A 115,343-nucleotide genomic window follows, 5' to 3' on the forward strand; every position below is an offset into this window, starting at 1 on the left:
AATATTTTGAAGAGCCAGATGAATCAGGTTCATTCGAAGTTCGGAAGGCACGTTCTCTGGGTCTACAATGTATCCCTCCACATGCCCTAAATGTTGATCAATCACAAACAGATAACCACTACTCCGGGAATCAAAAATCAATCGGCCTTGGTCTTGATACACAGCATTGTGCACATCGATCCTTGCCTGATTTTTTGGAGCACTTAGACAAATGGCCTCCGCAGAAAGGGCCAAAGGAATATCCGACGGTAAAGGAACCCCGTGCAAGGAAAGACTCAGCCCAGCAGCCCCTTTAATTGAATTCACAGGGAAATAACGAAGCAAAAATTTTGCGGATTCAGCAATAGCAGAGGTATTGGTAGAAAATTGAAGCGAATTTCCGTGTATGTAAAAGTTCAGAATATGCATGACCTAAATGGAAAATGATCTTTTTTTTCGAATCATTGAAAACTTTGTCATGGAACTCGCTGGTCTACAATTCGATGTTTGACGAATGGCACACGGAATAGTTCCTAGGTCAGAATAACCGCATTAGACCGCTGCATTTGTGAACGATGCAGCCCTTACGCCCATTTGACTGCCGTCCCCACAACATTTTTGGAGAATAGGATCAAGGAGAGTGGGCAAGTCCCAACGATCTTCCCCATAATGCAGACGATAACAAGGTGTTCGTTCCACCAACGTGGAGTACAGTTGAAACTCGCGCTTGGCTATTTCCTTATCATGAATCAGCAATCCCTGAGGAAGCAGTTCTTTGAGCGCAAGGTGTTTCGACATCGGCTTCAGATAACTCTGCTTCTCTGAGACCACCTGAGGAAAGAGTAGTAAATGACATTCACAGGAATCCACCTTGGTTCCAGGAAACAGGTCGTTCACATAGAAGGAATCTTTTTTCGATCGGTCTCGACGAGTGAGGGGAATGGTTTGCAGTTCAGGGAAAAACCCAAGAGTTTTCTCCCGAACATCAATCCGATCATGACCAGCGAGGATTTCGATCCTACTTTCTTTGATTCTGAGAAACGGAAAATCATCCGAGATAAACCCATAGCCCGCTCGAAGAAGGGAAAGACCAGCCGTTGTTTTTCCTAACCCAGGTTTTCCAGCGATCATCACACCTTTGCCAAACCGCTCCATTGCCACGGCATGAATCTCATAAAGCCCTTTCCAGCGAAGTAGTTCAGCAATAGCTACGTTCACAAAGAAAGAACGTAACTCCAGATCCATTGATTCAGGTTTGACTAGATATGCTCTAGCGAGTGCACCAGGGCCATTAATAAAAATAAGCCCATATTGATAAAGTTCAATAACCAGTTTTTCTTGATCTTGGTAAAATTCATAAGTTAAACCAAAGCGCTTGACCTCCTTCTCTAACTTTCCCTTTCGTCGTATAAGGTTACATTTTGATTTTAAAATGGTGGTGGGAATTTGGTTCAAGTGAGCAATAGCATGGAGTTCAACCCGGACATCAGATGTGATGGCCTCAGAACCTAGTGAGTCTTGAGAAAGGTCCGAAAAAGCTTCACAAATGGCGAAGCTTTTTGTGGACAACTTGACCCCGATACCATGTATAGGAAAACACGATTCGTACATGTATGATGATATCCTTGTTTCCGTCAGATAAGTGCACCTTCACAGGGGGGACAACCGGAATTCATGCAATCAACTAAATGAGGCCCCGGCCACCTCAATGGAAGATACCGGGGCCTCATTTATTACTACCTAAGAGCTTCCACTTTGACTTTTTGCACTTCTATATCCCTTGGAAGCAGTAATATCCTTCAGAGGATCTTGCTTTTGCAGCTGAGGAGCTACATACATTTCTTTTTGCATCATCTCACCTCCTTTCATTTTGGATTAGGCCTTCCTGACTAAGATGTTCTACAAGTGACAACAGATCATGTTGTGCCATATCTTCACTCACTTCAAAACATTCACAAATCCTCCCATGCACTTGGCTTAAAGTTCGCTCTCCATCAAAAAGTTCCCATGCCACAGTTCCGACTCGATTTAAAGTGAAGTACGACCCAGTTTCCAGGTTGAGGAGTATTGCCTCTCCGTCCAACACGGAACATTGGACATCTGGATCAGGAACCACAATGGTATTCTCCCAATTTGCCTTTCCTTCTACTTCCACTTCCTCATCCGATTCATTTTTTCCCTGCTTTAACAGCATCACTTTTTCCTCCGAATGATATTTTAATTTCTTAAACGCCCATTTTTTCTTTACCACCTTAAATGGTTATGAAGGGCCGAGTCCTATCCATAAAACCAGCAGCTAAAGGTAACGAGGATGAACTGAAGGTAAAATACGCAATTGCCCGTATCATCCCCCCCTCCAAAAAGGGGAATACACCGCATGAACGTGGCAACTAAAAAAATGAATTCGCTGGTAATAAAAAGGCTGAATAGCCAGATTTCGTAGGAACAAGAAATTGATTAATGGCAACGAGATATTTGAGGAGTTTCAATACTAAAATCACATCAGCAACTTACCTATTCACATTTCGGTGCAATTCTTTGGCAAGCCAACAACACCCAAGCTATGGCGAGGGCTGCAATTACATGCTTCAGAGAATGACCACTAATCACTTCGGTTACGAAAAAAATTTCACCATCGAAGTATTCCACGACTTTTGCTAAAAGATACGTACCTAATGTGGCCCAGAGAAAAGGAGCGAGCAAAGACCGAGTTCCAAAGAGAATCAGCATGACAGGAATGAGAAATATGGGTAGAAATTGCACCACAACGTAAGGACGAAGATCTCCCACACCCCACAACTCAGTTACATACCAGTAACCAATTGAAACAACCCCAATCCCTATCAGAGGCCACAGCAGGACTTTCCCGACTTTAGGGGATACGCAATCACTAATAACAATGGTGAGAAATGCCATAAACGACACGGTCATGGGTAACCGATCCCATACAAGGGTGGCATTATTGGGATTGACATGATAATAGGCCGATCCTACCCCAATGAGTACCACGCCCCCAAAAAACAGTTTGTAGGCTGTCCCTATGTGAGCAGATACCGACACTCCACCGCGGGAATGCGATGCTAACAACCCGATAATTCCCACTAGAATAAAAAACACATTACTCACCACGTTAAGAAAATTGGGAATGCCCACAAAAGGCCGTGAATCCGCAAAGCTATGATAAAGAGAATCTTGGGGAATACGATCAAGAAAAAAGGGTAAGACCAGCCCCAGACCGACTACCCCGAGTAAGGTTCCGTGCCTCCAATTCCACCGGGGCCACATGAATCACCTCCCTACACCACGAAGACTCTACGGTTTGCCACGGTTTTCCACCCACCTAGAAATACGCAGCTGCAATACCGTACAATCACTCCGAAATCTTTAGCCGATTGGCGCATTCAGTTGCAGATCCCTTCTCACCCACATATTTGGATTGCCCGCGTCATTGGCATCATCGCGATTGCCTCGGGGTTTGTGCTCGGAATCGAAGGGTTGGACCAACCCGATTCGATATGGCTACCAACCGCTTTGGGGTTAATCTTGACAGGTCTTTGCGCACAAGGCTATGCCTTCTACCGTACCATCACAGATAAAATTCACCCACAGGATAAAAAGGATTCATGATGTTGTTCCGCTTATTTCCAACTTGTACCCGTTCACCTTTGGCTACCCCGCTGGTTTGGGTGGTTTTGACCTGTGTAATAGCCTCATTAGGAGCCTGTACCCATTGGCGTGAATCTTACCTAAAAGGCGCGGTCGAGGAAGCCACTCAAGAAAATGTCATGGCAAAGCTTGGAGATCCGTGGCGAAAAAAAGAATCCTTATTAAATGGGGAATCAACCTGGATTTATCGCTACACCCTTACCAAAAGCGAACTCGACCCGATGGGCTTTAACACCTTAGGCAAAGGGGTGAGCCAGGCCGCCAACACCGCGGCATCCATGATTGGACAAGGTGATCCAAACCTTGGGGTGGATAAACCTCGATGCTTTCACTATGTGCTCACCTTTGATGCTTCCAAAATTCTGAAGTCTTGGGTACGCGAGTTTTGTGCTGACACTTCTTTATGACCCTCCCACGACTATCAACGTTTTTTGCCCCATGCCCACGAGGACTGGAAGCGGTCCTGTGCAACGAACTCACTCAATTACAAGCCCTCCAACCCGGCCCTCTCAAGGGAGGTGTCCGATTTCGCGGACCATTTGACTTGTGTTATCGCGTGAATCTCCACAGCCGAATTGCCAGTCGCGTGTTATGGGCCCTCTCTGAAGGGTCCTATCAGAATGAACATGACATTTATGAAGCCGCATTGAATCTCCCCTGGCCTTCTTGGTTTTCAGTGCGTAATCGAATCAAGGTTCATGTCAGTGCTCACCATAGTCCACTTCCTAGCCTGGAATTTGTTACACTACGAATTAAAGACGCAATCTGTGATCATTTCCGCAAGACCATAGGCAAACGACCTGACGTAGACACCCAGGCTCCCGACATGAGCATTTATGCCTATCTCGATGAGAAAACTTTCACCTTTTATCTTGATACCACAGGAGAACCCCTTTTCAAACGAGGTTACCGGAAAGTCCAAGGCTCTTCACCATTACGAGAAAATTTGGCCGCTGGCATATTGAATTTGGCTGGATGGACACCCGGACAGGTCTTGCTCGATCCCATGTGTGGCAGCGGAACATTTTTATTGGAGGCAGCTCAAATGGCGGCGAATATCGCCCCAGGGATCAACCGGTCCTTCGCCTTTGAAAAAATTTTACACTTTGATGAAAAAACTTGGACGGCCTTGCGCAAGGAAAATCAGGTCGCCCAACAACCGATTCCATCTGATACTCTCTTTGGGTTTGATTATCATCCAGAAGCCGTCAAATCTGCAAAGACTAATGTGAATGCGGCTGGATTTGGTGACTGCATCTCCATTCAACAAGCCGATATTCTAGAGATTCAACCGCCCGCTCCTGAAGGATGGCTGATCACCAATCCTCCATATGGAGTCCGGAGCGGGCAGGACATGAATCTTGATGAATGGTACCCGCTTCTTGGAGATGCCCTCAAACGGCACTTTCCAGGATGGCGGACATTTTTCTTCACGGCAGACTTTGGATTACCCAAACGCATAAGGCTATCGGCGGCACGACGAACACCGTTATATAATGGTGCCCTCGAATGTCGGCTCTTTGAATATCCAATTGTTCACGGCAGCCATCGATCTCACCCCACTCCCGCAACTATTTCTCCCTAACTGGACGTGCACCCATGCCAAACATTTACAAAAGCGGCGCATTCCTCCAGCAATGCTTCTCCGTTCACCCCTTATCCCTAAGTTTCAAGATGCTGACGCTTCCAGACAAACTTGGCATTGCTTGCGTCAATTGCAAATCCCGTCATCGCCTCACTATCGGAACGATTTCTCGAATTATTGGAGATTCTGAATCGCACGAAGACGGTGCCGCCATGAGTTTGGAGACCTGTGTCACCCAACATCAAGCCGCCTTACATGTGACCGAAGTGAATGTGGATCGAGACATTATCCAATTCCGTTGCCGAGAATGTAAGGTGGGCTTTCAAACCATAATTACGCTCTACGAAACCTACCAACCTTAAAAAACGTCGCTCGTTGTTTGTATCTCGTTGCTCGCAACAATATAAAGACATGCTCAAAATTGTGAGTTACGACACACCGCCATCACCTTGATCCGAGGTCTTAAAAAATAGACAAAAAAAGAGCCGCCCCTAATGGAACGGCTCTTTTCGAAAGAACGAGGCTTGCGAGAAGGTCTTACTTGTTGGGCTGTGGCGTGAACCGAAGGTAAGGCTTCACGGCCCGGTGGCCCTTGGGAAATTTGGAGGGAATTTCTTCGTCCTTCACCGCAGGGACAATGATACAATCTTCCCCGTCCTTCCAATTGGCAGGGGTAGCCACTTGATGTTTGGCCGTCAATTGCAATGAGTCCACCACACGAAGAATTTCATCAAAATTTCTTCCAGTCGATGCTGGATAGGTAAGCGTTAGTTTCACTTTCTTGTCAGGTCCGATCACAAACACCGAACGCACCGTCATATTATCTAACGCATTGGGATGAATCATGTCATACAAATTCGCGACCGTGCGATCTGGATCAGCAATGATGGGATAACTCACCGAACAATTTTGTGTTTCATTAATATCATTAACCCAGCCTTTATGAGAATCCAGGGGATCAACACTCACCGCGAGCACTTTTACATTTCGCTTTTTAAACTCATTCGTGATTTTTGCCACCGCCCCCAACTCCGTGGTACACACCGGAGTAAAATCTTTAGGATGGGAAAATAAAATACCCCAACTATCACCAAGCCATTCATGAAATTTTATCGTTCCTGCTGTCGTTTCCGCCGTAAAATCTGGGGCCACATCGCCTAATCGAATTGCCATAATCTATTCCTCCTCATGAATTAAACTGTCGAAAAATTATAGGCCCAGAGCAGGATCAGTTCCATAATATCCCACCCTTTCGTAATTGCCGAAAAGTATACGCCTACCGCAAAAAACGAGTCAACTTGGCCAGGCCATAGAAATAATTGAAATATTTGGTACATTTTGATTTCCAGACATAAAAAAAGGGAGGCTTTTAGCCTCCCTTTTTTTCCTAATTTTTATAAACTGTCTGAATAAAACTTATCGCTCTTCTATCCCAATAGGTCAGCCAGCAGACTCTTGGGCCGCGTGAGTTTTCACAACGTTAGCAGCCTGTGGACCTTTAGCGCCTTCCACCAAATCAAATTCAACCGGTTCTCCCTCCTTCAAGGTTTTAAATCCTTCTCCTTGCAAGGCAGAATAATGAACAAATACATCCTGTTCACCGTCGACACGAATAAATCCAAATCCTTTCCGATCATTAAACCATTTGACCACTCCCGTCTTTCTTTCACTCACAGCTTCCTCCTTATTCCCGGACCTTGGAAAGTAATTTCCCCGATTACAAGCAGGCCCTAAAATAAATAAGCCGCATAAGGACTTTTCGCCCTCTGCGGCATCTTATAAAAAAGAATTCTCATTATAAAAACCAAAATAATAAAGGCACGATCTACCATAGCCACCAGAATATGTCAATAACAATACGCAATATCATTTAATCTAAAATAATTTGAGGATTTGAATACCATTTAACCCCTCCAATTTCATAATTTTTCAAAGACCACATAGACCTTTCCACGCCTCAAAAATTATCCCTGCACATTTTTCCTAGCAAAGTGGGCTTCGACATTGTCCTCAAACCCTTGAAAACGACCCGTTAATTCTACATTTACGTATATATACTGAAATCACCTCACTGCACCCTAAGCATTCTCACTCACAATTCATTCGTTCACAAACAATTTTAACTACTTGTTTTTATTATTTTTTTTATGTCCAAAACATAAAGGCATCGTTATTGCTGATCCCGGTACTGATTTAAACGAATTCAAACAAAAAATTTCCATCACAGGCCCAAAATTTTAAATGGGCAATTTTTTATTAGGCACTATAGGCAGGTTTTTCACTTAACTAAATTAATCTAGGTATAAAAACTTAATTTTTATTCCAGAAAACAAAGAAAAGATATCACCCCAAGAAGAAAACCCCATGGAGCGCATAATGAAGAGTGTTCAATCCCTGATCCGAATAACGACATTTCCAATCATACCGTTTTTACTTCTTACGAACTTTTCTTTGCTATTGGCTCCTCAAACTACATCCGGGACTACTTCAGAGACTGGGACATTAAGTTGGTCACCAAATCCTGAACCAGACTTGGCCGGATATGAAATTTTTTTTGGAGACCAACCTGGTGTTTACAACCACCCCAATTCACCCATTTCTGTTGGGAACGTGACAAACTACACCTTTCCGACCGGAACACTCTTACCAGGTATTACCTACTCTTTCGCGCTAAAAGCCAAAGACGATTCCAATAACATGAGTGGCCTCTCCCAGGAAATCACAGGTGGCCTTCCTCCGGTCATTACCTTTCCCACGATTTCAATCACATCCCCAGTGAATGGGTCCACTATTTCAGGAATTGTTCTAGTCTCTGCCAATGCGAGTGACGTTTCAGGAATTAACCATGTTCAATTCTTTTTGGATGGTAGTCCCCTAGGAGCCCCAGACACATCCGCACCGTTTGCTATTAACTGGAATACTTCGGGACTGGTAGGCACTCATACCTTAGCCGCACGAGCACGTAATAATACGGGTCAGGAAACAACCACTCCAGCCATTTTAGTTACGCTCGGTGGCCCGACGGGGTCTCCCGAGATCGCTTGGGAAGCCACCCACCAAAATACCGGGGCGTCATGGACCAACTCCAGTTGGCATGATCGCAGTTTCCGTGTCTTGCTCGACGGGGCCGCCATTACCCGCTCCGGCACCACCGTGCAACTGACCCTCCACGGCCGCTCCTCCGGAAATTACACCCTCCAGCGCGTCTCGTTGGTTCGCCGCGACGGCACCTCCCTCGATGGCGTCGATAGCTCCTTCACCCACGTCACCTTTGGCAGTTCCTGGAATGCCGGCGTCACCGTCCCCGCCGGCGACTCCATCACCAGTGATCCCATTGCCTTCGACCTTCTCGCCGGGCAGGATGTCTTTCTCTCCTTTTGGGTCCCCGCCGGCTCCCCCACCGTCTATTTCCCCGGCGGCAGCCAAACCACGGCCTGGACCATCACAGGCAACGATATCACCTCCACGATTGATTGGGAGGGCCATACCATCTCCGAAAGCAATAGCAACGTCTATGTGGCAGACACCTTGGAAGTGCTGGCCACGAATGGGCCAACGCCCTTGCCCCTGACCGTGACCCTCGCCGGCACCGGCGCCGGTACCGTCACCAGCCAGGATAGTACTCTGAGTTGTCCCGGGGGCTGCTCCCAGAACTACCCCGCAGGCACCACGGTAACTTTGACAGCCCAGGCCGCCGCCGGCTCCTCCTTTCAAGGCTGGTCCGGTGCAGGCTGCTCCGGGACCGGGTCCTGCCTCGTGACACTCCAGCAAGCAACCGTCGTCTCAGCGAATTTTGTCACCGTCTCCCCGCCCCCTGACTCGACACCACCAACCGTGGCCATCATGAATCCGGCACCCGGCGGACTGGTTTCGGGCATCGTGTCGATTGCCGCCACGGCCTCTGACAATATTGGGGTCGCCGGCGTCCGGTTTTATGTAAATAATTCTCCCCTCGGCAACGAAGACACCCAAGCGCCCTATACAATCAATTGGGACACCACTGGACTTGCTCCCAATACGTATGAACTCAAAGCTCTTGCCCGCGATGTCGCGGGTAATGAAAGTCTCTCGGGCATCGTCCCAGTTACGCTCGGTGGCCCGACGGGGTCTCCCGAGATCGCTTGGGAAGCCACCCACCAAAATACCGGGGCGTCATGGACCAACTCCAGTTGGCATGATCGCAGTTTCCGTGTCTTGCTCGACGGGGCCGCCATTACCCGCTCCGGCACCACCGTGCAACTGACCCTCCACGGCCGCTCCTCCGGAAATTACACCCTCCAGCGCGTCTCGTTGGTTCGCCGCGACGGCACCTCCCTCGATGGCGTCGATAGCTCCTTCACCCACGTCACCTTTGGCAGTTCCTGGAATGCCGGCGTCACCGTCCCCGCCGGCGACTCCATCACCAGTGATCCCATTGCCTTCGACCTTCTCGCCGGGCAGGATGTCTTTCTCTCCTTTTGGGTCCCCGCCGGCTCCCCCACCGTCTATTTCCCCGGCGGCAGCCAAACCACGGCCTGGACCATCACAGGCAACGATATCACCTCCACGATTGATTGGGAGGGCCATACCATCTCCGAAAGCAATAGCAACGTCTATGTGGCAGACACCTTGGAAGTGCTGGCCACGAATGGGCCAACGCCCTTGCCCCTGACCGTGACCCTCGCCGGCACCGGCGCCGGTACCGTCACCAGCCAGGATAGTACTCTGAGTTGTCCCGGGGGCTGCTCCCAGAACTACCCCGCAGGCACCACGGTAACTTTGACAGCCCAGGCCGCCGCCGGCTCCTCCTTTCAAGGCTGGTCCGGTGCAGGCTGCTCCGGGACCGGGTCCTGCCTCGTGACACTCCAGCAAGCAACCGTCGTCTCAGCGAATTTTGTCACCGTCTCCCCGCCCCCTGACTCGACACCACCAACCGTGGCCATCATGAATCCGGCACCCGGCGGACTGGTTTCGGGCATCGTGTCGATTGCCGCCACGGCCTCTGACAATATTGGGGTCGCCGGCGTCCGGTTTTATGTAAATAATTCTCCCCTCGGCAACGAAGACACCCAAGCGCCCTATACAATCAATTGGGACACCACTGGACTTGCTCCCAATACGTATGAACTCAAAGCTCTTGCCCGCGATGTCGCGGGTAATGAAAGTCTCTCGGGCATCGTCCCAGTTACGCTCGGTGGCCCGACGGGGTCTCCCGAGATCGCTTGGGAAGCCACCCACCAAAATACCGGGGCGTCATGGACCAACTCCAGTTGGCATGATCGCAGTTTCCGTGTCTTGCTCGACGGGGCCGCCATTACCCGCTCCGGCACCACCGTGCAACTGACCCTCCACGGCCGCTCCTCCGGAAATTACACCCTCCAGCGCGTCTCGTTGGTTCGCCGCGACGGCACCTCCCTCGATGGCGTCGATAGCTCCTTCACCCACGTCACCTTTGGCAGTTCCTGGAATGCCGGCGTCACCGTCCCCGCCGGCGACTCCATCACCAGTGATCCCATTGCCTTCGACCTTCTCGCCGGGCAGGATGTCTTTCTCTCCTTTTGGGTCCCCGCCGGCTCCCCCACCGTCTATTTCCCCGGCGGCAGCCAAACCACGGCCTGGACCATCACAGGCAACGATATCACCTCCACGATTGATTGGGAGGGCCATACCATCTCCGAAAGCAATAGCAACGTCTATGTGGCAGACACCTTGGAAGTGCTGGCCACGAATGGGCCAACGCCCTTGCCCCTGACCGTGACCCTCGCCGGCACCGGCGCCGGTACCGTCACCAGCCAGGATAGTACTCTGAGTTGTCCCGGGGGCTGCTCCCAGAACTACCCCGCAGGCACCACGGTAACTTTGACAGCCCAGGCCGCCGCCGGCTCCTCCTTTCAAGGCTGGTCCGGTGCAGGCTGCTCCGGGACCGGGTCCTGCCTCGTGACACTCCAGCAAGCAACCGTCGTCTCAGCGAATTTTGTCACCGTCTCCCCGCCCCCTGACTCGACACCACCAACCGTGGCCATCATGAATCCGGCACCCGGCGGACTGGTTTCGGGCATCGTGTCGATTGCCGCCACGGCCTCTGACAATATTGGGGTCGCCGGCGTCCGGTTTTATGTAAATAATTCTCCCCTCGGCAACGAAGACACCCAAGCGCCCTATACAATCAATTGGGACACCACTGGACTTGCTCCCAATACGTATGAACTCAAAGCTCTTGCCCGCGATGTCGCGGGTAATGAAAGTCTCTCGGGCATCGTCCCAGTTACGCTCGGTGGCCCGACGGGGTCTCCCGAGATCGCTTGGGAAGCCACCCACCAAAATACCGGGGCGTCATGGACCAACTCCAGTTGGCATGATCGCAGTTTCCGTGTCTTGCTCGACGGGGCCGCCATTACCCGCTCCGGCACCACCGTGCAACTGACCCTCCACGGCCGCTCCTCCGGAAATTACACCCTCCAGCGCGTCTCGTTGGTTCGCCGCGACGGCACCTCCCTCGATGGCGTCGATAGCTCCTTCACCCACGTCACCTTTGGCAGTTCCTGGAATGCCGGCGTCACCGTCCCCGCCGGCGACTCCATCACCAGTGATCCCATTGCCTTCGACCTTCTCGCCGGGCAGGATGTCTTTCTCTCCTTTTGGGTCCCCGCCGGCTCCCCCACCGTCTATTTCCCCGGCGGCAGCCAAACCACGGCCTGGACCATCACAGGCAACGATATCACCTCCACGATTGATTGGGAGGGCCATACCATCTCCGAAAGCAATAGCAACGTCTATGTGGCAGACACCTTGGAAGTGCTGCCCTAATTTTTAGATTGGAAATCTTGAGTTTACTAAGGAAAGAGGTAGATGGAAGCTTAGACAACGAAACCCTAAGTTGGTGGGACTATATAATCATACAAACCAAGCAGGTAACCACTAGTACTTCCCTTTATTAATGACTAGTAATTAACCGACATCAATGCTTACATCGCAAATTGTGCTTCATAAAGAAGTCGATACAATCCATCTTGATTCACAAGATCGGCATGCGTTCCTTCCTGTTCCAGACGGCCTCGATTTAAGACGAGAATACGATCAACCTGTTGAAGCGTGGAAAGCCTGTGTGCGATCACAATAGTAGTCCGACCTTGCGTCAACACATCCAAGGCTTCTCGAATTTGCACTTCGGTTTCCGTGTCAATATTTGAGGTGGCTTCATCGAAAATAACCACAGAAGGATCTTTCAGAAGCACACGCGCAATCGCAATCCGTTGTTTTTGCCCCACCGAAAGCTTAACCCCTCGTTCACCAATCCATGTGTCATACTTATCCGGCAATTCCAAGATAAAGTCATGCGCTCGGGCGGCCATCGCCACCGCCTCGATTTCAGATTGGGTTGCTTCCGGATTACTATAGGCCAGGTTCTCGCGCACTGTCCCGTTAAATAAAAAGGGTTCTTGTTGCACGAGACCAATTTGATTTCTCACAAACGTTAACGGCAAATCTCGGACATCAGTTCCTCCCAACGAAACAAACCCATCCGTTACATCATAAAACCGTAGGATCAATTTAATGAGAGTGCTTTTCCCTGCACCACTGGGTCCAACCAATGCGACCCGCTGCCCCGAAGGGATCGTGACATTAATGCCATTCAACACTGGAACATCGGGACGGTAAGCAAAACGAACATCGTTTAACTCTACCGTTCCGTTAAGTTTTCCTCGGGGAGCTTGAACGCCGGGACGATCTATGACATCTGGCTCCGTATCGAGGATATCAAAGATGCGTTCACTCGCAGCAAGCGCATGCTGCAGCAGATGATTCACCGAATGGATTTGGTTAATGGGCACATAAAACAGGGCGAGATAAGAAACAAACATCACCAATTCACCAATCGATAACCGGCCCGCAGCCACTTCGCTTGGCCCCACCCAGAGCACAAAGACCGTCCCCAAACTGCCAATGAAAATCATTCCGGGAGAATACACTGACCACAGCAGCATGGCTTTTAAAGTGCTCACATTGACTGCCTGACTTTTTTGGTCGAATCGTGCACGCTCAAAGTCGTGCCGATTAAATCCCATGGTTTCACGGATACCGGACAACGCATCTTGCAGGTAAGCACTTAAGTCCGCGGTGTTTTTTCGAATCTCATGATAATAGCCATGCACTCGCCGAGAGAACGTTACCGCCGAAATGGCCAAAATGGGAATCGGGATCAGAGCACATAAGGCAAGCTTCCAATTCAGCGTAAACAGAAGCACGGTAATCCCCACAAGAGTGAGAGTGGCCGTCAACATACTCTCTAGCCCATCAATAAAAATCCGCTCGACATGTTCAGTATCACTCATGACCCGCGACATAATCTCACCGGTTGACCGGTTTTCATAAAAGCTGATTGACAAACATTGCAGTGCATGAAAGACCTGCTGACGCAATTGAAAAATGACCCGTTGCTCAAGAATATTATTAAAACGGATCCGAAGAGAGTTCAGGAAGTTTTTCAGCCCATACGCTAATATGACCCCACCCAGTACCCACGGGAGCAATTCATTTCGCTCGGCTTGGATCACATCATCGATAATGACTTTAATCAACCACGGGGGAAGAAGATCAAAAATCGTGGTCAGCATGGCAAAGGACAGGGTGGTCAGGACTAAACCACGATGGGGACGAAGATAGCCAAGGGTACGAAAAAGAGAGTTCACGAAAGGTACGTCCGCCTATATTAAAAACACACGATTAATCTTTTCTGCGAGTTGGCAGACATGCCTCACTACACACTGAGTGATGACTTATGCCTCCCGTCTTGAGGAACAACTGAATGAAGGAACTCCGAGCTGAAAGAGGAAACTCATGAAAAGAATTTAGATCACGGTAGCCGACTCTTCCTTCCAGTACGAGTCAAACTCCTGCAATTGAGTGAGTGTTGAAAGATTGGTCATCCGATCCAGAAACACCTTACCAATCAAATGATCCATCTCATGTTGGATGCACACACCGTAAAGGCCGGTGACTTCAAAATCCAGTGCCTGGCCATGTCGATCCAACGCCTCGACGCGGATAGAGGAAGGACGAGTCACTTTTCCCCGCAGACCATCGACACTTAAGCAGCCCTCCCACATCTCCACCTGTTCGGGACCATAAAAAACAATTTTTGGATTGATCAACACGGTTTCAGGGAAACCAGACTCTCCTTCACAACCCATGACCACCAATTGTTCCGACCGTGAAACCTGTGGAGCTGCTAACCCAATGCCATCATTTTCATACATGGTTTCAAACATATCATCGATGAATTGCTGGAACGCAGACGTCATGATGACATCCGGCGAAATGGGTTTCGCAATTTTTCGCAAAACCGGATTCCCAATTTTGGCTATGGGCAACACCGCCATGATTTTCTCCTCTTCAAGAAGGTGAGTCCCTATAATCAAGACCTCACCATATTTTTTTGTGGTTTTACGATTGGCAAATTGATCGGAACACAGTACAGACGTTTAGGATATGGGTTTCTCTGATGGAGAATTTGGGGAATTTTCCCGATTTTGCAAGGCGGTCTCCCACCAGTCTTTCCATTCCAGAGCCCATTGTTTTCGCTGCTCTTGTGTTGACCCTTGCCAATCATGAGGCTTTCCCGAAAAACGTGTTAATCGCCAAAATGATTCCAGGGCAGTGACCGCCACATATCGCTCGGAATCCCCAAGCAATTGGATCAACAGAGGGGGAATTTCCGTATCGCGGACGTAGCGTGACAAAAATGCCACGGCTCGACGCATGGTATCATTTTTATCATTCACAATAGTTTGCAACGCCGGAATGGATTGAATAGGATCCAACTTCACCGACACCCGAAGAGCACGTTCACGCACTCGGGTCATCTCATCCAGATCCAGAGCCGTTTCTATTAAGTTCGGAACCGCCTCGGGAGATTTAATCATGGACAATGTTTCAATCGCATTATATCGAAGCCTCGTACCAGGAAGTTTCAGCGCCTTCACCAACACCGGCACCACTGGCTTCCCAAGATGCACAAACTCTCCCATGATATAGAGCTCTTGTTGCCCTTCCAAAAGAGGCAGCAAGGCTTCGGCGCGTTTTAATTCGGCTTCTGACAATACATCGGGAGCTGGTGTAGCCTTTGGGATTTCCGGAAATTCCGGTTCTGGTGGGGCCTCATAGGGAATTTGAACTAGAATAATTCTCCCATTGGACGAACTCTCCCACGCCAAGCCCCCCGCAGGAGCACTGAAAACTATTCCCAACACACAACTCAAAAGTACCAAAGATGGAATTTTCATTTCCAACATCTCCTCAATTTCATCGCTAGTTTCTTCACCTCCTTTAGTCTAGTGGGTAACCCTGAGACTGGTCAAGAGAGAGGACAAGAAACGTCTTGCGGGATGTGTGTGAAAAATATAAGGAATACTTTTTCCAATACTTCGAGCTTCCCACATTGCGCTTTACGTTTCCCCACATGCCAACTCAATGTACTTTGAGCTCTGTCCAAGCCCGGTCATAATATCGGATAGCCTCACCAGTATCGACCATCCACTCCATTCGATCAATCACCTCTTGGGGAGGATATACCGCAGGATTATTTCTTACAGATGGAGCAACGAGACTTTTGACCAATCGATTCGCGGATGCAAAAAGCAGTCGTTCCGAAGTGGCATGAGCGACTTCGGTCTCAATGAGATAGTCAATAAACTTCCAGGCCATCGATTTACGCGATGATGATTCCAGTACCACCAAGCAATCTGTCCAGATGGTTCCGCCTTCCTGAGGAACCACATATTGAATTGACGGGCGCTCCTGCATGGCCCGAGCCACCGGACCTCCCCAAGCATGGGCCAACACAATATCTCCCGACACCAATAGATGATCGAAAGTTTCACTCGTATACATTCTCACTAACGGTTTTTGTGCGATAAGTTTTTGTTTAGCTTGTTCAATTCGCATAGGATCCTGACTATTCAAGGAATACCCCAATGATCGCAGGGCCATTCCGAACACTTCCCGCTGATCATTGAGCATACTGATTCGCCCTTTGAACCGGGAATCCCACAAAATGTCCCAACTCCTGGGCGGTTCGTCGATCACGTCGGAATCGTATCCAATACCTACTGTGCCCCAGAAATAAGGCACGGCATATTCTTGCGCAGGGTCAAAGGGAAGTTTCTTAAGAAAGGTTTCAATAAATTGAATATTCGGAATTTTTTGGTGATCCAACTTCGCCAGCAAACCCTGGTGCGCCATGATGGAGACCATAAAATCTGAGGGAACTACCACATCATATCCCGACATTCCGCTCTGCACTTTCGCTAACAACTCTTCATTGCTACTAAAGGTATCGACCACCACCGTGATTCCGGTTTTCGCCTTAAAGCCATCGAGAAGGACTTGGTCAACATAATCTGACCAGGTAAAGTAATATAGTTTTTTCTCTATCGCGTTTTGTGAGGTTTCACTAACTGAAGAAGAATCAACAGATGGACCACATCCTGCCACGCCACCGAAAAAAATGGGAAGCGTCATGGCCAGCATACCCATTTTTCTTAATGCCATCTTGAAGAAACAGCCCACCATTCTTGATTCCTTTATTTTCGTTGCAACACCAACGACACCCCAATGAACAACATGGAAACTGTGACCAAAACCGCAGAAAGCGCATTAATTTCAGGGGTAATCCCGGTTCGCATCATAGAAAAAACTTTGAGAGGCAGAGTCGTGGCTCCAGGTCCGGTCGTAAAAAAGGTTACCACAAAATCATCCAAAGATAGGGTAAAGGCCATCAAACCTGCACCCCAAATAGCTGGACGAAGCAATGGAAAAGTGACGTAGATAAAGGCTTGCCACGGAGTTGCACCCAAATCGCGAGCGGCGGCGTCCCAGACGGGGTTAATTTTCCGAAGCCTCGCTCGCAATACCATAATCACCAAGGGCAAATTAAACACACAATGACCAATGATCACCGTGGTTAAGCCAAGGGGCCATTTGATAAGAACAAAGAACAATAATAGAGCTACGCCTAACATTATTTCTGGAATAACCAGGGGAAGCAGGAGGATTCCTTCGACTAAGGGCTGTCCCATAATTCGCCTCCGTTCCAATATCACAGCGGAGCCAATGCCCAGCATCAACGACACCAAGGTGGACACTCCTCCAATCACTAATGAATGGCGAGTGGCTAGCCACAAGGAGTGATCTCCGGCTAATTGTCGGTACCAATATAGAGAGCCACCCTCCCAAACCACAGACATTTTTGAGACATTAAAGGAAAAAACAAGAATGACCAGAATAGGGCCATATAAAAATAACAAGGTCCCTACACTCAATCCCCGAAGCCACTTCGAGCGGGAAGTCATGGTTTCCCCCAGAGTTTTTGACCTTGAAAAACCGGAACACTCACTACTAGCACCAATCCCATTAACAAAAAGGAAATGGCCGAGCCAAAGGGCCAATCCCGTACAACCAAAAACTCATGTTGAATGAGCGTCCCAAGCATCATGCTCTGCCCGCCTCCCAATAAATGAGGAGTAATAAATGCGCCCAATGATGGAATAAACACCAGGATACATCCAACGACGATACCTGGTTTTGCCAAAGGCATCACCACATAGCGAAGCACTGACCAGCGACTTGCATACAAATCAGCGGCAGCCTCCTCGAAGGAAGGGCTAATCCGTTCAATGGCGACATACAACGGCAGGATCATAAACGGTAGGTACCCGTACACTAATCCAATAAATACCGCACCATTGGTATATAACAAATCAAGTGGGACATCGATGATGTTCAAATGCAGAAGCACTGTATTGAACAAGCCTTCAGTCCTGAGCAGAAACATCCACGCATACGTGCGCACGAGGAAGTTCGTCCAAAAAGGAATCATCACCAGTATCAACAGTATCGTCTGCATTCGAGCGGACGATCTGGCCATCACCATGGCCAACGGAAATCCTGCCACCAAACAGACGAGAGTGGTCGCCCCTGCGAGGACCAATGAACGCCCATAAATATTCCAATATAAGGGGTCAGCTAGACGCTGATAATTCTCAAATGTCATCGTCCATTCAATACCCCCGTATAACCCACGAGAGGCCAAACTCACGCCAAACATGAGGAGCAAGGGAAGACAGAAAAAAACCCCCAAAACAAGGAGTGTAGGAAACAGAAGCCATGATTGTGGGCGAAAAGGAGAGATGTTCATTGTAAAGCTACTGGATTGGTCAGGTATCCATCTATAAGGAAAAGAAACTATTGTGGAAAAAGTAGTCCGTGTTGCACTCCCCAGCGAACGAATGCCTTTTCACCAGGACGAAACCGTGCTGCACGATCATCATGAACCGGTCCCTGCACGGTCCACGATACGTGGGGAGCCACAGTTATTACGTACTGCATAGCTTCGCCAAGGTAAAAAGCCTGATCAATTTGAGATTCTAGACAATTTTCACCAAATCCACATTCGTTTTTGCGAGACAACGTCAGCTGTTCTGGTCTAAGAATCATGACTGATTTTCTTCCAGCCAGGGTCCGAGAGGTGTGCGGGATCCGCATGGAGGGAAGGTCATATGATTGGAATAGACTATGACTATCATGGGTTAATATCACTTCACCTTCCAGCCTATTGGACCGACCGACGAATTCGGCTACAAACAATGAACTCGGTTGAGCATACAAATCTTCAGGCTTTCCAATTTGCATCAGTCGCCCTTCGTTCAGTACCGCGACCCGATCGGACATGAAGAGGGCCTCGGCTTGATGATGAGTCACACAAATAAAGGTGCCCCCTACTTGGGCCTGAATGTACTTCAACTCTCGTTGCATATCCTGACGAAGTTGTTGGTCGAGAGCCCCTAGCGGCTCATCCAAAAGAATCACGGCCGGGCGATTGACCAACGCTCTCGCCAATGCTACACGCTGTTGCTCCCCTCCTGATAATTCCGAAGGCAACCGCCCCCCTTTGTTCGGCAACTGAACAATATCCAACACGCTGCCAACTCTCTCTACAACCTCAGCACCCGCCACACCTTGCATGCGCAACCCGAAAGCCACGTTATCCCAAACGGTCATGTGAGGAAATAATGCATAATCCTGAAAGACCGTGTTCACCGGACGTCGATTTGGAGGCAACCCCTTCATTGATTGTCCATTGACAAAAATATCGCCTTCGTCTGGCTGTAAAAGGCCAGCAATCAATCGTAGGGTCGTAGTCTTTCCTGACCCACTGGGACCTAAAATGGAAAAGAATTCGTTATTTCGTACATCAAAGGAAAGACCATCTACCGCCAACGTATCCCCATGATGTTTCGTAAGCGCCTCGACTTGAACGATGGGATTATTATCTGAGGGCATATTTAAATTCTCGGGGTCAGCCTTCATGAGTGGGAAAAGACGGTCGATTCTAGGTTCTCAAGAAAATTTATGTCAAATCAATCACTTCTGACTGTCTTTCGTCCACTCACTTTTTGATTTTCACTCTATGGCCTTCATCCATTGACCATGATCCGAAAATCCTTCACAAGGGGTCACATTCTTTCCTCTCGAGACATGGAATGTTAAAATTAGGAAATTTTTAGGGCATCTCTAAAAACCAGGTTTTTTTGTAAGGGCAAGGAAGCCACGCGCGCAACACCGAAGTGTATAGGCGAATACATGAGGGCGCACGACACGAAGAACGCCAAGTTTGTGCCCGCCGAAGGCTGTAAGCACATGGATGACACAGCCATCAGGGAACAGGACGGTTTTTAGAGGTGCCCTTTTGAAATTGTTAGCGATTGCGAAGGAGGAACGTATGCAATTGGGGATTTTTACTCTGGGTCTTGTTCTCACAATCAGTCTGGGAACGGGAACTGGTTGGACCTATGAAGAAATTTCCGTCACTGATGGAGGAACATTAACCGGAAAAATCACGCTTAAAGGAGACGTGCCAAAACCCAAGGGATACAATTTAGTCACCTTACCCGACGCAGTGTATTGTGGTCGGATTTCCACAGGAACTGGATGGCGCCTCCTACAACCTTTTGTCATCGGTCCTGAGGGCGGATTCAAAAATGTCGTTGTCTACCTTCAAAATATCAAACAGGGAAAATCCTTCGATTATACACCACCGCTCATTGAGGCCATCGATTGTAAATTTGAGCCCTATATTAGTGTGGTTCGTGACCGCCAAGGTATTAAGGTCGTGAACAAAGACCCTGTCTTCCATGATATTCAAGGCTATGAAACCTCAAAACGTGGCGCCAGAGTTCTGTTTAACACTCCGCTGCCCATGAGTAAACGGCTGCGTCAAAAAGATTTCCTAGATGGAAAAACCGTGAAGAATCGAGCAGGGAAAGTCATAACACAACCCATCAAAATGGGAAAAGGCCGTAACTTGTTTGTCATGCAGTGTGGGTTTCATGCCTACATGGAAAGCTGGGCTTTTGTGGCTGCCAATCCCTACTATTCGCTGAGTGCCGCGGATGGATCATACTCCATCTCAAACATTCCACCTGGAACCTACAAAGTCCTCGTCTGGCACCCAATGGTAAATGAAGAATTCACAGTCACCCTCGAGGCAAAGGGAACCACGGAATTACCTATTGAAATCGATGCACCCAGGGGCCGGCTATACGCCAATGAAGTAAGTGAGGGAACGAGGTTTGGGGTAGAATTATTGGGCGAATCAACAATCAAGCCCACGGTGGAACTGCAAACCTATTAAGGAAAAATTCTCGGGAAGGAAATAATCTCCTATATTCTTGACCTTTCTACACGAATTTCTTGGTCCCGCATAAATCATTTTCAAGAAAAAAGAGGATTGCCGTAACACCAAGGCGGCAATCCCCTTCCTTTTTTGAAATACTTGTGCAAATACTCTCTAAACGCCACTTCCTATCCGACCGATTCCAAATTTCTGTTTATCTTCTGAACATCACCGGTTCATAACGTTTGAATACGGCACCGACCGATTCGATGGCATGGACCGAATCGAAGGGCTGGTAGATGGCTGAAAGAGGACTTTCCGCCATGTATTCCCTTGCGAAGCCTCGAAGCGCAAGGCTTCACCATGATTATTGGTTAATATCAGGTTGCCCGTATTATTGAAAATCGACATCAATACTCCCTCTTCCTGATTTTTGTGCCCGAGACCTATCATCGGCTCCCAATACGGGCCTTGATTTCGTACCGACATCACAGAAAAACTTTTCCCCATTCCACCTGTCACCTTGATGGCCGGCTGATTTTCCGTCCTGAAACTTAAATCAATACGATTGAGTTCATTTCGCCCCATCGAAAACATGGGCAACCCAAAAGAATCCGAACTGAGGTTAGCCACGACCTCATTTTTTTGATTGTATAAGGTAAGGTGCTTTACTGAAATTGAATCGGCAACCAAATTCCGTTGAGACTCTTCAGCCTCCACATTCACTCCCGCGATCACCAAATGAAACATGGCCGCACCAACAAAACCACCAATCAAAGAAAGGGCAGGAACACCAAAATTTCGACGTCTCATAATCGGCTCTCCTTTAGGTTTCCGACAACAATAATTCTACTTCTTTCGGTAACCCCCTGCCGATTCTTGCAAACTTTGACATCAACCCATTTTCAAGTCATTGTATCTTTGATAATTGAATGCTACCGAGGGACTTTACAGAAAGAACTCTATTCAGGGCACAAACTGGCTATACAAGGAACCTATTCCCTAAAATGTGGCATAAGTTCTTGACTAAGATAGAGATCAGCAACCATGGCTAACAAAGAACATCTTTCCATTCTTAAACAAGGGCAGCAGGCCTGGGAGCAGTTTCGGAAAGAACATCCTTCAATCCATCCTGATCTCTCGAGTGCCAATCTTACGGGGTGGAACTTGATAGGTTTTGATTTCTCTGCCGCTAATTTGGCGGATGCCAACCTGAGCCAAGCCAATCTCACCAAAGCCGTTTTGATCGGTGCTAATTTAGCCGAGGCCAATTTATTCGGAATCGACCTGACTCAGGCAATACTCAAACAAGCAAACTTGAATGAAGTTGACGCCGAACATCTTACGGCCACTAACGCTGATTTTACCCATGCGACTTTAGTCAAATCGGACTTATCAAAAGGCAACCTCAATGGAGCCAACTTTTCTAATGCCAACCTGCATTTGACGAATTTTCAAGGCGCTACCCTAAAACTTGCCTCCCTTCAAAACACCAAGCTTCGAGAGGCAAACATAAATAATGCGACATTGTCCGATGCAGACTTGCTTGGCGCTGATCTCGGACAATCTTCTTTAATTAACGCCAATCTGAAGGGAGCTAATCTCGCAGACACATCTTTAGTTCAAACTAATCTTCAGGGTTGCTGCCTAGAACACGTCAAAAACCTTTCCGAAGAGCGATTGGCCAAAGCAAAAACTCTTATCCAAGCCACCATGGAATCTTGTTTGCATGAACGAATGGCCGAAAAATATCCAAGACTTTTTGGGAATTGACTATTCAACCTTTCCGGAGAATTTTTGGGCTTCTCTTCCATGGGCCAGGTTGTGAGTTTATAACCGGCCGGGAAACGTTAATTCGGCAATGGCCGATTTATCCAAATGCCCTTTCCCAACTTCCAAAAGACATTGATATTGTTCACTCGTGGCTTTAGCCACAGGCAAATTCAGCCCCATCTCTTCAGCCAATGTTAACGCAATACGCGAATCTTTCGCAGCATGCTCAGCTGAAAAATAACATTCATGATCACGAGCCTCCATGTCGGCGCCATCTGTTTCCAATACCCGAGAAGCCGCTCCGGTTTGAGAAAATATTTCCCGCAACATTTGGATATCGACACCTAAGGCCGCCCCTAACCCCAACCCCTCAGCCAAGGCCACAGTGTTCGCATTCATGACCATATTCACAAGCGCCTTAACTTTGGCCGCTTCCCCGGCAGGCCCCACATAGCGCAGGGCCACACTTAAATCATTAAGGATAGGTTTCACGCGCTCAAACACTTGCCGCTTCCCCCCACACATCAAATACAACGTTCCCTCACGTGCCTGGGTAATGCTGCTGGCCATGCAAGCTTCAAGGCTCTCGCCTCCTCGCGTATTAATCCATTGCTCAATGTCTTGATGGATGCGAGGAGACACTGTGGCACAATTGATAAAGATCCGGCCCTGGGCATGCTGCACAAGGCTTAAAGGTGCATCTGGGTCAAAAATCATTCGCATCGCGGAGTCATTGGTTACCACTGTAAAAATGATATCAACTCGGTCCGCAATTTCCGCGGGGTTTGCACAGACATCACATTCCAGTTCCTCAGCCAACGATTCCGCTAGGGTTTCAACGCTATCATAGATACCCACCAGGTCATACCCTGTATCCTTGAGGCGTCTTGCCATATTTGCACCCATTCGTCCAACACCAACAAAACCTATTCGATCTTGACCGTTCATCATAGGTGTGCCTTTCTTTTACATTCCACTTTTCCCACTTGATGATCCAATTTCCTTTCTCAATCTTCCCATAGGCGCCTTCTATCACTTGCGGAAGCATTTCCCAGAAATATCTAAAAACCAAACCAAATCTCAAACAACCAACACACCTTAAGGTTCCTTCTAGGCAAACCGATCATTCCTATTACAGGCTCAAACAGGTGGTACTCTATACCTCATGATCAAGAGGATCTCCCTCCCATTCAGATGGTCTCACAGGCCATCGTGAGGAGCGAACACCCACCGGATTCCCCAAACAGCCTGTCCCCTCCGTGGAGTAAGCAAGGACGGATTTCCGTCTTGCTTTCATTTACATCATAAAGATGTTTGCACAGGAACACGTTGCCAACTAGCACAAAGGACCAGCAAAAAGAATGGAATTACTTATTCTCAGTTTGTTAATTTTTCTCCTTGTTGGAGGTCTGCTCGCGTTTACCCTTGGTGGCGGCCAGTCCACCACAAAGACCCCGGCCGCTCAATCCATAGCGTATCCCCCTGGATTTTCTCCCAGGTTAGCCTTTAAAGAAAAGTATGGAGATACAGGAATTGCCTATGATGAAAATCAGAAATCCATTTGCATTCTTCAACCTGAAGCACATCTTAGCCAGATCATATCCTATCAAAATATCCTAGCCGTCGCGCTCTTTGAAGACAATGCACTAATCGCGAAATCCGTTCGGGGGGATGAGCCAGGGAAGCAATTGCTTAATCAAATTCTTACAGAAAACATCAAACCCTTATTTCAGGACCCAACGGAACAACAAGACGGGCAACAACAACATTCCCCTGCCGGAACCAGTAGTACTTTGCAATTGAGAGTCCTCGTTAACAATCGAGAGCATCCAGTTCATCAAATAAACTTCTTAAATATGGAGGCCAAAAAAGGTGGGGTAATTTACAATGAAGCCATGGGGCATGGAAAAAACTGGCAGGATTTATTGAGCCACCTAATTAGAATGGCAGGAAAACCCATCCCCTCATCCGCCCAACCTCCTTCAAAAGTTTCAGCCCCATCATCCCAACCCAATCCCGAGACTGCGGTCACGGAACCAGCTTAAATTTCCACCCAAAGCACCCTTCAAACCCCTTAACCCAGGATGTCGGATTATTAGAAAATAATTTGGATATGGTGAAAAGGCTGTCAGAGCGGCTGCAACAATGGATCATTTGGAAGGGGACGCCAGTTTTTTCGCCATTCCGTGAGAGGCATTATTTTTGGAGGACGTCCATTAGGATAAAAATACGAGTCGATAGCAAACTCAGTTTTACTTTCTATTTCCATAATCACCGCTGTATTCGTAATGAAATCTGTCGATCCAAACAAATTTGCCAGCAACCATCCCCGTTGGTTTGGTGTACCAATGACATGCCACCGCATGAGACCGTGCTGGGACAAAAGCCGAAGATACGTCGTAGTATTGACCGTCTCGTCAATGCAATCGAGTTGATCGGGGCCAGTGTTAAAAGTCTCAGCGGCGGCGCGGTCAGTACTCGCACCAATGGCCGCACCGATTTTCATTTCCAAGAATGCAACCGCCTGCCCCAAACGTCTACGCTCTTCCCCCGCTGAGGTAGGTTCAGGATGAAAAATCTTTGCAACCTCATCCCAAACAAACGGTTCAAGACGGATATGTTTCTGGATTCGACAGCCGTAACCTTGGCAAACGGTGAAATCAGATAAGGTTGGGGAAGGATGGGCGAAGTGATGAACGTGATCTTGGGCAGAGGCGCAGGCGGTAAGGGTGACCACCAAGGCCACCCCACAACATCGAACAATTCTGCGCACGATTTCGAATGTCATGCAGTTTTATAGAATACTAGCCCTCATTCGGGGTGACTCAGAAATACATACCCCAACCCGCGTAAAAGGTGCTGATCCATGCACCTTCAACAGCTGAAATGTAAGTAGCGGGCAGAGGAGAAACGGTCCTCACATCAAAACCCTCAACGTATTCGGTCCAGTAACTGAGTTGAAGACCTCCATAGATCTGATCTCTCGGTCCCAACAACCCGCCCAAGTTTCCGTAATCAAAATGATTGTTGTATTCCACGCCAAAAGAAGCACCCAGCTTGGTATCATCCAATTGATTCTCCCGCAGATTACCAGCTTCGTCTGACATAAAGACATATTCCCAAAAACTAAAGGTTGGCCCAGCCTGCAGATTAAAATATCCAAAATTGTTGAAATCCGCGACCTTGCAACCAACATAGGGTTTGATCGAACCCTTATATTTTTGTTTTAGGAAAGTATCTTTACGGCCATCTGGAGTTCCGGGATGTTCGTCTTTATTTAGACCAGTATCCTTAGCGCTTACGCCAATTCCAACTTGAACCCCTCCATAGCAATCGGATATACCGATTTTTCCGACATTGCCAATGTTGCCTACATTACCCAAGGGACCAAATAGAAAGTTCCCTAAATTCCCAAAGTTACCCAAATACCCAAGGTTGAAAAGGGGGCCGTAATACACCCTGCCATCAAACCGAAGTTCACTTTGCCCTACGATGATGTCATCACCATCACTAATGTTTCCACCACGATCTAGGGTAGTATTCATTCTCCCAAACTTGTACCCATAGTTAATGCCTAATTTATATCTGGGAAAATCTCCGCCATGCCCACTTGCTCCGGTCACCCATACCCCATCGGAGGGTGCACTTGCCACCGAATCCGCATCAGGTAAATGGAAATCGAGAATTTCGCACTCCGAACAGGTCCCAGGCCTCTCGCTAGGGAGTACCTCTCTCATATCATGGAACGGCCCACCAAAGGTATACCACTTCCCTCCAGAGCCGAACTGGAGGTTCGTGACCGGTCCACCCGTCCAAGGCAGCATAAAAAACCCGCGATCATCGGTTTCTGTCTCTCGCACTGTTCTTGTCCCATCAGGATTACGCTGCGTAATCCGCACCTTAACATTGGCCATGGGCTTGCCTTTTGAATCCGTGAGTTGGCCTCCATCCCCAGCACCATCACCATACACAGCAAGACTGAGAGAAGCCGTTCCCCCAATCATGCCAAGGGCCAATATCAAAACAAGGATTCCTTTGGTCCAGCTCGTCATTACTTAGCCTCCATCGAGTGATTCACGGCCACAAAAGCACTGAGGGCCTCAAAATAATCAACCCAGAATTTTTGGGCTAACTTAAAGAAAATTGCCGAAAAAGTCTAATATTCAACTACCCCACATCAATACTTCCGCGGGCTTCCTTGACCCGCCCATCATCACCTTTGACGACTAATCGAACCGTCCACTTGCCGACATCGGTAAACACAGACGTCGGAAACTTACCGACAATGCCATTAACGATATTGTCATCGTCATCAAAGACCGTTTCCCAATCCGTGGGATTTTCGCCTTTCCCAAGTTGAATCTCATATTCATCAAGATCATTTGAGGCTGCCGTGCCCACGACTTGGATCACCACCTCGCCATCCAACTCAACTACCTCTACGCGATCTACTCGTGCAGTCAGGAAGTAATTCGGATCGGCCTTTAATGCTTTCACGGCATTCAGCCGCCCCGCACCAAAGTAATGATCCCAGCCTGGAAGTCCAATATCATCGGCAGACTCTAATAACATTCGCTCGACCTGTTCATTCGTTAATTCAGGATTCTTAGCCCAAATCAATGAGGCCACCGCCGACACCAGCGGAGCAGAAAACGATGTCCCGGATGCGCGCATCATCTGTGCCTGCGGACCCACAAAGCTGTCACCAGCCTTGTAATCCTTTGCACGAGACATCAGCATGAAATCGGTCCTCCGTGCGCGCAATGAAAGAATGTCTACCCCAGGCGCCGCGATTTTGATATGCGGCCCCCAGTTGGAAAACGAAGCGCGTTCATCATGAATATCAATAGCTCCCACTGGCAAAACATGATTCATACTAACCGGCGCCAATTCCGTGGTTTCCTCCCCGCGATTCCCTGCCGCGACCACAATGAGCGCACCCTTGGCATAGGCATAATTGACAGCCTGCTGTTCAAGCTTCGTGAGATGTTCAGATTCCAAGCTCAAATTCAGCACGCGCGCACCATTGTCTACGGCATAGGTAATGGCTTTCGCCACATGGAACGCCCGGCCTCGGCCAAAGGTATTCATAATCTTGAGAGGCATGATTTTCACGCCCCAATTGATCCCGGCGATCCCTTTTCCATTATTAGCAGCGGCACCAACCAAACCCGCCACAAACGTGCCATGCCCATCATCGTCCCAGGGGTTGTTGTCCTTCGCGACAAAATTCCAACCAATGAAATCGTTCACGTACCCATTTGGATCTTCCTTCGGCTTCTTGGGTTTGGGATTCACCCAAATCAATTCTTTGGATAAATCAGGGTGATAGTAATCAATACCCGTATCGAGCACCGCCACGATCACAGATTTGGATTGTCCCGTTTCCAGATCCCAAGCTGATTTGCCTGAACCTTTTGGTGTGAACCCAATTTTCGGCAAGGCCCATTGATCGGCAAACGATTGGCCCCAGGCACCTTTGGATGAATAGTAGGGATCATTCTGCGCCCAGCCGGTCTGAGCTCCGAGCACAAGGGCCAACCCTAGTAGTAGGTGAAAAGAGCATTTATTCATGATCAGACCTACGATAATACACAGTGGCCACGGGACTAGCATCTTCATCACTCGGCCAGGTATGAGGAGATAAACCTTGAGCCGGCGCGATATTCGTCACGGCATTATTTTCACTCCCTTCCCAATGTTCCTGCCCTAATCCCCAATTAAAATCATTCCGAATACCATCTGCAGGAGCCCAAGCGGTACTGAGCCAAGGTTTGGTTTGCCCATCACCAAAGTACTTCTCCCAGGTGAGCACAGAATTTCCTGTTTGTTGTTCAAACCGTTGGCCTGCGCTTTCGGCATCAAATCCTTCTTTCCAATAATCGATGTAATTCAGATAGTTCGAAATTGACAAGGACGAGGTGAGGGAAAATTTCGCTTTCAACAGGAGATCAGGATCCAGCTCATGTTCCGTGTAATAACCATCATACCCCGCTGAAATTCGATAGCCGACAGACGCTTGTAAAGAAGTATCAAAATTTTGGTTGAAAGTGCCTGCCTGAGTGCTCCCCGCCTCATTCGTCTCAGCGTTTTTCTCTAGAAGACCTAACTGTGGATCAAGCCGAACCATGCCCCCTTGAACCGTTGCAGGATCAACAGAAATACCAACAGAAAAGCGAAAATTTTCAGCAGAGTCGGTCTCGGTATAGGGAGGAGGCTCCTTATCCATCAAACTCCATTGAAGCAAATAACCAATTTGCCACTGATCGAAATCAAATTCACCAGTAGGAGTTGACGGCCTAAACGTACCACTAATTTGAACCCGTGCGGTGGGTTGGTTCTTGGCTTTATCCGCCAACCCAACTTGGCCACCAATGTTCACAGCCCACCCAATCGAGGGCACGACACACCCAACCAGGAGAGCCATTCCCCCTAGCCAGCCAGGCCATTTTTTTAGATAAGGCACCATGGTGATTCCTCCAAGGTAGATTTGGAGAAGACGGGAGTGTCACCCTCCATGAACATTTTTGTTCGTCGAACGGCAAGAGAGTGGTCAAGGTCTTACTTCGGCAGTTCAATTTTGTCAAGAATTTCTAGCTAAGGCCTAAGCGCATTCAAGCCCCCCCTGCGAATACCGCATTTGACGTAGAAAACCCCTCAATATTGAACTTCCCCCTCTTTTGGGGAATTGTGGCCCACGTCTAATTCAGTGTTCAATGAGCCGTTTCAATGTTCATTAAAATCCATTTTGTTATCTTGAAAACGGTTCATGAAACACTTAACAGGAACCACCGGTACCATCATTAGCATTCTCATTTTGACTGTTGGAGCCTTGTGGCTCCATCTGATTTCGCCACCACCACTCATCTCCCATCCCTCGGCTTTACGAGCAGGAGATGTCGAAATCATCAGGCCCTTAATTTTGGCCGGCGTCGACATCAACCACCCGAATTCCAAAGGCGTTACTCCCTTACATGTGGTGGCACAGGAAGGGCATGTCGCGGTTGCCCAATTACTTCTCCAGAACGGAGCCAATATCCATGCCCGCTATGATGAGTTATGGACCCCGCTGCATCTTGCCGCGCAAAACGGACATCTAGAAATGACGACGCTCCTTCTCAATTATGGCGCACAAGTCATTGGGCCCAAGGAAGACTTTACCCCTTTACACTTCGCCGCACAGGAAGGCCATCTGGAAATCGCCCAACTTCTGCTCACACGCGGGGCAGATATTCGTGCCAGGTACGAGAATGGGTGGACCCCCCTTCATCTTGCCGCACAAGAAGGGCACACGCAGATGGTAGCCTTGCTACTGCTACAGGAAGCTCCGGTGAATGCGATAAATGCCCAGGGATTTACCCCCCTTCATTCCGCAGCGTTTCAAGGGAAATTGGACGCCGTGCGGCTACTCCTCACGCACGGCGCAGCATTTGACATGAAGGACCACGAAGGACAAACACCACGTCACCTGGCTCTTGCAAGTGGGTTTCACGACGTGGCAAGTCTGTTGTTTGAATTTGAAAAAACTGGGAAACTCGCTGATCAGTCGACTGGCGATTCCAAGAAAACTGAAGGCTCCTTACGACTACAGCCCGCCGCACCCGACACCATGCCATCGATCGAGTCGGTTCCCAACAATACTTCTTGGGAGCAGGCATAAAAAATGTCGTGATGTATTTTCCTAACGCATAGTGAGTACAAGAGAGGAGAGTTTTCCTGATTCCGGTTTTCGGGGTAGGTCCTACCCTTTTCCTCCCAACACACCTTGTATCTTCTCGCACACATATTCTGAAAATGGTAGCGAACAGGTAAAGCCCGGTGATACCGCATTCAGCACATGCATGGAATGCTGATCTCCCTCGACCACAAAGTCCATTTCTAACTTCTTTTCCTTGATATCCATCAACTGCGCTCGAATGCCGGGCTTTCCCCACGTGGTGAATTGGCTGGGGTCCATACCGGTCATGAGGTGTGAAGCGAGTCCAACCAAATGAGCTCGCGAATATTTCTTTAATTCCTCAACGGCCAAACGTTTGAAATCAAATCCCGAGAAGACAAGTAGCCCCAGTTGCCGGCCAAGAATTTCCACGCAATCAGCGAGGGAAAAATTTTCCATCCCTTGATACTGCTCCCGCCAAAAAGCCGGGATCGCGGTCGGCCCAATTTTCATATGCCCATCCACCGTCACGGTCACATGCACACCTAAAAAAGGATTACGCAAGTCCGGGACAGGATAGATATTGGTGCGTACCGCACCGGCGGGTTCATTCGAATACAGATACAACCCCTTAAACGGAAGAATCCGATATCGCTCGGAAAAACCAAAGTCTCGCGCCAAGTGATCCGCGAATAACCCTGCCGCGTTTACTAAATATCCTGCTTCATATGAATCCCTAGAGGTCCGTATGGTACGGCCCTTTCTCCCTACATATTGAACGCCCCGATCAATCTGCACACCTTCACGAATCGCATCCTCAGTCATGGCCTGCATGACTTCCCGCGGATTCACGGTCGAGGTGGTGGGAGAAAATAAGGCACGCTCACAGGTTTTGACACGAGGCTCGATCTTTTTGGCTTCGTCTTCAGAAATGTGTTCCAGCGTAATTCCGTTAGCTACTCCACGACGAACCAGTTCATCCATTGAGGCATGGTCTTCACGATCCTTAGCTACAACCAACTTTCCACATTTGTGAATAGCGAGATGTTTCTCTTCGCAATATTCCGTTAAGCGTTGATTTCCAATACGGGTAAACTTGGCCTTCAAACTGTCGGGAGAATAATAAAACCCCGCATGGAGCACACCACTATTGCGCCCACTGGCATGCAACCCGCACTCCGGTTCCTTTTCCAGGATACGCACAGCAGAATCGGTATACATCTTCTTCAATTGACGAGCGATACTTATGCCGACCACACCACCACCAATGATTAAAAAATCTGGATTCATGTCACTTTATGTTCCCAATCTCAAGAAGGTCAAAACCCTTTGGAAACCGTTCTAGTTTTTCATTCGCCGCAGTATAATGCAGACGAAAGACAGAGTGTAATGTAAATACGTCAACAGAGACTATTCCTCAAACACTTCTGCACCATTCATATGCGCACCATTTCAAGAAGAACCCTGATAAAAACTGCTTTGGCTAGTATGGGGCTTGCTACTGTCTACCCCATTCCATTCAGTCATGCCCAATTATTTGGACTTTTCAAGGGCAAAGGGCATGCAACCCCGGCCATTACCCCGAACGATGAATTTTATGTCACCTCCTACGATCTTACGCCAACCGTCGCGCTCGACCGATGGACACTCACCATTGGCGGAATGGTCGACAATCCACTCGTACTCTCCTTTGAAGATCTGATGAAAAGACTTCAAACTACTATGATTTCGACGTTGGAATGTATCGGCAACACCGTTGGCGGGTATTCCATTGGAACCGCCAGATGGGAGGGAGTAAAGATCAATCAAATTCTTGAGGAATCCGGGTTTAACCCAAAGGCCTTTGATCTCGTGCTCAGAGGGGCTGATGGCTATTCAGATAACTTTCCACTCTCTCGTGCCCTGGAAGAGGACGTGCTCCTTGCCACGAAAATGAACGGAGTCCCTTTACCGCCGGATCACGGCTTTCCCGCTCGCGTCATAGTCCCTGGCATCTACGGTATGAAAAACGTCAAATGGCTCACGGGGCTGGAATTGGTCAATTACGACTACAAAGGCCATTGGCAGCAACAAAGTTGGTCTGATACCGCACTTGTGAAACTTTCCTCACGAATCGATCTTCCCGGTGATCGTGAACGTGTTACCACCTCTAAATACAAAATGAAAGGGATTGCATTTAACGGACGCCTAAGAATTCATAAAGTGGAAGTGAGTACCGATGCTGGAAACACTTGGCAGGAGGCCAAATTAGAGTCCAAGTTATCACCTCAGACTTGGACCCCTTGGAGTTATGAATGGACCATTCCTCAATCCGGAGAATTCACCATCATGGCTAGAGCCACAAATGAACAAGGACTTCAACAGACACTCAATACAAAACCATCTTCCACTGAACGCCTAGAGATTCATGCGATCACCGTCGAAGCCAAAATCTGAAAGTAGATGGAAAATGCAAGCTAGAATCTAGCCAACATCAATGCTACCCTGAGCTTCTTTAGTTTGCTTACCGTCCTTCACGATCAGGCGAACACTCCACTCCCCCACATCAGTAAACTCCGAAACGGGAAATTTCCCAACGATACCATCAACCACAGCGTCATCGTCATCAAAGACCGTTTTCCACTCTGTGGGATTGGCACCCTGGCCCAATTGAATTTCGAATTCATCTAAATCACTTCCAGCGGCAGTCCCCAGCACTTGAATAAACACTTCGTCACCATCCTGAGCCACCACGACTTCATCAACCTTGGCCGTCAAAAAATAATCGGGATCGGCTCTCAGGGCCTTGTATGCATTCACCCGTCCTGCGCCAAAATAGTGATCCCACCCGGGCAACCCAATATCATCCGCGGACTCCAACAACATGCGTTCGACTTGTTCATTCGTGAGATCAGGATTCTTCGCCCAAATAAGCGAGACCACCCCAGAAACCAACGGCGCGGCAAAGGAAGTGCCTGAGGCCCGCATGAACTGGGCCTGCGGTCCAACGAAACTTTCTCCCGGCTCGTAGTTCTTCGCGCCAAACATCAGCATAAAGTCGGTCCGTCTGGCACGGAGTGAAAGAATTTCGACCCCAGGGGCGGCAATTTTAATATGAGGTCCCCAATTGGAAAACCCCGCGCGCTCATCATGAATATCTATCGCGCCGACAGGCAACACATGGTTCATACTCACCGGGGCGCGATTGACCGTCTCACTTCCTTGATTGCCCGCAGCCACGACAATGAGCGCCCCTTGTTCGTAGGCATAGTCTACGGCGAACTGCTCGGTCTTCGTCAGATGTTCAGATTCAATACTGATGTTTATGACACGAGCCCCATGATCCACCGCATACACAATAGCCCGCGCGACATTGAACGCCCGGCCACGGCCAAACACATTCATGATTTTGAGGGGCATGATCTTCACCCCCCAATTAATGCCGGCCATCCCGTGGCCATTATTGGCTGCCGCCGCAATCAACCCCGCGACAAACGTCCCATGCCCATCATCATCCCAAGGATTATTGTTGTTATCGACAAAATTCCACCCAATGAGATCGTTCACCATCTCATTAGGATCTTCTTTCTCTTTAAAGGGGGAGGGGTTCCGCCAAATTGAATTTTTGTTCAAATCGGGATGAAAATAATCCAACCCCGTATCCAACACTGCCACAATAATAGGGGTGCGCTCACCAGTTTCCACGTCCCACGCGGACGTGCCAGACCCTTTTTTGGTAAAGCCGATTTTACCCAACGCCCATTGATCCCCATACGCCTGGCCCCATGAACCAGATGAAGAAAAGTAGGGGTCATTTTGGGCAAGAACAGAGGTCACTCCAGTAGCCAACATCAACAGAATTGCAATGAATAGACCCAATACCTTCATCACCAGGCCCTTTTAATCTTCGTATGCGCAGCAGGCATGGCTGGCCCCTGTGGCCAATCGTCCGGATTCAATGGTGCTGGCGCTCCACTGATGCCGGCATTCGCTTCTTCATACTGAATGACATTTCCAAACTCCTGCGTAAATGCATCCAACGTGCCTGCATTTCCTGCAGGTTGCCAGCCCAGGGTCGTCCCCCAGGGCATTGAAGAATGGGTCCAACCTTTCAGGTCCAATCCTGCTCCCTGGGTATCTTCCGCAATCCGCCACGGACTCGTTCCGGGATTCAGTCCAAAAATTTTACTGGGATTATCATTGACCACAATGGCCCCGAGATCAATTTGTTGCCGGCCGATAAAATTCACAAAGGGAATGTCGACAAGGCCCACGTCATAACCATATCCCACCCCGGCTTCATAACGAAAATCTTCAAGGCCTTGATAAAATTGGCCCTCAATCGACACACCTATTTGGTCCTCGGCCGTCAGTGTAGGAACGCGCCCAATTTCATCTTCAAAGTTGAGATCAAAATCAACCCCAACTCGATCGAAGAATGAATCCCCAATTCCGATATAGCGAAGATCCTTCGTGCCTGAACTCCAAGAATTATCTAGAACCGGATTGACCTGCCCAGCTCGACCAAGCTGATCCGCATTTTGGTCGCTTATATCAAAATCAAAATCCACTCCAATTTTCTCAAAAAAACTATCCTTGAGCGTGATAAATCGCACTTCAATGGTCACCTGTAAATCCTGTAACCTACCCCCGCCTAACCCCATCCCGACAAACCCGGGCGATTGATCACCAGGGTTCCACTTACTCGTTTCACCTGGCGTGGACTCGGCAAGGAAGGACTCAGGACTAAAAAATGCGTCATACCACGTTCCCGTATATACCGTGGGCAACCCTGCCTTAGAATCAGCTAACGCCGTTCCAGGTTTTGTTTGGTAGGTACCCTGCAGAGTCGAGGATTGCGATGTTCTCTGATTCGTGCCAGACGAGGAAGAATCAGACTCCTGCGATCCTGAACCTCCCTGCGAACCACTCCCCTGATTTTCCGGGGTCCCACCTTGCCCTGGCTGATTGGTGGAGGGAGGAGTCGTCGAACCTCCACCACCCGGAGTCACGGCACCGGTCCCCTGCCCGCCTTGAGCCTGCGCCGCACGTTGGCGTTCAAATTCTTCCTTGAGTGCTTTCTTCAATTCCTCTACCCACCAATCCGGCATGCGAAAATATCCCCGTTCCTCAGACTCTCGCATCGTCGTCCGTAGAAGCGTGGCAATTGATTGATTAAAGGCTGTCACCCAATCTTCATACATGTCCAAGGTATCAGGCGGATGCCGTCGTTCCCGATGAGTCGCATGCAAGACCTCATGCACCAAGATATCCCAATTCGATTGAGTGACCCCCATAAATTCCCAGGTATCATACCATCGATACTGTTTAAGTTTGTCACAGTCCAACACAATATGCGTGGTGCCTCCGGCCTTCGGCGTCCCATCATCATTAAAGTCCCCATGGGTTTCCCCCCAAGATTGTGTGAACAACTCAGCCTCTGGTTTTTCCACACCTAATTGATCCGCCTCATACGACCCGTAACAAATAATTCGAAGCGTTTGTCGGCTATTATAAAGGGCCAGGGCGGCAGGATTGGTTCGTCCCATTTTTTGCAATCCTTCATTGATCATCCGCTGAATCTCTTCCTCACCATCAGGCGCACCAAGATTTGCCGACACACTCGGCGTAAAATCCACCGTCACCTGGGCCCATGATAGATTTGGGAGCAAAAGAAACAACGGGAGAAGTAGTCCAAAGAAAATGGGAATCAACCTAAACACTACAGCCCTCTCATAACGATAGGAATTGAGTTGTATGTTTATGCTCATTGGACAAAAATTTCAACGAAGAAACTATTGCCAAATTTTATTAAAACAACAATAGCACCCATGCCATAAACCATTGGCAAAAAACCCAACCGTTTTTCACTCCATTTCAAGCAGAACCAGCTAAAACCTTTTCATCAATTTTCCTCAAAATCCTCAAACGAAATCTCTAGCAAGAAATTAGATTTTTTCGTGCCCTACGTGTAAGTTATTGCAGGGAATAACAAAGATTAATATGGCTCAGCCTTTTACGAGATCACTTGAGGCAAGGAGCGAAACATTATGAAAGGAAAAGTACTCGAAGGCTCTTCTAGGAATTTATTCCTGGGTTTTGTCCTCATAGCGTTGTGTTCTGGATGCGCCTCCTATGTCACACCGGGCGGAGGTGTCGAGATCGCTCAATTAACCACTTCTCCCGACAGAAATATTAATGAATTAATGGCCATCGAACCAGCAGCCCAATTTCCAGCCAGCATGGTGATTGCACGTGTTCAGGCACCAGGGTACAAAAATCATCGAAACGAGAGTTTTGGGGAGGGCCGCTTTAGCGTGGTCACCTCTCATGATGTGGAACAAGAAACAGACTACCAACGTATCGCTTCTATGCCCATGGTAAAAACAGCTGGACCGATTAACCGTATGCTACTACCTACACAACTCGACACCATTCAATCACTACGAACCGCCGCCGCTCGGTTAAGAGCAGACATTCTTCTCCTGTATACGTTCGACACAACGTTTCATGTCGGCGCACAGCAGTTTCGTCCGTTGAATGTGATTGCCCTTGGATTCCTAAGCAACAAGGAGGTCACCGTTTCCACAACGGCATCAGCGGCTTTTTTTGATGTGAGAACGGAGTTTCTTTACGGGCTTGCAGAGGCGACGGCTCGAGAGAGTCAACATTCAAGCATGTGGGGCAGCAGCGACGTTGTCGATGATCTGCGTGTAGCGACCGAAGGCCAAGCTTTTCATTTATTAACTACTGAAATTGAAAAAACCTGGAATGGCATCGTACAAACACATGCAACTCATAAAATTAATCAATAACAGTTAATTTTTAAAAAGCCAATTTTTTAAAAATCCCGAAAAATGGCCGAATATAGATGCCTGATTTTGTTAGAGATTTAAGTCCTTCATGCTCGTTGTCAAAAAGAAATATTACTGGACATCGTTGAAGTTTTTTCCAAATAGTATTTCGGTATAAGCTTATCGCTTTTTCCTGTAGCAGGTTGAGGAAGATTTAATAATTTGGAATGTAAAGGAGAAAAGGATTGAATATTAAAGAGGCAGTTAAAATTGCGATTGAGCATGCTCGTGATGTTTTCGAACATGAGAAAATCTCGAATTTGGGTCTTGAAGAGGTTGAGTTCAACGAAAGTCAAAATGAGTGGCGTATAACTGTTGGATTTTCCAGACCGTGGGATGAAACCAAGGGGGCTCTTGGACCTTTGCTTTTAGGGCAAGGGATGAGCGCGAACCGTTCGTTTAAAATACTAACGATCAATGATAGGACCGGCAGGATTAAATCAATAAAAAATTACCAAATCAAGTAATGCCATGAAACAAATTATAATCGACGCCAATCTAATGGTTCTCCTTGTCGTGGGATTGACTAATCCTGATCTTATTGAGAGGCATAAACGCACAAGAAAAGTTTTTCAGAAAGAAGATTTAGATTTGTTAAAAAAAGTCCTGTCTGGTTTCGATCAAATTCTTTTAACACCTCACATTCTAACCGAGACTTCGAACCTTGTCTCACAAATAGGGGAACCTGCGATTTCCCAGGTAAGAATCACTTTATCCAAATTGTTGCAGTCTATTGAGGAGACCTTTGATCCTAGTGTTGAAGTTGTCAAGCATCAATCATATGTAAGGCTTGGATTAACAGACTGTTCTATTTTGAGATTAATGGGGAAAAGTGTGACCTTATTAACAGCAGATTTAAGTTTATTTTTAGATGCAGCCAAAAGCAATCCTAATGCCATCAATTTTAATTACCTGCGCCAAGAAAGACTTATGGATTTCACCGGTTAAAACCAGCGTTTTTCTAATACAGCATCTAGGTTTTCTAGTAAAAGTCTAAGCCGGAGGAGTTTTAGGGTCAAGTCTTGCAGTGCCACACTAATAGAACTCCTGATTTACAGTTGTTTCCCTGCAAGATTTTTTCGCCAAATGATCCGAAATGAATTATGGGAGAGGGATCGCTGAAGAAGTTGCCACGGAAACCAGTGGACCAGGATACACACCTAGGACCACGACACCGGCGACGGCAAAGGCGAGGACCACTGTGGCTGTTGGCGAAAGCGCGAGACGGGTTTCGCCTTCCTGTTCGGATGAGGGTTCGCGCATGTACATGACCATGACGACGCGTAGGTAGTAAAACGCAGAGACGGCTGCAAAGACCAGCCCTACGACAGCCAACCATGTGAGACCAGCATTGACCGCAGCCATAAAGAGATAAAACTTTCCAATAAACCCTGCGGTGGGCGGAATGCCGGCCAACGACACCATAAATAGCATCATGAGAAAGGCTGCGCCTTTGTGGCGTTTGGCAAGGCCGGTGAAATCATCCAACTCTTCGCCTTCCAACCCTCCCCGCCGTAAAATCGCTACCATGGCGAATGCGCCTATGGTCATAAACGAGTAAATGGCTAAGTACAACATGATACTCGTCACGCCAGCAGAAGCCACGCCAGCTCCGGTGCCCATCCACCCGGCTACGACCACGCCGATTAACGCATAGCCCGCATGGGCAATACTCGAATAGGCCAACATCCGTTTGATGTTGTTCTGGACGATCGCCACAATATTCCCCAAAATCAGCGTGAGGACACACATGCCTAAGATCAGCCCGCTCCAATTCGGTTTGACCCCGCCAAAGCCTTCGAGCAAGACACGTAGGAATGCCGCAAAGCTGGCGGCTTTGGACGCAACGGCCATAAATGCCGTGACCGTTGTCGGAGATCCTTGATACACATCCGGTGTCCACATGTGAAAGGGTACCGCCGCCACTTTAAAAGCAAACCCGGCAATGATGAGCATCAGGGCAATGAGGACCAATGGATCGTTGAGCCCTCGTTCAGCGACGGCCGCAGCGATATCAATGAGTCGTGTACTACCGGCGGCACCAAAGGTCAGCGAAATCCCATACAATAGAAGGCCCGAAGAAAAGGCTCCCAAGATAAAATACTTGGCCGAGGCCTCAATGGACTTGGCTTCGAAGCGTTTGAACCCCGCCATGATATAGAGGGAGATCGACATGAGTTCGATGCCTAAATAGATCACCAAGAGATCAGAGCCAGAAACCATGATCATCATGCCCGTGAGAGAAAGCATGATGAACCCATAGAACTCTGCGAGGTCGATTCTCTCTTCTTTGAGATATCCAATCGACAACAGAATGGTCAGGCCGCTCACCACATATAAGAGCAACTTCCAAAACGAGGCATAGGAATCGACCATCACCAAGTCGCTAAAGGCAAAGGTCTTGTCGCCCATTCCTACTGCGGTGACAAAAAAGCAGACTACCAGGGTGCCCACACACATCCAGGCAAGAATATCTTTTTTTGCCTGAGGCATGATGGGATCAAGCACGAACAGTAGGCAGGCGGCGAAGACCACGAGCAATTCGGGCAGGATAGTGGCCAGATCGGCTAGAGGAATACTCATTGAACCAGGGCCTCCCGACCGGAATCCGGAGACACAGATTCAGACAGCACCAACGTGGTGGGAATGTTTGGGGCTGGCATTTCCACGGTCATGACTTTGACTTCTTGCTGGATGAGGTTATCCACGGTGGCATGCATCACATCGAGGAGCGGTTTGGGGTACAACCCAATCAAGAACACAAACAACACCAGAGGAACCAACATCCCCCATTCACGAAGATTTAAATCTGAAAGTTTCGAGGCCATCTGTTGCGACGGCTGTCCATATACCACACGCTGTAACATCCACAGGATGTACGCTGCTGCGAGAATCACGCCAAGCGCCGCGAACGTGGCGGTTATTTTGCTCCACATGAACGTTCCCACCAACACGAAAAATTCACCAACAAAACTATTCATCCCTGGCAGCCCAACGGAGGACAGGGAAAAAATGACCAAAAACGTCGCATAGCAAGGCATGGGTTTGGCGAGACCCGAGTTATCGACAATCTCACGGCTATGGGTTCGCTCATAAATAATGCCCACGCACATAAACAGCCCACCGGTGGTAATGCCGTGATTCACCATTTGCAAAATCGCACCCTCAATTCCCTGTGCATTCATCGCAAAAATCCCAAGCGTCACAAACCCCATGTGACTGACACTGGAATAGGCAATGAGTTTCTTCAGGTCGGACTGCGCAAAGGCCATATAGGCCCCATAGATAATCGCAATCACCGACAAGGTCATAATGATCGGGGTAAAGGAGAGCGAGGCATCAGGCAGCATGGGCAAAGAAAATCGGAGAAAGCCATAGGTGCCCATCTTGAGCAACACACTAGCAAGAATAATACTGCCGGCCGTCGGCGCTTCCACATGAGCATCCGGCAACCATGTGTGAAACGGAAACATCGGCACCTTGACGGCAAACGCCGCAAAGAACGCCCAGAACAACCAGGCCTGTAAGGTGGGTGAATAGGCCGATTGGCTGAGCGATAATATATCGAACGTGTTTTCTCCTGAACTAAAGAAGAGCACGATGATCGCCACCAACAGCAACACGCTCCCCGCCAATGTATAAAGGAAAAACTTGATTGCGGCATAGACCCGGTTTGGCCCGCCCCACACCCCAATCAACAGATACATGGGAATGAGCATGGTTTCCCAGAAGATGTAAAACAACACGAAATCTAATGACACAAACACACCAACGGTAGCCGTCTCCATCACCAGCAGGCTGATCATGAATTCGCGCACCCGCGTGCTAATCGACGTCCAGGACACCAAAATACAGAGGGGCGTCAGAAATGTGGTAAGCAGCACGAGCGGCAAGCTAATGCCGTCGATCCCAACGGCATAGTGAATGGATGGCGAGGCAATCCATTGATGCTTCTCCACAAACTGCATGGCAGGCGTGGATTCATTGAACATGATCCACAACGGCAATGAGGCGAGAAGGACGACCAAGGAGGCACCCAGACCAATCCACTTCGCCATCTCTTCTTTAGCCAAAAGAATCGCTGCCACTCCCAAGAGTGGGAGAAAGACGACTAACGTGATCCAGGGGAATCCGCCTGAGGAAACAGTCATGTCAGTGATAAAACTCCAGAAAAAAATTCTTCAGCGATTTTCTTTCAACAATGGGTGAACCATCACTCAGCAATCTTCAAATGGAAATCTAGAAGAACACGTAGGCCGTGAGGATCAGCACTGCACCCACGGTCATACCCAACGCATAGTTTTGCGTCTCACCCGTTTGAATGAATCGTGCCATCCATCCCCACCAGGCAAACCCACGCGCCACACCATTCACCGCGTTATCGATGATGGCGATATCAACCTTCTTCCACATTTGGTCCGCGATTTTAAACGTGGGGTTCACAAACACTTTGTCATAGCCCTCATCCACGTACCATTTATTGAGTGAAGCTTGATACAGAGTTTGCCATTGAGTCATCAGCCGATCCGGAATGTCTGGCGATTTCACATAGAAGAGATATGCCATTCCAATACCAGTCAGCCCCGCGAGTGTCGCCATAACCATGATGCCCATGGCCGCTGGTCCATGATGCCCCTCGCCCTCGCTTCCGGGGAAAGCATGTTGAAGAAACTCTGGGATGCCAATGTATCCAGTGACAATGCTCAACACCGCCAACACCAACAAGGGTACGGTGACGACCTTGCTGGGTTCATGAATATGGCTCGCATGAGCCGGGTCCACACGCGATTCTCCCCAGAACGTGACAAAGACTAAACGGAAGCTATAAAACGCCGTCATCCCGGCAGTGATCACTCCCAATACGGTGAGCACTTGACCCAGTGAACCAGCATTCCACGCCGACAAGAGCAACTCGTCCTTGCTAAAAAATCCTGCGGTGAGGGGAAACCCTGCTAAAGCCAAGGACCCGATCATAAACGTCCAATACGTGACGGGCAGTTTGTCCTTGAGGCCACCCATGTGACGCATATCCTGCTCATGATGCACTGCCAAAATCACTGACCCACAACCCAAGAACAACAGAGCCTTGAATGCGCCATGTGTCAGCAAGTGATAAATGCCTGCAACATATCCGCCTAGGCCACAGGCCATCATCATGTAGCCGAGTTGGCTCAATGTGGAATAGGCCACGACCCGTTTTATATCCGTTTGCGTTAACGCAATCGTCGCCCCGACGATCATGGTGAGGCCTCCGACCACAGCCACCACATCCATCGCCACGGGAGATAGGTTGTAAAGCGGCGCCAGCCTGGCCACCATGAACACCCCAGCCGTCACCATAGTCGCCGCATGAATGAGCGCGGAAATCGGCGTAGGCCCTTCCATGGCATCGGGCAACCAGACGTGTAACGGCACTTGTGCGGACTTCCCCACAGCTCCGACAAACAGGAGCAAACAGATCAATGTCATGGCCGACACTTCCCAGCCGCCACCAAGGGCCCCCATTAAATCAATCGTCGCCTCAGCCTGAGACGCGGCCCCTGTCAACACCGGCTGATATTGAAGCGTGCCAAATATGACAAACACCAACAAAATGCCAAGCATGAATCCGAAATCGCCGACACGATTTACCAGGAAGGCTTTGGTGGCGGCAGCCCGCGCCGAAGGCCGTTCATACCAGTGACCGATAAGTAAATAGGAACACAGCCCGACCGCTTCCCAAAACACAAACAACTGAAGGAAGTTATCGGACATCACCAGCATGAGCATCGAAAAGGTAAACAGCGCGATATTACCGAAAAACCGGGCGTACCCTGGCTCACCATGCATGTACCCCATTGTATAGATATGGACGAGTCCACTCACGATGGTCACGAGCATAAGCATCGCCGCGCTGAGCTGATCAACGTACAATCCGATTTGAATGGTCAGGTCACCTGAAGATGCCCAGGTATAGAGTGGAATTTCCAACACATGGCCACTAGCTACTTCTGAAAAAGCCATCAAGGACAACAGGAACGACAGCCACACTGCCGGAACCGCAATCAGATGTGCTCGATCCTTCAGTTGATGACCGAACAACCCAATGATGATAAACGCCAAGAGTGGAAGGAGTGGAATGAGTGCGTAGAGCATCAACTTACCATTTCAACAAACTGAAATCATCGACATTGATACTCTCATGGTGCCGATACAGCGCAATGATAATGGCGAGACCGACAGCGACTTCTGCGGCAGCCACAGTCAGCGCAAAAAAGACAAAGACTTGCCCCGCGAGGTTTCCTAAATACGAAGAAAAGGCCACGAAGTTGATATTGGTGGCATTAAGCATCAGCTCAATCGACAAGAGAATGATAATGATATTCCGACGAACGAGTACGCCCACGAGTCCAATCAGAAACACCACGCCACTTAGGGCCAGATAAAATTCCACCGGAACGTTCATTAGGCCTTGGGCTCCATAATTCCTTTTTTCGTTAGGATGATGGCTCCAACCATGGCCACCAACAAAATCAGGGACGCGATTTCAAATGGAAAGAGATAGGTAGAATATAAAATCTCACCGATGGATTCGGTGTTGCCCACCGATGCCCCTGCTTCACCAGAGACTCCGGTCGTCGGTGTCGCCACGGAAAATCCTTGGCTCATTCCCAGCAATACGGCTTCCGTCAACAAGACCAAGCCCAGGAACATTGCCACGGTCCCCTGCTTATTGAATTGCTCATCGCGCTTGACATTCAAAAGCATCACGACAAAAAGATACAGCACCAATATCGCTCCGGCATAGACAATGATTTGGATTGCCGCGAGAAATTCCGCATGCAGGGTGACATACAAACCGGCCACATGAAAAAACATGACCAGGAGGGAGAGGGCACTATAAATGGGATTCCGGAGCGCTACGACCAACGACGCCGTCAACACAATCACTCCGGCAAAATAGAAAAAAATTACCGTTCCCAACGAATCGTCCTTTTACACCGATCCCCCTTCAGTTCCCTCCGATGCACTTGGCCCAGCAAAAGGAAATACGGGAGAAGTTAATTAGAATTCTTTCTCGGGAATATCTTTGAACGAGACGTTGAAGTACGCAACGTTCGGATGCTGAAATTCCAAGCGTTTTTCTTTGACGGGGAAGGCTCGGTCCCCAATGGCTAACAGCTGTTCTTTATTCAGTTGCAAGTTTCGTTTGTCATACACCGCCCATTCATATTCCTGGGTCATCCCCAACGCATCAACTGGGCAAGCTTGGACACACATCCCGCAAAATAGGCACCGGGTCATGTCCATATAGTATTCTTTGGCAAAGCGCTTCGTGGGTTCCCCCGGCACTTCCGCGCTCACCACACGAATGACTCGAGAAGGGCAGGCCGCCTCGCACAAATCACACCCCACACATTTCTCCGTGTCATCATCGTACTTCAGCAACGCCAACATGCCACGGTAATTACTCGGTAGCGGCTTCTTGATATGCGGGTATTCCAACGTGATTGGCCGATACCTGAGTAAATGCTGCATGGTCTGCTTCATTCCAATCAGGATTTCGTAAAAAATCAGCGTTTTGAGCCACTCTTTAATTTTCATCGAGTTTCGGCCTTATCCTTAGTTCGGGAAAATGTATGCCATGATGGACGTGATGACGATATTGCCCAAGGCAATCGGCAAGAGCACTTTCCATCCAAACCGCATCAGTTGGTCATAACGTAGTCGCGGCAACGTGGCGCGAATCCAGAAAAAGAAAAACAGGAAAAAATATACTTTTGCGGCAAACCAGAAAATTCCCGTAATCCAGGCATAATCGCCGGGAGCCTGTAAAAACGAAAACGGGGCATGCCACCCTCCGAAGAAAAGCACCGTGGCCATACAGGACACGAGAATCATATTGGCGTATTCCGCCAGAAAGAAGAAAGCAAACCGCATGCCGCTGTATTCAGTAAAGAAGCCAGCTACGAGTTCACTTTCGGCTTCGGGCAAATCGAACGGCACTCGGTTTGTTTCAGCAATGGACGAAATCAAAAACACCACAAAGGCGATGATTTGCGGAAAGGGCAATGGTGCAAATGCATACCAATGCCAAAACCCGCCAGCCTGGGATTCCGTGATTTGCACTAAACTCAGACTGCCTGCCAACAACAACACGCCAACGATGGACAGACCCACATTTAATTCATAACTGATTAATTGTGCCGCGGATCGCAACCCACCTAACAAAGAATATTTACTGTTTGATGCCCATCCACCTAAAATAATTCCGTAAGCCCCGATTGAGGCAAAGGCTAGGATATACAATACCCCAATATTAATATCGCTTATCACAAAAGGCTTAAATTCAACTCCAAAGAATTCCACGGTCCAATTAGGACCAAAAGGAATCACCGCGAATCCAATCAGCGCTGGTACCAGCACTAAGACCGGAGCCATGCTAAACATGATCTTGTTGGCACCCGCTGGGATGATATCTTCCTTGAAAAAGAGTTTGAGCCCATCAGCTACCGGCTGCAAAATGCCATAAGGCCCAACTTCCATGGGCCCCATGCGGTCTTGCATCCAACTGAGCACCTTGCGCTCCAATAGGGTGAGTACGGCCACAGTCAATAACACCAGGCCCATGACTACACCGATTTGCGACAACGTGAGCGCCAATCTTATAGCGACTTCATTCACGGGTCTTCTCCTTCAATAAGCTTGTCCTCAATGTATGTCTCAGCAACATGTCAGTCTTCGATGCGAATGAATGAAATCTAGCTCACCCGTGCAACATGCACTTCTGTGGTCTTCCAGCATGGCACATGATTGCGTTCATCAATGGTCAGGTGAAAGAGCCGACGAATTTCTTGATCGAAATGTTCAGGAAACCATGCCACGCCTACCGGAATCCGATCAACCAGCTTCACCGAAACCGTCACCTCTCCCTGCTCATTTGATAGGCACACACGAGCCCCATCCTCTACACCAATCCGATTTGCATCCATCGGATTCAAACTGAGCATTCCAGTCTCCTGGATTTCGAGGAGCCCTTTGGATCGTGTGCTGAATTTTCCTGAATGATACATCGATTGCCCGAGCACCAAGGTCATTATCCCTTCGCCGGTCAAAGCCTTCTGAGGGCGCGCATATCGAAGGTGGACATCTTCCTGAAACCCTTGGCGAAGGTAATGGTCCACGACATCCGAATTCACACGATGGGGCTTTGACGATGGTCCTAATAAAGCATATTGAGGAATGATTCCTCGAATCTCCTTAAAAATTTCCTTGACCTCGGCATATTCCATGGGTGTATCCATCACCACGGATAGCGCCGAAAAAATTTCCCAGTCCGGCAGGCTTTCACCAAGGGGCTCAATGGAATTGCGTACCGGTTGCACATGACCTTCGCTATTCGTAAACGTCCCATCTTTTTCCACAGCCGAAGAGGCCGGAAAGATCACGTGAGCCCTTTTCGCCGTCTCGGTCATGTACAGTTCTTGGCAGACCAGGAACTCTAGAGAATCAAGGGCTTCAGATATCCTGGCATCAGAAGGCAAGGATTCAACTGGATTTTCGCCAACGATAAACATCGCTTTGAGACTTCCCTGCCTCGCTTGGTCAAACATTTCCATCATAGTCGCCCCGGGGGTCGCCGGCAGACTCAAACCCCAAATCTTTGCCAATGCGGTTTTGGCCGAGTCATTACCCACCCGTGAAGGACCAGGGAAATAATCTGCCACCACACCCATTTCAAGAGCACCCTGCTCATTGTTTTCTTCCGCCAGCACTCCCAAGCCGGATCCTTGATCGCCATGATGGCCTGTCAGAATCAAGAGGTCCAACAGGTTCGTCACAATGCCTTCTCCGCCAAGGGAACGAAGCACGCCCTGCCCGGCTAGCACCACCAAGCGTTCCGCTTGACTCAAGGTTTGAGACGCCGCATGAAAATGATCCGCACCCAACCCCGTTGCTTGCTCTATTTCTTGCCAGGAAATCTTTTCAACTTCGGCAATCACCGTCCGGCAAAACTCCGGAGCCTTTCCGGATACCCGTTCATTAATCAAATTCTGCTCAGCAAGCGATTTAATCAATCCAAGTACCGCGGCATCAAAATGCCCCGGGAGCACTGTCAAATGATGAGTCGCCAATGTCGTAATATTGCTAATGGTTGAAAACGCGGGGACGGCAGTTTCCAGTGTAATCAGTTTGGCGCCGTGACGCTTGATGGCCTGCTTCACTTTCAACCCGGTAATGGGATTAGACTCGGTGATACTCGTGCCAACTAACAACACCGTATCGGCATTGACGATATCCTCAAAGGTGATGGCCCATCGATGCGTCCCTTGAATTCGCTGAAGGGCTTTGACGCCATTGATATAGCCATACCGAGCACTGCTATCGATATGATTGGTGCCGATCACGCCACGCATGAATTTCTGAAAGGCATATAACTCTTCATTCGTACACCGGGCCGTGATGAGTCCGCCGATTGCATCGGCCCCATGCATAGTCTTCACCCGAGTCAATCCTTCGGCAGCACAATCGAGGGCTTCTTCCCATGTGACAGTGGCGAAAGATCCATCTGCTTGTCGTATGAGCGGACTTTTCAACCGGTCGGGATGGACGTTCGCATGGTACCCAAAATATCCCTTCGCACAGAGATCGCCATCGTTACGGCCCGCTCCCAATGTGGAATTCACTTCAATGAGATCTTGATTTTTTCGCTGCACGGTCATTTGGCAACCATCACCACAAAAATTACAGATGGTCTCCGACCGTTTGAGCATCCAGGGACGGAAATCATACATCGACAATCGACTGGTGATGGCCCCCACGGGACAAATCTGAATGCATCCGCCACAGAAATCACATTCGAGTTCGTTTCCAGCCCAATGAGAGATTTTCGTCAAGGTCCCACGTCCCACAGGCGCCAACGCCTTGGCATCCATCACTTCATCACAATACCGCACGCACCGCATACAGGACACGCACCGATTCATTTGGGTTTCAATAACCGGGCTCAGATATTCCTTGGGGAACACCCGCTTCAGCTCCGTGAAACGACTCATGGTGGGTGTGTATTCATGGGAGAAGTCTTGCAAATCGCACCGTCCGCCTTGATCGCACACCGGGCAGTCCAGCGGGTGGTTACCGAGTAACAGTTCGAGGACAGACTTTCGAGCGGTCTCCACATGAGGGACGGAGGAACGCACCACCATGCCATCGGCCACTCGCGTACTACAGGACGTCTGAAGTTTTGGAGTTTTTTCGATTTCGACGAGGCACATCCGACAATTGGCATCGGGCTCGAGCTTCGGGTGATAACAGAAGTGCGGGATCATCACACCGACCTGACGAGCCGCCTCAATCACCAGAGTACCCTCAGGCACTTTTGCAGAAATCCCATCCACGGTGATGGTGACCATTTTTTGGATTGGAGTCGTCGCCATAAATTTCCAAACGCCTATAAGCTGAGGACTGGAATTTCTCTCTCTTTTCTTGTCGCCCGAATCACTTCCGCCTCGGCAATGAGAGTTTCATATTCATCTCGCCAGTATTTCAACGTGCTCTGTACGGGAGCAATTTCCGCATCACCAAACGCGCATACCGTTCGCCCGCCGATGTTCGAACAAATTTCCGTGAGGGTATCGAGATCACTCGGCCGACCTTGTTTATTCTGAATTCTTTGAAGAATTTGGACGATCCACGAACTCCCCTCTCTGCAAGGCGTACACTTGCCGCAGGATTCATGGTAGAAAAATTCCATGAGTCGCAACGCGGCCCACACCATGCTGGTTCCTTCCTCCATCACGGTCACGCCTCCGGACCCTGACATGGATCCGGCCATAGCTACGGATTCGAAATCCATCTGCACATCAATGTGGTCCGGTGTCAAGAACGGCGCCGAGGCCCCTCCAGGAATAAAGGATTTCATCGGCTTGTCCGATCGCATGCCCCCGCCTAGGTCCATGATTAAATCCCGAAATGTGGCATCCACCGGGAGTTCATAATTCCCTGGATTCTTTACATGCCCGCTCAAACAAAAAACTCGGGTCCCCGTACTTTTGGGAGGCACACCAATGGACGCAAACCATTCAGGCCCATGATTCACGATATGAGGGATGTTCGCCAAGGTTTCCACATTATTGACCACAGTCGGCTTTTGATAGAGTCCATGCGTGGCAGGGAAAGGTGGTTTAACCCGAGGCTTGCCGCGCTTGCCTTCTAACGATTCGAGCAGGGCTGTTTCCTCACCGCAAATATACGCCCCGGCTCCAGCATGTACATAAAGATTAATCGTCACGCCACTGCCATAAATGTTCGAACCTAAATGACCAGCCTGCTTGGCCTCTTCGATGGCCTTCTCCAACACTTTGGCACCAAAGCGAAATTCCCCGCGGATATAGATGTACCCCGTTTCGGCACCGATGGCGTAACAAGTAATGGCCATCCCCTCTAATACTTGGTGCGGATCGCGCTCCATCAGTTGCCGATCTTTAAATGTGCCTGGCTCACTTTCGTCTGCATTACAGCACAAGTATTTTGGCCCAGGATGACCTTTGGGAAGAAAACTCCATTTCACCCCCGTGGGAAATCCTGCCCCGCCGCGACCACGAAGGCCCGACTTCTTAACCATCTCCACAATATCGTTTTGAGGGACGCCGGCTAACACCTTCTTGAAAGCCTGATACCCTCCCGCGGCTTCGTAATCTTGAAGCGAGCCGGTATAGGCCGGATTGCTCATATTTTTCGTGAGAATTTTTTCAAAGGGTTTCATAATGTTTCGGTCATCCCGGTTCAGGCACCATAAACGGTCCGGTTTTGAGCGGACAGTCCCCCGTCTGTTTTAAGTCGTCCAAAATCTTACCGACTTTTTCTTCCGTCAATCGTTCGTAATAATCATCATTAACTTGCATCATCGGGCCTGTCCCGCATGAGCCAAGGCATTCCACGGCACTCAGCGTGAACATTTTATCTGGGGTGGTTTGGCCCACGGAAATACCTAAATGTTGTTGCAACCATTCGATTAAATTATCCGCTCGAACCAAGGCGCACATGAGCGACCGACATACTTGAATGTGAAACTTTCCAATGGGTTTGAGATTCAGCATCGTGTAAAACGTGGCGGTCTCAAACACCTGAGGAGGAGTCAGATCTAATATCTTCGCGATTTCCCTCATGGCCGATTGACTCACGTACCCCTCTTCCTTCTGAGCAAGGTTCAGCAACGGCAACAAGGCGGAACGCTTGATCGGATACCGCCCAAGAAGGTCATCAATGTAGTCTTTGTGTTTTTCCAGCAACATTCTTTCACCCGTCGCTCGTCGCTAGTTACTGGTCGCTCGTGTTTTTACGAGAAACAAGCCCCGAGCAACGAGACACAATTTTCTACCGATCGCATTCCCCCATGACAATATCGTAGGTTCCAAAAATCGTAATAATGTCAGAAATTAAATACCCCCGCGCCATGAAATCAAACGCCCCCATATGCACAAACGACGGCGAGCGGATTTTCAGTCGATAGGGTCTCGGCCCGCCATCACTAATGAGAAAAAATCCTAGCTCTCCTTTTGGAACTTCAGTGGCGCAATAGGTTTCTCCTTTGGGTGGCTTGAATCCCTGGGTAAAAATAATGAAATGGTGAATCAGGCTTTCCATGTCACGCATGACTTTCGGCTTTGGCGGCGGAATCACTTTCGGAAGGTCCGCGATAATCGGGCCTTCAGGCATTTGCTCCAAACATTGCTCAATGATTCGCGCACTTTGCCGCATTTCCTCTACCCGAATCCAATACCGGTCATAGGTATCACCGTCCTTGCCCACCGGCACATCCCACTCGACTCGATCATACACACCATAGGGCTCAAGCTTTCGAACGTCGTAGGCAACCCCTGAACCACGAAGGGATGGTCCCGTAAGCCCAAAATTTATCGCATCTTCTCCTGAAATGACGGCCACGCCTTTGGTGCGAGATAACCAAATACGATTGTTTTGAAGAAGAATATCATATTCTTTCATATGCTCCGGAAAAGTTTTTAAAAATCCTTTTAGCGAGTCGATGAGTTCTGGAGTCAAATCACTATCGACCCCACCGATTCGAAAATAATTCAAGGTCAACCGGGCGCCACAGAGTTTCTCGAACATGTCCAATAAAACTTCCCGCTCGCGAAATGTCCAAAAGAACACCGTCATTGCGCCGATATCCAACGCTTGCGTGCCTAACCAAAACAAATGGCCAATGATGCGTTGCATTTCCGCGACTATCGTTCGCACATATTCCGCCCGTTCAGGAATCGTCACGCCCACCAATTTCTCTACAGCCCGCACGTAGGCGTAGTTATTGGTCATGGCACAGGTATAATCCAGCCGATCGGTATGGGGAATGACCTGCATGTAATGCAAACCTTCGGCTAACTTTTCCACACCACGGTGCAGATATCCCATATCAGGGATAGCCTTGGACACACGCTCGCCATCAAGTTCCAGCACCACTCGCAACACGCCATGCGTACTCGGATGTTGAGGGCCCATATTTAACAACATTTCGGTTTTACGTTTGGAACTTCCTGGAGCATCTCCCGCCATGAACATATGCCGTTGATCATCTGGAATATCACCTTCAGACCATTCACTCTCCGGCTCATCCAAGCGAGGCAAAAATTCAAAACGGCTCCGCCACCCCTTACCCTCCGCCGGAAAGTCTTTTCGTAGTGGGTGGCCCTCATCATAATCCTCAGGCAACAGAATGCGACGAAGATCGGGGTGTCCCTCGAAACGAATACCCATGAGATCATAGACTTCACGTTCAAGGAAATCCGCGCCTTTCCACACAGGCGTTACGGTGCCAATGACGGGGTCATCTTCCGTCACTCGCGCTTTCAGTCGAATTCGGGTGCGATGGGGCAACGACAAGAAATGATAAATCACCTCGAAGCGCTCAGAATCGTCGGGATAATCGGCAGAACAAATATCTGTAATATGGTCAAAGGCCATTCCGGGATCGTCATGGAGAAATCGCGCGACTTCAAGGATATCCTTCGCCCGTACTTTGGCGGACAAATCTCCTCGTTTTTTGTCTTCACTCACAGACAAAACCGCAGAGGGAAATTTGGCTTGTAATGTTTCGAGTACGCGATGCATAAATTTTGTGATTGATTATTTCACAAATACTTTTTGTTGCTGAATCTTCTCTTGGAGTTTGATGAGCCCATCGATTAAGGCTTCTGGCCGTGGAGGACAGCCTGCAATGTACACATCGACCGGCACTATCTGATCCACGCCCTGCACCACGCTATAACTATTGTAGTGATTCCCCGATGTCGCACAGGACCCCATGGAAATTACATAGCGAGGTTCAGCCATTTGGTCATAAATCCGTCGAATCACCGGCGCCATTTTCCGGCAGACGGTTCCAGCTACAATCATGACATCGGATTGGCGCGGTGAGGCACGAAACACCCCAGCGCCAAATCGATCGATGTCATATCGAGAAGACACCGACGCAATCATCTCAATGGCACAACAGGCTAATCCAAACGTCATAGGCCACAACGCCGATTTTCTCGCCCAATTGGTCAATGCATCCAAAGTGGTCGTGACCACATTCGCTTCAAACTGTCGTTCAAGAACACTCATTATTTTTGTCCTTCGTATCTCGTCGCTCGCACCTCGTTTTGGGGAATTTTTATTCTTCCATTCGCATTTCGTCTTTGTACGAAATACGCGTCACGAAATACGAGATACGTAATTAGTCCCATTCCAAGGCACCTTTCTTCCAGGCATACCAAAAGCCGACGACAAGAATGGCGATAAACAATCCCATTTCAATCAAGCCCAACAGCCCAAGCTTCTTAAAGACCACCGCCCACGGGAACATGAAAACAATTTCAATATCAAAAATGACGAACAGCATCGCGATAATGTAATACCTCATGGGAAATTGAATCCGCGCATCGGAAAACAGGGGGCTTCCGCTTTCATACGGGAGTAACTTGGCGCGGTAAGGATGACTCGGTCTGACCAACCACCCTACCACCAGGGAGACAAGACCAAAGGCCAGCCCAATCATGGCAAAAATGGCAATCGGAATATAATTTAATGGTACGGCTTCAGAACCCATGAGTCGTTGTCCCTGGCTGTTAGTTATTCCAGAAAAATCGAAACCCTACGTCCCGCATCCCACGGGGATTAACACCCCATCAAAAAATGGCCGATGCCGAAGAGCCTGAAGGGTGGAGATCTCCACGCCTTTATGTTGGATAAGCACCTTAAAGGTCGTTCCCATTCCCTGAGGGCGCAACAACTCAATGGCCCCCTTCACCTCCGGGGATTCTTGGTCATACCCTGAAATTATTTCATCAATGCCAAGACTCATGAGGAAATGGATCAGGTTCGTGAAGCCAGTCAGCGTCAGCCCGGTTTTTTCTCCTACCTGTGCCAGGTTGGAAAAATTCACATGGGCCGTCATGTCTTGTTCACCTATCCGTTCATACGGATTGGTGGTCACCGTATGCCGGTAATAACACATGAGAGTGCCTTCGTTCCGCTGAGGAGAAAAATAGTCTTGGCTGGTATGTCCATAATCGATGGTCAAGACAACTCCGGCGTGTAACACCCGCACTACTTCCTGCATCCATTCCACCGCATTCACATTGATTTCGGTAGTCATTCCCACCGGCAATGTCGACTCGCAAGCTTTGAGCACCTTCAACAAGTCATCCGTCGATGGCTCGTCGAGGTACTCGACAAATTGACCATCGACAAGATCAACATAGATTTCCTTCAAACCTTCGGGCTCCATTCGAACTCGGTGAACCGGAAAGGCATCGACCAATTCATTTGATAAGAAGACCCCGACCAGGGATTCATCCTTGAGGTTATTCAGGTGTGATACCCATGTCACTTTTTTGTTGATATGAGAATGGCCTTCCACTGCCTGCTTTTGAACGGTTTGCAGAAAGGGGCTTCGCTCGATAAGGATAATGGACAGCCTGGCATACAGATCAGAATCGACCTTCTTGATTTCGTCGAGGATATCCTTGATTAACCGCCCCTCACCCGGCCCCATTTCGAGCAGAGTGAAATCCGAGGGGTGCCCAAGCCGACCGTCGATTTCTTGTAATTGCCGAACCAGGATTTGTGCTAAAAGAGGAGAGACACAGGGCGCGGTGTAAAAATCTCCGCCCGCCATGCCAATAGGGAATCCGGGGCGTCCACTTTGCCCTGGACTACTGCCAGTCGTGTAATACCCATATTCGCTATCGTATAAGGCCATTTCCATAAAATTGGCAAAGGTGATCGGATGACCAATTTCACGAATATGAGATGCAATCTTTTGTGATAATGGTGTTGCCATATATCCCAAAAACTAAGAGTCTTGACACAAAAAACCCCATAGGACCCAAGACATCTAGGCCCAATAGGCCAAAGGAAGCATACCTTAGCTTCCACCCTAAGGGTTAGTCAAGGGATATAGGAAGGTAAACTAGCAGAAATGTGAGAGAAAATGGCCATCACAGAATCCCAATTTTCGGAAAACTTTGCAGAACTCAGATTAATGAGAGGACTGAAAAAGCGAACTACTCGACTGTAACGCTTTTGGCAAGATTGCGTGGTTTGTCGACATCGATGTCGCGCAAGACGGCAATGTGGTAAGCCAACAACTGAAGAGCCACGGTAAACGGGATAGGCGACAGCAAGGCATGGGCACTCGGAATCGTAAAGACGAAATCGGCTAACGCCCCAAGTTCCCGTTCACCTTCACTGACAAAGGCAATGACTGGGGCGCTACGGGCTTTGACTTCCATCAGATTATTGACGGTTTTATCATATAACCGGTCACGCGGGGCCAAGACGACCACCGGCATCTCCTCATCAATCAATGCAATCGGGCCATGCTTCATTTCACCCGCCGCATACCCTTCGGCATGAATATAAGAAATTTCCTTAAGTTTTAACGCGCCTTCCAGTGCGATAGGATAATTAATACCTCGACCCAAATAGAGAAAATTGCGGTGTTGGTAGAACCGTTTCGCCATGGAAAGAATTTCCGCTTCTCTTTTGATGACATGTTCGACTTGAGCGGGCAGCGTCATGAATTGGTCCAACCACCATCGCCCATCGTCCATACTCAATACTTGCCGCACTCGTCCAATATGCAAGGCCAAAAGGTATAAGGCAATAACTTGCCCTGTGAAGGCCTTGGTTGAGGCCACGCTAATTTCAGGACCACATCGGGTGTAAATCACTCCATTGGACTCACGAGCCAAGGTACTACCCACAACATTCACGATGGACAACACTCGGGCCCCTAATCGTTTGGCTTCCCGGGCTGCCGCCAAGGTATCGGCCGTTTCGCCAGACTGTGAGATGGCGATGAATAAATCGCCTTCCTGCACCATCGGTTCTCGGTAGCGAAACTCGGAGCCAATGTCCACCTGAACGGGTTTACGAATGAGCTCTTCGAATAAATATTTTCCCACGAGCCCCGCATGCCATGATGTTCCGCAGGCCACGATCCAAATCCGCTTGGCGTTGTACAGTTCTTCGGAAGTCATGGATAAATCTGGCAAATCTGCCTCCCCGGAATCATAGCTAAATCGACCGCTCAGTGTATCTAGAATGACTTGGGGCTGTTCATGGATTTCCTTGAGCATGAAGTGGGGATAGCCCCCTTTTTCTGCTGCATCGGCATTCCAATTGACCAACACGGTTTCTCGATTGGCGAGACGGCCTTCGGCTCCAGTAATTTCCACGCCTAAAGGCGTAAGTACGCCAATATCACCATCTTCCAAATAAATGACTTCCCTTGTGTGGGTCAGTAATGGGGTAACATCAGAGGCCAGATAGGATGCTTTTTCACCTGTTCCAATGACCAAGGGACATCCCGATCTGGCAGCCACAAGGGTTTCTGGCTCGGTCATGCATAATCCTGCTATCGCATAACTGCCGTGGAGCTCTCGAATGGTAGATCGGAAAGCATGCTGCAAGGAACGACCGTCTTTCATATGGAAGGCTAGGAAGTGGGCAATTACCTCGGTATCGGTTTCGGATTCAAAATGGTACCCCTCTGCCTGCAACCGTTGCCGAAGGGTCAAATAATTTTCAATGATGCCGTTATGGACAATGACCACATTGCCAGAACGATGAGGGTGTGCATTTTGCTCAGAGGGTTTTCCGTGAGTGGCCCATCGGGTATGGCCAATACCCACATTCCCAATGAGGTGTTCTTTCTCCAAGGACTTTTCAAGGTTGATTAGTTTCCCAACACTTCGCCGGACTTCGATTTGCCCATGCCGCAACACGGCGATTCCCGCGGAATCATAACCCCGATATTCCAGCCGCTTTAGTCCATCAACCAGCACAGACGTGGCGTTTTGATCTCCAATATATCCGATAATTCCACACATAATAGTTTAAGTGTCCAAGTTCACTGCATATTTCGGAAGATTCATCAAAAATCTAAAGCAACTGCCACCAATCACAGGTGGTTTTTATTGAGTCTTCTTTGTGGGAGGCTTGGAAGTTCGCTTAGGGGATGGTGATGACGTTTTTTTAGTAACACTTGCTTTGTCTGTTGCATACATGGCACGACGGCGGGCCGCCCATCCCTCACGATTCACTTGCTCAGACCGTGAGAGGGCCAACGCCTCAGCGGGAACATCTTTGGTCACGGTCGCTCCTGCCCCCACAACGGCACCCTTCCCAATGGTTACCGGGGCAACTAAACTGGAATCACTCCCAATAAATACCCCATCTTCAATGACTGTTCGCTCCTTTTTGTATCCATCATAGTTGCAGGTAATCGTCCCGGCTCCAATGTTGACATTTTTTCCAATGGTGGCATCACCTAAATATGAAAGATGATTGGCTTTTGATCCCTCACCCAATTCTACATTTTTTAATTCAACAAAATTCCCAACCTTGGCTTTACTCCGAACGGTGGCCCCTGGCCGAAGCCGTGCAAACGGACCAATGGTCGCCCCTTGTTCCACCAGGGCGCCCTCAAGAATTGAACTGTCCTCAATAATGACCCTGTCTCCAATCACACTATTCGAGACGCGCGAATGGGAACGAATCACCGATTCACATCCAATTTTGCTGTTACCTTCGATCGTCACACCTGGATACAACACTGTGTCTTGACCAATTTCAACATTGTCATCGATGAGGGTCGTGTTGGGATCAATCATGGTCACCCCAGCCTCCAACAATTGCGAACGAATCCGCTGACGCATGACCTGCTCCACAAACGACAAATGTTCCCGGCTATTCACCCCAAAGCATTCAGCCGAATCCATGGTTTTCATTCCACTCACGCGGAGCCCTTGGGACACTGCTATACCAATGATATCCGTAAGATAGTACTCTCCTTGGGCATTGTTGGGCTTCAATTTCTCTAGAGCCTTAAACAAAAAATCGGTACTGACTACATAGGTCCCAACATTGACTTCTTGGTTAGTCCTTTCTTCCGGTGAGGCATCTTTATCTTCAACAACTTTGACCACTAGCCCCTCGGCTCGGCGCATCACCCGCCCATAGCCTTGAGGATCGGTCAACTCTGTGGTGAGAATGGTCACAACGGCTTGGGTATCCCGATGATGGGCAAGAAGCCGTTCTACGGTCGCCTTGGTTAACAAAGGCGTATCCCCATTGAGGATCAGACATAACTCCGCCGCCGATTTCCCTTTGGGCATGAGCACCGATTTCGCCTGTTGGACCGCATGGCCAGTGCCCAATTGCTTCGATTGGAAGGCAATATCCAGAGGATCGAGAGTTTTTTTCTCTTGTTCAAGGTAGGCTTTCACCTGATCGCCTTGATGACCCACAACCACCACGACACTCCCATCGGACACCTGTCGCGCCAAGGAGGCCATATACCACACCATGGGCCGCCCGGCCACAGGGTGTAAGACTTTGGCTTTCTTAGACCGCATTCGCTTTCCCAAGCCAGCGGCCATGACAATGGCAGAGATTCGTTTCATTTGGAATTTTGCTACCAGAGGTGGTGAAAAACAGATCGGTTTCTCATTACCCAGTCTTTACCCCCACTCGTTCACCAGAAACTGGGTGCCCCTTTTCCGGAGCAATTGTTGGCACGCCCATGGTTTTTCCGGAGGAATAGAGCCCCCCGGATACGATCAGTTTCATGGCTTCTTCCACACTCATATCCACTGATTCAACTTCCCGCTCCGGCACCAGCAGAAAGTATCCAGATGTAGGATTCGGGGAGGTTGGCACATAAACATGCACAAGCGGTTCGGGGGCCAATTTCTGGACCTCGTCTCGGGTTTCCCCTGTGACAAAAGCCAAGACATAATTGCCATCTTTGGGAAATTGAATCATCACGACTTTATTGTATTTTTCACGTTGTTTGAAGGATAGAATATCCATCATGGATTTCAGTGTCGCATAGATGCCACGAACAATCGGGACTCGATCGAGAATCTCCTCCCAACGTTTGACGAGACGCCCCCCAAGAAAATTGGTGGCCATCATTCCGGCGAGGAATATTAAAAGAACTAAGGTCAGGATCCCTAGCCCGGGCACGTAGTAATCCTCTGTCACGATATCCGCCAGCATATTGCCTAGTATGCTGTCTACCGTGACAAACAAGGTCTTCAGTACAAGGACCGTTCCCCAAATCGGGGTAATGACCAGCAACCCGGTTAAAAAATACCGTTTAATCGTGACGCTAAACATTTAAAGCTACACCTACAGCCATTCTCGCATGTTACAAGCAAGAACAAATTGCTTCAAGCCTTTTTCTTGAGATTTTCAACAACTTAGATTACGATGCCCTCCGTGAACAGCCGGGTGAAGAAGGGACGCACATCGAAGCCATCACCCATCCGACATGGGGGGCTGTTTATCTCTTTTGAAGGAATTGAGGGGAGCGGAAAGTCCACGCAATGCCAGGTCTTAGCCCAATTTCTTAAAGACTCCGGATTCCGTGTAATAGAAACCCGTGAACCTGGAGGTACCTCGATTGCCGAACATATTCGAGACCTTTTTCTTCAGACTAAAACTACCCCCGGAGAGTCGTTGACTCCTGAGACTGAGGCGTCCCTCGTATTTGCCGCCAGGAGCCAACATGTGGCCTCTCTTCTTCTACCCGCGCTCCAGAATGGTGAGGTGGTGTTGTGCGATCGTTTTTCCGACTCCACCCTGGCATACCAAGGGTATGGCCGTGGCCTGAACATTTCCAAGCTCCAGGGGTATAACCGTTTCATCACTCAGGGGTTGACTCCCGACATGACGTTTTTGTTTGATCTTCCTGTACAACAAGGACTAGCTCGGCGACGAAAAGGCCCCAATCAAAATCGAATTGACCAGGAAGCCCTGGCCTTTCATGCTCGTGTAAGAAATGGATTTTTAGAGCTTGCTCGGAAATATCCCCGGCGAATTACCATTATCAATGCTCATCGTTCGGCGACAGCCATTTCTCATCAAATTCAGACATTGATGGAGCCGGTACTCAAACGACGTTTAAGGAATAACAAATTTCAAAATTCACCTAGATGAACGGGAAACCTACAGATGACCTTACACCATTGAATACTGTAGCTGCGCCATCTCATGGCGCCTCTGCCATGCATGGGAGGCAGCATGAGATGCTGCAGCTACCAGGGATTTCTTCAATGTTCACACCAAAAATCTTGAAAGAGAAATATCGCTATGCCTTTTGCTGATGTGATAGGGCACGAAGGGCCCAAACGAAAACTTCGCACAGCGTTAGCCAACGAAACGATTGGCCATGCATATCTCTTTGTTGGAGAAGATGGTGTGGGCAAACAGCTCATGGCCATACGATTTTCGCAAGCGCTCTGTTGCGAATTACCTCCGGCTACCGGCCAGTCTGATTCTTGCGGACAATGCCGCGCCTGTGTGCAGATCGCCTCAGAAAGCTATCCAGATTTCTTGATGATTCGCCCGGAAGAGGATAAAGCCAATCCCCAGATAAAAATTGATCAAATTCGCGAAGTCGAACGGCACATGATGTACCGGCCTTTGTTCAGTTCACGAAAAATCTGCGTCATCAATGATGCCGACCGCCTGACATCCAGCGCCGCTAATGCTTTTCTCAAAACCCTTGAGGATCCACCGGAGCACTGCCTATTTATATTGGTCACGAGTCATCCCATGAAATTACTGGCCACGGTGCGCTCTCGCTGCCTAACCCTTCGATTTTTTCCGGCATCCTCTTCTCAAGTTCAAGGAGCACTCGCTCTCAAGCAAGCCGCACCGGAAGATGATGCCAAATTTCTTTCCCAGGTGTCGGGAAATCGTATTGGGGTCGCGTTACAAGCAGAGGTCGCTCAGGTTCGAGAACATTATCTTCAATTTTTTGAACTCTGCCGCGATCACACCTTGGCTAGCACGACCGAGGTCTTGAACCTAGCCGAACAATTTTCAAAATCCGGGCCCTGCTCAGACATGGTGGTCTGGCTTTCCTATGGTTTGCGAGATCTCCTGTTGGCCAGCATTGGGGCTCCCGAACGGTTATGGCTGCATCACTCACAACGAGCTCGGATACAACAACTGATTGAGGACATCGCCCCTGACGAGTTATTCGATTTATGTGATGCCCTGTATTCCTTAGAGCAAGCGCCAAACAGAAATCTCAATTCACAACTCGTACTCGAAAATTTTCTGATTCGCTTCCAACAGGTCATTCATCGCCATGCGGCCTGAGCCACACCTTTCCCGTTGAGCCTTCGATCACACCATGAGTGACACGTTTTACATCACCACACCCATTTATTACGTAAACGACGTTCCACATATTGGACATGCGTATACGACCATTGCCGCTGATGTTCTGGCACGATACCACCGCCTACGCGGCCATGATGTCTTTTTCCTGGCTGGCCTCGATGAACATGGGCAAAAAGTTCAGCAGGCCGCGGCCAAAGCTGGAATATCACCGCAAGCACATTGCGATCGCCTCACCCCACAATTTCAAAATTTGTGGAAGAAACTGGACATTTCGAATGACGGCTTTATTCGCACGACTGACGCTTCCCATCAAACCGTGGTCCAACGATTTTTACAACAACTCTTCGACCAGCAATTGATTTATCGCGCTGAGTATACCGGCTGGTATTGCACCTTTGATGAACGGTTTTGGACTGAAAAAGATGTGGAAGGTGGTCTTTGCCCTGACTGCCATCGTCCGGTCGAACAACTGAGCGAAAGTAATTACTTTTTCAAGATGAGCCAATACCAACAACGGCTGCTGGAACATATTGATGCCAATCCCAATTTTATCCGACCAGAGTCTCGCCGGAATGAAGTGCTGGGATTTTTGCAGAAGCCCCTCGAAGATCTGTCGATTTCCCGACCAAAGTCTCGACTGTCTTGGGGTATTGAACTGCCGTTTGATAACGACTATGTGACCTATGTGTGGTTTGACGCCTTAGTCAATTATGTGTCGGGGTTAGAGTACTTGCCAACCACCCCGGCGATGGATCGCTTTTGGCCAGCCTCAGTTCACCTCGTCGGCAAGGACATTTTGACAACTCACGCCGTCTACTGGTCGACCATGCTCATGGCATTGGACCTTCCCTTACCTCAAACAATTTTCGCCCATGGCTGGTGGACCGTTGAAGGAGAAAAGATGTCGAAAAGTCGTGGAAACGTCATTGACCCCTACGCCATGGTCGATACATTTGGCGTGGACGCTTTTCGATACTTCGTCTTACGTGAAGTGCCCTTTGGTCAAGATGGTGATTTTTCAGTTGAATCGTTTTGTGGTCGCGTGAATAGTGATTTGGCGAACGGGATCGGAAATTTGTTAAGTCGAACGGTGACCCTCATTCAACGATCTTACGAGGGGAAGATTCCAGCTTCTGATTCTACTGAGACCACCGACTTCGATTCCGAACTTCAAGCCACTGCCGAAGCGCTGATCCGAGACAAGCTTCCCCTCCACCTCAGACCAGACCGGTTGGAATTTAACCGGGCCCTCGAATCGATTTGGGGACTGGTCCAATTGGGCAATCAATACATCGACAAAACTGCACCCTGGGTTCTCGCGAAAGATCTTGAGAAGAGGAATCGTCTAAACACGGTCTTATATCATGCTGCGGAAACGTTACGTTATCTCTCTATGGCCGTCTACCCCTTCATGCCGAAAACCGCCGAGGACATGTCCAGCCAATTGGGACTTCAGATTGATTTTTCTATCCCAGTCCTTGCCTCCACCCTAAGATGGGGCGCCACGGCACCCGGGGCTGCAGTCCAAAAAGGTCCATCCTTATTCCCCCGTATTGACCCCGCAGTCATTGCCAAACAAGGAGTCACCGTGAGTACTGAATCGACAGCACCATCATTGCCAAAAGATACAGGGCACACCTCAAATATTCCTGCTTCTTCAGAAAGCACTTCGACTTCTCCAAACATAGGACCACAAATCACAATCGAGGACTTCCAAAAAATTCAATTGAAGGTCGCGAAGGTCCTCAGTGCCGAAAGAGTTCCAAAGTCTAACAAGCTCCTGAAGCTCCAAGTAGATCTTGGGGCCGAACAACGCCAGATTGTCGCTGGCATTGGGAAAAAATATGCCCCCGAAGATGTGATCGGCAAATCCATTGTGGTCGTGGCAAACCTCCAGCCTGCAAAACTCATGGGCGTGGAATCGCAAGGAATGGTATTAGCAGCCGGCGGGAAAGAAGTTTTGGGATTGGTGACGATTGGAGAGAACGACATTGAACCTGGAACGCAGGTCAGGTAGGTTTCTGAATTTCTAGTACCAAACGCAAAACCATAAGAGAACTTATTGCAGAGGACAAGAGCATGTCGCTATTAGAAAAAATTACCGACCGCTCGGCGGTAATAGGAATTGTGGGGCTTGGGTATGTTGGCCTACCTCTGGCGGTGCTCCAAACCAAAACTGGGTATCGCGTGATTGGAATTGATGAAAACCCTCAAAAAGTCGACCAGGTCAACAAAGGTAAAAGTTATATCGGCGATGTATCAGATAAGGATCTCGCTCAAGCCGTTGGGTCGAAACGTTTCTCAGCTTCCACCGATCTTGAGCTCATCGCCAAATGTGATGTGGTTCTCATTTGTGTTCCAACTCCCTTGACCCTAAACAAAGAGCCAGATATTCGCGCCATTGTTAAAGTCACTAAAGCCATTGCCCAGCATGCCCACCCTAACATGCTGGTAGTATTGGAGAGCACTTCCTATCCGGGAACTACCGAAGAGGTGATTTTGCCGAAGTTGACCAAAAAGGGACTAAAGGTTGGAATCAATCTTTATGTGGCGTTTTCTCCAGAGCGGGTCGACCCTGGGAATTCCACTTTCCAAACGCAAAATACCTTTAAATTGGTCGGAGGGGTAACCCCGGCCTGTTGTGAGATTGCAAAAACATTCTATGAGCAATCCATTGTCAAAATTTTCCCTACGACCTCAACCCGAGTTGCCGAGATGACCAAGGTATTTGAAAACGTTTTTCGTTCCGTCAATATTGCCTTGGTGAACGAACTCGCTGTTCTTTGCGATAGGATGGGCATTAATGTGTTTGAGGTTATTGATGCTGCCGCCACAAAAAATTTCGGCTTTATGCCGTTTTACCCAGGGCCGGGTGTCGGAGGGCATTGCATCCCATTAGATCCTTATTACTTGGCCTGGAAATCCAAAGAATACGACCTGCACACACGTTTTATTGAGTTGGCTGGGGAGATCAACGAGGGTATGCCTTACTTCGTGGTGACAAAGCTTCAACGGATTCTAAACCAAAGAAAGAAATGTTTGAATGGAGCATCGATCCTTGTCTTGGGTGTAACCTATAAGGCCGACACTGGAGACCCCAGACAATCGCCAGCAACCAAAGTCATGGAATTATTACAAGACGAAGGAGCCAAACTTTCCTATGTCGACCCCTTTGCTCAACGAATAACATTGGGGAACGTAGAATATAGCACAAAGAAAATCACCCCTACCTTGTTCGACGAATGTGATTGCGCCCTCATTCTTACCGCACATTCTTGCTTTGATTACGACATGATCATTAAACAAGCCCCTCTGGTCTTTGATACACGAAATGGAACTCGGCATAATAAGAATGAGGCAAAGAACGTTATTCTTCTTTAGCGTATTCCATCAGAAATCCCTTATCATCTCCCAATTCTGCGTTTTAAGGATTCATAGCCGGATCCAAACCAAGGTTATCCAGTTAAATTTTTCCAAAGAGCAATCGCACCACTTTATCGGAAACATTTGGATCCACATATTCCCGAGGCACTTGCCAACGGAAGTCATTATTTGTGACCAATGCCACTCCGCCTAAAATTTTTTCAACACAACACCCCGAGAGAACATTACTTCCACAGGCAATAGTCTCTGGGCGTTCGGTGGTATCCCGAAGGGTAACAGCCGGAACCTGAAAAATACAGCACTCTTCTTGAACCGTTCCACTATCAGTCAAAACGCAAAAAGAAGACTGCTCCAGCTTTACAAAATCAAATAAATCAAATGGTGCACAACACTTCACGAGGGGATGAAATTCCAAGGAAAGCTTTTCCAACAATGAGCGAGTACGAGGGTGAAGACTCCAAACCACGGGAAAACCATATAACTCTCCCAGCTTATTGAGACCCGTGACAAGATTCGTTAGACGTTCTGGAGAATTTACATTTTCTTGCCGATGGGCTGTCACCAAAAAGAATTCCTTTTCCTGAATCTGAAGTGTTTCCAATATCTGGCTTTCCTGAATTTGGGGTCGATAGTGCTCTAGAACCTCGTAAATGGGGTTGCCCGTCACGAATATCGATTGATCGCTAAGACCCTCCTTAAGAAGGTTCATCCGACTACTCTCGACATAGGGTAATAACCAAGAACTCGAATGGTCGATAATCTTTCTATTTAATTCTTCGGGAACACTTAAGTCATGGCAACGATTTCCGGCCTCCATATGAAAAACCGGGACACCTTTTTTTTCTGCAACAATGGCCGAGAGCCCACTATTCGTATCCCCCAAGATTAAACAGGCATCGGGTTGAATCTTTTCAATCCAGCCCTCTACCATTTCAAGGATTCTTCCGATTTGTCCAAAGACCTTTTTCGAGCGGACATCTAGATTGATATCCGGCGAACGGATTTTCATAGACTCGAAAAATATTGAATCAAGTTCAGGAGTATAATTCTGGCCCGTATGCAATAGCGTATGGTTCGTCAACTTATCGAGTTTGGGAATAAGTAAACTTAGCCGGATTATTTCAGGGCGAGTGCCTAGAATGGTCAAGACTTTCATCGAAGAATTTCTCAAACTTCTTCCTTTCAATCCGTGACCGAAAGTTGATGTTTCTGTAAAAATTCTTTTGTTTCTTGAAGATTGAGCGGATTTGCTTCCGAGCTATATTCGTTAGTCAATAAATGCTCGACACATGAGGTTTTATTGATTTCAGGAAGGATCGGTTTTATCACATAATACCCTCCACTCTCCACAGTACGGTGACACTCTTCTTCCGAAACTAGAATTTCATGGATTTTTTCACCCGGACGAATCCCAACGACCTTAGTTTCAATTTCTCTTTCACCCATCAGTACTGCTGCAATATCGCACACCCTGGCAGAGGGAACACGAGGAATAAACGTCTCCCCCCTACTCCCATTTCGAACTCCCGCAAAAATGACATCAACCGCTTGGTCCAAACTCAAAAGAAATCTTGTCATGTGAGGACTGGTAATGGTAACAGGCCCCCCAGAACGAATTTGTTCTAAAAAAAGAGGAATAACTGAGCCACGAGATGCTAAAACATTTCCATAGCGCACACAAATAAATCTCGTGGAAGGACACGTCAAGTTGGCGCTCAGAAAAATCCGTTCCTGGATAGCCTTGGTCATACCCATTACGTTTACCGGTTTACAAGCCTTATCAGTAGAAACGCCTACCACAGTATCTACAGACAATTGAAGCTCACGAATTGCTCGAACAATATTTTCAGCGCCATGAATATTGGTGCGCACAGCTTCGTATGGAAAATATTCACAAGTGGGAACCTGCTTCAAAGCCGCAGCATTAAATACTATATCGATGCGACCTAAAACAGATGCCACTGAATGAAAATCTCGAACATCTCCGATCCAAAACTCTAAAAGTTCATTAAAATTTCTATAAATTATTTCATCCGTTGCAACTTTTCGGTGTTGATAAGCTAACCGCATCGCATGTTGTTTCGCTTCATCTCGGCTAAAAACAATGACCTTCTTCGGTTTACCAAGCTCCCCAGTCAGAATTCTTGAAACCAAGACTTTCCCTAAAGAACCTGTGCCACCGGTGATTAATATTCGCTTGTCTTCTAAATTCATTGGTTTCTAACCTAATTAGAATTTTAAAATTTATTTTCATCCCTGTGAAGTGGGTTGATCATACATATCTTGGATCATCTCCGGCCAACTTGGTGGATGGAAACCAGTTTCCATCCTAAATCTTGTCGAATCCAAAGCACGATTGCAATTCACAGTATCATCAGGATCAATTCTTGTCCTACGTTTATATATTTTATTTACTAAATTCAAAAGGTCGTACTTTGAAAGAGCATCGCTTGAAAGATGATAGACACCAGCAAGTTTAGGATTAGCCAACACATGTTCCAACAAAATTCGAGCAATGAAGTTAGTCGTAAATCCGCTAAATATTGCATTTCGCCATCCGTTCACAGGCTTGTTTTGACGCAAAAACCACTCAATAAGGCCATACTGGGTTTGCAATTCTCGTCCTATGATGGAAGTTCGCAATGTAAGGGTATGATCCCCATAGGAAATCTCACCTAAGAATTTCGTGCGGCCATATAAATCTTCAGCATCCGACTGGTCATCCTCACAATAAGGCAGGGGTTTGTTACCAGAAAAAACACAGTCCGTACTAAAATGAATTAACCGAATACTAGCGGCCTTGGCTATAAGGGAAAGGCGATGAGGCAACAAGGCATTTATTTCTAAAGCCGTTAAGGGATCGCTTGAAAGCGGGTGCTGCTTCACCACACCAATACAGTTAATCACGACATCGGGCTCAACGCCTGCTAAGGCCCGAACAACTTCATCAAAATTATTGGCATCAACATCTCCTCGAATTCTGTTGCGGTCAATTCCAGAGATTGAAGGCAACCGTTCAGCTGAGGACCGAATAGTTCCCCATACCTCATAGTGCCTGGAGAGTTCTGCCCATAAACGATGTCCAAGCATTCCTGCTCCACCTAATATCAGAATTCTCACTTCAAATTACCCTTAGGTTTTCCTCAGAATTTGATGAGAAAGCACGCCTTCCAAAACTCCTATTAACATATCTCTTTCAAAATGTTTTTCATAGTATAGCCTTCCTTTTTCCCCCATAAGATTTCGGGTTTCTTCCGAAGTACGCGAGAGGGTTAATGCTGCCTTTGCTAGTAATCCACCATTTTCTGGTTCACAAACAATTCCTGCACCAGACTCATCAACCACCTTAGCCCCCTCCCCTTCTAACGAAGCAATAACAGGACGGCCACAGGCCAAATATGATTGGACTTTTGATGGAATAGTTTTTGCGAATACCGGGTCCTTCCTAAGGGAAACCAAAAGCGCATCGGCAAGGGCAAAATAGCGGGGCATGGTTTCAGGTGCTCGACGACCTAAAACATGAACGGTCTCGCTTAAATTACGCTCGTGAATTTCCTTTTCCAACCATAGTCTTCGATGCCCATCTCCAATAATCATCCAGTGAATTTCAGGATGAAGCTTAAGTCGATCCGCAGCATCGAGGATAGTCTCAAAAGATTGAGCATTTCCCACATTCCCGCCAAACAAAATTCTAAATCCCTTTGGGAATTCGTCTCTTTCTGGAGAATCTTTATCGACCTTAACCGGATGATAAAAAGACTCAGCCCAATTTGGAAAATATTTAATTTTTTGAGGACTTCCTCCCAAGGCTATCACTTCTGGAATAAACCCCTGCGATTGAACTAAAATACAATCACAACGTGTGTAGATAAATCTCACAAACTGAGAAACTACCTTAATCAACCATGCTGATTTGGTAAATCCCGTCGCAGAGAGACTTTCTGGCCAAAGATCCTGAACCCAAAAAACAATTGGTGTATCTTTTAGTTTCTTCAATATGAGAGCAGGAAGGCCAACAGTGACAGGAGATGGTTGATATACAAATATTTGATCATATTTTCCCTGACACCGAAAAGGACCGAGCACACTTGCACATAGGGCAAAGGAAAGATAATTCAGTACCAAGCGCCACCACTTGCCATTACCCCTTGGAATGAGAGGAACTCGGACGACATTAAGACCTTTATAAAATTCTTTGGCAGGAAAAAACAAACCATACCCTTTAAAAAAGCAGCCTGATGGGTAATTAGGCATTCCAGTGAGCACTGTCACCTCATGCCTTCGGATTGTTAAGTCAACCGCAAGATCGTTAATACGGAAAGCTTCTGGCCAGAAATATTGCGTAACAATTAAAATCTTCACGATCTACAGGATACCCGATACAAGAAAAATTTACATATCCAATTTTTACGGCAACCAATAATTACCGAGAAATGGTTACGGCAATACTGGTCTTCTCCAGATTTCGTGGACTGGTTAGTTCAGAGTTTTTAAGAACTGGTCGGCTTATACACTCGGCACCAGCCCCTCAGAAAGGGAATACTGACATTGCGGAATATATTATAGAACCGTTCCCTGAGATCAAAGATATCGGTTTGGACTTCGGCACGAATCCGATACTGACGCCGGTTTACGCATTCCCGTTTCAGCAGCCCTCAAAAAACTTACTACCACATTGCCATAACAATTGACCTCTCTGTTCACACTACTCACGATCCCATGTTTGCCAAGTGATTCCTGATAATCAGGACCGGTATGCTTCGTGGCCCAATCAGAATAAAAGGATAACGAGCTCAGGCATTGCTATTTTCCACACTGCCATCAGGACAGCTTGAAGCACCAATTCACGACCAAGTTGGGGCGGCATCGACCAACCAATGACTAGTCGTGAGTATAAATCCAAAATCACCGCCAGATACAGCCAGCCTTCTACTGGGCGGATATACGTTATGCCGGTTACTCATTTCGCATTGGGTATCGTCGCGGCAGATCACCTAACTGGGCTCGTTACTCTATTTACTGGATTACTTGCATTTGTCGCTGCCACCTTGGTACAAACTTGATCCGTTGTATTTAGAGACACTCGCATTAGATATAGGTGCTACTCTCTTTGAAGTTTCACTAGGCACTGGGGCCTCGTCGCCTTGCTCTTCTAATAAATATCGTTCGTTTGATTAAATTAGTGGTAGGAATAGTCAACAACGCGCAGCGATCATTTGAACTTAGAACCCTTGCTTTAGTACCCGGCGGGTTGATCCTGCTCGCAGCGGGTAGGTAGCGTGTTGAACACTGAGAGAATATCCGGTGGGGGATAAACCTACAATTGCTCTGATTCTTCTGGTCTTCAATGAAATTGACGGTCTAAAGGCAATCGTCCCTGCAATTGACCAGTCCTTGTTCAACGAAATAATCCTGGTGGACGGTGGCTCCTCGGATGGATCGACAGAGTTTGCACGCAAAGCAGGCCTTCGTGTTATTCAGCAAAGAAAACCAGGGCTTTCAGAAGCTGTGTTAGAGGCTGTCTCGGCAGCCACGTCCGAGTACTTAATCGAATTTAGTCCAGACGGAAACTGCAAGGCGGATGATCTGCCGAATCTCGTAGCGAAGATTCGCGAAGGCTACGACTTAGTTGTTGTTTCGCGATATCTTCCTCCAGCAGTGTCCTACGACGATACAGCTATTACGCACTTCGGAAATTGGATGTTCACAAAGATGATCGGAATGCTTGGCAGCCCCGTTGTTACGGACGCGCTTACAATTTACCGAGGATTCCGGCGCGAGATTCCAATTTCTCCAAGCTTCAAACGCCTCCTGGTTGGGCCAGTATTTGAACCATTGGTTACGGCTTGGGTACTTGGAAATGGCCGATCCTACGCTGAAATTCCAGGCGATGAACCCCGACGCATCGGTGGGGAACGAAAGATGCGCGTTATCTATAATGGCAGTTGCATTATCTATATGGTCGTTCGAATGTATCTGCTTAAGCTGACCCGCAGAATTTTTATGCTAAAACCGCGACGGCTTCCGCCTAGCTCTCACTAATTCGGACCACAGATCCCTAATGTCCAACTTCCAGAAGATGGTAAGCGCGATGTCCGTAGATCCAGACGCATTACGCGCTCAATTAGAATCCATTGACACTAAAATGTCAGTGACCCATGGATCCTATGCGGTCCAATCCGCTGCGTCGGTTCCTGACCTTGATTGGAACCACATGGATCCGCATCACCGCCAATTCGTTCACGGTACTTATGGCAGGTCACTCCGTCTCTGCACGGGAAAGGACTTTCAGGTCTCGATCACCAAGTATGGAATTTGGCCAATATTTCTTGTCGTCTCTGATGTTCGGCTAAGGCCAGGTTTATTCTATCAGTGTTTCTCGCTTTTCGGCTTGGTTACCGTAATCTCCGTAATCCGCTCCGTTGAGCAACAGAGTGGAACGAGGCAGCAAATCGATTGGTACATTCTTTCGAAGCGGCTGTTGAAGTTTGTTCATCCGTGGTTAAGCAAGAGAATAGAGCGACTCAATCGAATCCAAAACGAGGAAGACAAACCGATCCGAGAGCGCCGTTGCCAGTTGCGGGATCAAGGATATCGGTTTGTTTCGGATCAACCAGATTTTCTGGTCGCGAGCTCGCTGGCGAACAATGTCATCCCTCCAAGGCTTGAGGGCGAGCACGCAGTAGCAATTGACGCTGCATCTCCGGCAACACTTAAGTCCTTCCGTGTCGGGAACCTCGAGTTCTTATATCTAAGTGACGCAGCCGGAGGTTTAAAACTCTGGCCCGCCGTATGTTCGCACGAAGGGGGTCCCCTAGAGAAGTCGCTCATTCCGGCTACAAGTGGCCGCCTCAAGTGCCCCTGGCACGGAATGGAGTTCAAGGGGGTTCACCTAACTCGCGAACAGCCAACCGGGTTCTGTGGTGGCACACGCTTGCGATTAGAAGGCTCTCATCTTCTGATTTCGCCGGAATCCTAGGACGATTCCACCCTATCCCACAGCAGTATGTCTCGCCACGGGAAGTTAGGAGCAGTTACACGAATCTTTCGTGTGATACTTTCGCTTGGGGCGGCGCGTTTGATGATCGGTCACGCTTCCGCAGAACTACCTCAATTGAGTACTCACCCTCAGGGTGCTTCCCTGGCCCAGGATCACGATAATCTTCATTACATACAGCCTGATATACGATATCAGCATCCGGTAGCAGACGACCGACCAATGGAACAACACCAAGAGTGTCTGGCGGATCATCGCAATTCAACAAGAAAAAGCGCTTATGGTCAGTACTGAAGTTGGATGGTAGACGGGATCGCTTCTCGAAAAGATCCCGTTCCGGTACGAAGAGAATCAGATGACCCCCTGGACGCACGACTTCCCACCATCGTATAAGAGCCTTCTCGGGTTCGCAAATATGCTCGAGAAGATGGGATGAGTAGACAAAATCGAATGATTCCGACTCTATTCCTGGAAGCTTCTGTGCGTCACCATCCTCAATGTCCCGGCCTCTTGCTGACGGCACGATGAGATCGCCTCCGTAGCCAATGTCTAATCCTTTCCCTTTACAGAAGCGATTAAAGAAACCTTGTCGTTCCCGCCTGAATCGCGCCTTCGATGTCTCTTTTGAGATTTTTGGGCGATTGAATAGACGGAAGCGATAGCGGTTGATTGCATAGTAAAGGCTAGGAAGTCGCCGAATAACGCGGTCTGGAAGCACATGCCTTAAGGCTTCTATTAAAAACTCATCAGTGGATTTCATGCGCATCAGAGATAGTGACAATGAAACGAGATATCAATCTGCTTGGCAACGAGCTCAGCTAGTCGATCTATCGCGATCGAAACAAACACCCGTAGATAGGGCCATCCAATAGACTCTACCCGACTCACACGCACCACATCCTCTCAAGTAAGGACGGCAGCGCTTGGCTGAGAAATGAACCTCCAATCAATAACACACCGCCCCTATGAATCCAAGGGAAATTTCGAGGTGGTGGCCAACGATGCTCCACCAATAACTTGGGATCATGATCTGGATTGCAAGCATTGCTCCAAGCGTGGCCTCGACTGTCGAGGCAATCAATCAAAAATGTGACCCAACATCACCAGTGTGAGCTATTTAAATAGAACGAAAAACGGTGTTGCCGCTATCACCGACCTAAGAGAGAACCAAATCAACACATTTATTATAAACGCTGGGTTTCAAGGTCTGCGAAACTAATAGCGTAACGATGATCAAAGAGAGCTATGTCGTTCCGTTTGCAATTCGTTTGATGCGCAAGAGCTTGGAGCTTTACGAGGAACCAAATCAAGAGAGGTTAGTGACATCACGTATTCGCGCAATTTCTCGGGTTCGAAGAACTTATAGTAGTAGTAGGTGAAAACCATTTGGTTTGTCTGAAAGCCGGGGCCGTGGCTAATAATGAGCGCAGCTTGCCGCCCACAGGGTTCAAAAGAGTTGGGGATGAACACTGGGAATTGAGTTATATGAAAATTCGGAAAGAAAACTGGATTCAGCACTTGGGCATCAGTTTTCGAATACCACGGCCCTTCTTGTGCCTTGTCGGAAGAGGCACTTTCGTAGAAGACAAATCTACTAAAATCTCCCAATGCTAATTTGAAGGCGTTGTCTGGATGTAAAAACATGCTCGAATACCCGTGTGGAAGACGAACCCGATCAAAACCCTCAACTACAAGGTCCCTTACCCCAAATACGTGTATGTCACCTACTCCCGGCAATTGCTTGAGGTTTGTAAGAATTGAATGATTCTTTATTGCCTCTGCCTGCCATGTTTCATACACGGAAAGTCGATACATACCGAACGAGCAAATTAGGGCCACCAACGTAGCGATATAAATCCGTGGCCATTTGCGCAATAATATAGCCAACGCACTTAGTAGAAATAGCGCCATCGGCAGCATGATTAAAATGCGATTTCTCGCGGACCCGTCTGAGTCCCACCTGCCAAGTCCTCGATCGGTTACGGCGTAGGGAAATACTCCAAGAAAAATTAGAAGTAGTGCGAAACAAAGAATCCAAAAAGGGTTCGGACTCGCCGAACTCCATACAGCCGTAAGTAGTTTGCCGCTCTTCTTAAGCATGAAGAATAAAGCGACAAAGACGAATAGAAACGTGAGTGAGTAAAGTCCAACCGCAAAAATCTGAGTAATAACGAGCCTGGCAGCGGAGAGATAAATTCGAAATACTTGGTACAGATCGATATGGATTGGAGTATGAGCTAGACCCACACCGTAGGGAGATACGATAACTTGGCGCCAGATCCAGAATATGAACGGGATGGCTATCAGGTCCCAATATTCAGCTATGAAGGACCGAACTGTTTGCGGAAGCAGATCATTTCTTGCGGAATGAGAACGAAGCAAAAGTACGGCTAGAAACCCGAAGTGGAATACAAGCAATGAATTAAGTCCGAACGACAAGAAGAACAGGAAACCTGCGGCCATCCTGTAAAGCACTCGAAGGAAACGAACTTTGGATTCGGATTCAAGAACGACGAGCGCTGCAGTCCAAAAAGCCGCATAGCAGATGAAGTGAAACACCAGATTAATATGTGCCGTCGTCAAATGGCCAGGATAAACAACGGCCAATATGGCCAGCAAGGCTGCCTGAGCTCGGGAGAAATAGCCAAGCTTTGCCAGCACACCAAAAGTCGCCAAGGAAGCGATTAAAAGAAAAATGAATGCGGTAAACTTGAAGAAAAAGATGCTGTTCGGAAGCTGGCTTAACGGCCACATCAAATAGGCGGGAATGAGGTGTCCATACATTCCGAAGTGACCGAAAAATGTATCTTTGCGACCATCAATGAACCAGTCGTATAAAAAGAAATCCTCAAAGTACAACCCATCGTTTACCAGCAAAGGCCAGTGAAATGCGACCACTGCGACAGTAACGATTGCGAGACTTGGCAGCCAACCTCCCGCATGAGGCTCACTTCCACCCAAACTCGGCACTGTCTTGTCATAAGTGAGGGGTACTCCAGGTGTTGTTCTCTCACCCAAACCGTTTCCCATATCGTCTACGCCTCTGTCGGATGACTTGTGGTGAATCTACCCCACCGACTGGTCAATCTCTTTGATTTAGGAGTTCATTACGCACAGATTGGGGTAGTTGTATTGCCAGGAACGCTGCGACCTGCCCTAGCCATTGATGATCCCTGATACAATCCCCTCCATAGCCGAAAGGAGGTCGGAGCATTCTTTGACCCACCCCTCCCTGCTCTGGAAAAGAAACCTCCCCTGTAGCCAATATCCAATCTGTTTTTAAGCTTAGGATCCTATTATGAATGCCAAGATTGCCATATGGCAAATATCAAACTTTCTTCCGCAAATGAAATCCAACGATGACAGAATGTAAGCCGATGGCCCCATGATCACCCCTCTCAACTTTGAAATCCTTTGCTATTCAATCAAACTCGAAGCTGAAGTTGCCCCTCTTTATTAGACACCAGAAAGTAGGGTATTTACTTTATACTACTTCAATCAGGGGAAAGCAGCACTAGGTCGTTTTTTGTGTAGTAGGCTCTATCGAGGCAATCTCTTCTTGATTTGAGGGTCTGGCAAAAGACAAGGAAGCGATGATTGCCAAACCTATCCACAACAGGCGTTCCTTTGACAAGTCATTGAATTGCATACCGATGATGACGCCCACCAGTGCCAATGAAAATATGTGTGCTGGATGATCAATAGGGTGACGCATGCCGGAAAACATAATGAATAATATCAGCGACATTGCAACACCACCAGCCAAAACCCCAAAATCAAGGATGAATTCAGCAATAGAATTGTGCGGTCCCAGCAAGGGGCTATCCGAGCTGATCTTAGGTCTCATGTCTAATTCCAGGTGAACCCTTTGGCCAAGCTCAATATAACTCTTATCATTTATATCAAGATAATCTTCAAAATTCCCTATACCGGAACCAAATACCGATTGCTGATAAATTGCCTTAGCGGCAAGGTTCCAAAGGTATAGGCGTGATCTTACACCAGGATCGCTGATATAATCCCAAAGGTATACGTGGGATTTTATGCCAGGACCGCCGATATAATCCCATTTGATTTTGTGCATCTCCTGGGTATCGCTCCGCGTCGGCAACTGATTACAGACGAGGAATGAGAGAAAGACCACGACCAAAATGCGGCCAAATGCATGCAAGGAATGCCCCTTCACCACCAAAGAAATTAGCAATACCAGCAGAAAGATACCCAGACCAAGCCAGACACTTCTAGACACTGTGAAGTAAACGCCACAAACACCAAATATGAACGCCACCCAGGGAAACCACCCAGCTTTGTGATGTTCGGAATAGATGATCAGATTGCAGGCCTGCACACCCAGCGCCCACAAAATAAATAGGCCCATAATATTCGGTGAATTCAGCCCTAGCCCGACTGCATAAGGCGGATGATAGTTTTCGTCCGAAAAAAGATTAACTACATAAAATTCGGCGCCATAAAAAACCTGAAGGATACTAATGATCCCAGACAGGAATAGGAATACAGACAATAAGATGTTCAAAGTGCCCAAATACCTTGAAGAGAATAATGATCTGACAACTATAAAGGCTACAAACGAGAGGCAATAAGACGCGAAACCAAACCAGTAGGTTTTGTTAGAATTGAAAAAAACCGAAATGCCACAAAAAAACACCAACACGGAAAAGACCTGCATATCCACAAATCTCCGCGCCCCACGCAACAGGCTGAGATTCGTAAGGAGCCCAAACACCGTAAGAAGCAAAACTGCGGTGGGAGTGGACAACGGCATACCCGGAAAGCGATAGGGGAAAAATAAATATATGCTGATGTAGATCACCACAAGAAACGAAAGCGCTTGGTTTGAGAGCCCTCCGCAAGAGAAAGCCGAGCGAGAAATCGAGGAAAAATAGGACAACATTTGAGTAAGGGGGGTCAAGCGAAAATATTGGTATTAAAGAATGGGAATGGGTTGCCTGGTTAAAGGTTGTGGACCGCGAGATCAAGGGTCTCAAGTGTATTCAAACCAACTTGATCCCAGGTAGGAAACTTTTGGGATTGCGTCAGCGCCTTGGCCCGAAGTTCACTACATAGGGAAGAGTTTTCTGCCAAAGTAATCAATGCATTCGCAATTTCTTCAGGGATTGATGGATCAAAATACAAGGCTGCATCGCCCGCAATTTCCGGCATAACTGACGCGTTCGAACAGGCTATGGGCAAACCGGCCGAAAGGGCTTCAATAAGACTGTTGGGACAATTTTCACACATAGATTGGAACAAAAAAAATCGACATTCTGCCATTAGTCTTGGAATAGCTTCGTGTGGAACATTTCCCGTAAAAATGACCCAACTTGTAAGATGGTGGCATTCAACCATACGCTTTAGACTTGAGAAATAGTCCTCACTTTCTGGTTTGCCGACAATTACAAGACGAAGTTCTTTACTCTGAAGTGCCTCTTTGGCTAAAGAATACGCTTTAATAAGAGCCGAAAGATTCTTGTAGCGTTGCAAATGAGAGACACACAAAATGTATGGAGCTTGAATAACTAAATCCTCATCCCGGGATGGATATAATTGATTAAATTGCACATCATCCCGTCCATGATAAAGTATATCCCCTCGATTTTCCTGAAACCCATAGCGGTCAACAAATAAATTCTTAAAATATTGAGAGACAAAAATCACTCGCCTTGCAGATCGAGCAGATAAACGCATGATTGTGCCTAGCACTTTAAGGTTTAGCCACCCTAGGAGCCCTACTAACTTAATATTAACGCCAGAACAAAATGGAGCAGCATTACGAAATGCAACTACGGTTGGCACAGGACTCAGCAAGGGAACGACATTTCCTGGACACAGGAGCACATCAAGTTTTGACGATCTCAAAAGCCATGGGAAAGTGATTTGCTCCCATAATACCTTTTCAATAGAGGTGATGGAATGACGACCTATCGAATGTACTTCGATGGACTCACTCAGATAGGCCTGTATATAAGGAATGTTTTCAGGACGAGTAAAGAGGACTATATGGTGTCGCCTGTCGATACCAGTTCTCGACCAAGACGCTAGTAAGTTACGAAGATGTCCAACTCCTCCTCCGTGCATGCGGAACGTAGCATTAATTCCAATTCTCATAAACACTCTCGCCGCACATTCGTCTCAGTACCAACCATCTACCCCGTTATAGGTAGGCAATATTTGAAAATTCTCATGTTGTGGAAAATAATCCAAATAGACCAGACTGATTAACTACAATAAAAGGAATCTGCCATGAAACATGCTAACTTAAAAAACCTACCAGCACATATCTCGGCTCAGCAGCAAATGAGGCTATCGGTGTCACCATATGGGGCGGTCGCCTCTTTCCATGATTCAACAGGATCAACTGATTGAATTTTGGAAGGGATGGGACCATGTTATCGCCATCAGCTGTCATGAGAATTCCACCCCAATCCCACTTCCAATTTTTGCTAAGATAGTAAATAAATCCTACCGGCCCTGCGTAATCGTCAATATGAACACGGTACTGATCTCCATCGGTCATTTTGTATGCCCGAAGATCAACTTTTTCAAAATGCGTCCCTGAGATATCTTGAACTATTGGCCGTATATAATTTTCGAAAAACTGATTGAGGGATTTCCCAGACTCAAGAGATGGCGAACGCCAAAACCTTGCAATATAATGTTCCCCAGCTTTTGGGAGATACGGGGAATCGGTTTTGAATACATGTTCATAATGATGTTCACGAATTTGCTCGATTCGCTCATACTCAGCCCCCTGGAACTTCATGCGAACGTCTTCGGCAATCAACTCAGGCAACGCCTGCTCAATCACAGCCATGCCATAATCGTTAAATTGACGACGACTTCCAACATTAAGAGATATTGGAGGAACATTAGACCGACTATTCATATTCATTCTACCAAAATTTGCAAATCACACCACAACTCAGCCTTCTTAAAAAGGCCCCCTTTACTTACCCATAATGCACTACAATCAATTCGAATTCAATTCAACCTAGGATAAAAGAAACAACACTCACTGTAATTCCTAGTGGAAGGGGCCTGAACAGAAAAATAATTATACTTATCCTTCACATGTCATTGGGCTTGGATTGCCCATAGTTCCAAGAATACGACCCTATTTGCATACGTCAAAAGCCAAATAAATAATCTATTCGCTTGAACCCGTCCTTCACTCAATGATAATCGGGCACCGATGATGGCAAAAAAATGGTGCCTAGGCAAATGGCACAAGCATCAGAATAGCCCAAAGCCGAGGGTGAACATCTCGCTGCCCTGAAAGATGGAGATCGAAGAGCTTCAAGACCTGGTTTCGATCAAGGGAGAACCGATCATACAACTTGGAATCGTCAATACGCTCGCGGGCCCACTCTTGTAGTGGTCCACGCAACCATCGATCGATAGGAACGGCAAAACCCTGTTTCGGTCGATTAATTATTTCTTCTGGCAGGTATCGACTGGCGAGACGGCGCAACAGATACTTACTTGTGCCCCCACGCAACTTAAAAGAAAGCGGTAATTTCAGGCTCCATTCCACAAGCTCATGATCCAGAAGTGGTTCCCGCGCCTCCAGTGAGTAGGCCATACTTGAAAGGTCAGTTTTCTGCAGATACTCTTCAGGTAACACATGGGAAAGGTCAAGCCGCATCGCACATTCGACTGCAGATAAATTTTTCGGCATTTGTTCTATAGTCTGAAAGAACACCTGATCGAGATTCGTTTCAGGAGAAACATCTTTAGACAACACCCATCCAAAATCTTTCTTGATACTTCGCATAAACCTGAAGGCGTGCAATGCATCTGGCTCTCCCAACACTGACGCAAGAAGCCGGCATTTATGGGATGGAACACGAGATAGCAACCTCGCAAGCCCAGCGCGCATCATTTGAGGAAATCGGTAAAAGGATTCCAAACGTCTAAGTATCGAATAATAATGGTACCCACCAAACAACTCATCACCACCATCCCCACCAAGTACAACCGTAACCTCCTTTCTTGCTAATCGAGAAACCGCAAGTGCTGGAAAGGCAGAGCTGTCAAAAAATGGTTCATCGAAGTGTTGATGGAACGATGGGACAAGTGCAAGTAAGTCATCTACCGATAACACTTCTTGGTGATGATCGGTACCAAGCAGATTGGCCACTGCTTGAGCATGCCGACTTTCATCATACTGAGGTTCATGAAACCCAATGGTAAAAGTTTTTATTGGATCGTTTCTTACTTTTCTCATGAGGGCCACAACTAATGAACTATCAATTCCACCAGAGAGAAATGCGCCTAGGGGGACATCACTCACCAACCTAGAACGCACACTTTTTGTCATTAAACAGTCAAGCTCATCAAGCACCTCATTTTCAGCACGACACATCCAATTATCAACAGGCTCGATAAAGAGAGGACTCCAGTAAGAGCCAGTCTCGGTTTTGCCGGTACAATATTCTAGCCAATGCCCAGCCGGGAGTTTACAAACCGATGAATACAAGGTAAACGGCGAAGGAAAGTAGCCGGCTTCAAGGTAAAGTGCCAGGCCTTCAATATTTATTGACGTTGAGAGTTTAGGACAGTAGGCAAAAAGCGCACTGGGACGGGATGAAAAAATTAATCCTCCTTTATACGAAGCGTAATATAGAGGCTTGACTCCGATTCGATCTCGGGCAAGAAAAAGAGACTTTTTCTCTCTGTCCCAAATACCTAGAGCGAACATACCCGTAAGGTGTTGCAAAAACTCCTTACCCCATCGAGCATACGCAATCAGGAGCACTTCAGAATCTGAATTACTTCGCCAATCAGAACAAGTATCTGAAAGTTCTTCACGCAACTCCCGGAAGTTGTATATTTCTCCATTGAAGACCAACACATACCGTTGGTCAGGAGAGACCATAGGCTGGTGACCGGCAGAGGTTGGGTCAAGGACAGACAATCGGCAGTGAGCCAATGATGCATCACCCTCACTCCAAAAACCAGTATCATTGGGACCACGATTCGCCATGGTGTCAATCCCAGCTTTTGCAAAGTCTAAATCGAATTTTTCCTTAACTCCCACTGCCCCAAGAATTCCACACATACTCTATTCCCTACCCCGTCGGCCCTAACTCTTTGATCCCATTCACAGGTATTGATTTTCTTAGTGCATGACTTGTTTATAGTTTAAAAAGTCGATATTTCAAGGTTTCTATCACTGCATCAAATAAGCCCTTCCAGTACCCTTTATGTGTCGACCAGGGTGAGAAGCATTCTTGCATCGCGCGAAGCGGAGACATCCGGCAAAGCGCATACAGCATGGCAATACCACGAGAACGCCCCATGCTGTAATAAAATACTCGTGAGCTTGTCATCACGGCACCCAACACTAAGTTGGTCTTTTGTGAAAGTATCGCGTTAAATAGGCGAGTAAACTGAACCGTTGGAGCCAGATCAGACTCATAGCGTTCTCGGCAAGAAGTAATGATTCTATGACGAAGAGAATCATCGTTAAGGAAGCGGCGAACTTGACAGACCAGATCATCTGGATTTCGAAAGACACCAATTTCAACGTCTGATTGAAACCAATAATCAACGCAGGGGGACCACTCGCAAAGGCAAAATTTTCCCATTTCCGCAAGTTCAAATGGACGCCCTTTTATTTGGCCAAATCTGACACGCAAAGGATCTTCCCGAAGAATCCACTTCGGGGGATTTGTACCAGTAAAATTGAGGTTGATTTTACTCCTGGAAAAAACATCAAATACTTGACTGTCAGTTATTTTCCCCCCACGGCTGGAAAGGCCAAATTCTAAAACGGGAATGCCGTGAGATTGGAGATGTTCCACATATTTCCTACGGCCAGGTTTTGACATGTCCCCAACAAATGAGACCGGGATGTCTTCCAAAACGGGTGGGGCAGCCCGCTTTGGTTGAGGTTGTTGCATTTGTGCCAAGTATGCTGGGATCCCCAACTGCTTTAGCCACTCGGAACCTGCAATATCTGTTGTGATCACTGCACTACACGATTGGTAAAACCATTTTGCCTGCTCAAAGTAAATCTCATCATCAAATCCAAACCCAGTAACAGTAGTGCACTTCCTAAGTCTGGCAAGAAATTCTGGGGTGAGGTAAGAATAGCTGTTGGGAAACTGACTGAATAGCGCCAATTGAGGTTTCCATTTTTTCACCCAGGATTCGATTTGCCTCTCCAACGCAACCTGCCCCTCCTTTAGGTAGATAGCTCTATAGTCAAGGGCCTCAAAGTGCTCAAAGAGTTCACAAAAAAAATCTGCAAATCGTTTATAGACTGGATGATCTAAACCAGGAGCTAGCCAAATGGCGCGAGCCTTGATCACTGACAAATCCCCCAATTCCGATAAAATAAATGGCGCAATAAAATTACCAGAAAATAAATACAATAAACCAGAATCGATATCCAACTTGATACTCAAGAGCTTATTTTTGCAAATCAAAAAGTTGGATAGATCATGACCCCGCCAGGGTACAGTTGCAGCAGTATTTCCTTGATGAACACAATCTGTTTAACGAACAAAAACATTACAATGTGCTTTAATCATTCAAGTTCAACTATACAACAAAAGGTTTAATTAAAAATTTCTAAACAGAAGCAGGAAGGTGACAATTCTCCACAGCTCTTCTTTATATAATGGGCAACCTGTTGACCTAACTTTGCTCTAGCGTTCCCCATAATCGTACGAGCAGATATCCGTGTACATCTTATTCAATAGGTCGTCGGCCACGCCCCACGATACCGTTAATTCCATTAAACACCTCAACATCGATCAACCCAGCCTCCTGAAACCAGCGGCGAACTTCCCCGAGGGTTTGGGGTTTATCATAGGCTGGAGCGTACATATCGAAGGTATCCAGCAATGCCCATTCCAGATTCTGTTCAGGTGCCAGACCCAGATGCGTATATTCAACAATAGGCGATAGGCGCGCACCGACTCGGCCAGCAACCGAACGCAGACATCGAGTCGGACCAATAAGCACTGGTATAATTGTTTTGAGGAACCGGTACAGACGGAACGATTTCATGTTACGCGTCAACGGACGCAAAAAATATTTCCATTGCAGGAGAGTAGCGAATGATCGACGGTACACATCAATTACAACATCTCCCCCAGGTTTGATGTGACGTGCAAGACTCAGGAAGCATCGCCTTGGATCCCTCGTATGCTGTAGGACTCCGAGGCACAGCACGTGATCAAAGCTGGCCTCGGGCAAGGGGATAGTCAAAATATCACCTTGGAAGAGATGTAGGTTCGGATTTGCACCATTGTTGAGCGCATTAGCTTCAATTGCGTTGGAATAGTCAAATGAAAAGACAGTCGCACCTGTACGACACAGAATCTCCGTAAAACGACCAGCACCAGACCCAGCCTCGAGAATCCTTGCACCTGTCATTTTTCGAGCCCAACCAGTCGATCGAAAGAGGCGATCCTCCGAGATTGGTCTTCCAACAAAACTATCTAGCTGTGTCTTGCGGTGCAGGTTCCATTGAAACCCGAACGAATCAGAATAGTTTCGATTGGGTACAAAACGTGGTATTCCATTTACGACGGAAAATACTGAAGAACACCCCTTACACCGAATTTCATCCTCTACAAAGAGAGTCGAGTCTCGGCAGAATGGGCAAACAAAGTCCCTTGCAAAAGAAAGAGGATTCACGACAATGGAAACTCTTTTGTAGAATTCCGCAAAATAATTTTCCCATTGGCAAGCTCATACACGAAATCGCAAACCTTAAGGGAAGCTGGCCGATGCGAAATTATAAGCATGGTTTTTTTGTGTGACAGGGTCTGAATGGAGTCTATTACGACTTGCTCTGTTTCCCGGTCAAGAGCACTAGTTGCCTCATCGAAAATTAGCACTTCAGGATTACGATACAATGCTCGAGCAATGGCTAAACGCTGACGTTGTCCGCCTGAAAGCTTAATACCCTGTTCTCCCACCATCGTCTCATAACCCTCTGGCAAGCTAAGAATAAAATTATGAATATTTGCCATTTTTGCCGATGAGAGAACCTGGGCTTCGACTATCTCAACATTTGGTAATCCAAACGCAATATTACCTCGAATGGTATCGTCTAAAAGAAAAGGTACCTGCGGCACATAACCAACCTTAGTGCGCCAGACAGGGGCTAACTCTCTATTTAACAGCACTCCATTAACTTTAATACTACCCTCTGTGGGTTGAAGAAACCCTGTTATTAAATCAATGACTGTACTTTTTCCAGCACCAGTCACACCCATAAGACCTACGGTCAAGCAACTCGGTATATTCATACAAATATCCTTTAGAACAGGCTCCACCGACCCAGGATAGGTATAAGAAACTTGCTCCATATCAATAGGAGCACTAAGGCTACGTCCGGCCAAAACCGAGACTTCTGTCGACATAGGTGATTTGGCAGATGAAACCAATTCGTACAAAATATCAGCCACATTTGAGTTTTGTTGTATTATTATTGAGTTTGCAAAAATCTGTTGAAACTGGGGCAACAGTCGATAGGCAGCAAAAACATAGAAAGCAAGTATTGGGGCAGAGGCCTGCCACCCGCCGACCTTAATGCTTAAATAACCAGCTAACCCAAGCATGGCAGCCAATGCGGCGGTCTCAATGATATACCGCGGCAAAACACTAAGTGTAATCCCATATACATATTGCCGAGCTAGGACATCAGCCGCCAATCGAAATTTTTCATAAAAGTGTTTCCCGCAACCAAGCATCCGCAATTCCTTAATACCAGCAATCGTATCAGAGGCAATACGGCTAATTTGTTCACGAAACTGAAATGCAAGATTGCCGCTCTGCTTCACTCGTTGATGTAAATGACGATACACAATGTAGTAGATGGTGGAGAGAAAAAAAATGACAATCAAAGAAAGCAATGGATCTATTGTCACAATCAAAACCGCAACACCACAGGTCACAATGAGTCTTGAGACAACAATAAGCATAGGCATAAATAGGGAGCCAGCTAGGCGTTCAGTTTCATAGACAATATTCTTAACAGCCGAAGAAGAGTGGAGTTCAAAGAAAAACTCATACGGTTTGTCCATATACGCAGTAAGAACAGAGGCTGAGAGCCGCCGCCAGACCGACCAGGTAAGCCTAGCAGAGAGCCAAGTCGTGGCAAATGCGAGCATATTGCTTGTCGCAATTAAACCGAATACCATTGCAGCAATCATGGGTGGGTTTTGGCTTGGAAGGATCTGAGAACAAAAGTGACCAACCGTCTGTCCTAAGCGTAAACAGGGGTCCGTCGAAGAGGTCATTGCAGCAACAAGTGGGACAACTGAGATGACACCGCTCATCTCCGCAAGGCTATTTATAAGTAACAGCAGCCCAAGGAATGCAGACCGTCGTCTTTCGGAAGCACTCAATAAAAGCCAAAGCTGTCGAGCAATACGAATCATGTACGGCGAATCTGCTTCATGAAGATTTCAAAACCAATTCCAAAAAACCCACGCCAATAAGCAATGTGCCAGGAATAGTTTAAGAAAATTTCTTGAATGGCCCGAAGCAGTGCCCCACGACACAATGCGTGGAGAAATGCCACCCCACGAGACCGGCCCATACTTTCATAGAAGATTGGGGTCTTAGGTGGTAATTCATTTCGATGCCCCTCCCCTCTGTGAGAATGCATTAAAATTTCAGCAAACACTCGGCTAAATTGAATCTCAGGGGCAAGTTCGTTTAAAAATATTTTTCGTGCGGCGATCCCCATTTCCCGTCGACGTTCATCATCCTGCAAATAACGCTGGGTTTGACTCACTAAATCACCGGCGTTGCGAAATACATCGATGTCCACACCCGTTGTAAACCAATGATCCACACAAGGTGCCCATTCGCAAAGGCAAAATCGGCCAAGAGATGCCAACTCGAAGGGACGTCCTTTGATCTGTCTTTTACTCACTCGCGTGGGGTTATGTCGTAAAATCCAGGCCGGAGGATTCGTCACAGTAAAATTGAGGTTAATCTTGCTTCGTATAAAAATCTGAGCAATACCCTCTGGCGAAAGAGTCCCATTACGGCTACCGAATCCAAAATCCGCCACGGTGATTCCAGCAGCTTCAAGCCGCTCGATGAATTCCCTTCGCCCCGGCTTAGTCAAATCGCCAACGAAAGAAACAGGAATATCCTCCGGCATCCCAGTCGGAGCAGGATGTGTAAGCCAGGAAGTCACCACAACATATGCTGGAACACCAGACGCTTCCAACCACTTGGCGCTATCAAGATCGGTCGTGATCACAGCACTGCAATTTTGATAAAAATACTTCACTTGATCAAAGTAAATTTCGTCGTCCCACCCAATTCCGACAACTGGTACGTGCTCCCGAATTCGTGCCAGAAAATCATGTCGGAGGTAGGCAAAACTATTAGGAAATTGAGTGTAAAGTAAAACTTGTGGAACCCCGGTCTTTATGGTTGACAACACCCTGTTTTCGAGCTCACGACTGCCGACATTAAGATACACTGCCCGGTAATCCAATACCTCGAGACGCATGAATAATTGCCCAAACAACTCTGCATATCTCCGGAACACCGGATGATCGCTGCCGGGCTGCAACCAAAGGGCACTTGCCTCCAGCATAGCGCCTTTACCTCACCCCCTTAAGGAAGCGGCGAATACCTCGCACAATACCAGCGGCCCAGGTAGCAGGTTTTGAACCCTGGCAAGCGACGTGTAAGCCAAGCCCACCAAACGAGATCGCCGCGGAAGGATTGAACCTACCCGTTTGTAGCAGCAATGCTATTTCATTGAAAAACAACCCAAGCCTGCCGGAAAACAAAAATAGTACTATGTATTTAAAGCGCCATGACCCGAAAGCGGACCAAAAGGGACTATCCAAATACAGTGGCAAGCGTCGCGAACATCCCTTCTCCTTTTCTGTGGCACGCTCCTCAATAATGCGACCCATGCGTGCCCAATACTTAGCTTCATCGTAATACTCTAATGCACGAATGTGTGCACGGGCTGCCATTTTCTCCCGAGCATCCTCGTGCTGAAGATAATATTTTGCCTTCTCGACTAGTTCCTCTTCGTCGTGAAAAACATCGATTTCCTTTCCGATGTCGAAAAGCTTCTCTAAGCCAGGCGCGTATTCCGAAAGTACAAAAGAACCACAGAGAGAAATCATAGAACATCGCCCCTTTACTTGTCGCACTCGACGATTGATCGAGAGGTGTGCATCTAATGGGGTGGTGATATTGCCACCCGTAAAATTGAGATTGATGCGCGTACAACGATAAGTTTCGGCAACCATTTCGCGCGACAACACACCAGCTTCGGTACCAGACCCAAAGAGCTGAAGCTCGACACCCGACTCTTTGAGAGCTTCAGCGTAAGACACTCTACCAACCTTCCCCCGCATCGCACCTATAAATGACACATCGATGGTCTTCCCTTTATGTTCTCCAGGATTGAACTGCGCGGTACTGTAGATTCCCGGCAACAACATGGCATCGATTCCATACAATCGATAGCGTTCGTGTAGTGGATTCGACGTCAGGACCAAATCGAAGCACTGCGCATAGTAGCGGTGAGAGACATCAAAGTAATGCTCGTCATCCCCTAATATCAACACTCGAAAAGTATCGCCAATAGCGTTTTCTAGAAATTCGGGGTGAAAGTCGAATTCAGTTCCAAGCGCATAAATAACTATCCTGATTTTGTGGATCGCGATAGACCGCAGAACTTCGTGCTCCAGTGCAGAATAGCCCCCCTCCCGATAGATTAATTCCGGGTTGATCCGATGCACCGAAAATCCACTATACCTTTCCAAGGTAATGGGGTGGTACATATCATTGAACCGCGCATCTGGACCATCTGGACCTATTACAAGAAGACTCATACCCCAGGCCTACCAAGTTTACGTATTTTATGCGCGATAACCGCAATCCAATCTGCAACTTTTGAGGATTGTCGTACCGTATGAAGGCCGGCAGCACCCATCCAAATAGCTGCGGTGGGATTAAACCGACCTGCCCGTATCAGAAGAAGCAACTCCTCCAGAAACAGGCCTAGCTTTCCCATAAAAAAGAAAATCGCCAAATATTTAAAACGCCACGCACCATATGCAGCCCAGAAGGGTCTATCCACATACAGTGGTAACCGCCTCCAACGTCCATGCCTTTTTTCAGCAGCACGCTCCTCAATCATGCGTCCCATACTTGTCCAATACTTTGATTCGTCATAATCTTCAAGAGCACGCGCATGAGCGCGCGTAGCCATTTTCTCCCGAACATCCTCATGCGTAAGATAGAATCGCGCCTTATCCAGAAGCTCGCTCTCGTCATTAAAGACATCAATCTCTCTGCCAATATGAAACCACTTCTCAATTCCAGGCGCGTATTCCGAAAGCACAAATGAACCGCACAAGGCAATTTTTGTGCATCGGCCCTTGACCTGCCGAATACGGCGAACAATCGTCTGCTCAGAATCGAGCGCATAGCTACCCATGCCCGTGAAATTCAGATTTATGCAGGAACGGCGATAGACGTCGATGACCCGATCACGGGGAAGAACTCCTGCTGACGACCCTGGCCCGTATAGTTGCACTTCGATTCCAGCATCCATCAACTGTCGAACGGCTCCCTCTCGGCCCGTTTTGTTTAGGGCAGTACCAATAAATGATACCGGAATGTCCCTGGGCCTCTGCTCTCCCGGGCAGAAAATCGATGAGTCGTATACGCTAGGGAAAACCTTTGAATCGATACCATAGATCTGATAGCGCTCATTCAATGGATTGTGAGTAAGCACTAGATCAAAGCACTGCCCATAGTACCGGTCCGCATTATCAAATCCATACTCATCATCTCCCGTCATAAGCACTTTAAAAACATGGCTCAGTTTGTCGTAGAGAAAACGTGGACGAAAGTCGTACCCTGCGGTCCAATATACAAGCAGATTGATCCTGTGCTTTTCCACGAGACGGCAGATTTCTTGTTCAAGGCCCGACATCCCAACCATCTTGTAAGTTGCATCAGGGTCTAATTCAACCACCATAGCCCCGAGACAACGCTCCAGGCAGCCTGCTATATCAAGATCGCTGAAAAGAAATCCGGCCTTGTTTGGAATCATTACTAATGCGTTCATTAGCCCTGCCGGAATAATCTACGCACGCCACGTGCGAGGGCAGCAACCCCTGCCGCAAAACGTGAGCGTTGCCTGGCGATGTGCAACCCTGTTGCCGCAAACCACACCGCTGCTCTGAGATTAAACCGGCCAGCGCGAATGAGCAGACGGAGCTCGTGCAAAAACAAGAAAAACCGGCCGGCAAAAAGAAAGATCACGAGGTATTTGAATCGGCATGCTCCATAGGAGGACCAGAAGGGCTTGTCTATGAACATTAGCAACCGGTCTTTCTTGGAAGCACGTTGGACAAGCATGCGCCTTTCAAGACACTCCCCCACTCTTGCCCAGTATTTTGCCTCATCATAGTATTCAGTCGCTCGAGCGTGGGCGCGGGCAGCCATCTGCTCACGAACTTCCTCGTGTTCGAGGTAGTAGTGCACCTTTTCCACAAGTTCTTGCCGATCGCGAAAAACATCAATCTCACGGCCAACGTCGAAAAGACGTTCGATACCGGGGGCATATTCCGACAGGACAAAGGATCCGCATAGCGCAATCTTCGTGCAGCGGCCCTTAACTGCTCGAACCCTGTGCATGATCGTGTCATTTGGCGCCAAAGGAGAACGCCAAGTTCCAGTAAAGTTCAGGTTTATCCGAGAATGACGATACAAGGACAACGCTCCTTCGTTCGAGATTGGGCCGTTTTTTGTTCCAAACCCGAAGGACTCAACGGAAATACCTGCGCCTTCAAGCATTGCAATTCCGGCTTCGCGACCTGTTTTGCCTTTCACGGCTCCTATGAAGGAAACATCATGCTTTTTATTTTGGTTTTCGTCAGAAGGACAGAACAAATGGGCCGGATAGACGCTGGGGTAGTATTCAGCGTCTATCTGATACAGATGATAGCGCTCCACCAGAGGATTGGCAGAGATTACTAGGTCGTAGGCTTGACCATTATAACGATCGAACAGCTCGAAATGACCTTCATCATCCCCTACAATGTACACTCGGTAACAATCGCTCAACCGGTGATAGATAAACTCAGGATTGAGTTCCATCCACATACCAAACGCACAACAGATGAACACGTCGATCTTATCCTCATAGACCACATTCTCAATTGCTGCCTCGAGACCAGCGCTCCCTTCCTGCTCATAGATGGCACAAGGATCCAAGGTCTTAACTTGATATCCGCCATAGTTAATAAGTGAGCGAGATATACTCTGGTCAAGTAAACGGGTATCTTCATTATTAGCCTCCAGAATAAGAAATTTCATGACTCACAAACCTTCAATTTTCCGAAATTAAACTATCCTGTTGGATAAAATCCATGAGGCGTAAAATTTGGCAGTCTGTCAATTCATTTCTCTTGAAATAGAGGGATTGTTTCGCACAAGATAGCTTAATTCACCTTCAAGCAGCCATCTTATTTTTTTCTAATCTATAAACCACAGTTTAGGGAAGCCATTATTTAAATAGATGATAGGATGCCAATCCGAAATTTCTTGAACACCTATTTATTGAGTTAGCCGTAGGAAGAAGAAAGAATTTTCACTTTCAGACCTCTTCATAATTACAAACATCACGCCTAGCATCAATAAACTTACCCAATGTTATCTGTGCACGTTTTGGGCTGATTACTGCTTCACCAGCTAACTTCAATGCCGAGAGCACCGCATCCCAACGGGAAACCCTGGAAATCTTATGAACAAAACGCGCAATACGGTCATGCTCTTTTCCATCGGCCCATGTAGATTGGGCTAACTCTAATGCAAAATCATATGAACCGAGTAGCATTGCACAGGTAAATAGCACATGCACCTGACGTTCATTGAGACTGATCGGGACGAAACTGCCTGGCAGGGGATCCCTAAAAAATACAGCATCGGCCCAAAGCGGACGTTCCTTTGTGACGTGTTGGCATTTGTCCAAAAACTTCCTCGAACGATAATGGACACTTGCGCCATAAAAGGAAAAACCTTGCGATCGAAGAAAAATTTCGATATCGGAAAACAGCTTTTGACCATCATAGGTCTGGCAATACCAGACCTCCACTAAGAGGGCGACTGTTCGATCAGTCAGGGTCTTCCTTGCACCCATCAGTATCTCAAACTCTGTCCCCTGAGTATCTAACTTAATGAATTCGCCTAATTGCGGGTGGGATGCAAACTGTGTGGCGAGTACATCGTCCAACGTCCTTGTGACGACTTGCTCCATGCCTATTGGCTGAAATTTTTCCATCTCATAGCGTTCAACAAATGGGTCATGGACGTGTCGAAGTGAAGTATTGGTAGAGGCAGAAGTAATATGGAGGGTTTTCGTACCATTGCTTTCATACAATGCGGAAGGTTCAATCCATACTTCCTTCCAGGGAGTAGAATTAGCATAAAGATTTTGAAGACGAACACATTCCGCTTGATCTGGCTCAAAGGCCAAAGCCGAAGTAAGGCCAGCAATAGGAGCCACAATAGGATGAATCCCATCTCGGACTCCTACATCTACAAACCCCAACCCCAAAGTCTTTAATGTTGTATAGGGAGCGCTTGCTAAAAAATCACAATCTCCAAGAAATTGATTATGTTCCATTAATCTGACCTTCCCATATTATTCCCAGTAGAACAAAATTTTCCATTGGTTTCACATGGACTCAACGGATCAATAATGAATCAGAGGAATTAGCATCTGGAAGTCAATTGCCACGTATTGTAGTTTCAGTCTCTGAAAGTAATCTAAAACGTGGGAATTGCCTGGTTCATTGCACCACTGATAAATAAGGTGCCGAGAAAGAAAAGATACTGGCTCCTTCTCATTATCATGACTTCCTTACAGTCTCCAGGTTTTCCAACGGGGATACCACTATTGGAAATTGCAGGTGAGATTTTTGGGAAACTCATGTCTTCAGCCCAATAGTCTAAATAGCATGCCCCCCTATTGTTATAACTTAATAGACGAAGAAGTCTTTGACGCGCACTCGAATAAACGCCCATCGCCAATTCGCATGTGCTGACCTCCCATCAAGGGCGCGGACCAAGATGCCTGGTCCTGAATCCAAAAAACACGGCATCCATACCTTAAGCCGGAAACCGAGCTTGTCCAAGCAGGAGGCTAAATCACCCACAATCACACCCTGCTGACTTGAGCCCCAACATCCCCAGAAGACTTAACTGTTATGCCCCCGCGTGAGGGAACGCATAATGCCGGGACAAGTCGAAATTACAGTGGGAAGATAACCAGGTTGGACAGAAAAGGAAGTTCCCTGCCAAAAGGGGTAGCTTCTCAAAAACCTAACACTACTACTGCCTTTATTTCTCTTCGGCCTGCTATTCATCTCTATGCAAAGCAAGGGACCTTCTGAAAGATAATTAATAATCTTCGTTATGGAAAACAACTTGGGCCCCTTGGGTTTCCATTCGAAAAGGCACCCATACTCGGATTTGCGGGAGAGCTTCTTTTATTCGATTGTGTCGTTCCGGAGGGGCAAAAAACATCATAAAACCTCCACCTCCAGCACCCAACAACTTTCCTCCAAACGCCCCTGCTTTGAGTCCGGTTTTATATAAAGAATCTATTAGATGATTCGAAACCTTGTTAGTCAATGATCGTTTAAGTAGCCAGGATTGGTGTAATAGGCGTCCTAATTTTTCCAAATCTGCATTATTTTGAAGTAGACTAAGGGCTTCCTTGGTTATGGAAAATAGCTCCTCAAGGTTCACTTCGCCTGCTTCCATTTTTTGTATCTGCTCCCCCGCAATTTCTGAAGCAAAACGTGTTAATCCTGTAAATCCCAATAGGATAAATTTCTCCAGGTTTATCAAATATTCTGGTGGTAAGATAAATGGGGAAACTCGATATTTTTTCTCTCCGCAGCTAGGCCCCATTTCAATTAACTGCAACCCACCATAAGCTGCCATGATTTGGTCTTGAATGCCGACACTCTCCCCTAGCAGAGAATGCTCTACCTCAATAGCCTCATCGGCTAATTGAGGTTTTGTCGGCATTTCATGCTTCAACCCATGAAGTGCATGTAAGAGACCAACAGTAAAAGTTGAACTCGACCCAATTCCCGACTTCGCAGGCAAGTCGGCATCATGATGAACCTCCAAGCCGGAGGTCATATTTAAATATTCTAGGCAACCTCGCACTGCCGGATGCTCAATATCCTTATGTTCATGAACCGTCTCCATTTTGGAATATACGACTCGCGATTTGTAATCGAAAAATGGTTGGAGACGCCGGCATGTGATATAACAGTATTGAGAAAAAGTCGTGGCAATAACTAACCCCTCATTACGGGAATACCACGCAGGATAATCCGTCCCCCCTCCAAAAAATGAAAGTCGAAAAGGGGTCCTTGTGATGATCATTGACGCAATTACCTTTTCCGATTATGGCTGATAAGCCGTAACCTCTAGAATTTTCTTTTCTTCCAAAACCCGATTTCGCCAAAACGTCAGCAAATATTTCATGCTTTCTTCCACAGAGTATTTGGGTGCCCATCCAGTTTCCGCAGCAAACTTTTCTAGTTTGGGCACCTGAAGTGTTACGTCTGAAGGTCTTAATAAGTTCGGATCGACCCTTGCTTTAATAGGCACTTTACTTTCTTTAATGAGAAGCTCAAGGAATTCCCCGACACTCATTGAGGTTTGGCCGCCAATGTTATAGGCCGCCCCTGGTCGACAATGTAAAATCGCCACCCAGTAGGCCTCCATTGCATCACGCACATCAATCAAAGTACGAACAGAATTCAGGTTCCCATGGAGTAATTCGTCTTGAAGGCCCTGTTCGATTCTGGCTACTTGCCTTGCAAATGAAGTGGCAAATAAATCAGTCCGTCGTGGATTCAGGTACGCAAACATACGTGTCCGAATTATTTTCATGTGGTAACTACGAAAATATGTCCACCCCAAAAGGTCTTGAGCAACTTTCGAGACTGCATAAGGACTTGACGGTCTCAATTGGTTTTCTTCTGATATTGGAACTTCGGTTGGATCAACCTGCCCATAAACCTCAGAGGTACTGCACAGCTGAATTATCGGGGAAATTTCCGTCAGTCTAACCGCCTCAAATAAATTGGCGGTCCCCATAATATTATTATTCAAAACAGCCAGAGGCGTTATGAAGGAAGCTTTAACATTGGCATGGGAAGCAATATGGAAAATTACGTCAGGCTGAACAGTTTTCAGAGTAGAAAGTACTGAACTGAAATCGTTTAAATCACATTCATGGATAATGACCTTGTCGTGAATGGCAGCCAAATTCTCGTTTGATGCCGTACTATGCCAACGTGAAATCCCATGCACTTCTACATGAGGTTGCTTCGAAACAATATATTCTGCAAGGTAACTCCCACCTGATCCGGAGATTCCAGTAATAAGTACTCGTTTTATTGATTTGCCAGTTAACATAAAGACTTCAGATGGTTAGATGTTTAACGTTAAAGGTCAATTTGCCCCAGTTTTCCCCAGAAAAAAGGTATGTTCTTTATACACATCTTGAATGCGTTTTAGCTCAGTCTTTTGAAGTGGGCCCATTTGGCTAGCTCCAACATTCTCTGTGACTTCCTTTTCAGATAACATGCCAGGGATAACCGTAGAAACTTCAGGATAAGAGAGGCAATATCTCAATGCCTTTTGAGCTTCAGTTTGGCAGCCACTCTCCGGAGCCAAATTAAATAACTGTGGGGCGTTGGCCCAACATTCTTTTTGTGAAATAGACCAATTTTTTCTGTGGTCTTGCCCATCAAAATCGGTCTCAGCCGAAAGTTGTCCGGCTAAAAATCCAAAACATAATGGGGTTCGGACAACAATCCCTACTCCCTCATTCCTACACAAATCCATCACCCCACATTCCACAGCCCGTTGATCAAGCATATTAAAATTTACTTGAACAGACTCAAACTCAAACTGTTTTATTGCCGTCAAAGCATCCTCGGGTGAACGGACAGAAATCCCCAAAGACCGCACCTTCCCCTCTTTTTTTAATGAGGATAAGCATCCTAGAACCGCTTCGTCTTCCATTATATGAAGGGGGGGGTCGTGAAGTTGGTATAAATCAATATAATCTGTTTGGAGCCTGCGCATGCTCTTTTCGATTGAAGTTTGAATATGGTCAACGGAAAAATTTTGTCCTCCACTATGATCAAGCATGCCCACCTTTGAGGCAATCATAATATTATGCCTTTGGCTTTTAAGCTCTTGGCCAATTAAGGCCTCAGAATGTCCATATCCATACAAATCCGCAGTGTCATAAAATGTTACGCCTAGATCAAAGGCCTTTCGTAAGGCCTTTCGACTTTCATTGTCGATCGTGGGCCCATAGGCAATAGCTCCCTTATGAGATCCACCAATACCCCAGGCACCAAAACCAATTTCTGAGACCTGAATGCCGGAGCGTCCGAGTGTTCTATAATTCATTAGAAACCTAAGTGAATTTAAAGAAGTGAAGGTCCTTGAGCCATGGGGAGAAACTTTTTACTAAAAATGGCCAGACAGTTGAACATCAACCACATTGTTTCCATAAAGATAGGCACCCTTTTTATTTCCATACCAAATTACTTCCCGACACCAGTCATCCCAAGAATCCCAGACCTGGGTTGTTCTATCAATATGGTACGTTGTGGATTTATTAATAAGAGAACATTCCTCTCCAGTAATTGCTGCGCGATAGTACTCCCAAATATTATAAGAGCACTCAATTTCGAGATCTTTGGATTGGAAGGGTTGCTTGAGAAGATTGCAATTCAGCTCAACTGCATCCTGAAGTAAGTGATTGGGTAGCCTTAAATGATTTCCCTTTAAAACCTCCTCTATTAATTGCTGGGCTTCTTTAAAAAATTTCTCCACCTTTCCCTCGAAACATAATTCAATAAGAATGTATTCATCTGCTGGCCACCAGATATTCAACCACTTATCCGAGTGACAGTATTCAGGCCCGGCATTTTGGATGTCTATAGCTTTTTCAATGAAATAACTTTTTATTCCCTGAAGAATAGGGAAACCTTCTAGATCCCGTTCGAGAAAAATCTCTATTAATTCACGATGGGGGACTTCGCAAAGGTTGTGGATCAGCACAAGTGGGACTTGAAAGACCTTGTCAAAATATAGAAACGCCGTCATCCACGAAAACACTCGAGTTCTTACCCAATCTTTTTTTGGCATGGACTCCGTGGCAATGACGAGTTGCTGCATTTCAAAAATATCATCCTCAGACTCGAACACTGATCCATGAATATTGATGGTTTTTGATTCAACCCATTGCATCCCATATTTTTCTTGATACTCAGGATCTCCCATCTCGGCATTAGGAAGAATCGAGAGGTTATTAAATTGGATTCGATTATGCTGACCATTTTCGATAATGGTGGAAACGGCTTTCGTAAACGTCTCATACGTTTCCCCAGGCAGCCCCAATATTAAATCCGTATAAGTTTCCACATTGTCTTTCGTAAACCGTTTCTGTAGTTCTTGGTAGGTATTGGTCGAAATATTCCCTCGCTTAATACTTTTGAGTGTATTGGGATCCATCGATTGAAGGGCAATATCAACCCCTTTGTTTAGGCCTGCATCTGCCAAAATTTTTTGGGTTTCATATGCACGTTCCGTTGCATTCTTGGTCGCTTGTACCGACAACGCGTGAGGATAACCGTATTCCATCTTTGAATGGGCAACAAATTTAGCAATATCAATGTCCCGCGAAAGGATTCCGAAATTCGCATCGCAGCAGAACACAAACTCAATCTTATGAGTAGCAAACCACTCCACTTCCTTATAGAGTCTTTCAATGTCGAATTTGTATACTTTACTGGCAACAGCGGATCCCCAATCGCAAAAGGTACAGGCAAAAGGGCACCCACGATTAGTTTCCCATAACGCAATCCAGTGCTCATTGGGGTTTGCCTGCATCAAAGGTTCAAAAATCCCTTCTAAATAGGGGGAAGGGAACTGCGCTAGCTCCTTCATTCTCCCTCCCTTGGGATTGGTGACGACCGCACCATTCCGGTCAATAAAACTTATAGAGGGGATGTTGGGCCAATCTTGGCATTCAAATTTTTCCAAGATTTCTAGCGCAGAATGCTCTCCCTCACCATGGCAAGTAATATCGATAAAGGGGTGCTGTTTTAAAAAAGTATTATCTCTTTCTGGAACTTGCGGCCCTCCAAAAACAATTAACATCTCAGAATTTTGCTCCTTGAGCCTTTTGGCTATTTCCAAAGAGATCCTCATATTCCAAACATACGTGCTCACAAATAGCACATCCACTCCCAACAGCTGATCGACAGCCTCTTTAACAGCAATCCTCTTATAAATAGGCAAACGAAATTCAAACCTCTCCGGATTACCTAAATTTGCCTGAGCATAGGCCTGAAGCATTCCCGCTGAAAGGGGAAAATAGTTTTGTCCCGAGAAACTGTTATTGATCTGCATTAAACCAACTTTTATCTTATTCACAGGCTTCTCCGTTTTAAGACAACATCATGGTCTAAGTATGGACTTTTTTTACAAGATGCAATTGATTTTCTTTGAACCAATTTATCGTATCCGTAAGCCCTTCCTCTAACCCCACGGCTGCTTTGAAACCAAGCTTTTCAAGGGCTTTATTGGTATCTACGACCCGAATAGGAATCGTTGTCGGTTTAGTTGGGTCAAACATAATTCTGGAACGACAACCAGACAATTGAAGAATTGTTTCCGCAAGTTGTTGGATGGAAACACTAGCACCAGAACCCAAATTTACCCCTTCCCAATGAGGGTAACGTTCTAAGGCCAACAAACATCCTCTCGCAACATCACTGACATGAAGGAAGTCTCTAATTTCCTTCCCATTACTCCAGATTTCAAAGGGATCTTGCTGTTCCACTGCCTTCCTAATCAAAGCCGGAATGACATGGCACGTTTCAAAATCAAAATTATCAAAACGACCATAAAATGGGACGGGTCGTACCACGGATATCTTCATTCCGTATTTTTCGCAATAAAATTTTGCTAGAGATTCGACATATCTCTTCATATTTCCAACGCCCTGGTAGGCACTATGTGGCTCATCTATGAATGCTTCTTCTTCTCGTACCGGTCGAGGATAAGCTGGGTACACTGTAGTGCTACTCACCAGCAAAACACGCTTAATACCAGCTAAGCAGGCCGCTTGAAGGGATCGCGCAGCCATAACAAGATTGGAAGTAACCGCAAGCATCGGATTATTGATAGCTTGGGCTGCACCAACTGTTACAGAAGCACATAAACAGGCGATATCCATTCCTGACATTACTTTGTCACATTCAGCTTGTTCTGTGAGGTCGGCCTTTAAAAATTCGAAATTCGTTATATCTTGATTAAAGAAAGGGCGTTTATGAACTACAGCTCGAATTGTCGCTCTCATGGGGAGAAGACCTTCAATTAAATGTCTCCCTAAGAGACCTGTCGCCCCAGTCACAACAACTTTTTTATTTTCAAAGAAATCAGTCATTGGCATTATATGCGGACCTGCTGGGGTCTATTGCTTAGAAGGGCCCTTTAAAATTCTTTTCATAGGTGTAAAACTCTTCGCCACTTAAATCCATTTCCTCAAGTTCCAACATTTTTTCTACTGTCCGAATAATCGTCACGGCAGAGGGATAAAATAGATTTTCAAGTGGTCTCGTCGTTGGGCAGGGAGCATGGGCAAATCCCAATCGTTCAACTGGTTTCTTTAAGGTGGAAAAACATTGATGGCTAATCATCGCTGCCAATTCTGCTCCAAACCCGCAATAAGACCAATCGTAATCTGCCACAATACAATGCCGAGTTTTATTCACAGAATCAACGAGCGGCTGTTCCTCAAGAGGAGAAACCGTCCGAACATCAATAACCTCTATATTAATTCCTCTTTTCTCCAAGACTTCACCAGCCTTCAATGCCTCAACTGTCATCCAAGACGTGGTGAGGACGGAAAGATCATGCCCAGATCTTCGCAATCCGACAATACCAAGGGAAATAATCTCTTCATCTTTAACTTCTCCTTCAACATCATATAACCATCGATGCTCCATAAAAATCACTGGATTTTCATCACGAATGGCTGCTCGCAACAAACTATAAGCATCTTGGGGAGTAGTAGGTAGCACGACCTTGAGTCCTGGCAAATGAGCAAAAACCGAATGTAGGGATTTACTGTGCTGCGCTGATTGTCCCCACCCTCTACCGATTACAGCTCGAATGACAAGGGGAATTTTTAATCGTCCACCACTCATATAACGTAAATTCGAAATCATATTGGTAATTTGATTCATGGCCAGAAGCATAAAATCTGCCCTAATATGAATGTGGACAGGTCTCAAGCCAGAAAGCGCCGCCCCCAAAGCCACTCCGGTCATAGCCTCCTCGGATAATGGAGTCCCAAAGCAACGTTCAGGACCAAACTTTTCCACTAATCCCTTGGTACTCCCAAAAATACGCTTATGATCTTGGACATCCAATCCATAGACAAAAACGGATGCATCACACTCCATTTCCCGCATCAGGGCCAAATTGAGGGCCTCTCTAAATGTCAAATTTAATTTCATATCAAGACATCTTGATAAAGTTCTGAAGCATCGGGAAAAGGAGCACTTTCAGCCATTTTCACACTTCGATCAATTTGTTTTCTAACCTCGGCTTGAACGGACAAAAGATCTTTCTCGGAACAACCCATGTTTAAGAGACTTTGTTCATATGCCAGCAGAGGATCAAGTCTATTCATTTCTGATTGATCCGGTTTAGGCCTATATCCTGTATTGAAGTCTTCCCTCGGTCCCACATGTTCTAAAAATCGAAGATAAGGGAAACGAATGAATCCTGGCCTCGGATGTTCCAGCATTTTCTTAACCATTTGTGAAGTTGCCGAAATCACCTCAAGTAAATTGTGTCCATCAGCTTCGTCCGAATAGCATTTGAACCCACCAATCGCATCAAGAATCGTCCGAAACCCCTGTCGTTCTGAGGCCGGCGTATGAATGGCTAAATCATTATCTTCACAGACGAACAGAACACGCAGTTGCTTAAGACAGGCAAAATTAAGACTCTCCCAAAATGTTCCTTCTTCAACTGCGCCATCCCCAAAAAATACTACGACAAAGTCCTTCGACCCTCGATAAGCATTTGCAAGAGCAACTCCAACCGCTACAGGAATGGTCGAAGCCACTACAGCGGAAGTGGCCACGAGGCCATTTTCAGGCGCACACAAATGCATGGAACCAGCCTTCCCCTTCCCGGAACCCGTCACCTTTCCATACAATTCTGCAAAAAACCCATCCGTATCCTCTGTCATGGTCAAGTAAAGCGTGTGATTTCTATAAGTTCCAAAAGCCTTAAATCCAATTGGCAAACTATGACAGACTCCTATGGGTATAGCCTCTCCCCCAATTCCCAAGTGCACGGGGGTTTTCATCCCATCTTTAAAATATTCCTCTCCGATTTTTTCCTCGGCCCTTCGGGTCAGGTACAATTTTCTGTAAAGTTTTAGTGCTTCGTCTTTGTACATTAGTGTTTGCTCTACGGTTATTCAAAAAATGACTGCACCGTTGAGGCAGCAAAGTCGACATCCTCATCTGTCAGATATTGATGAACTCCAAAATGAAGGCCAGTGCGGCCAATCCGTTCTGCGACGGGGAAATCTCCTTCCCTATATCCTAGAAAAGCAAAAGCGGAATGTTGTGTGGGAAGGGAACCGAATAAGGTTTTACACTGAATCCCCTTCTGTTCCAAATAGTTATACAGCCCGTCAATTGATTTTTTTTCGTCTCGAAGGACGAGGGGAAAAGCATGTGGGCAAATGACTTCGCCTGGACAATCTGGATAAAGGTACATGGCTTCATCCAGAGGTTTAAGTAAATTCCAAAGCCGAGAAAGGTGACGCCTCCTCACGGAAAACGTCCGATCAAACATTTCAAGCCCTTCGAGTCCAATAGCTGCTTCCAGATCATTCATTTTGGAGTTGAACCCAATCCGGTCAAAATGAAAATACAGTTCTCCTCCTCTTCTTCCATGCGTACGAACAGAACGACACAGTTCCGCAAAAAGTTCCTCGCTTGCGGAAATCATTCCTCCTTCCCCACTACAAATGATATGTGCCGCATAAAAACTAAATAATCCCATGGACCCAAATGACCCAACAACCTGACCATCCAAGGTCGCGCCGTGGGCTTCACAGCAATCTTCAATAACGAGAAGTTTGTGCCGCCTAGCGATTTCAATAATTTCTTTCATTTTGCATGGCTTGCCCATCGTGTGTACAACCTGAATGGCTCGCGTTTTGGGAGTAATGGCTGGTTCAATAAGTGAGGGGTCTAGATTTAAAGTTTCCAGCTCGACATCAACAAACTTCGGCACTAACCCTGCCGCTAAAATACAATTTGCCGTGGCGACAAATGCCAAAGCTGGGGTTATAACCTCATCTCCTCGACTTGCTCCGACACTATTAAGAGCCGCCATTGCGACAAGTCCGGCATCAGTTCCCGAACTTGTCGCAATGGCGTGGGGATAGCCAAACCTTTTTGCAAAATCAGTTTCAAATTGTTTGACATTTTGCCCTTCAGAAACCCAATTTCTTTGGATGGCTGCGTCTAAATGCTTTCGGGCTATTTCACCGATTTCAATATGGCCAAATGTAATTCGATACGGCTTCACCTTAATCCTCCAATATCCTCCAAATTAAAAAAACCAAAAATCCCGGAAAGTTAATTTTCAAAAAAGGTTCCTGGAAGTTCTTACTTCGTAGTCCATATTCATCCTTCACATTCAAAATAATAGCGGGCCAATAAAATGGCAAAAAGTATTCCTACTGTCTCAATTTGCTGGTTTTCAATCAAAAGTAAGAGGTCTTCCATTTTCATGAGCTGAACATCGTGTTCTTCAAGATCCCCACTATTAATATCTTTTACCTTTTCCGTGCCCCTCGCTAAAAACACATGGATTTTCCCTGCCCCCCTATTGGCATCACGTACATATTGACCAAGGTCCACCCATTCCCTAGCCTGGCAACCGGTTTCTTCAAGCAATTCCCTTTTTGCACAATCCAGAGAAGACTCTCCTTCATTGCACATTCCTGCCGGCAAACCCCATATCGCTTTCCCCACTCCATGCCTGTACTGTCTCAAAACAAAAACTTCACCTTTTTCATTTATGGGGACAATAACTGATGCATCGGGGCAGGTAATCTTATAATAATCTGGAATAATTCGACCATCAGGAAGTTGGACCCTTTCATTCCAAATTTCAAACCAAGGAAGGACAGATAATAGCCGCTTATTGTCCAGAACCGTCCAGGGCTTAAATACAGGTAAACGCAATTGTGAAAATCTTAATGTCACAACTTCCCTTTATTTTCAGAAGAACAATTTCCAAAAAATTCTTCCGCACTAACAAAACTTTCAGGAGTCCCAATGTCGATAAATTTCCCTCCTGCTTCATATCCACATATTCCCCTTTGAATCCATTTTGGAAATATATCTTTTTCAAGGGAAATTGGCTTGTGTTCAGGGATAGTCGTTATCAAAGATTTATTCACCAGATAAACCCCAGCATTAATCAACCCAGGCGTGGACTCATTCGTTTTTTCCTCAAAAGCCAAAACCATCTCATCCTTCGAGATTTGAACTCGACCAAACCTCTTTACATTCGGCACATGTGTCAAAACTATCGAAACTTGAGATTTTTTAGCCACATGCCACTTTTCAAACGCACACAAATTGACTTGGCAAAAAGAGTCTCCATTCAGCACTAAAACTCTTTTGGAATTCACAAGGGAGGATGCAAGTCTTAAGGCACCACCAGTCCCGAGAGGAGAGGATTCTTGCGAATAGTTCAATTCAAGCGATTTGTAATTTTCTCCAAATTTTTGACGAACTTGCTGGGCCTTATATCCTACACATAACACAACCCGCCTGTAATCAGCATCATGGATTTCGTCGAGTAAATAAGAAAGAAAAGGACGTCCCTTAACCTCAGCAAGTACTTTTGGCTTACCCACAAGAACCGACTGAAGGCGTGTACCAAGACCACCGGCCAAAATGGCTACCGTAGTGTTGGGCCTAGACATTGCCTAAGTGCAACCGCCCCATCATTCGAAAACCTTTTAGTAACTCTAGAATACCTTCGTCTAGGGAACGATGGGCCTGAAATCCTGCTTCACGCAATCTCTGATTTGACACAATATAATTTCGTTTATCAGGATCGCTCCCTATGGATGCATAATGAACATAGAAATTGGGAATATGTGCTTGAATGAGCTTTGCCAACTCCTCTTTAGATATATTCGCCGAATCCAAACCTGCATTATAGGGCCGCCCCACCATTTGAGAAGAATTCTTCATACAATGCACCATACACTCAGCAACATCCCTAATATGAATAAAGTTACGTTTAAAATCTTTTTCAAAAATAACAAGATAGCCAGAGATAAAAGCCTGATAGACAAAATTGTTGACTAGGAGATCAAGCCGCATCCTTGCGGACATGCCAAATACGGTCGCCAATCGCAATGTCACGACATTAGGTGCATTGAGCAACTCTTGTTCAGCTTGGACTTTGGTTTTGCCATACAGTGATATGGGTTCTAAGGGAGTATCCTCCGTACAAAAAGATTCACCAGATTGGGTTCCATAACCGCTATTCGTGGTCGGGAAAATAATCAACTGGGTTGGGCTACGCATTTTTAATAAGAGTTGTATGGCCTCCAAATTCACAGATTTTGCTAAACATGGATCCCGATCACAGGCAGGGGCCCCGACTATGGCAGCCAGGGGGATTATGACATCGGTATCTTTTATATTTGAGCGCATCAATTCCTTATTACGTGCATCACCACAAACAAATTCAAACTTTGGATTGGCGCACAAATGAAACAGGCTATGTTGCTGGTACAACAAATTATCGATAACAGTTACCTCATACTCTGCCTTCAACAAATGCTCACATAACACTGAACCCAAATAACCCGCCCCACCAGTCACAAGCACTTTCATTATTTTTCATCCCCTCATAAGGATATTCATAACGCCTTTACCCATTAGGCAAACACCAAGCAATCAAATTATTGCACATTCTTTACGCAATAATAATGGGCTGCAATGCCCCCCTTTGCAACCTCCACAACCATATCCCTAATGTAAGCATGGATTCGGATCATAAGGGAGAATTCCTGTCACCAAGACTCTAACCATAGGCATATCTTTATTCGACATTAACTCCAAACAATTTCAACGGTCGATAATGTCAACAACTCCGCTAGTAGCAAGGACCGTTTTTCTTTCTCCAGAAAACAGAAGAAACGGCATACCTAAAACGAAGGAATTTCGACTTCTTTTTTTACAATCATTCCATTTATAAAAGTGTTTGACTAAGGAAGAGATTTCCCCCTTTAAACTAAGATGCTAGGCATTGACATCATCCACCGTCACATCTCAGACGACCGAAAAAACTTTCTGGTGAGGAATGCCCATAGTCCGGAAGAGAGCCCTCGTTCCCTCAACATCTACAATATGGCATATGAGAACGGCATCAAAATGCAAAATTTTTAAAGAATCTATAGTGTGACATGGACAGGAAAGAAATGTCTTCTCTTGGTTCTCGGAAATAAATCCCAAGAATGTAAAATTAGTTCCTTGCAATGACAGATAGGCTAATTCTGCCAACTCGCCTACCCCGTAAATCATGATCCGATGAACACTCAACTGCTTGAGTTGCATTAGGACTCTGTCAAAACGTTGTCGTACATCCCGAAAATAGGTTAAGGAACATTGAATATATTCACAAGTCAGTCTTGATTTCTCTGCAATGCCCTTGGGCGTAATCAAGTACTTGATTCTACCCCTAGGAACCGTCGTTATTTTTATATATCCTTTGTGCGCCAACCGTTTGATATAGAGATTGGTTAAGCCAAGGGCCACCCCTAGTTTCGAAGCTAGCGATCGTTGCGTAATAACTGGATTTTTTTCAATCTCTTGAAGCACATACAGTTCCCGTTGACACTGCATGTTTTCCAGAAATAGGCTATTTGGGGAAATCATGTTCAAAGATTGAACATGAAAGACCAATTTTTGTCAACGCAAATGTTGAATCCTTTTTCTAGCAATCAAAGAAGCTCCTGGCGGAATAAAAAATAGGGTCATCACTAGTTCTTTCCGATTATAGTCTAGCCAAAATGAAACGAATTGCCATTACAGGTGCTAACGGCTTTATCGGGAAACCACTTGCAGATTTTTTGGAACGCAATGGATATTCCGTGACCCGAATCATCCGCAAGACTGATTCCGTCCCAGCCAATAACAACAAAAAGACCATTGCTATTGGTGATCTTACAAAAGTTAGTGACTGGGCTCCCATTCTGGAAGGGATAGATACCCTAATTCATCTCGCTGCCAAGGTCCATGTCAAACAAGACCGGCATCACAATCCCCTTTCTGCATTTCGAAGGGTTAATACTGATGTCACTGTGAACCTGGCACACCACGCATCCAAAGCGGGGATCAAACGTTTCATTTACTTAAGCTCAATCAAAGTGAATGGCGAATTCACCATGCCCGGTCACCCCTTTTCTGAAGATAACACTCCTGCGCCACAAGATGCCTATGCCATATCCAAATTTGAAGCTGAAAACGGACTGCGCGAATTGGCGACCCTAGGCACGATGGAGGTGGTTATAATTCTCCCCCCCCTTGTCTACGGTCCCAAAGTTAAAGGGAATTTCCTCCGTATGATGGAGTGGCTGAACAAAGGCAGACCCTTACCTCTTGGTGCAATTCACAACAAACGCAGTCTTCTAGGATTGGATAATTTATTAGATTTCATTAAGATTTGCACAGAACATCCCCATGCGGCGAACGAAACCTTTGTGGTTTCAGATGGCGTAGACCTTTCCACTACAGAATTATTGGAGCAAATCGGCGATTCTCTTGGAAAACCTGCGCGATTATTTGCGGTCCCACGGGGATTATTAAAAATTGGGTTTCGGCTAATGGGAAAAGGTAGTTTAATCCCACGTTTGCTTGGTTCGCTTCAGATAAATATGGGGAAGGCCAAAATGTTGCTTGGCTGGAAACCACCATATGATATTAATGAGGGTTTAAAGAAAACCGCAAAAGACTTCCTACAGTCAAAGGAGGATTAACCTTGCATTTCCTAGTAATTGCCCCTATAGGAATAAAAGATCCTCACCAAAAGCAGCGAGGCATTCAACGAAAAAATGCTCATACTTTAATGACGTATTCTGCTCCTCACCAAGACAAAGGGATTAACCTTTGATTTTACCACGCTAGGGATTTTCGTAAGAACGACAGACGCCGCCGAAAATATTCGACAAGAAGGAGGTATTATCCAAGTCTTTCCTTAAAAAAGATCCCCGCAGTAAGCTGATGGGGTATTCAGAGGAAAAATCTCTTTTTCTAAAAGGAAACCCCGTAGCAACCTTCCGAGAAATTACAAGTTAAAAAGAGATATTTATGAAAACCTTTGGCTGGCACAGTGGGAAAATTGCATGACTTTAGTGGAATTAGGGATTGGTAGCCTTGTATTCCTTCTAGCTTTTCTCTTTACTCGAGGACTTTCTTCCCCTACTTCAAAACTCTGCCTTATGGATCATCCAAATATCCGTTCTTTGCACGAAAATCCCACACCATGTACTGGGGGCCTTGCCATTCTGGTTTGTGCACTTGGAGGTTGGTGGTCTTGGATTCTTCTGGTTCAGCTCCAGCCAACGTTTCTGTCCGTAAATAGGATTAGCGATCCAGATATAAGGTTAGCGCTGATACTTTCATTCTTTGTCGCATTACTGACACTAATTTCCTATTGGGACAGAAAAGTTGGGGTAAAACCAGGACTTCGGCTAGCCATTCATATTCTGGCAGGGGCTGCCTTAGTAAGAGGTGCGGATCTTTTTGTAAATGCCATATCAATTCCTCTCTTAGGACAAATATGGCCTCTGGGGTGGGTAGCGGTACCACTGATGTTGCTAATCATAATATGGATTAAGCGATTATTTGGGCTCAACGGAGGACTGATTGAGGGATCGATCGTTCTAATCGGCGGCTTTGTCATTTATGTTTTGTGGACAGGTGGTGCGAATATTTTCCCAGTGTTATCTCTCATAGTTTCCATTCTTTGTCTTGTTTGGATGAGCAATCTGTTCAATTTTATGGATGGGATGGACGGGCTTGCTGGAGGAATGGGTATAATTGGATTCGGCTTCCTTAGTTTTATTGCTTGGACGAGTGGGCATTTTTTTATTACTTCGCTAGCTTTTTTTATTGCGGTTTCCTGTGGGGGATTTTTAGTTTTCAATTTACCACCAGCAAGAATTTTTATGGGTGATGTAGGAAGCGTTCCTCTGGGTTTTTCTGCAGGAGGGCTTAGTGCTTTAGGCATTCATCAAGGTTTATTTGATATTTGGATTCCTCTCCTTATCTTTTCTCCATTTATTATGGATGCCACCGTCACACTTTATTGTCGAATGCTTCGTGGAGAAAAAGTTTGGAAGGCACACCGTGAACATTTTTATCAGCGTCTTGTTCTTTCAGGTTGGGAGCAACGAAAGGTTTTGATGGCAGAGTATGGATTGATGTTAGGCAGTGGAATGAGTGCTGTAATGTATGGTCAATTTGGCGAACAGTTACGGTTTGTGGTTTTATTGGGATGGATATTCATCTACACTCTCTTGGGGTGGGGGGTTTTCCGAATTGAGCAACGTGCTAAAAAGATTAATGCAGCAGCCTGATGAATAAGTGTGTATTCTACTGATTGGCCTCTCACGTTTTATGATAGAAATTCCCCAACAAAATTTTCATATTACAAAGGTATAAACAGTGCAAGGTTTCATCCTGGTTTGCCTTTCCTAAATGGCTTCGATTATTCCTTTGAAATATGAAAATATTGCCCATTGGTTTTTACTGGGGTTAGTCTGTAATTTGCAAATGATATGATGATGAACACCACCCTTACCCAATCATTTAAGAGATTTAACGACATCTTGGATAAGGTGTTTGCTCGGTATCGGATGCTATTTATTGTGGGTTCCCATCTCGGGGTAGTAGCTTTTGCCAATATTCTTTCTTTTTTCTTTAGATTTGAAGGGATCATTCCTCATGAATATCAGGTGCTATGTGCACGAATGCTTCCTATTCTTCTTCTCATCTATATGGTGAGTCTTTGGTTGTTTGGGTTATTTCATGGCCTATGGCGGTATGTGGGTTTTCATGATTTGGTAAGGATTGTGTGGGCTTGCTTCGTTGGAAGTCTGATCTTTTTTCTCTTCATTCATATCTTATTGCACGTTACCTATTATCCTCGCTCCACGATTATCCTGACAGGCCTACTCAGCGCAGGCTTTCTTGGGGGGATGAGACTAACATTTCGTTGGTTTCGTGAGTGGATTCAACGAGTTGGAGCCACTGGACGCCGAGTTTTACTGGTTGGTGCTGGGGATGCCGGGGAGCTGTTACTAAGAGATCTTCAAAGTAGTCGTGCTCACAATTATTTTCCAGTGGCTTTTGTGGATGATGCCAAGGCAAAACAAAAAAGCCGAATTCACGGGATTCCCGTGGCAGGAAGAATTGAAGACATTCCGGATGTGGCGAGGCAATACCATGTAGAAGAGATAATCATAACTATTCCTTCGGCAACTCCCCAGATTCGACAAAGAATTTTGTTCGCCTGTGAGCCTTGCCCCATACCCATTAAAACTCTCCCTGACCTGCAAGCTCTTCTTAATAGTCCCGTTTCATTTCATGGCGTTCATAGTTTTACGTTAGAAGATCTTTTGCAGCGGGAACCAGTGAAGACCGCCCTAGATGAACTATATCCTTTACTCAATAATAAACGGATTCTAGTTACCGGTGCTGGAGGATCCATAGGGTCTGAGCTTTGCCGGCAAATTTCATGGTATCAACCATCGTTGCTTCTTCTTTTTGAACGACATGAAAACAGCCTATACTCTTTGGAATTAGAGCTGCGTGGAAAATTTCCCAACCTAAATTTAGTTGCCATTGTCGGAGACACCACCGTAAGGGACTGCGTTGGGGAAGTTTTCTCTCACCATTCACCGGAATTGGTTTTTCATGCTGCAGCTCATAAACATGTCCCACTAATGGAGAGTAATGCCATTGAAGCTGTTCGTAATAACGTCTTTGGCACGAAAGTTTTGGGCGAGATGGCTTTGGCTCATGAAGTTGAACAGTTTGTTCTCATTTCTACTGATAAAGCCATCAATCCTACCAATGTTATGGGGGCTACAAAATGGGTCGCTGAATGCTTGATTCAGGGATTTAACAAAAAGCCAGGACCCAGGTTTGATGCTGTTCGATTTGGCAATGTTCTTGGGAGTAATGGAAGTGTAGTTCCGCTTTTCGCCGAGCAGATTAAGAAAGGAGGCCCAGTCACGGTTACCCACCCTGAAATAAAACGATACTTTATGACAATTCCGGAAGCCGTTCAATTATGCTTGCAAGCAAGTTCTCTAGGAAAGGGGGGAGAAATATTTGTTTTAGATATGGGCGAACAAATTTCCATTGCGGATTTGGCAAGAAATATGATCAGGCTTTCTGGCTTCGTTCCCAATCAAGACATTAAAATTACCTTTTCCGGGCTTCGCCTTGGTGAAAAACTTTTTGAAGAGTTAGTTGGGAAAAATGAAACACTAGCACCTACTGTCCATCCAAAAATTCAAAAAATCCAGACAGATCCCGCAAAGAAACATGAAACACTTGCCGATCATATAAAAAACTTGGAGGAACTGGTTGCCGATGGAAATTCCGAAAAACTCCTTGAAAAACTTAAGGACATTGTTCCTGGATACACGCCTACCCCTCCATTCTTTCATTGCATGCCAAGTGAAATTTCTTGAACCACTTCGCCATGAGACCCTCCTTGGATGACCTGACTTGATGAAACCCCTCTTCTATTATTTTCACTCGCAACCATAAAGCAAAGTACAATCCAGTCAGGAGCCAAAACAGGTAAGCCAAAGTACCTACCAACATATTGTCAAACATGTTTCTTGTAATGACCCCAACTACCATAAGTAAGACACCTAACCCAAGATTCCCCACAAAGGTCCCTCTATACAATTGAACTCCGTCGATCGCAGTCCTCAGTATGAAAAAAAATATCACTACATAAAAGACGAAACCAGTCAGTCCTACACCATAGATCATAGAGATAAAAACATTATGCAGATGCATGCCCGTGGAAGGTACATTACCAGAACCCACCATAATTTCTTCGTTGATTTTTTGAAAAGTATGATTTCCATAGCCAAACCCCATAATAGGGTTTTCCATAATTTGCTCAAAGGCAATCTTCCAAGTGCCTAAACGAATTTTCGTTGACTCAAGACTTGCAAAGGAAGTATCTTGGACAATGTCATTCTGGTCTCCTTGAAACACCTGCCCTCCGATTAAAATTAGTCCGCAAATAAAAACCGGAAAGCTCCATTTCAGCCATTTATTTTTTAACCCAAGGAACCATAGTACGGCCAACTGAGAAAAAAAGGCCAGCCAGGCGCCTCGAGTGTGGGACAGAAATAAGGCTGCAAGGACAATAAAAAAAAGACTGGTGACAAGCAATTTCGCACGCTGCCCATTTTCTTCAAGATAAAACATCCATATAAAAGGAATGCTCATCACTAGGAAACTTGAAAACCATTGCCCTGATTGAGTGAGAGAGTGAGCATGGCTCGTCTTATCAAACAAACTGTCGGCTTTCGCAAAATGTTCTACAATCCCGAACGCGCTCATCAGTACGATGCCAAACACAAAAGCAACAAGAATATTTTTTACTTGGCTTTCATTTTGTATTACATTCACCACAAAATAGAACATGATGAATAGCAAAATGGTCTTACGCCATTCAGCAAAACTATAGCTAGGATCAAAAGCAAATGGGACGGTAACTAAAACCCAGGCGACAAAAGAAAGGATGGGCAGGTCCAAAGGGGTTCGCTTGAAATGAAAATCTTGATTTCTTAATCTTACACTCACCCACAAAACGAGGAGCCCGACAAACAAAAACTCAATTGCATGACTGAGTTTGGCCACAGGAACAAGAAAAGCGATGGCCATGAGCCCAAAAGTAAATATCTTTTCTTGATCAATGCTTAAGGGTGTTTTTAATTTTCGAATTAACTCCAAGGCGAAAACCGATTTTGCTTAATCACAAAAAGCTAGCCTTACAATCCTCGAACGACCAAATCATGCAAGTGAATCATCCCAACAACTTTCTGATGCCTGGATAAGACTGGCAATAAAGAAATAGGCTTATCACGTTTCTCCATTTTTTCCAAAGCGGAGTAGGCGGTTTCGTCTTCAAACACAAAATCCGGTTTGGGGTTCATAATATCGACAATTTTCGCCGCAAATAAATCATCCCCACGCTCTAAGACTTTTCGAATATCATAATCCGTAACCAACCCAACCAAACGCCCTTCGTCATCAATAACGGAAACCGCACCGGAACGCTTTCTTGTAATTTCCGATAGCATGGTCTTCGTATCTGCAGAAACAGGAATAACGGGATTGTCCACACCTGACCGCATGATATCCCCCACCATTAACAACAATCGTTTCCCTAATTGTCCACCAGGATGATTCACGGCGAACTCTTCAGGCTGAAAATTTCGCAACTTCATCAAGGTCATGGCCAATGCATCACCCACGACCAACGCCGCGGTGGTACTCGTCGTTGGGGCCATATTAAACGGGCAGGCTTCCTCTTCTATAGGAGTATGCAAAACGAGATCTGAATGTCTTGCCATGGTTGACTTCGGCTGAGCCGTAATTGAAATAACCTTCGCGCCAACCTTTCGTGCCACGGGCAGAATGGCATTCAATTCCTCACTTTCCCCAGACTTCCCAATGGCTAGCACAACATCATTTTTTTGGATAATGCCCACGTCTCCATGCATTCCATCAGCGCTATGCAAGAACATGGCAGGAGTACCGGTCGATACCATAGTTGCAGCAACCTTCTGTCCGATAATGCCCGACTTTCCAACACCCGTCACTACCACCTTTCCTTGACAGGCAAACAGCAGCCGGACGGCCTCCTCGTAATCAGGGCCTAAATTTTTCTGAAGTCCCGCAATCGCCCGAGATTCCAGCTCCAGAACACGGCGGATTTCAGCAAGAACATTCATACCAGTCACAATGGGAAAGTTTCCCTTGAAGGGTGAAAACCATTTACAGTGCGAGTCTTACATTATTCAGAGCGGAAGGATTGCACCATATTCATCGGACAGAGTCAATCCAACGCAAAAGGATATGGTAAACCCTCTCCTTTATCTCCCAGTAACGTTTCAATCTCCTTTAAATATCCATATAATCACACACTAAAAACTCCGATTCATTAAAAAAATGCAACCAACAGGGGAACCGCGAAAAAATTGAAACCCTCGACAAAAAACAGCATTGCCCAAACTTTTCTCCACCTTGACTATGAAGCCTTAGGAAAAATCTACTGCGACGAAGGAGGAGAGGCCTTTTGGCAGCACCGTCAGGGTCCCTGCCAACGGCTAGGGAAAAAAATAGCCTCACATCTCAACCAGAGTTTGGCCCCAAAGGGCCGCAGCCTGTATATTGGGGCCGGAGTCGCAGAGTTGCCCATGCTTATTGTTGAGACAGCTGATCTCGATCGGTCAGTTTTCCCCTACAGCCTGCGAAAAAAAGAGGTAGCCATTCTCAACAAAGCCTGCACTGCCCTTCCGTTTCAATTTCTGGCAGACAATGCTCTCCACGCACAAGGCAAATTTGATCATCTCTGGCTCGTGAGCGTCCTCAATGATCCGGAATGTTATCCACAAACCTCAGCCCTCTCCTATGGACGCGCAACCCCATTCGATTTTGATCCTGATGCGTACAAAAAGGAACAGTACATCCTCCTTCGCTTGATTCACTCCTGCCTCAGAAAACTATCCATTCCCGGACTGGTTACTACATCCGTGGAGGAAGTTCCTTGGATCACCACCTGGTGCCTGGAACACAACATACCGTTTCATCTTGAATCCAAGACATTTCCAACAGCCATTGTCGGTGACCCTTTGTGTTTTATCCACCTGGACGAAACACCACCACCAAAAGCCAGCAACCAAAAAGAATTATGAAATCCTTAGGCATTGGACTTATCGGACTTGGCCGCCACGGTCAACGTTATGCCCACCACCTGTTGGAGGGAATTCCCAGGTGCCAATTGGTGGCCGTATGCCGACGGGATTCAACCAAGGGCCAACCCTTTGCAAAGAAACATAGTCTTCAATTCTATCAAGACTATCATGACCTCCTTACTCATCCCGAAATCCAGGCCATTGTGGTTGTTACCCCACCGAGCGAAGCCATCTCCATCGCACTCCAAGCCATACGGCACCATAAACCCGTGCTCATTGAAAAGCCCATGGGAAGTTCAGCCAAAGAAGCCCAACAACTCCTTGCCCAATCCACTCAAGAACACATTCCCGTCATGGTCGCACAGACCACACGTTATGAGGAAACCATCGCACAGCTGAAAAGCTATGGGAACAAAATTGGAACCTGGCGTTACCTCGTCTTGACAAACCGTTTACCACCATCTGAAAATCCCCTACTCCAATCCCCGGGAACCTCTCGGGGAGCACTCCTTGAGATCGGGATTCATCAACTCGACCTGGTTCGTTTCCTCACCGGGCAGGAGGTCAGCCAAGTTTATTGCGAAATGGAACGATCGCACCCAGAGAATCCTGAGACCCGAGCTTGGGTGACTCTTCACACCAACTCTGGCCTGCCCTGTCTATTGGATATATCTCGAGTAAGTCAGGGCCGATTCACCCGCACAGAAATTATCGGCGAAACGGGACAACTCATCGCCGACATGACCAGTCCATCCTTGACACTTCTCAGGAAGGATGATCATCCAAGGGTTATTCCCCTCACCTCGCAACCAACAATCCCACAGGTACTCTCTGATTTTGTTGACGCTATTCAATCGGAAATACCAATGCCAGTCACCGGTCTCGATGGATTGCGAGCCGTCCAAATCGCAGATGCCTGCTACGAATCTGCGAAAACCCAACGCACTATCACCATTTCACCCATATAATCAGTTCTGCGGAAGGTTACCGCCTGGCATTCCCTGCCGTTTGCGTGAAAACACCTTATGAATGTTTTGGTGTTGACTGACCAAACGCTCACGAGCTTTCAGAAAAATTTCTTCGACCAAAGCCCAATCCGCCTGGCTCAAATAATAAGACTGAAAAACCACCTCCATCCCTGGCTGCTCCCACATGCCATGTTGCCTTGAATACTCCACCAACGCTTCCAAAGATTCAGAGGACCACCCCTGTTCATAGAAGGCCGCACGAATTTCTTCGGTCCTCGCTCCCCATTGACGAGAAAGCGCAGTCGAAAAATACTCATGCACCGCTGGTTCTTCGCTCTTCAAAAACATCGATTGAAATTGGATAAGGGAACGAATGAGTTGATTCGCACGAGGGTCAGCTTCTGGAGGTAACACTCCCGCCTCATGAAACGTGGCAAGCATAGCCATAACGGCCCCGACATACTGAGCGGAGGCACGTTTGGACTGAAGCAATCTACCTGAGGATGCAGAGATTCCTTGCCACCGACTTTCTTCATGTAGCTCGACATCCCTCCCCACCACATAAAAAAGACTCTCAAACTCAGAAACTGGCGCTTTCGTGAATTCGGTTGGAGGAGGCGCCTGAATTATTATCCAGTGACTATGATCAAAGGCCCCTCTGACCTGCTCTACGGGAAGCGCAAAGGACAAGACCAAGCCAACCCCCAAAAGCCACATGGTTCTCACGAAATTCTCCCCTGCATTTTTTCCCAGTCAGTGTAGGTGCGCCATCTCATGGCGCTTCCGGAACAGGCGGCATAAGATGCTGCAGCTACAATCGGTTGAAAACGAAAAAATCACCTGCCTATAATCCATATGTCTCTCCACCAAATGTCCCCACTAATGAGGAAAATGTGCTTGCAAAGGTTTTAAGCGCAGGATTGCTTGGGCTCGATGCGCATCTCATTGAAATCGAAGTGGATATTGGGGGTGGTCTCCCTCAATTTTCCATCGTCGGACTCCCAGATGCCACCGTGCGCGAAAGCCGCGATCGCGTTCGTGCCGCACTCAAAAATACCGGGTTTTTCTTCCCCGCGAAAAAAATCACCGTTAACCTTGCCCCTGCGGGAATCAAAAAAGAGGGGTCGGGCCTCGACCTGGGGATTGCCATTGGTATCCTAATCGCCGAAGGCATTCTCGCTCAGGAATCCGTCACCAATTATGTACTCGTAGGAGAGTTGTCGTTAGATGGCCGTGTTAAGCCCATTACGGGCTCGCTGTCCATAGGCATGCGATGCCAAGGCCAACACCCACTCATTATTCCAACGGAGAACGCTTCGGAAGCCGCAGTCCTCAATCAGGTTGAGGTCTATGGCATTCATACCCTCCCAGAAGTCCTTGCCCTTTTGAACGGCGAACAACCTGCCTCACCTGTGACGGTAGATCGCGCAGCCCTCTTCCACGCCCCAACCAAAATCGAAGAAGACTTTTCCGAAGTCCACGGACAAACTCAAGCCAAACGTGCCCTCGAAATTGCAGCCGCCGGAGGCCACAATGTGTTGCTTATCGGCCCTCCCGGTTCAGGAAAAACCATGCTAGCCCAACGACTCCCTAGCATCCTACCCTCCCTCAGCCAAGAAGAAGCCATTGAAACCACTCGCGTGCACAGCGTGGCAGGCTTATTGCCAAATGGAGGAGCACTGATCACTACCCGCCCATTTCGCGCTCCTCACCATAACATTTCCGAGGCAGGCCTCATAGGTGGGGGGACCATCCCCAAGCCAGGGGAAGTCTCGCTGGCCCATCACGGGGTGCTGTTTTTAGATGAAGTCCTCGAATTCAAACGTCCGGTCTTAGACAGCCTTCGCCAACCTCTCGAAGAAGGTACGGTCACGGTGACAAGAGTGAATGCGTCCCTTCGTTATCCTGCGCAACTCATGCTCGTGACCGCGATGAACCCATGTCCGTGCGGATACTTTGGAGACCGTACACGAGAATGCCTTTGTTCG

The 115,343-nt window shown here is 47.0% G+C and carries 98 protein-coding genes and 1 pseudogene (2 of these 99 only partly in view); 26 read left to right on the forward strand and 73 right to left on the reverse strand.

All coding sequences use genetic code 11. The features are described 5' to 3' along the window. The 4 genes from PPG34_RS04475 to PPG34_RS04490 all read right to left on the reverse strand — a co-directional run. A protein-coding gene (locus tag PPG34_RS04475; RefSeq protein WP_313831941.1) for a phosphoenolpyruvate carboxykinase (ATP) crosses the window boundary here: on the reverse strand, window positions 1–408 show its 5' end (the start). It extends 585 nt beyond the left edge of the window; 408 of the gene's 993 nt are visible here — the first part of the coding sequence; it begins with the start codon at window positions 406–408; its stop codon lies off the left edge, out of view. Between the two features lie 123 nt (window positions 409–531). Next, the gene (locus PPG34_RS04480; RefSeq protein ID WP_313831942.1) at window positions 532–1,590 is read right to left on the reverse strand and encodes an HPr kinase/phosphorylase; all 1,059 of its coding nucleotides are present in this window, start codon (window positions 1,588–1,590) and stop codon (window positions 532–534) included. Between the two features lie 244 nt (window positions 1,591–1,834). Further along, the gene (locus PPG34_RS04485) at window positions 1,835–2,173 is read right to left on the reverse strand and encodes a PqqD family protein (protein ID WP_313831943.1); all 339 of its coding nucleotides are present in this window, start codon (window positions 2,171–2,173) and stop codon (window positions 1,835–1,837) included. 320 nt (window positions 2,174–2,493) lie between these two features. Next, window positions 2,494–3,264 carry a ceramidase domain-containing protein gene (locus tag PPG34_RS04490; RefSeq protein WP_313831944.1) on the reverse strand — a complete coding sequence of 257 codons (771 nt, stop codon included), beginning with the start codon at window positions 3,262–3,264 and terminating at the stop codon, window positions 2,494–2,496. On the opposite strand from PPG34_RS04490, the gene PPG34_RS04495 reads away from it, so the two are divergent. The 4 genes from PPG34_RS04495 to PPG34_RS04510 are packed head-to-tail and all read left to right on the forward strand — an operon-like array spanning window position 3,238 to window position 5,592. Beyond that, the gene (locus PPG34_RS04495; RefSeq protein ID WP_313831945.1) at window positions 3,238–3,606 is read left to right on the forward strand and encodes a hypothetical protein; all 369 of its coding nucleotides are present in this window, start codon (window positions 3,238–3,240) and stop codon (window positions 3,604–3,606) included. The genes PPG34_RS04490 and PPG34_RS04495 overlap by 27 nt on opposite strands. Beyond that, window positions 3,603–4,052 (forward strand): hypothetical protein, encoded by a 450-nt coding sequence (locus PPG34_RS04500; protein WP_313831946.1) that lies wholly within the window; start codon window positions 3,603–3,605, stop codon window positions 4,050–4,052. The genes PPG34_RS04495 and PPG34_RS04500 overlap by 4 nt, the downstream gene beginning before the upstream one ends. Next, window positions 4,049–5,230: a THUMP domain-containing class I SAM-dependent RNA methyltransferase gene (locus tag PPG34_RS04505; protein WP_313831947.1), complete on the forward strand. Its 1,182-nt coding sequence runs from the start codon at window positions 4,049–4,051 to the stop codon at window positions 5,228–5,230. The genes PPG34_RS04500 and PPG34_RS04505 overlap by 4 nt, the downstream gene beginning before the upstream one ends. Window positions 5,231–5,244: 14 nt before the next feature. Continuing rightward, window positions 5,245–5,592 carry a hypothetical protein gene (locus tag PPG34_RS04510; RefSeq protein WP_313831948.1) on the forward strand — a complete coding sequence of 116 codons (348 nt, stop codon included), beginning with the start codon at window positions 5,245–5,247 and terminating at the stop codon, window positions 5,590–5,592. A gap of 175 nt (window positions 5,593–5,767) precedes the next feature. Here PPG34_RS04510 and PPG34_RS04515 read toward each other — a convergent pair whose 3' ends face one another. Beyond that, window positions 5,768–6,403, reverse strand: a complete 636-nt coding sequence (locus PPG34_RS04515) for a peroxiredoxin (protein WP_313831949.1) — start codon at window positions 6,401–6,403, stop codon at window positions 5,768–5,770. Between the two features lie 267 nt (window positions 6,404–6,670). Then, complete coding sequence (locus PPG34_RS04520; protein WP_313831950.1) at window positions 6,671–6,904, reverse strand: cold shock domain-containing protein; 234 nt, start codon at window positions 6,902–6,904, stop codon at window positions 6,671–6,673. Between the two features lie 702 nt (window positions 6,905–7,606). Here PPG34_RS04520 and PPG34_RS04525 point away from each other — a divergent pair. Then, entirely contained in the window at window positions 7,607–12,016 is a 4,410-nt protein-coding gene (locus PPG34_RS04525) for an Ig-like domain-containing protein (protein ID WP_313831951.1), read from the forward strand. A 158-nt stretch (window positions 12,017–12,174) separates the two neighbouring features. Here PPG34_RS04525 and PPG34_RS04530 read toward each other — a convergent pair whose 3' ends face one another. The 7 genes from PPG34_RS04530 to PPG34_RS04560 form a co-directional block, all read right to left on the reverse strand. Then, window positions 12,175–13,899 (reverse strand): ABC transporter ATP-binding protein, encoded by a 1,725-nt coding sequence (locus tag PPG34_RS04530; RefSeq protein WP_313831952.1) that lies wholly within the window; start codon window positions 13,897–13,899, stop codon window positions 12,175–12,177. Window positions 13,900–14,058: 159 nt separating this feature from the next. Beyond that, window positions 14,059–14,589: a peptide deformylase gene (def, locus tag PPG34_RS04535; protein WP_313831953.1), complete on the reverse strand. Its 531-nt coding sequence runs from the start codon at window positions 14,587–14,589 to the stop codon at window positions 14,059–14,061. 102 nt (window positions 14,590–14,691) lie between these two features. Next, window positions 14,692–15,492, reverse strand: coding sequence for a HEAT repeat domain-containing protein (locus tag PPG34_RS04540; protein WP_313831954.1), 801 nt, complete (start codon window positions 15,490–15,492; stop codon window positions 14,692–14,694). A gap of 184 nt (window positions 15,493–15,676) precedes the next feature. Beyond that, window positions 15,677–16,780 carry a polyamine ABC transporter substrate-binding protein gene (locus tag PPG34_RS04545; RefSeq protein WP_313831955.1) on the reverse strand — a complete coding sequence of 368 codons (1,104 nt, stop codon included), beginning with the start codon at window positions 16,778–16,780 and terminating at the stop codon, window positions 15,677–15,679. Between the two features lie 11 nt (window positions 16,781–16,791). Next, window positions 16,792–17,559: an ABC transporter permease gene (locus PPG34_RS04550; protein ID WP_313831956.1), complete on the reverse strand. Its 768-nt coding sequence runs from the start codon at window positions 17,557–17,559 to the stop codon at window positions 16,792–16,794. Continuing rightward, a complete protein-coding gene (locus tag PPG34_RS04555) occupies window positions 17,556–18,404 on the reverse strand; it encodes an ABC transporter permease (RefSeq protein WP_313831957.1) in 849 nt (282 codons plus the stop codon). Before PPG34_RS04555 ends, PPG34_RS04550 begins: the two co-directional genes overlap by 4 nt. 47 nt (window positions 18,405–18,451) lie before the next feature. Continuing rightward, window positions 18,452–19,549 carry an ABC transporter ATP-binding protein gene (locus PPG34_RS04560; protein WP_313831958.1) on the reverse strand — a complete coding sequence of 366 codons (1,098 nt, stop codon included), beginning with the start codon at window positions 19,547–19,549 and terminating at the stop codon, window positions 18,452–18,454. A gap of 439 nt (window positions 19,550–19,988) precedes the next feature. Here PPG34_RS04560 and PPG34_RS04565 point away from each other — a divergent pair, with 439 nt between their 5' ends. Continuing rightward, complete coding sequence (locus PPG34_RS04565) at window positions 19,989–20,900, forward strand: peptidase associated/transthyretin-like domain-containing protein (protein ID WP_313831959.1); 912 nt, start codon at window positions 19,989–19,991, stop codon at window positions 20,898–20,900. Window positions 20,901–21,110: 210 nt separating this feature from the next. On the opposite strand, the gene PPG34_RS04570 is transcribed toward PPG34_RS04565, so the two are convergent. Continuing rightward, window positions 21,111–21,695 carry a hypothetical protein gene (locus PPG34_RS04570; RefSeq protein ID WP_313831960.1) on the reverse strand — a complete coding sequence of 195 codons (585 nt, stop codon included), beginning with the start codon at window positions 21,693–21,695 and terminating at the stop codon, window positions 21,111–21,113. Window positions 21,696–21,929: 234 nt separating this feature from the next. Here PPG34_RS04570 and PPG34_RS04575 point away from each other — a divergent pair, with 234 nt between their 5' ends. Next, window positions 21,930–22,655 (forward strand): pentapeptide repeat-containing protein, encoded by a 726-nt coding sequence (locus tag PPG34_RS04575; RefSeq protein ID WP_313831961.1) that lies wholly within the window; start codon window positions 21,930–21,932, stop codon window positions 22,653–22,655. A gap of 57 nt (window positions 22,656–22,712) precedes the next feature. On the opposite strand, the gene PPG34_RS04580 is transcribed toward PPG34_RS04575, so the two are convergent. Next, the gene (locus PPG34_RS04580) at window positions 22,713–23,606 is read right to left on the reverse strand and encodes an NAD(P)-dependent oxidoreductase (RefSeq protein ID WP_313831962.1); all 894 of its coding nucleotides are present in this window, start codon (window positions 23,604–23,606) and stop codon (window positions 22,713–22,715) included. Window positions 23,607–24,016: 410 nt separating this feature from the next. Here PPG34_RS04580 and PPG34_RS04585 point away from each other — a divergent pair, with 410 nt between their 5' ends. Beyond that, window positions 24,017–24,700 carry a hypothetical protein gene (locus tag PPG34_RS04585; protein ID WP_313831963.1) on the forward strand — a complete coding sequence of 228 codons (684 nt, stop codon included), beginning with the start codon at window positions 24,017–24,019 and terminating at the stop codon, window positions 24,698–24,700. Window positions 24,701–24,783: 83 nt separating this feature from the next. On the opposite strand, the gene PPG34_RS04590 is transcribed toward PPG34_RS04585, so the two are convergent. The 4 genes from PPG34_RS04590 to PPG34_RS04605 all read right to left on the reverse strand — a co-directional run bounded on the left by PPG34_RS04590 (window position 24,784) and on the right by PPG34_RS04605 (window position 29,124). After that, window positions 24,784–25,443, reverse strand: coding sequence for a hypothetical protein (locus PPG34_RS04590; protein WP_313831964.1), 660 nt, complete (start codon window positions 25,441–25,443; stop codon window positions 24,784–24,786). A gap of 37 nt (window positions 25,444–25,480) precedes the next feature. After that, complete coding sequence (locus PPG34_RS04595; RefSeq protein WP_313831965.1) at window positions 25,481–26,707, reverse strand: carboxypeptidase-like regulatory domain-containing protein; 1,227 nt, start codon at window positions 26,705–26,707, stop codon at window positions 25,481–25,483. Between the two features lie 115 nt (window positions 26,708–26,822). Beyond that, window positions 26,823–28,229 (reverse strand): S8 family peptidase, encoded by a 1,407-nt coding sequence (locus PPG34_RS04600; protein ID WP_313831966.1) that lies wholly within the window; start codon window positions 28,227–28,229, stop codon window positions 26,823–26,825. Then, a complete protein-coding gene (locus tag PPG34_RS04605; protein ID WP_313831967.1) occupies window positions 28,222–29,124 on the reverse strand; it encodes a hypothetical protein in 903 nt (300 codons plus the stop codon). Before PPG34_RS04605 ends, PPG34_RS04600 begins: the two co-directional genes overlap by 8 nt. Before the next feature lie 300 nt (window positions 29,125–29,424). Here PPG34_RS04605 and PPG34_RS04610 point away from each other — a divergent pair, with 300 nt between their 5' ends. After that, window positions 29,425–30,315, forward strand: a complete 891-nt coding sequence (locus tag PPG34_RS04610; protein ID WP_313831968.1) for an ankyrin repeat domain-containing protein — start codon at window positions 29,425–29,427, stop codon at window positions 30,313–30,315. A gap of 81 nt (window positions 30,316–30,396) precedes the next feature. On the opposite strand, the gene lhgO is transcribed toward PPG34_RS04610, so the two are convergent. After that, complete coding sequence (gene lhgO / locus PPG34_RS04615) at window positions 30,397–31,602, reverse strand: L-2-hydroxyglutarate oxidase (RefSeq protein ID WP_313831969.1); 1,206 nt, start codon at window positions 31,600–31,602, stop codon at window positions 30,397–30,399. Window positions 31,603–31,800: 198 nt separating this feature from the next. On the opposite strand from lhgO, the gene PPG34_RS04620 reads away from it, so the two are divergent. Beyond that, a complete protein-coding gene (locus PPG34_RS04620; RefSeq protein ID WP_313831970.1) occupies window positions 31,801–32,748 on the forward strand; it encodes a molybdopterin-dependent oxidoreductase in 948 nt (315 codons plus the stop codon). A 27-nt stretch (window positions 32,749–32,775) separates the two neighbouring features. On the opposite strand, the gene PPG34_RS04625 is transcribed toward PPG34_RS04620, so the two are convergent. After that, complete coding sequence (locus PPG34_RS04625) at window positions 32,776–34,179, reverse strand: S8 family peptidase (protein ID WP_313831971.1); 1,404 nt, start codon at window positions 34,177–34,179, stop codon at window positions 32,776–32,778. Then, on the reverse strand, window positions 34,179–36,014 hold the full coding sequence (locus PPG34_RS04630) for a hypothetical protein (RefSeq protein WP_313831972.1): 1,836 nt from the start codon (window positions 36,012–36,014) through the stop codon (window positions 34,179–34,181). The genes PPG34_RS04625 and PPG34_RS04630 overlap by 1 nt, the downstream gene beginning before the upstream one ends. A 327-nt stretch (window positions 36,015–36,341) precedes the next feature. Between PPG34_RS04630 and PPG34_RS04635 the strand changes: the two genes are divergently transcribed. The 3 genes from PPG34_RS04635 to PPG34_RS04645 all read left to right on the forward strand — a co-directional run bounded on the left by PPG34_RS04635 (window position 36,342) and on the right by PPG34_RS04645 (window position 38,093). Continuing rightward, window positions 36,342–37,106, forward strand: coding sequence for a hypothetical protein (locus PPG34_RS04635; RefSeq protein ID WP_313831973.1), 765 nt, complete (start codon window positions 36,342–36,344; stop codon window positions 37,104–37,106). A gap of 224 nt (window positions 37,107–37,330) precedes the next feature. Then, a complete protein-coding gene (locus PPG34_RS04640) occupies window positions 37,331–37,612 on the forward strand; it encodes a hypothetical protein (protein ID WP_313831974.1) in 282 nt (93 codons plus the stop codon). A gap of 4 nt (window positions 37,613–37,616) precedes the next feature. After that, window positions 37,617–38,093, forward strand: coding sequence for a PIN domain-containing protein (locus tag PPG34_RS04645; RefSeq protein WP_313831975.1), 477 nt, complete (start codon window positions 37,617–37,619; stop codon window positions 38,091–38,093). Between the two features lie 153 nt (window positions 38,094–38,246). Here PPG34_RS04645 and PPG34_RS04650 read toward each other — a convergent pair whose 3' ends face one another. The 17 genes from PPG34_RS04650 to PPG34_RS04730 all read right to left on the reverse strand — a co-directional run bounded on the left by PPG34_RS04650 (window position 38,247) and on the right by PPG34_RS04730 (window position 58,814). After that, window positions 38,247–39,728, reverse strand: a complete 1,482-nt coding sequence (locus PPG34_RS04650) for an NADH-quinone oxidoreductase subunit N (RefSeq protein WP_313831976.1) — start codon at window positions 39,726–39,728, stop codon at window positions 38,247–38,249. Further along, complete coding sequence (locus PPG34_RS04655) at window positions 39,725–41,296, reverse strand: NADH-quinone oxidoreductase subunit M (protein ID WP_313831977.1); 1,572 nt, start codon at window positions 41,294–41,296, stop codon at window positions 39,725–39,727. The genes PPG34_RS04650 and PPG34_RS04655 overlap by 4 nt, the downstream gene beginning before the upstream one ends. A gap of 88 nt (window positions 41,297–41,384) precedes the next feature. Continuing rightward, a complete protein-coding gene (nuoL, locus tag PPG34_RS04660; protein WP_313831978.1) occupies window positions 41,385–43,280 on the reverse strand; it encodes an NADH-quinone oxidoreductase subunit L in 1,896 nt (631 codons plus the stop codon). Between the two features lie 4 nt (window positions 43,281–43,284). Next, window positions 43,285–43,590 carry an NADH-quinone oxidoreductase subunit NuoK gene (gene nuoK, locus PPG34_RS04665; protein ID WP_313831979.1) on the reverse strand — a complete coding sequence of 102 codons (306 nt, stop codon included), beginning with the start codon at window positions 43,588–43,590 and terminating at the stop codon, window positions 43,285–43,287. Then, the gene (locus tag PPG34_RS04670; protein WP_313831980.1) at window positions 43,590–44,108 is read right to left on the reverse strand and encodes an NADH-quinone oxidoreductase subunit J; all 519 of its coding nucleotides are present in this window, start codon (window positions 44,106–44,108) and stop codon (window positions 43,590–43,592) included. The genes nuoK and PPG34_RS04670 overlap by 1 nt, the downstream gene beginning before the upstream one ends. 81 nt (window positions 44,109–44,189) lie before the next feature. Next, entirely contained in the window at window positions 44,190–44,729 is a 540-nt protein-coding gene (nuoI, locus tag PPG34_RS04675) for an NADH-quinone oxidoreductase subunit NuoI (protein WP_313831981.1), read from the reverse strand. An 18-nt stretch (window positions 44,730–44,747) separates the two neighbouring features. Continuing rightward, complete coding sequence (gene nuoH, locus PPG34_RS04680; RefSeq protein ID WP_313831982.1) at window positions 44,748–45,809, reverse strand: NADH-quinone oxidoreductase subunit NuoH; 1,062 nt, start codon at window positions 45,807–45,809, stop codon at window positions 44,748–44,750. A 77-nt stretch (window positions 45,810–45,886) separates the two neighbouring features. Continuing rightward, entirely contained in the window at window positions 45,887–48,562 is a 2,676-nt protein-coding gene (gene nuoG, locus PPG34_RS04685; protein WP_313831983.1) for an NADH-quinone oxidoreductase subunit NuoG, read from the reverse strand. Window positions 48,563–48,576: 14 nt separating this feature from the next. Next, window positions 48,577–49,890, reverse strand: coding sequence for an NADH-quinone oxidoreductase subunit NuoF (gene nuoF / locus PPG34_RS04690; RefSeq protein WP_313831984.1), 1,314 nt, complete (start codon window positions 49,888–49,890; stop codon window positions 48,577–48,579). A gap of 10 nt (window positions 49,891–49,900) precedes the next feature. Beyond that, window positions 49,901–50,419: an NADH-quinone oxidoreductase subunit NuoE gene (gene nuoE / locus PPG34_RS04695; RefSeq protein ID WP_313831985.1), complete on the reverse strand. Its 519-nt coding sequence runs from the start codon at window positions 50,417–50,419 to the stop codon at window positions 49,901–49,903. A gap of 82 nt (window positions 50,420–50,501) precedes the next feature. After that, on the reverse strand, window positions 50,502–52,253 hold the full coding sequence (gene nuoD, locus PPG34_RS04700; protein WP_313831986.1) for an NADH dehydrogenase (quinone) subunit D: 1,752 nt from the start codon (window positions 52,251–52,253) through the stop codon (window positions 50,502–50,504). A gap of 15 nt (window positions 52,254–52,268) precedes the next feature. Continuing rightward, the gene (locus PPG34_RS04705; protein ID WP_313831987.1) at window positions 52,269–52,748 is read right to left on the reverse strand and encodes an NADH-quinone oxidoreductase subunit B; all 480 of its coding nucleotides are present in this window, start codon (window positions 52,746–52,748) and stop codon (window positions 52,269–52,271) included. A 112-nt stretch (window positions 52,749–52,860) separates the two neighbouring features. Next, window positions 52,861–53,232: an NADH-quinone oxidoreductase subunit A gene (locus tag PPG34_RS04710; RefSeq protein WP_313831988.1), complete on the reverse strand. Its 372-nt coding sequence runs from the start codon at window positions 53,230–53,232 to the stop codon at window positions 52,861–52,863. A 45-nt stretch (window positions 53,233–53,277) separates the two neighbouring features. After that, on the reverse strand, window positions 53,278–54,468 hold the full coding sequence (locus PPG34_RS04715) for a class I SAM-dependent methyltransferase (protein ID WP_313831989.1): 1,191 nt from the start codon (window positions 54,466–54,468) through the stop codon (window positions 53,278–53,280). Between the two features lie 223 nt (window positions 54,469–54,691). Then, window positions 54,692–56,521: a glutamine--fructose-6-phosphate transaminase (isomerizing) gene (glmS, locus tag PPG34_RS04720; RefSeq protein WP_313831990.1), complete on the reverse strand. Its 1,830-nt coding sequence runs from the start codon at window positions 56,519–56,521 to the stop codon at window positions 54,692–54,694. 84 nt (window positions 56,522–56,605) lie between these two features. Beyond that, window positions 56,606–58,096, reverse strand: coding sequence for a bifunctional UDP-N-acetylglucosamine diphosphorylase/glucosamine-1-phosphate N-acetyltransferase GlmU (glmU, locus tag PPG34_RS04725; RefSeq protein WP_313831991.1), 1,491 nt, complete (start codon window positions 58,094–58,096; stop codon window positions 56,606–56,608). Between the two features lie 46 nt (window positions 58,097–58,142). After that, a complete protein-coding gene (locus tag PPG34_RS04730) occupies window positions 58,143–58,814 on the reverse strand; it encodes a DUF502 domain-containing protein (RefSeq protein WP_313831992.1) in 672 nt (223 codons plus the stop codon). Window positions 58,815–58,916: 102 nt separating this feature from the next. Between PPG34_RS04730 and tmk the strand changes: the two genes are divergently transcribed. From tmk to PPG34_RS04750, 4 genes are all read left to right on the forward strand, one after another. Continuing rightward, window positions 58,917–59,636 (forward strand): dTMP kinase, encoded by a 720-nt coding sequence (gene tmk / locus PPG34_RS04735; RefSeq protein ID WP_313831993.1) that lies wholly within the window; start codon window positions 58,917–58,919, stop codon window positions 59,634–59,636. 153 nt (window positions 59,637–59,789) lie between these two features. Continuing rightward, on the forward strand, window positions 59,790–60,806 hold the full coding sequence (gene holB / locus PPG34_RS04740) for a DNA polymerase III subunit delta' (RefSeq protein WP_313831994.1): 1,017 nt from the start codon (window positions 59,790–59,792) through the stop codon (window positions 60,804–60,806). A 34-nt stretch (window positions 60,807–60,840) separates the two neighbouring features. After that, entirely contained in the window at window positions 60,841–62,847 is a 2,007-nt protein-coding gene (metG, locus tag PPG34_RS04745) for a methionine--tRNA ligase (protein ID WP_313831995.1), read from the forward strand. Window positions 62,848–62,909: 62 nt separating this feature from the next. Further along, on the forward strand, window positions 62,910–64,211 hold the full coding sequence (locus PPG34_RS04750; protein WP_313831996.1) for a nucleotide sugar dehydrogenase: 1,302 nt from the start codon (window positions 62,910–62,912) through the stop codon (window positions 64,209–64,211). Between the two features lie 82 nt (window positions 64,212–64,293). Here PPG34_RS04750 and wecB read toward each other — a convergent pair whose 3' ends face one another. From wecB to PPG34_RS18330, 5 genes are all read right to left on the reverse strand, one after another. Beyond that, window positions 64,294–65,370, reverse strand: coding sequence for a non-hydrolyzing UDP-N-acetylglucosamine 2-epimerase (gene wecB, locus PPG34_RS04755; protein WP_313831997.1), 1,077 nt, complete (start codon window positions 65,368–65,370; stop codon window positions 64,294–64,296). 26 nt (window positions 65,371–65,396) lie between these two features. Further along, complete coding sequence (locus PPG34_RS04760; RefSeq protein WP_313831998.1) at window positions 65,397–66,428, reverse strand: polysaccharide biosynthesis protein; 1,032 nt, start codon at window positions 66,426–66,428, stop codon at window positions 65,397–65,399. Window positions 66,429–66,464: 36 nt separating this feature from the next. Further along, a complete protein-coding gene (locus PPG34_RS04765; RefSeq protein WP_313831999.1) occupies window positions 66,465–67,334 on the reverse strand; it encodes a dTDP-4-dehydrorhamnose reductase family protein in 870 nt (289 codons plus the stop codon). Between the two features lie 12 nt (window positions 67,335–67,346). Further along, a complete protein-coding gene (locus PPG34_RS04770; protein WP_313832000.1) occupies window positions 67,347–68,576 on the reverse strand; it encodes a glycosyltransferase family 4 protein in 1,230 nt (409 codons plus the stop codon). Window positions 68,577–68,985: 409 nt separating this feature from the next. Further along, window positions 68,986–69,165 carry a DDE-type integrase/transposase/recombinase gene (locus PPG34_RS18330; RefSeq protein ID WP_420888084.1) on the reverse strand — a complete coding sequence of 60 codons (180 nt, stop codon included), beginning with the start codon at window positions 69,163–69,165 and terminating at the stop codon, window positions 68,986–68,988. 353 nt (window positions 69,166–69,518) lie between these two features. Here PPG34_RS18330 and PPG34_RS04775 point away from each other — a divergent pair, with 353 nt between their 5' ends. Then, a complete protein-coding gene (locus PPG34_RS04775; protein ID WP_313832001.1) occupies window positions 69,519–70,256 on the forward strand; it encodes a glycosyltransferase family 2 protein in 738 nt (245 codons plus the stop codon). Between the two features lie 49 nt (window positions 70,257–70,305). Further along, window positions 70,306–71,193: a Rieske 2Fe-2S domain-containing protein gene (locus PPG34_RS04780; protein WP_313832002.1), complete on the forward strand. Its 888-nt coding sequence runs from the start codon at window positions 70,306–70,308 to the stop codon at window positions 71,191–71,193. A gap of 55 nt (window positions 71,194–71,248) precedes the next feature. Here the strand turns inward: PPG34_RS04780 and PPG34_RS04785 are convergent, their stop codons facing one another. The 26 genes from PPG34_RS04785 to PPG34_RS04910 all read right to left on the reverse strand — a co-directional run bounded on the left by PPG34_RS04785 (window position 71,249) and on the right by PPG34_RS04910 (window position 104,276). Further along, a complete protein-coding gene (locus PPG34_RS04785; protein ID WP_313832003.1) occupies window positions 71,249–71,971 on the reverse strand; it encodes a methyltransferase domain-containing protein in 723 nt (240 codons plus the stop codon). Window positions 71,972–72,444: 473 nt separating this feature from the next. Beyond that, a complete protein-coding gene (locus tag PPG34_RS04790; protein WP_313832004.1) occupies window positions 72,445–74,241 on the reverse strand; it encodes a hypothetical protein in 1,797 nt (598 codons plus the stop codon). A 484-nt stretch (window positions 74,242–74,725) separates the two neighbouring features. Then, the gene (locus tag PPG34_RS04795; protein WP_313834269.1) at window positions 74,726–75,898 is read right to left on the reverse strand and encodes an O-antigen ligase family protein; all 1,173 of its coding nucleotides are present in this window, start codon (window positions 75,896–75,898) and stop codon (window positions 74,726–74,728) included. Between the two features lie 284 nt (window positions 75,899–76,182). Continuing rightward, window positions 76,183–77,337 (reverse strand): glycosyltransferase family 4 protein, encoded by a 1,155-nt coding sequence (locus tag PPG34_RS04800; RefSeq protein ID WP_313832005.1) that lies wholly within the window; start codon window positions 77,335–77,337, stop codon window positions 76,183–76,185. Window positions 77,338–77,482: 145 nt separating this feature from the next. Beyond that, window positions 77,483–78,115, reverse strand: coding sequence for a 2OG-Fe(II) oxygenase (locus PPG34_RS04805; RefSeq protein ID WP_313832006.1), 633 nt, complete (start codon window positions 78,113–78,115; stop codon window positions 77,483–77,485). Window positions 78,116–78,442: 327 nt separating this feature from the next. Beyond that, window positions 78,443–80,290 carry an asparagine synthase (glutamine-hydrolyzing) gene (gene asnB / locus PPG34_RS04810; RefSeq protein ID WP_313832007.1) on the reverse strand — a complete coding sequence of 616 codons (1,848 nt, stop codon included), beginning with the start codon at window positions 80,288–80,290 and terminating at the stop codon, window positions 78,443–78,445. Window positions 80,291–80,366: 76 nt separating this feature from the next. Next, complete coding sequence (locus PPG34_RS04815; RefSeq protein ID WP_313832008.1) at window positions 80,367–81,641, reverse strand: glycosyltransferase family protein; 1,275 nt, start codon at window positions 81,639–81,641, stop codon at window positions 80,367–80,369. Between the two features lie 286 nt (window positions 81,642–81,927). Beyond that, window positions 81,928–82,617 (reverse strand): class I SAM-dependent methyltransferase, encoded by a 690-nt coding sequence (locus tag PPG34_RS04820; RefSeq protein ID WP_313832009.1) that lies wholly within the window; start codon window positions 82,615–82,617, stop codon window positions 81,928–81,930. A gap of 260 nt (window positions 82,618–82,877) precedes the next feature. Next, a complete protein-coding gene (locus PPG34_RS04825) occupies window positions 82,878–84,632 on the reverse strand; it encodes an ABC transporter ATP-binding protein (protein ID WP_313832010.1) in 1,755 nt (584 codons plus the stop codon). Further along, window positions 84,629–85,810: a glycosyltransferase family protein gene (locus PPG34_RS04830; RefSeq protein ID WP_313832011.1), complete on the reverse strand. Its 1,182-nt coding sequence runs from the start codon at window positions 85,808–85,810 to the stop codon at window positions 84,629–84,631. Before PPG34_RS04830 ends, PPG34_RS04825 begins: the two co-directional genes overlap by 4 nt. A 7-nt stretch (window positions 85,811–85,817) precedes the next feature. Beyond that, on the reverse strand, window positions 85,818–87,071 hold the full coding sequence (locus PPG34_RS04835) for a glycosyltransferase family protein (protein ID WP_313832012.1): 1,254 nt from the start codon (window positions 87,069–87,071) through the stop codon (window positions 85,818–85,820). Continuing rightward, entirely contained in the window at window positions 87,068–88,300 is a 1,233-nt protein-coding gene (locus PPG34_RS04840; RefSeq protein WP_313832013.1) for a glycosyltransferase family protein, read from the reverse strand. The genes PPG34_RS04835 and PPG34_RS04840 overlap by 4 nt, the downstream gene beginning before the upstream one ends. Before the next feature lie 14 nt (window positions 88,301–88,314). Further along, window positions 88,315–89,568, reverse strand: coding sequence for a glycosyltransferase family protein (locus PPG34_RS04845; RefSeq protein WP_313832014.1), 1,254 nt, complete (start codon window positions 89,566–89,568; stop codon window positions 88,315–88,317). A 280-nt stretch (window positions 89,569–89,848) separates the two neighbouring features. After that, the gene (locus tag PPG34_RS04850) at window positions 89,849–90,877 is read right to left on the reverse strand and encodes an FkbM family methyltransferase (RefSeq protein WP_313832015.1); all 1,029 of its coding nucleotides are present in this window, start codon (window positions 90,875–90,877) and stop codon (window positions 89,849–89,851) included. A gap of 776 nt (window positions 90,878–91,653) precedes the next feature. Beyond that, complete coding sequence (locus tag PPG34_RS04855) at window positions 91,654–92,655, reverse strand: GHMP family kinase ATP-binding protein (RefSeq protein ID WP_313832016.1); 1,002 nt, start codon at window positions 92,653–92,655, stop codon at window positions 91,654–91,656. 21 nt (window positions 92,656–92,676) lie between these two features. Next, window positions 92,677–93,696, reverse strand: a complete 1,020-nt coding sequence (locus tag PPG34_RS04860) for a GDP-mannose 4,6-dehydratase (RefSeq protein ID WP_313832017.1) — start codon at window positions 93,694–93,696, stop codon at window positions 92,677–92,679. A gap of 36 nt (window positions 93,697–93,732) precedes the next feature. Further along, window positions 93,733–94,704 (reverse strand): aldo/keto reductase, encoded by a 972-nt coding sequence (locus tag PPG34_RS04865; protein ID WP_313832018.1) that lies wholly within the window; start codon window positions 94,702–94,704, stop codon window positions 93,733–93,735. Between the two features lie 60 nt (window positions 94,705–94,764). Beyond that, window positions 94,765–96,738 carry a B12-binding domain-containing radical SAM protein gene (locus PPG34_RS04870; RefSeq protein WP_313832019.1) on the reverse strand — a complete coding sequence of 658 codons (1,974 nt, stop codon included), beginning with the start codon at window positions 96,736–96,738 and terminating at the stop codon, window positions 94,765–94,767. Between the two features lie 31 nt (window positions 96,739–96,769). Next, window positions 96,770–97,759, reverse strand: a complete 990-nt coding sequence (locus PPG34_RS04875; RefSeq protein ID WP_313832020.1) for an NAD-dependent epimerase/dehydratase family protein — start codon at window positions 97,757–97,759, stop codon at window positions 96,770–96,772. A gap of 28 nt (window positions 97,760–97,787) precedes the next feature. Beyond that, window positions 97,788–98,828: an alpha-ketoacid dehydrogenase subunit beta gene (locus PPG34_RS04880; RefSeq protein ID WP_313832021.1), complete on the reverse strand. Its 1,041-nt coding sequence runs from the start codon at window positions 98,826–98,828 to the stop codon at window positions 97,788–97,790. Continuing rightward, window positions 98,825–99,784, reverse strand: coding sequence for a thiamine pyrophosphate-dependent dehydrogenase E1 component subunit alpha (locus PPG34_RS04885; protein WP_313832022.1), 960 nt, complete (start codon window positions 99,782–99,784; stop codon window positions 98,825–98,827). Before PPG34_RS04885 ends, PPG34_RS04880 begins: the two co-directional genes overlap by 4 nt. Before the next feature lie 17 nt (window positions 99,785–99,801). After that, a complete protein-coding gene (locus PPG34_RS04890; protein ID WP_313832023.1) occupies window positions 99,802–100,929 on the reverse strand; it encodes a DegT/DnrJ/EryC1/StrS family aminotransferase in 1,128 nt (375 codons plus the stop codon). Between the two features lie 98 nt (window positions 100,930–101,027). Continuing rightward, a complete protein-coding gene (locus PPG34_RS04895; RefSeq protein WP_313832024.1) occupies window positions 101,028–101,612 on the reverse strand; it encodes an NUDIX hydrolase in 585 nt (194 codons plus the stop codon). Next, a complete protein-coding gene (locus tag PPG34_RS04900; protein WP_313832025.1) occupies window positions 101,609–102,310 on the reverse strand; it encodes a nucleotidyltransferase family protein in 702 nt (233 codons plus the stop codon). The genes PPG34_RS04895 and PPG34_RS04900 overlap by 4 nt, the downstream gene beginning before the upstream one ends. Window positions 102,311–102,332: 22 nt before the next feature. Further along, a complete protein-coding gene (locus PPG34_RS04905; protein WP_313832026.1) occupies window positions 102,333–103,265 on the reverse strand; it encodes an NAD-dependent epimerase/dehydratase family protein in 933 nt (310 codons plus the stop codon). A gap of 438 nt (window positions 103,266–103,703) precedes the next feature. Further along, complete coding sequence (locus tag PPG34_RS04910; protein ID WP_313832027.1) at window positions 103,704–104,276, reverse strand: winged helix-turn-helix transcriptional regulator; 573 nt, start codon at window positions 104,274–104,276, stop codon at window positions 103,704–103,706. Between the two features lie 167 nt (window positions 104,277–104,443). Here PPG34_RS04910 and PPG34_RS04915 point away from each other — a divergent pair, with 167 nt between their 5' ends. From PPG34_RS04915 to PPG34_RS04925, 4 genes and pseudogenes are all read left to right on the forward strand, one after another. Continuing rightward, the gene (locus PPG34_RS04915; RefSeq protein ID WP_313832028.1) at window positions 104,444–105,409 is read left to right on the forward strand and encodes a UDP-glucose 4-epimerase family protein; all 966 of its coding nucleotides are present in this window, start codon (window positions 104,444–104,446) and stop codon (window positions 105,407–105,409) included. A 366-nt stretch (window positions 105,410–105,775) separates the two neighbouring features. Continuing rightward, entirely contained in the window at window positions 105,776–107,011 is a 1,236-nt protein-coding gene (locus tag PPG34_RS04920) for a glycosyltransferase family 4 protein (protein WP_313832029.1), read from the forward strand. A 420-nt stretch (window positions 107,012–107,431) separates the two neighbouring features. Then, window positions 107,432–107,962, forward strand: a pseudogene (locus PPG34_RS18335) (nucleoside-diphosphate sugar epimerase/dehydratase); the annotation flags it as partial. Between the two features lie 105 nt (window positions 107,963–108,067). Beyond that, entirely contained in the window at window positions 108,068–109,135 is a 1,068-nt protein-coding gene (locus PPG34_RS04925) for a UDP-N-acetylglucosamine 4,6-dehydratase family protein (protein ID WP_313832030.1), read from the forward strand. Here PPG34_RS04925 and PPG34_RS04930 read toward each other — a convergent pair. Then, window positions 109,092–110,351: an O-antigen ligase family protein gene (locus PPG34_RS04930; protein WP_313832031.1), complete on the reverse strand. Its 1,260-nt coding sequence runs from the start codon at window positions 110,349–110,351 to the stop codon at window positions 109,092–109,094. The two genes, PPG34_RS04925 and PPG34_RS04930, sit on opposite strands and share 44 nt — an antisense overlap. Window positions 110,352–110,458: 107 nt before the next feature. After that, complete coding sequence (locus tag PPG34_RS04935; protein WP_313832032.1) at window positions 110,459–111,424, reverse strand: KpsF/GutQ family sugar-phosphate isomerase; 966 nt, start codon at window positions 111,422–111,424, stop codon at window positions 110,459–110,461. A gap of 246 nt (window positions 111,425–111,670) precedes the next feature. Between PPG34_RS04935 and PPG34_RS04940 the strand changes: the two genes are divergently transcribed. Continuing rightward, window positions 111,671–112,387 (forward strand): hypothetical protein, encoded by a 717-nt coding sequence (locus tag PPG34_RS04940; RefSeq protein WP_313832033.1) that lies wholly within the window; start codon window positions 111,671–111,673, stop codon window positions 112,385–112,387. After that, window positions 112,384–113,355: a Gfo/Idh/MocA family protein gene (locus PPG34_RS04945; protein WP_313832034.1), complete on the forward strand. Its 972-nt coding sequence runs from the start codon at window positions 112,384–112,386 to the stop codon at window positions 113,353–113,355. Before PPG34_RS04940 ends, PPG34_RS04945 begins: the two co-directional genes overlap by 4 nt. On the opposite strand, the gene PPG34_RS04950 is transcribed toward PPG34_RS04945, so the two are convergent. Beyond that, window positions 113,356–114,081: a hypothetical protein gene (locus tag PPG34_RS04950; RefSeq protein WP_313832035.1), complete on the reverse strand. Its 726-nt coding sequence runs from the start codon at window positions 114,079–114,081 to the stop codon at window positions 113,356–113,358. Between the two features lie 167 nt (window positions 114,082–114,248). Between PPG34_RS04950 and PPG34_RS04955 the strand changes: the two genes are divergently transcribed. Next, window positions 114,249–115,343, forward strand: partial view of a YifB family Mg chelatase-like AAA ATPase gene (locus PPG34_RS04955; RefSeq protein ID WP_313832036.1) — the 5' portion only. 432 nt of this gene lie beyond the right edge of the window; only the first 1,095 of its 1,527 coding nucleotides appear in the window; the start codon lies at window positions 114,249–114,251; its stop codon lies beyond the right edge, outside the window.

It is taken from the genome of Candidatus Nitronereus thalassa (assembly GCF_032191465.1).
Lineage (GTDB): Bacteria > Nitrospirota > Nitrospiria > Nitrospirales > UBA8639 > Nitronereus > Nitronereus thalassa.

What these genes read in the sequence shown, in the direction of transcription:
- PPG34_RS04930 (WP_313832031.1), bottom strand. Translation starts at nt 110,351, where the DNA reads ATGGCCATCGCTTTTCTTGTTCCTGTGGCCAAACTCAGTCATGCAATT.
- PPG34_RS04855 (WP_313832016.1), bottom strand. Translation starts at nt 92,655, where the DNA reads ATGATCATCACAAGGACCCCTTTTCGACTTTCATTTTTTGGAGGGGGG.
- PPG34_RS04705 (WP_313831987.1), bottom strand. Translation starts at nt 52,748, where the DNA reads ATGAGTGTTCTTGAACGACAGTTTGAAGCGAATGTGGTCACGACCACT.
- wecB (WP_313831997.1), bottom strand. Translation starts at nt 65,370, where the DNA reads ATGAAAGTCTTGACCATTCTAGGCACTCGCCCTGAAATAATCCGGCTA.
- PPG34_RS04835 (WP_313832012.1), bottom strand. Translation starts at nt 87,071, where the DNA reads ATGAGTCTTCTTGTAATAGGTCCAGATGGTCCAGATGCGCGGTTCAAT.
- PPG34_RS04655 (WP_313831977.1), bottom strand. Translation starts at nt 41,296, where the DNA reads ATGACTGTTTCCTCAGGCGGATTCCCCTGGATCACGTTAGTCGTCTTT.
- PPG34_RS04605 (WP_313831967.1), bottom strand. Translation starts at nt 29,124, where the DNA reads ATGGTGCCTTATCTAAAAAAATGGCCTGGCTGGCTAGGGGGAATGGCT.
- PPG34_RS04500 (WP_313831946.1), top strand. Translation starts at nt 3,603, where the DNA reads ATGATGTTGTTCCGCTTATTTCCAACTTGTACCCGTTCACCTTTGGCT.
- PPG34_RS04850 (WP_313832015.1), bottom strand. Translation starts at nt 90,877, where the DNA reads ATGGAACATAATCAATTTCTTGGAGATTGTGATTTTTTAGCAAGCGCT.
- PPG34_RS04595 (WP_313831965.1), bottom strand. Translation starts at nt 26,707, where the DNA reads ATGACGAGCTGGACCAAAGGAATCCTTGTTTTGATATTGGCCCTTGGC.
- nuoD (WP_313831986.1), bottom strand. Translation starts at nt 52,253, where the DNA reads ATGCATCGCGTACTCGAAACATTACAAGCCAAATTTCCCTCTGCGGTT.
- PPG34_RS04915 (WP_313832028.1), top strand. Translation starts at nt 104,444, where the DNA reads ATGAAACGAATTGCCATTACAGGTGCTAACGGCTTTATCGGGAAACCA.
- PPG34_RS04730 (WP_313831992.1), bottom strand. Translation starts at nt 58,814, where the DNA reads ATGTTTAGCGTCACGATTAAACGGTATTTTTTAACCGGGTTGCTGGTC.
- PPG34_RS04580 (WP_313831962.1), bottom strand. Translation starts at nt 23,606, where the DNA reads ATGATGAACGGTCAAGATCGAATAGGTTTTGTTGGTGTTGGACGAATG.
- PPG34_RS04490 (WP_313831944.1), bottom strand. Translation starts at nt 3,264, where the DNA reads ATGTGGCCCCGGTGGAATTGGAGGCACGGAACCTTACTCGGGGTAGTC.
- PPG34_RS04750 (WP_313831996.1), top strand. Translation starts at nt 62,910, where the DNA reads ATGTCGCTATTAGAAAAAATTACCGACCGCTCGGCGGTAATAGGAATT.
- PPG34_RS04575 (WP_313831961.1), top strand. Translation starts at nt 21,930, where the DNA reads ATGGCTAACAAAGAACATCTTTCCATTCTTAAACAAGGGCAGCAGGCC.
- PPG34_RS04885 (WP_313832022.1), bottom strand. Translation starts at nt 99,784, where the DNA reads ATGTACAAAGACGAAGCACTAAAACTTTACAGAAAATTGTACCTGACC.
- PPG34_RS04845 (WP_313832014.1), bottom strand. Translation starts at nt 89,568, where the DNA reads ATGAAATTTCTTATTCTGGAGGCTAATAATGAAGATACCCGTTTACTT.
- PPG34_RS04825 (WP_313832010.1), bottom strand. Translation starts at nt 84,632, where the DNA reads ATGATTCGTATTGCTCGACAGCTTTGGCTTTTATTGAGTGCTTCCGAA.
- metG (WP_313831995.1), top strand. Translation starts at nt 60,841, where the DNA reads ATGAGTGACACGTTTTACATCACCACACCCATTTATTACGTAAACGAC.
- PPG34_RS04515 (WP_313831949.1), bottom strand. Translation starts at nt 6,403, where the DNA reads ATGGCAATTCGATTAGGCGATGTGGCCCCAGATTTTACGGCGGAAACG.
- PPG34_RS04570 (WP_313831960.1), bottom strand. Translation starts at nt 21,695, where the DNA reads ATGAGACGTCGAAATTTTGGTGTTCCTGCCCTTTCTTTGATTGGTGGT.
- PPG34_RS04820 (WP_313832009.1), bottom strand. Translation starts at nt 82,617, where the DNA reads ATGACAGGTGCAAGGATTCTCGAGGCTGGGTCTGGTGCTGGTCGTTTT.
- PPG34_RS04565 (WP_313831959.1), top strand. Translation starts at nt 19,989, where the DNA reads ATGCAATTGGGGATTTTTACTCTGGGTCTTGTTCTCACAATCAGTCTG.
- PPG34_RS04555 (WP_313831957.1), bottom strand. Translation starts at nt 18,404, where the DNA reads ATGAACATCTCTCCTTTTCGCCCACAATCATGGCTTCTGTTTCCTACA.
- nuoF (WP_313831984.1), bottom strand. Translation starts at nt 49,890, where the DNA reads ATGAAACCCTTTGAAAAAATTCTCACGAAAAATATGAGCAATCCGGCC.
- PPG34_RS04760 (WP_313831998.1), bottom strand. Translation starts at nt 66,428, where the DNA reads ATGAATTTAGAAGACAAGCGAATATTAATCACCGGTGGCACAGGTTCT.
- PPG34_RS04585 (WP_313831963.1), top strand. Translation starts at nt 24,017, where the DNA reads ATGGAATTACTTATTCTCAGTTTGTTAATTTTTCTCCTTGTTGGAGGT.
- PPG34_RS04795 (WP_313834269.1), bottom strand. Translation starts at nt 75,898, where the DNA reads ATGCAGGTCTTTTCCGTGTTGGTGTTTTTTTGTGGCATTTCGGTTTTT.
- asnB (WP_313832007.1), bottom strand. Translation starts at nt 80,290, where the DNA reads ATGTGTGGAATTCTTGGGGCAGTGGGAGTTAAGGAAAAATTCGATTTA.
- PPG34_RS04645 (WP_313831975.1), top strand. Translation starts at nt 37,617, where the DNA reads ATGAAACAAATTATAATCGACGCCAATCTAATGGTTCTCCTTGTCGTG.
- def (WP_313831953.1), bottom strand. Translation starts at nt 14,589, where the DNA reads ATGGCGGTGTTGCCCATAGCCAAAATTGGGAATCCGGTTTTGCGAAAA.
- PPG34_RS04480 (WP_313831942.1), bottom strand. Translation starts at nt 1,590, where the DNA reads ATGTACGAATCGTGTTTTCCTATACATGGTATCGGGGTCAAGTTGTCC.
- PPG34_RS04840 (WP_313832013.1), bottom strand. Translation starts at nt 88,300, where the DNA reads ATGATTCCAAACAAGGCCGGATTTCTTTTCAGCGATCTTGATATAGCA.
- PPG34_RS04880 (WP_313832021.1), bottom strand. Translation starts at nt 98,828, where the DNA reads ATGAAATTAAATTTGACATTTAGAGAGGCCCTCAATTTGGCCCTGATG.
- PPG34_RS04560 (WP_313831958.1), bottom strand. Translation starts at nt 19,549, where the DNA reads ATGCCCTCAGATAATAATCCCATCGTTCAAGTCGAGGCGCTTACGAAA.
- PPG34_RS04540 (WP_313831954.1), bottom strand. Translation starts at nt 15,492, where the DNA reads ATGAAAATTCCATCTTTGGTACTTTTGAGTTGTGTGTTGGGAATAGTT.
- glmS (WP_313831990.1), bottom strand. Translation starts at nt 56,521, where the DNA reads ATGTGTGGAATTATCGGATATATTGGAGATCAAAACGCCACGTCTGTG.
- PPG34_RS04910 (WP_313832027.1), bottom strand. Translation starts at nt 104,276, where the DNA reads ATGCAGTGTCAACGGGAACTGTATGTGCTTCAAGAGATTGAAAAAAAT.
- PPG34_RS04505 (WP_313831947.1), top strand. Translation starts at nt 4,049, where the DNA reads ATGACCCTCCCACGACTATCAACGTTTTTTGCCCCATGCCCACGAGGA.
- PPG34_RS04865 (WP_313832018.1), bottom strand. Translation starts at nt 94,704, where the DNA reads ATGAATTATAGAACACTCGGACGCTCCGGCATTCAGGTCTCAGAAATT.
- PPG34_RS04790 (WP_313832004.1), bottom strand. Translation starts at nt 74,241, where the DNA reads ATGGGAAACGGTTTGGGTGAGAGAACAACACCTGGAGTACCCCTCACT.
- nuoE (WP_313831985.1), bottom strand. Translation starts at nt 50,419, where the DNA reads ATGTTGCTGGAAAAACACAAAGACTACATTGATGACCTTCTTGGGCGG.
- nuoL (WP_313831978.1), bottom strand. Translation starts at nt 43,280, where the DNA reads ATGCTCTACGCACTCATTCCACTCCTTCCACTCTTGGCGTTTATCATC.
- PPG34_RS04620 (WP_313831970.1), top strand. Translation starts at nt 31,801, where the DNA reads ATGGGGCTTGCTACTGTCTACCCCATTCCATTCAGTCATGCCCAATTA.
- nuoI (WP_313831981.1), bottom strand. Translation starts at nt 44,729, where the DNA reads ATGAAAATTAAAGAGTGGCTCAAAACGCTGATTTTTTACGAAATCCTG.
- PPG34_RS04525 (WP_313831951.1), top strand. Translation starts at nt 7,607, where the DNA reads ATGAAGAGTGTTCAATCCCTGATCCGAATAACGACATTTCCAATCATA.
- PPG34_RS04920 (WP_313832029.1), top strand. Translation starts at nt 105,776, where the DNA reads ATGACTTTAGTGGAATTAGGGATTGGTAGCCTTGTATTCCTTCTAGCT.
- PPG34_RS04510 (WP_313831948.1), top strand. Translation starts at nt 5,245, where the DNA reads ATGCCAAACATTTACAAAAGCGGCGCATTCCTCCAGCAATGCTTCTCC.
- PPG34_RS04945 (WP_313832034.1), top strand. Translation starts at nt 112,384, where the DNA reads ATGAAATCCTTAGGCATTGGACTTATCGGACTTGGCCGCCACGGTCAA.
- PPG34_RS04625 (WP_313831971.1), bottom strand. Translation starts at nt 34,179, where the DNA reads ATGAAGGTATTGGGTCTATTCATTGCAATTCTGTTGATGTTGGCTACT.
- PPG34_RS04860 (WP_313832017.1), bottom strand. Translation starts at nt 93,696, where the DNA reads ATGTTAACTGGCAAATCAATAAAACGAGTACTTATTACTGGAATCTCC.
- PPG34_RS04635 (WP_313831973.1), top strand. Translation starts at nt 36,342, where the DNA reads ATGAAAGGAAAAGTACTCGAAGGCTCTTCTAGGAATTTATTCCTGGGT.
- holB (WP_313831994.1), top strand. Translation starts at nt 59,790, where the DNA reads ATGCCTTTTGCTGATGTGATAGGGCACGAAGGGCCCAAACGAAAACTT.
- PPG34_RS04545 (WP_313831955.1), bottom strand. Translation starts at nt 16,780, where the DNA reads ATGGTGGGCTGTTTCTTCAAGATGGCATTAAGAAAAATGGGTATGCTG.
- PPG34_RS04800 (WP_313832005.1), bottom strand. Translation starts at nt 77,337, where the DNA reads ATGAGAATTGGAATTAATGCTACGTTCCGCATGCACGGAGGAGGAGTT.
- nuoK (WP_313831979.1), bottom strand. Translation starts at nt 43,590, where the DNA reads ATGAACGTTCCGGTGGAATTTTATCTGGCCCTAAGTGGCGTGGTGTTT.
- PPG34_RS04485 (WP_313831943.1), bottom strand. Translation starts at nt 2,173, where the DNA reads ATGCTGTTAAAGCAGGGAAAAAATGAATCGGATGAGGAAGTGGAAGTA.
- PPG34_RS04600 (WP_313831966.1), bottom strand. Translation starts at nt 28,229, where the DNA reads ATGAATAAATGCTCTTTTCACCTACTACTAGGGTTGGCCCTTGTGCTC.
- PPG34_RS04715 (WP_313831989.1), bottom strand. Translation starts at nt 54,468, where the DNA reads ATGGCAACACCATTATCACAAAAGATTGCATCTCATATTCGTGAAATT.
- PPG34_RS04710 (WP_313831988.1), bottom strand. Translation starts at nt 53,232, where the DNA reads ATGGGTTCTGAAGCCGTACCATTAAATTATATTCCGATTGCCATTTTT.
- PPG34_RS04650 (WP_313831976.1), bottom strand. Translation starts at nt 39,728, where the DNA reads ATGAGTATTCCTCTAGCCGATCTGGCCACTATCCTGCCCGAATTGCTC.
- PPG34_RS04610 (WP_313831968.1), top strand. Translation starts at nt 29,425, where the DNA reads ATGAAACACTTAACAGGAACCACCGGTACCATCATTAGCATTCTCATT.
- PPG34_RS04550 (WP_313831956.1), bottom strand. Translation starts at nt 17,559, where the DNA reads ATGACTTCCCGCTCGAAGTGGCTTCGGGGATTGAGTGTAGGGACCTTG.
- nuoG (WP_313831983.1), bottom strand. Translation starts at nt 48,562, where the DNA reads ATGGCGACGACTCCAATCCAAAAAATGGTCACCATCACCGTGGATGGG.
- PPG34_RS04830 (WP_313832011.1), bottom strand. Translation starts at nt 85,810, where the DNA reads ATGCTGGAGGCAAGTGCCCTTTGGTTGCAGCCCGGCAGCGATCATCCG.
- PPG34_RS04875 (WP_313832020.1), bottom strand. Translation starts at nt 97,759, where the DNA reads ATGCCAATGACTGATTTCTTTGAAAATAAAAAAGTTGTTGTGACTGGG.
- PPG34_RS04805 (WP_313832006.1), bottom strand. Translation starts at nt 78,115, where the DNA reads ATGAATAGTCGGTCTAATGTTCCTCCAATATCTCTTAATGTTGGAAGT.
- PPG34_RS04780 (WP_313832002.1), top strand. Translation starts at nt 70,306, where the DNA reads ATGTCCGTAGATCCAGACGCATTACGCGCTCAATTAGAATCCATTGAC.
- lhgO (WP_313831969.1), bottom strand. Translation starts at nt 31,602, where the DNA reads ATGAATCCAGATTTTTTAATCATTGGTGGTGGTGTGGTCGGCATAAGT.
- PPG34_RS04935 (WP_313832032.1), bottom strand. Translation starts at nt 111,424, where the DNA reads ATGAATGTTCTTGCTGAAATCCGCCGTGTTCTGGAGCTGGAATCTCGG.
- PPG34_RS04785 (WP_313832003.1), bottom strand. Translation starts at nt 71,971, where the DNA reads ATGAAATCCACTGATGAGTTTTTAATAGAAGCCTTAAGGCATGTGCTT.
- glmU (WP_313831991.1), bottom strand. Translation starts at nt 58,096, where the DNA reads ATGAAACGAATCTCTGCCATTGTCATGGCCGCTGGCTTGGGAAAGCGA.
- PPG34_RS04905 (WP_313832026.1), bottom strand. Translation starts at nt 103,265, where the DNA reads ATGAAAGTGCTTGTGACTGGTGGGGCGGGTTATTTGGGTTCAGTGTTA.
- PPG34_RS04590 (WP_313831964.1), bottom strand. Translation starts at nt 25,443, where the DNA reads ATGACATTCGAAATCGTGCGCAGAATTGTTCGATGTTGTGGGGTGGCC.